The organism is Mycobacterium sp. NPDC004974 (assembly GCF_053600815.1).
Genome location: NZ_JBSGAQ010000007.1, coordinates 163,690 through 274,828, shown reverse-complemented (window position 1 = coordinate 274,828; position 111,139 = coordinate 163,690). Strand labels below are relative to the sequence as shown.

112 protein-coding genes, 1 tRNA gene and 1 pseudogene (2 of these 114 running past the window's edge) are annotated in these 111,139 nt (G+C 66.0%); 59 read left to right on the top strand and 55 right to left on the bottom strand.

Annotation, left to right across the window (positions count from 1 at the left end):
* Together ACWEFV_RS18560 and ACWEFV_RS18555 are read left to right on the top strand one after the other, a co-directional pair.
* Nucleotides 1-1,237 carry the 3' portion of a hydantoinase/oxoprolinase family protein gene (locus ACWEFV_RS18560; RefSeq protein ID WP_090426366.1) on the top strand. 827 nt of this gene lie to the left of the window's left edge, so only the last 1,237 of its 2,064 coding nucleotides appear in the window; its start codon lies beyond the left edge, outside the window; its stop codon occupies nucleotides 1,235-1,237.
* The gene (locus tag ACWEFV_RS18555; protein WP_450071208.1) at nucleotides 1,234-3,204 is read left to right on the top strand and encodes a hydantoinase B/oxoprolinase family protein; all 1,971 of its coding nucleotides are present in this window, start codon (nucleotides 1,234-1,236) and stop codon (nucleotides 3,202-3,204) included. The genes ACWEFV_RS18560 and ACWEFV_RS18555 overlap by 4 nt, the downstream gene beginning before the upstream one ends.
* Before the next feature lie 73 nt (nucleotides 3,205-3,277).
* Here the strand turns inward: ACWEFV_RS18555 and ACWEFV_RS18550 are convergent, their stop codons facing one another.
* The 5 genes from ACWEFV_RS18550 to ACWEFV_RS18530 are packed head-to-tail and all read right to left on the bottom strand — an operon-like array spanning nucleotide 3,278 to nucleotide 7,826.
* The gene (locus tag ACWEFV_RS18550; protein WP_450071207.1) at nucleotides 3,278-3,697 is read right to left on the bottom strand and encodes a nuclear transport factor 2 family protein; all 420 of its coding nucleotides are present in this window, start codon (nucleotides 3,695-3,697) and stop codon (nucleotides 3,278-3,280) included.
* A gap of 1 nt (nucleotide 3,698) precedes the next feature.
* Nucleotides 3,699-4,577, bottom strand: coding sequence for a TIGR03619 family F420-dependent LLM class oxidoreductase (locus tag ACWEFV_RS18545; RefSeq protein WP_450071206.1), 879 nt, complete (start codon nucleotides 4,575-4,577; stop codon nucleotides 3,699-3,701).
* Nucleotides 4,578-4,582: 5 nt separating this feature from the next.
* Entirely contained in the window at nucleotides 4,583-5,767 is a 1,185-nt protein-coding gene (locus tag ACWEFV_RS18540) for a thiolase domain-containing protein (RefSeq protein WP_450071205.1), read from the bottom strand.
* Nucleotides 5,767-6,828 (bottom strand): thiolase domain-containing protein, encoded by a 1,062-nt coding sequence (locus ACWEFV_RS18535; protein ID WP_135458631.1) that lies wholly within the window; start codon nucleotides 6,826-6,828, stop codon nucleotides 5,767-5,769. The genes ACWEFV_RS18540 and ACWEFV_RS18535 overlap by 1 nt, the downstream gene beginning before the upstream one ends.
* 8 nt (nucleotides 6,829-6,836) lie before the next feature.
* Nucleotides 6,837-7,826: a Zn-ribbon domain-containing OB-fold protein gene (locus ACWEFV_RS18530; protein ID WP_135458629.1), complete on the bottom strand. Its 990-nt coding sequence runs from the start codon at nucleotides 7,824-7,826 to the stop codon at nucleotides 6,837-6,839.
* A gap of 58 nt (nucleotides 7,827-7,884) precedes the next feature.
* Between ACWEFV_RS18530 and ACWEFV_RS18525 the strand changes: the two genes are divergently transcribed.
* Nucleotides 7,885-8,922: an LLM class F420-dependent oxidoreductase gene (locus tag ACWEFV_RS18525; RefSeq protein WP_450071204.1), complete on the top strand. Its 1,038-nt coding sequence runs from the start codon at nucleotides 7,885-7,887 to the stop codon at nucleotides 8,920-8,922.
* 22 nt (nucleotides 8,923-8,944) lie between these two features.
* Here ACWEFV_RS18525 and ACWEFV_RS18520 read toward each other — a convergent pair whose 3' ends face one another.
* Complete coding sequence (locus tag ACWEFV_RS18520) at nucleotides 8,945-9,775, bottom strand: class I SAM-dependent methyltransferase (protein ID WP_450071241.1); 831 nt, start codon at nucleotides 9,773-9,775, stop codon at nucleotides 8,945-8,947.
* A 280-nt stretch (nucleotides 9,776-10,055) separates the two neighbouring features.
* On the opposite strand from ACWEFV_RS18520, the gene ACWEFV_RS18515 reads away from it, so the two are divergent.
* From ACWEFV_RS18515 to ACWEFV_RS18500, 4 genes are all read left to right on the top strand, one after another.
* Nucleotides 10,056-10,763: an acetoacetate decarboxylase family protein gene (locus ACWEFV_RS18515; protein ID WP_450071240.1), complete on the top strand. Its 708-nt coding sequence runs from the start codon at nucleotides 10,056-10,058 to the stop codon at nucleotides 10,761-10,763.
* Nucleotides 10,760-11,965 carry a cytochrome P450 gene (locus ACWEFV_RS18510; RefSeq protein WP_450071203.1) on the top strand — a complete coding sequence of 402 codons (1,206 nt, stop codon included), beginning with the start codon at nucleotides 10,760-10,762 and terminating at the stop codon, nucleotides 11,963-11,965. The genes ACWEFV_RS18515 and ACWEFV_RS18510 overlap by 4 nt, the downstream gene beginning before the upstream one ends.
* A 103-nt stretch (nucleotides 11,966-12,068) precedes the next feature.
* Nucleotides 12,069-12,908 (top strand): hypothetical protein, encoded by an 840-nt coding sequence (locus tag ACWEFV_RS18505; RefSeq protein WP_450071202.1) that lies wholly within the window; start codon nucleotides 12,069-12,071, stop codon nucleotides 12,906-12,908.
* A 214-nt stretch (nucleotides 12,909-13,122) separates the two neighbouring features.
* Nucleotides 13,123-13,434: a hypothetical protein gene (locus ACWEFV_RS18500; protein WP_450071201.1), complete on the top strand. Its 312-nt coding sequence runs from the start codon at nucleotides 13,123-13,125 to the stop codon at nucleotides 13,432-13,434.
* A 79-nt stretch (nucleotides 13,435-13,513) separates the two neighbouring features.
* Here ACWEFV_RS18500 and ACWEFV_RS18495 read toward each other — a convergent pair whose 3' ends face one another.
* The gene (locus tag ACWEFV_RS18495; protein ID WP_135452291.1) at nucleotides 13,514-14,314 is read right to left on the bottom strand and encodes a crotonase/enoyl-CoA hydratase family protein; all 801 of its coding nucleotides are present in this window, start codon (nucleotides 14,312-14,314) and stop codon (nucleotides 13,514-13,516) included.
* Between the two features lie 33 nt (nucleotides 14,315-14,347).
* Between ACWEFV_RS18495 and ACWEFV_RS18490 the strand changes: the two genes are divergently transcribed.
* The 3 genes from ACWEFV_RS18490 (at nucleotide 14,348) to ACWEFV_RS18480 (ending at nucleotide 18,098) form a co-directional block, all read left to right on the top strand.
* Nucleotides 14,348-16,033 (top strand): acyl-CoA synthetase, encoded by a 1,686-nt coding sequence (locus ACWEFV_RS18490; RefSeq protein ID WP_210115463.1) that lies wholly within the window; start codon nucleotides 14,348-14,350, stop codon nucleotides 16,031-16,033.
* The gene (locus ACWEFV_RS18485) at nucleotides 16,033-17,154 is read left to right on the top strand and encodes an NAD(P)H-dependent flavin oxidoreductase (protein ID WP_135452295.1); all 1,122 of its coding nucleotides are present in this window, start codon (nucleotides 16,033-16,035) and stop codon (nucleotides 17,152-17,154) included. The genes ACWEFV_RS18490 and ACWEFV_RS18485 overlap by 1 nt, the downstream gene beginning before the upstream one ends.
* Nucleotides 17,155-17,261: 107 nt before the next feature.
* Nucleotides 17,262-18,098 carry a class I SAM-dependent methyltransferase gene (locus tag ACWEFV_RS18480; RefSeq protein ID WP_450071200.1) on the top strand — a complete coding sequence of 279 codons (837 nt, stop codon included), beginning with the start codon at nucleotides 17,262-17,264 and terminating at the stop codon, nucleotides 18,096-18,098.
* A 54-nt stretch (nucleotides 18,099-18,152) separates the two neighbouring features.
* Here the strand turns inward: ACWEFV_RS18480 and phaZ are convergent, their stop codons facing one another.
* Genes phaZ through ACWEFV_RS18465 form a run of 3 tightly spaced genes read right to left on the bottom strand, consistent with a single transcriptional unit; the run spans nucleotide 18,153 to nucleotide 22,169 of the window.
* Nucleotides 18,153-18,959: a poly(3-hydroxyalkanoate) depolymerase gene (phaZ, locus tag ACWEFV_RS18475; RefSeq protein ID WP_450071199.1), complete on the bottom strand. Its 807-nt coding sequence runs from the start codon at nucleotides 18,957-18,959 to the stop codon at nucleotides 18,153-18,155.
* A gap of 1 nt (nucleotide 18,960) precedes the next feature.
* Nucleotides 18,961-20,649 carry a PHA/PHB synthase family protein gene (locus ACWEFV_RS18470; RefSeq protein ID WP_450071198.1) on the bottom strand — a complete coding sequence of 563 codons (1,689 nt, stop codon included), beginning with the start codon at nucleotides 20,647-20,649 and terminating at the stop codon, nucleotides 18,961-18,963.
* A gap of 2 nt (nucleotides 20,650-20,651) precedes the next feature.
* A complete protein-coding gene (locus tag ACWEFV_RS18465; RefSeq protein WP_450071197.1) occupies nucleotides 20,652-22,169 on the bottom strand; it encodes a long-chain-fatty-acid--CoA ligase in 1,518 nt (505 codons plus the stop codon).
* Between the two features lie 144 nt (nucleotides 22,170-22,313).
* Between ACWEFV_RS18465 and ACWEFV_RS18460 the strand changes: the two genes are divergently transcribed.
* Nucleotides 22,314-23,501, top strand: coding sequence for a PucR family transcriptional regulator (locus ACWEFV_RS18460; protein WP_450071196.1), 1,188 nt, complete (start codon nucleotides 22,314-22,316; stop codon nucleotides 23,499-23,501).
* Nucleotide 23,502: 1 nt separating this feature from the next.
* Here the strand turns inward: ACWEFV_RS18460 and ACWEFV_RS18455 are convergent, their stop codons facing one another.
* Both ACWEFV_RS18455 and ACWEFV_RS18450 read right to left on the bottom strand, forming a co-directional pair.
* Nucleotides 23,503-24,564 (bottom strand): agmatine deiminase family protein, encoded by a 1,062-nt coding sequence (locus tag ACWEFV_RS18455; protein WP_450071239.1) that lies wholly within the window; start codon nucleotides 24,562-24,564, stop codon nucleotides 23,503-23,505.
* Nucleotides 24,565-24,624: 60 nt separating this feature from the next.
* On the bottom strand, nucleotides 24,625-26,178 hold the full coding sequence (locus ACWEFV_RS18450) for a succinic semialdehyde dehydrogenase (protein ID WP_450071195.1): 1,554 nt from the start codon (nucleotides 26,176-26,178) through the stop codon (nucleotides 24,625-24,627).
* Nucleotides 26,179-26,305: 127 nt separating this feature from the next.
* Here ACWEFV_RS18450 and ACWEFV_RS18445 point away from each other — a divergent pair, with 127 nt between their 5' ends.
* Nucleotides 26,306-26,701 (top strand): VOC family protein, encoded by a 396-nt coding sequence (locus tag ACWEFV_RS18445; RefSeq protein WP_135452309.1) that lies wholly within the window; start codon nucleotides 26,306-26,308, stop codon nucleotides 26,699-26,701.
* Here ACWEFV_RS18445 and ACWEFV_RS18440 read toward each other — a convergent pair.
* A complete protein-coding gene (locus ACWEFV_RS18440; RefSeq protein ID WP_450071194.1) occupies nucleotides 26,638-27,363 on the bottom strand; it encodes a DUF6597 domain-containing transcriptional factor in 726 nt (241 codons plus the stop codon). The two genes, ACWEFV_RS18445 and ACWEFV_RS18440, sit on opposite strands and share 64 nt — an antisense overlap.
* A gap of 42 nt (nucleotides 27,364-27,405) precedes the next feature.
* On the opposite strand from ACWEFV_RS18440, the gene ACWEFV_RS18435 reads away from it, so the two are divergent.
* The gene (locus tag ACWEFV_RS18435; RefSeq protein WP_450071193.1) at nucleotides 27,406-27,960 is read left to right on the top strand and encodes a helix-turn-helix domain-containing protein; all 555 of its coding nucleotides are present in this window, start codon (nucleotides 27,406-27,408) and stop codon (nucleotides 27,958-27,960) included.
* On the opposite strand, the gene ACWEFV_RS18430 is transcribed toward ACWEFV_RS18435, so the two are convergent.
* The gene (locus tag ACWEFV_RS18430; RefSeq protein WP_450071192.1) at nucleotides 27,946-28,920 is read right to left on the bottom strand and encodes an NAD-dependent epimerase/dehydratase family protein; all 975 of its coding nucleotides are present in this window, start codon (nucleotides 28,918-28,920) and stop codon (nucleotides 27,946-27,948) included. The two genes, ACWEFV_RS18435 and ACWEFV_RS18430, sit on opposite strands and share 15 nt — an antisense overlap.
* 37 nt (nucleotides 28,921-28,957) lie before the next feature.
* Here ACWEFV_RS18430 and ACWEFV_RS18425 point away from each other — a divergent pair, with 37 nt between their 5' ends.
* Nucleotides 28,958-30,121, top strand: a complete 1,164-nt coding sequence (locus tag ACWEFV_RS18425) for an NADH:flavin oxidoreductase (RefSeq protein ID WP_450071238.1) — start codon at nucleotides 28,958-28,960, stop codon at nucleotides 30,119-30,121.
* Here ACWEFV_RS18425 and fadD17 read toward each other — a convergent pair.
* The 3 genes from fadD17 to ACWEFV_RS18410 are packed head-to-tail and all read right to left on the bottom strand — an operon-like array spanning nucleotide 30,118 to nucleotide 33,921.
* Nucleotides 30,118-31,629 (bottom strand): long-chain-fatty-acid--CoA ligase FadD17, encoded by a 1,512-nt coding sequence (gene fadD17, locus ACWEFV_RS18420; RefSeq protein WP_450071191.1) that lies wholly within the window; start codon nucleotides 31,627-31,629, stop codon nucleotides 30,118-30,120. The genes ACWEFV_RS18425 and fadD17 overlap by 4 nt on opposite strands.
* A 2-nt stretch (nucleotides 31,630-31,631) precedes the next feature.
* Nucleotides 31,632-32,729, bottom strand: coding sequence for an acyl-CoA dehydrogenase family protein (locus ACWEFV_RS18415; protein WP_135452320.1), 1,098 nt, complete (start codon nucleotides 32,727-32,729; stop codon nucleotides 31,632-31,634).
* Nucleotides 32,730-32,742: 13 nt separating this feature from the next.
* Nucleotides 32,743-33,921: an acyl-CoA dehydrogenase family protein gene (locus ACWEFV_RS18410; protein ID WP_135452322.1), complete on the bottom strand. Its 1,179-nt coding sequence runs from the start codon at nucleotides 33,919-33,921 to the stop codon at nucleotides 32,743-32,745.
* Nucleotides 33,922-34,086: 165 nt separating this feature from the next.
* Between ACWEFV_RS18410 and ACWEFV_RS18405 the strand changes: the two genes are divergently transcribed.
* The 14 genes and pseudogenes from ACWEFV_RS18405 to ACWEFV_RS18340 form a co-directional block, all read left to right on the top strand.
* Nucleotides 34,087-34,278, top strand: coding sequence for a ferredoxin (locus tag ACWEFV_RS18405; protein ID WP_036391771.1), 192 nt, complete (start codon nucleotides 34,087-34,089; stop codon nucleotides 34,276-34,278).
* Between the two features lie 12 nt (nucleotides 34,279-34,290).
* Complete coding sequence (locus ACWEFV_RS18400; protein WP_135452324.1) at nucleotides 34,291-35,208, top strand: 3-oxoacyl-ACP reductase; 918 nt, start codon at nucleotides 34,291-34,293, stop codon at nucleotides 35,206-35,208.
* 272 nt (nucleotides 35,209-35,480) lie between these two features.
* Nucleotides 35,481-36,245 (top strand): MlaE family ABC transporter permease, encoded by a 765-nt coding sequence (locus ACWEFV_RS18395; protein WP_135452326.1) that lies wholly within the window; start codon nucleotides 35,481-35,483, stop codon nucleotides 36,243-36,245.
* A complete protein-coding gene (locus tag ACWEFV_RS18390) occupies nucleotides 36,242-37,084 on the top strand; it encodes an ABC transporter permease (RefSeq protein WP_135452328.1) in 843 nt (280 codons plus the stop codon). Before ACWEFV_RS18395 ends, ACWEFV_RS18390 begins: the two co-directional genes overlap by 4 nt.
* Nucleotides 37,085-37,099: 15 nt before the next feature.
* Nucleotides 37,100-38,305 (top strand): MCE family protein, encoded by a 1,206-nt coding sequence (locus ACWEFV_RS18385; protein ID WP_135452330.1) that lies wholly within the window; start codon nucleotides 37,100-37,102, stop codon nucleotides 38,303-38,305.
* Nucleotides 38,305-39,354 carry an MCE family protein gene (locus tag ACWEFV_RS18380; RefSeq protein ID WP_450071190.1) on the top strand — a complete coding sequence of 350 codons (1,050 nt, stop codon included), beginning with the start codon at nucleotides 38,305-38,307 and terminating at the stop codon, nucleotides 39,352-39,354. The genes ACWEFV_RS18385 and ACWEFV_RS18380 overlap by 1 nt, the downstream gene beginning before the upstream one ends.
* Complete coding sequence (locus ACWEFV_RS18375) at nucleotides 39,347-40,405, top strand: MCE family protein (RefSeq protein WP_135452335.1); 1,059 nt, start codon at nucleotides 39,347-39,349, stop codon at nucleotides 40,403-40,405. Before ACWEFV_RS18380 ends, ACWEFV_RS18375 begins: the two co-directional genes overlap by 8 nt.
* Nucleotides 40,402-41,787 (top strand): MCE family protein, encoded by a 1,386-nt coding sequence (locus ACWEFV_RS18370; protein WP_450071189.1) that lies wholly within the window; start codon nucleotides 40,402-40,404, stop codon nucleotides 41,785-41,787. The genes ACWEFV_RS18375 and ACWEFV_RS18370 overlap by 4 nt, the downstream gene beginning before the upstream one ends.
* Nucleotides 41,784-42,980: an MCE family protein gene (locus tag ACWEFV_RS18365; RefSeq protein WP_135452341.1), complete on the top strand. Its 1,197-nt coding sequence runs from the start codon at nucleotides 41,784-41,786 to the stop codon at nucleotides 42,978-42,980. The genes ACWEFV_RS18370 and ACWEFV_RS18365 overlap by 4 nt, the downstream gene beginning before the upstream one ends.
* A complete protein-coding gene (locus ACWEFV_RS18360; RefSeq protein WP_450071188.1) occupies nucleotides 42,980-44,680 on the top strand; it encodes an MCE family protein in 1,701 nt (566 codons plus the stop codon). The genes ACWEFV_RS18365 and ACWEFV_RS18360 overlap by 1 nt, the downstream gene beginning before the upstream one ends.
* Nucleotides 44,680-45,378: a mammalian cell entry protein gene (locus tag ACWEFV_RS18355; RefSeq protein ID WP_450071187.1), complete on the top strand. Its 699-nt coding sequence runs from the start codon at nucleotides 44,680-44,682 to the stop codon at nucleotides 45,376-45,378. The genes ACWEFV_RS18360 and ACWEFV_RS18355 overlap by 1 nt, the downstream gene beginning before the upstream one ends.
* Nucleotides 45,378-45,863, top strand: a complete 486-nt coding sequence (locus tag ACWEFV_RS18350; RefSeq protein ID WP_135452347.1) for a mammalian cell entry protein — start codon at nucleotides 45,378-45,380, stop codon at nucleotides 45,861-45,863. The genes ACWEFV_RS18355 and ACWEFV_RS18350 overlap by 1 nt, the downstream gene beginning before the upstream one ends.
* 498 nt (nucleotides 45,864-46,361) lie before the next feature.
* Nucleotides 46,362-47,750, top strand: coding sequence for a cytochrome P450 (locus ACWEFV_RS18345; RefSeq protein ID WP_450071186.1), 1,389 nt, complete (start codon nucleotides 46,362-46,364; stop codon nucleotides 47,748-47,750).
* 20 nt (nucleotides 47,751-47,770) lie between these two features.
* Nucleotides 47,771-49,876, top strand: a pseudogene (locus ACWEFV_RS18340) (aminotransferase class III-fold pyridoxal phosphate-dependent enzyme); the annotation flags it as partial.
* Here ACWEFV_RS18340 and ACWEFV_RS18335 read toward each other — a convergent pair.
* Nucleotides 49,814-51,235, bottom strand: a complete 1,422-nt coding sequence (locus tag ACWEFV_RS18335) for a wax ester/triacylglycerol synthase family O-acyltransferase (RefSeq protein WP_450071185.1) — start codon at nucleotides 51,233-51,235, stop codon at nucleotides 49,814-49,816. The pseudogene ACWEFV_RS18340 and the gene ACWEFV_RS18335 sit on opposite strands and share 63 nt — an antisense overlap.
* A 234-nt stretch (nucleotides 51,236-51,469) precedes the next feature.
* Here ACWEFV_RS18335 and ACWEFV_RS18330 point away from each other — a divergent pair, with 234 nt between their 5' ends.
* Complete coding sequence (locus tag ACWEFV_RS18330; protein ID WP_450071184.1) at nucleotides 51,470-51,940, top strand: nitroreductase family deazaflavin-dependent oxidoreductase; 471 nt, start codon at nucleotides 51,470-51,472, stop codon at nucleotides 51,938-51,940.
* On the opposite strand, the gene ACWEFV_RS18325 is transcribed toward ACWEFV_RS18330, so the two are convergent.
* The 6 genes from ACWEFV_RS18325 to ACWEFV_RS18300 all read right to left on the bottom strand — a co-directional run bounded on the left by ACWEFV_RS18325 (nucleotide 51,937) and on the right by ACWEFV_RS18300 (nucleotide 56,361).
* A complete protein-coding gene (locus ACWEFV_RS18325; protein WP_450071183.1) occupies nucleotides 51,937-53,256 on the bottom strand; it encodes a cytochrome P450 in 1,320 nt (439 codons plus the stop codon). The two genes, ACWEFV_RS18330 and ACWEFV_RS18325, sit on opposite strands and share 4 nt — an antisense overlap.
* Before the next feature lie 155 nt (nucleotides 53,257-53,411).
* Nucleotides 53,412-54,887 (bottom strand): alpha,alpha-trehalose-phosphate synthase (UDP-forming), encoded by a 1,476-nt coding sequence (locus tag ACWEFV_RS18320; protein WP_450071182.1) that lies wholly within the window; start codon nucleotides 54,885-54,887, stop codon nucleotides 53,412-53,414.
* Complete coding sequence (locus ACWEFV_RS18315; RefSeq protein ID WP_090426445.1) at nucleotides 54,888-55,052, bottom strand: hypothetical protein; 165 nt, start codon at nucleotides 55,050-55,052, stop codon at nucleotides 54,888-54,890.
* A gap of 45 nt (nucleotides 55,053-55,097) precedes the next feature.
* Nucleotides 55,098-55,487 carry an intersectin-EH binding protein Ibp1 gene (locus ACWEFV_RS18310; RefSeq protein WP_450071181.1) on the bottom strand — a complete coding sequence of 130 codons (390 nt, stop codon included), beginning with the start codon at nucleotides 55,485-55,487 and terminating at the stop codon, nucleotides 55,098-55,100.
* 95 nt (nucleotides 55,488-55,582) lie between these two features.
* Nucleotides 55,583-55,921, bottom strand: coding sequence for a hypothetical protein (locus ACWEFV_RS18305; RefSeq protein WP_450071180.1), 339 nt, complete (start codon nucleotides 55,919-55,921; stop codon nucleotides 55,583-55,585).
* 56 nt (nucleotides 55,922-55,977) lie between these two features.
* On the bottom strand, nucleotides 55,978-56,361 hold the full coding sequence (locus ACWEFV_RS18300; protein WP_135452357.1) for an intersectin-EH binding protein Ibp1: 384 nt from the start codon (nucleotides 56,359-56,361) through the stop codon (nucleotides 55,978-55,980).
* A gap of 256 nt (nucleotides 56,362-56,617) precedes the next feature.
* Here ACWEFV_RS18300 and ACWEFV_RS18295 point away from each other — a divergent pair, with 256 nt between their 5' ends.
* Entirely contained in the window at nucleotides 56,618-57,526 is a 909-nt protein-coding gene (locus ACWEFV_RS18295; protein WP_135452359.1) for an enoyl-CoA hydratase, read from the top strand.
* Between the two features lie 2 nt (nucleotides 57,527-57,528).
* Nucleotides 57,529-58,362 carry an SDR family oxidoreductase gene (locus tag ACWEFV_RS18290; protein ID WP_135452362.1) on the top strand — a complete coding sequence of 278 codons (834 nt, stop codon included), beginning with the start codon at nucleotides 57,529-57,531 and terminating at the stop codon, nucleotides 58,360-58,362.
* Nucleotides 58,363-58,427: 65 nt separating this feature from the next.
* Here ACWEFV_RS18290 and ACWEFV_RS18285 read toward each other — a convergent pair whose 3' ends face one another.
* Together ACWEFV_RS18285 and ACWEFV_RS18280 are read right to left on the bottom strand one after the other, a co-directional pair.
* Nucleotides 58,428-59,315, bottom strand: coding sequence for an NAD(P)-dependent oxidoreductase (locus ACWEFV_RS18285; RefSeq protein ID WP_450071179.1), 888 nt, complete (start codon nucleotides 59,313-59,315; stop codon nucleotides 58,428-58,430).
* A gap of 64 nt (nucleotides 59,316-59,379) precedes the next feature.
* Entirely contained in the window at nucleotides 59,380-59,859 is a 480-nt protein-coding gene (locus ACWEFV_RS18280; RefSeq protein ID WP_450071178.1) for a MarR family winged helix-turn-helix transcriptional regulator, read from the bottom strand.
* Nucleotides 59,860-60,064: 205 nt separating this feature from the next.
* Here ACWEFV_RS18280 and ACWEFV_RS18275 point away from each other — a divergent pair, with 205 nt between their 5' ends.
* The 3 genes from ACWEFV_RS18275 to ACWEFV_RS18265 are packed head-to-tail and all read left to right on the top strand — an operon-like array spanning nucleotide 60,065 to nucleotide 63,856.
* Nucleotides 60,065-60,547, top strand: a complete 483-nt coding sequence (locus tag ACWEFV_RS18275; protein ID WP_450071177.1) for an MmpS family transport accessory protein — start codon at nucleotides 60,065-60,067, stop codon at nucleotides 60,545-60,547.
* Nucleotides 60,526-63,396 carry an MMPL/RND family transporter gene (locus ACWEFV_RS18270; protein ID WP_450071237.1) on the top strand — a complete coding sequence of 957 codons (2,871 nt, stop codon included), beginning with the start codon at nucleotides 60,526-60,528 and terminating at the stop codon, nucleotides 63,394-63,396. The genes ACWEFV_RS18275 and ACWEFV_RS18270 overlap by 22 nt, the downstream gene beginning before the upstream one ends.
* Before the next feature lies 1 nt (nucleotide 63,397).
* On the top strand, nucleotides 63,398-63,856 hold the full coding sequence (locus ACWEFV_RS18265; RefSeq protein ID WP_450071176.1) for a hypothetical protein: 459 nt from the start codon (nucleotides 63,398-63,400) through the stop codon (nucleotides 63,854-63,856).
* Here ACWEFV_RS18265 and ACWEFV_RS18260 read toward each other — a convergent pair.
* The 4 genes from ACWEFV_RS18260 to ACWEFV_RS18245 are packed head-to-tail and all read right to left on the bottom strand — an operon-like array spanning nucleotide 63,842 to nucleotide 68,298.
* Entirely contained in the window at nucleotides 63,842-64,348 is a 507-nt protein-coding gene (locus ACWEFV_RS18260) for a (2Fe-2S)-binding protein (protein ID WP_450071175.1), read from the bottom strand. The two genes, ACWEFV_RS18265 and ACWEFV_RS18260, sit on opposite strands and share 15 nt — an antisense overlap.
* Nucleotides 64,341-65,225: an FAD binding domain-containing protein gene (locus tag ACWEFV_RS18255; protein WP_450071174.1), complete on the bottom strand. Its 885-nt coding sequence runs from the start codon at nucleotides 65,223-65,225 to the stop codon at nucleotides 64,341-64,343. Before ACWEFV_RS18255 ends, ACWEFV_RS18260 begins: the two co-directional genes overlap by 8 nt.
* Nucleotides 65,222-65,926: an SRPBCC family protein gene (locus ACWEFV_RS18250; RefSeq protein WP_450071173.1), complete on the bottom strand. Its 705-nt coding sequence runs from the start codon at nucleotides 65,924-65,926 to the stop codon at nucleotides 65,222-65,224. Before ACWEFV_RS18250 ends, ACWEFV_RS18255 begins: the two co-directional genes overlap by 4 nt.
* 2 nt (nucleotides 65,927-65,928) lie before the next feature.
* Nucleotides 65,929-68,298, bottom strand: a complete 2,370-nt coding sequence (locus tag ACWEFV_RS18245) for a xanthine dehydrogenase family protein molybdopterin-binding subunit (RefSeq protein WP_450071172.1) — start codon at nucleotides 68,296-68,298, stop codon at nucleotides 65,929-65,931.
* A 101-nt stretch (nucleotides 68,299-68,399) separates the two neighbouring features.
* Here ACWEFV_RS18245 and ACWEFV_RS18240 point away from each other — a divergent pair, with 101 nt between their 5' ends.
* The 3 genes from ACWEFV_RS18240 (at nucleotide 68,400) to ACWEFV_RS18230 (ending at nucleotide 71,079) form a co-directional block, all read left to right on the top strand.
* Entirely contained in the window at nucleotides 68,400-69,053 is a 654-nt protein-coding gene (locus tag ACWEFV_RS18240; RefSeq protein WP_450071171.1) for a M15 family metallopeptidase, read from the top strand.
* A gap of 99 nt (nucleotides 69,054-69,152) precedes the next feature.
* On the top strand, nucleotides 69,153-69,854 hold the full coding sequence (locus tag ACWEFV_RS18235; protein WP_450071170.1) for a cutinase family protein: 702 nt from the start codon (nucleotides 69,153-69,155) through the stop codon (nucleotides 69,852-69,854).
* A 145-nt stretch (nucleotides 69,855-69,999) separates the two neighbouring features.
* Entirely contained in the window at nucleotides 70,000-71,079 is a 1,080-nt protein-coding gene (locus ACWEFV_RS18230) for a 1,4-beta-xylanase (RefSeq protein ID WP_450071236.1), read from the top strand.
* Between the two features lie 7 nt (nucleotides 71,080-71,086).
* Here the strand turns inward: ACWEFV_RS18230 and ACWEFV_RS18225 are convergent, their stop codons facing one another.
* Nucleotides 71,087-71,890, bottom strand: coding sequence for an enoyl-CoA hydratase/isomerase family protein (locus ACWEFV_RS18225; protein WP_450071169.1), 804 nt, complete (start codon nucleotides 71,888-71,890; stop codon nucleotides 71,087-71,089).
* Nucleotides 71,891-72,030: 140 nt separating this feature from the next.
* Here ACWEFV_RS18225 and ACWEFV_RS18220 point away from each other — a divergent pair, with 140 nt between their 5' ends.
* The gene (locus ACWEFV_RS18220; protein ID WP_450071168.1) at nucleotides 72,031-72,399 is read left to right on the top strand and encodes a DoxX family protein; all 369 of its coding nucleotides are present in this window, start codon (nucleotides 72,031-72,033) and stop codon (nucleotides 72,397-72,399) included.
* Here the strand turns inward: ACWEFV_RS18220 and ACWEFV_RS18215 are convergent.
* The 3 genes from ACWEFV_RS18215 to ACWEFV_RS18205 form a co-directional block, all read right to left on the bottom strand.
* Nucleotides 72,396-72,791, bottom strand: coding sequence for an HNH endonuclease (locus tag ACWEFV_RS18215; RefSeq protein ID WP_450071167.1), 396 nt, complete (start codon nucleotides 72,789-72,791; stop codon nucleotides 72,396-72,398). The genes ACWEFV_RS18220 and ACWEFV_RS18215 overlap by 4 nt on opposite strands.
* A gap of 46 nt (nucleotides 72,792-72,837) precedes the next feature.
* Nucleotides 72,838-72,912 (bottom strand) — tRNA-Thr (locus ACWEFV_RS18210).
* Between the two features lie 27 nt (nucleotides 72,913-72,939).
* Nucleotides 72,940-73,755 carry a hypothetical protein gene (locus tag ACWEFV_RS18205; RefSeq protein ID WP_450071166.1) on the bottom strand — a complete coding sequence of 272 codons (816 nt, stop codon included), beginning with the start codon at nucleotides 73,753-73,755 and terminating at the stop codon, nucleotides 72,940-72,942.
* Nucleotides 73,756-73,851: 96 nt separating this feature from the next.
* Between ACWEFV_RS18205 and ACWEFV_RS18200 the strand changes: the two genes are divergently transcribed.
* Entirely contained in the window at nucleotides 73,852-74,571 is a 720-nt protein-coding gene (locus ACWEFV_RS18200; protein ID WP_135452394.1) for a response regulator transcription factor, read from the top strand.
* 29 nt (nucleotides 74,572-74,600) lie between these two features.
* Nucleotides 74,601-76,034 (top strand): sensor histidine kinase, encoded by a 1,434-nt coding sequence (locus ACWEFV_RS18195; RefSeq protein ID WP_450071165.1) that lies wholly within the window; start codon nucleotides 74,601-74,603, stop codon nucleotides 76,032-76,034.
* Here ACWEFV_RS18195 and ACWEFV_RS18190 read toward each other — a convergent pair.
* Entirely contained in the window at nucleotides 75,994-76,410 is a 417-nt protein-coding gene (locus ACWEFV_RS18190) for an HIT family protein (protein WP_450071164.1), read from the bottom strand. The two genes, ACWEFV_RS18195 and ACWEFV_RS18190, sit on opposite strands and share 41 nt — an antisense overlap.
* A 154-nt stretch (nucleotides 76,411-76,564) precedes the next feature.
* On the opposite strand from ACWEFV_RS18190, the gene ACWEFV_RS18185 reads away from it, so the two are divergent.
* Nucleotides 76,565-77,533 carry an acyl-ACP desaturase gene (locus ACWEFV_RS18185; protein ID WP_135452401.1) on the top strand — a complete coding sequence of 323 codons (969 nt, stop codon included), beginning with the start codon at nucleotides 76,565-76,567 and terminating at the stop codon, nucleotides 77,531-77,533.
* 7 nt (nucleotides 77,534-77,540) lie between these two features.
* Here ACWEFV_RS18185 and ACWEFV_RS18180 read toward each other — a convergent pair whose 3' ends face one another.
* From ACWEFV_RS18180 to ACWEFV_RS18140, 9 genes are all read right to left on the bottom strand, one after another.
* Complete coding sequence (locus ACWEFV_RS18180; protein WP_450071235.1) at nucleotides 77,541-78,368, bottom strand: SDR family NAD(P)-dependent oxidoreductase; 828 nt, start codon at nucleotides 78,366-78,368, stop codon at nucleotides 77,541-77,543.
* A gap of 29 nt (nucleotides 78,369-78,397) precedes the next feature.
* Nucleotides 78,398-78,823 (bottom strand): nuclear transport factor 2 family protein, encoded by a 426-nt coding sequence (locus tag ACWEFV_RS18175; RefSeq protein WP_450071163.1) that lies wholly within the window; start codon nucleotides 78,821-78,823, stop codon nucleotides 78,398-78,400.
* Nucleotides 78,824-78,897: 74 nt separating this feature from the next.
* Nucleotides 78,898-80,031 carry an NDMA-dependent alcohol dehydrogenase gene (locus tag ACWEFV_RS18170; protein WP_135459823.1) on the bottom strand — a complete coding sequence of 378 codons (1,134 nt, stop codon included), beginning with the start codon at nucleotides 80,029-80,031 and terminating at the stop codon, nucleotides 78,898-78,900.
* Between the two features lie 93 nt (nucleotides 80,032-80,124).
* Nucleotides 80,125-80,664 carry a nuclear transport factor 2 family protein gene (locus ACWEFV_RS18165; RefSeq protein ID WP_450071162.1) on the bottom strand — a complete coding sequence of 180 codons (540 nt, stop codon included), beginning with the start codon at nucleotides 80,662-80,664 and terminating at the stop codon, nucleotides 80,125-80,127.
* Nucleotides 80,665-80,666: 2 nt separating this feature from the next.
* Entirely contained in the window at nucleotides 80,667-80,873 is a 207-nt protein-coding gene (locus tag ACWEFV_RS18160) for a ferredoxin (protein WP_135452408.1), read from the bottom strand.
* 10 nt (nucleotides 80,874-80,883) lie between these two features.
* Nucleotides 80,884-82,242: a cytochrome P450 gene (locus ACWEFV_RS18155; RefSeq protein ID WP_450071161.1), complete on the bottom strand. Its 1,359-nt coding sequence runs from the start codon at nucleotides 82,240-82,242 to the stop codon at nucleotides 80,884-80,886.
* An 8-nt stretch (nucleotides 82,243-82,250) separates the two neighbouring features.
* The gene (locus ACWEFV_RS18150; protein WP_450071160.1) at nucleotides 82,251-83,060 is read right to left on the bottom strand and encodes an SDR family oxidoreductase; all 810 of its coding nucleotides are present in this window, start codon (nucleotides 83,058-83,060) and stop codon (nucleotides 82,251-82,253) included.
* Between the two features lie 26 nt (nucleotides 83,061-83,086).
* Nucleotides 83,087-84,289 (bottom strand): cytochrome P450, encoded by a 1,203-nt coding sequence (locus ACWEFV_RS18145; RefSeq protein ID WP_450071159.1) that lies wholly within the window; start codon nucleotides 84,287-84,289, stop codon nucleotides 83,087-83,089.
* Nucleotides 84,286-84,897, bottom strand: a complete 612-nt coding sequence (locus tag ACWEFV_RS18140) for a TetR family transcriptional regulator (RefSeq protein WP_135452418.1) — start codon at nucleotides 84,895-84,897, stop codon at nucleotides 84,286-84,288. The genes ACWEFV_RS18145 and ACWEFV_RS18140 overlap by 4 nt, the downstream gene beginning before the upstream one ends.
* A 188-nt stretch (nucleotides 84,898-85,085) precedes the next feature.
* On the opposite strand from ACWEFV_RS18140, the gene ACWEFV_RS18135 reads away from it, so the two are divergent.
* From ACWEFV_RS18135 to ACWEFV_RS18115, 5 genes are all read left to right on the top strand, one after another.
* A complete protein-coding gene (locus tag ACWEFV_RS18135) occupies nucleotides 85,086-86,555 on the top strand; it encodes an aldehyde dehydrogenase (protein WP_450071158.1) in 1,470 nt (489 codons plus the stop codon).
* A gap of 78 nt (nucleotides 86,556-86,633) precedes the next feature.
* Nucleotides 86,634-87,386, top strand: coding sequence for an SDR family oxidoreductase (locus ACWEFV_RS18130; protein ID WP_135452422.1), 753 nt, complete (start codon nucleotides 86,634-86,636; stop codon nucleotides 87,384-87,386).
* The gene (locus tag ACWEFV_RS18125) at nucleotides 87,383-88,231 is read left to right on the top strand and encodes an NAD(P)-dependent oxidoreductase (protein WP_450071157.1); all 849 of its coding nucleotides are present in this window, start codon (nucleotides 87,383-87,385) and stop codon (nucleotides 88,229-88,231) included. The genes ACWEFV_RS18130 and ACWEFV_RS18125 overlap by 4 nt, the downstream gene beginning before the upstream one ends.
* 11 nt (nucleotides 88,232-88,242) lie before the next feature.
* Nucleotides 88,243-88,686 carry a carboxymuconolactone decarboxylase family protein gene (locus tag ACWEFV_RS18120; protein ID WP_039325318.1) on the top strand — a complete coding sequence of 148 codons (444 nt, stop codon included), beginning with the start codon at nucleotides 88,243-88,245 and terminating at the stop codon, nucleotides 88,684-88,686.
* Nucleotides 88,676-89,902, top strand: coding sequence for a hypothetical protein (locus tag ACWEFV_RS18115; protein ID WP_450071156.1), 1,227 nt, complete (start codon nucleotides 88,676-88,678; stop codon nucleotides 89,900-89,902). The genes ACWEFV_RS18120 and ACWEFV_RS18115 overlap by 11 nt, the downstream gene beginning before the upstream one ends.
* 4 nt (nucleotides 89,903-89,906) lie before the next feature.
* On the opposite strand, the gene ACWEFV_RS18110 is transcribed toward ACWEFV_RS18115, so the two are convergent.
* From ACWEFV_RS18110 to ACWEFV_RS18095, 4 genes are read right to left on the bottom strand one after another with little or no spacing between them, the layout of a single operon-like run.
* Nucleotides 89,907-90,398 carry a hypothetical protein gene (locus ACWEFV_RS18110; protein ID WP_450071155.1) on the bottom strand — a complete coding sequence of 164 codons (492 nt, stop codon included), beginning with the start codon at nucleotides 90,396-90,398 and terminating at the stop codon, nucleotides 89,907-89,909.
* A gap of 9 nt (nucleotides 90,399-90,407) precedes the next feature.
* Nucleotides 90,408-90,866, bottom strand: coding sequence for a hypothetical protein (locus ACWEFV_RS18105; protein ID WP_450071154.1), 459 nt, complete (start codon nucleotides 90,864-90,866; stop codon nucleotides 90,408-90,410).
* A gap of 14 nt (nucleotides 90,867-90,880) precedes the next feature.
* Nucleotides 90,881-91,501, bottom strand: coding sequence for a sensor domain-containing protein (locus tag ACWEFV_RS18100; RefSeq protein ID WP_450071153.1), 621 nt, complete (start codon nucleotides 91,499-91,501; stop codon nucleotides 90,881-90,883).
* On the bottom strand, nucleotides 91,498-91,812 hold the full coding sequence (locus tag ACWEFV_RS18095; protein WP_450071152.1) for an EspA/EspE family type VII secretion system effector: 315 nt from the start codon (nucleotides 91,810-91,812) through the stop codon (nucleotides 91,498-91,500). The genes ACWEFV_RS18100 and ACWEFV_RS18095 overlap by 4 nt, the downstream gene beginning before the upstream one ends.
* A 119-nt stretch (nucleotides 91,813-91,931) precedes the next feature.
* Here ACWEFV_RS18095 and ACWEFV_RS18090 point away from each other — a divergent pair, with 119 nt between their 5' ends.
* A complete protein-coding gene (locus tag ACWEFV_RS18090; protein WP_450071151.1) occupies nucleotides 91,932-92,639 on the top strand; it encodes a M15 family metallopeptidase in 708 nt (235 codons plus the stop codon).
* Between the two features lie 14 nt (nucleotides 92,640-92,653).
* Here ACWEFV_RS18090 and ACWEFV_RS18085 read toward each other — a convergent pair whose 3' ends face one another.
* Nucleotides 92,654-93,283, bottom strand: a complete 630-nt coding sequence (locus ACWEFV_RS18085) for a TetR/AcrR family transcriptional regulator (RefSeq protein WP_450071150.1) — start codon at nucleotides 93,281-93,283, stop codon at nucleotides 92,654-92,656.
* A gap of 49 nt (nucleotides 93,284-93,332) precedes the next feature.
* Nucleotides 93,333-94,568 (bottom strand): cytochrome P450, encoded by a 1,236-nt coding sequence (locus ACWEFV_RS18080; RefSeq protein WP_450071234.1) that lies wholly within the window; start codon nucleotides 94,566-94,568, stop codon nucleotides 93,333-93,335.
* A 109-nt stretch (nucleotides 94,569-94,677) separates the two neighbouring features.
* Between ACWEFV_RS18080 and purD the strand changes: the two genes are divergently transcribed.
* Complete coding sequence (purD, locus tag ACWEFV_RS18075) at nucleotides 94,678-95,946, top strand: phosphoribosylamine--glycine ligase (protein WP_450071149.1); 1,269 nt, start codon at nucleotides 94,678-94,680, stop codon at nucleotides 95,944-95,946.
* Here purD and ACWEFV_RS18070 read toward each other — a convergent pair.
* Nucleotides 95,943-96,776, bottom strand: a complete 834-nt coding sequence (locus ACWEFV_RS18070) for an alpha/beta hydrolase (RefSeq protein WP_450071233.1) — start codon at nucleotides 96,774-96,776, stop codon at nucleotides 95,943-95,945. The genes purD and ACWEFV_RS18070 overlap by 4 nt on opposite strands.
* Nucleotides 96,777-96,901: 125 nt before the next feature.
* Here ACWEFV_RS18070 and ACWEFV_RS18065 point away from each other — a divergent pair, with 125 nt between their 5' ends.
* Both ACWEFV_RS18065 and ACWEFV_RS18060 read left to right on the top strand, forming a co-directional pair.
* A complete protein-coding gene (locus ACWEFV_RS18065; RefSeq protein ID WP_450071148.1) occupies nucleotides 96,902-97,540 on the top strand; it encodes a TetR/AcrR family transcriptional regulator in 639 nt (212 codons plus the stop codon).
* 10 nt (nucleotides 97,541-97,550) lie between these two features.
* Complete coding sequence (locus ACWEFV_RS18060) at nucleotides 97,551-98,990, top strand: APC family permease (RefSeq protein WP_450071147.1); 1,440 nt, start codon at nucleotides 97,551-97,553, stop codon at nucleotides 98,988-98,990.
* Here the strand turns inward: ACWEFV_RS18060 and relZ are convergent.
* On the bottom strand, nucleotides 98,987-100,711 hold the full coding sequence (gene relZ / locus ACWEFV_RS18055) for a bifunctional ribonuclease/(p)ppGpp synthase (protein ID WP_450071146.1): 1,725 nt from the start codon (nucleotides 100,709-100,711) through the stop codon (nucleotides 98,987-98,989). The two genes, ACWEFV_RS18060 and relZ, sit on opposite strands and share 4 nt — an antisense overlap.
* 50 nt (nucleotides 100,712-100,761) lie before the next feature.
* On the opposite strand from relZ, the gene purB reads away from it, so the two are divergent.
* From purB to ACWEFV_RS18040, 3 genes are read left to right on the top strand one after another with little or no spacing between them, the layout of a single operon-like run.
* Entirely contained in the window at nucleotides 100,762-102,180 is a 1,419-nt protein-coding gene (gene purB, locus ACWEFV_RS18050) for an adenylosuccinate lyase (protein ID WP_135452449.1), read from the top strand.
* Nucleotides 102,177-103,388, top strand: a complete 1,212-nt coding sequence (locus tag ACWEFV_RS18045; protein ID WP_210115467.1) for a cytochrome P450 — start codon at nucleotides 102,177-102,179, stop codon at nucleotides 103,386-103,388. The genes purB and ACWEFV_RS18045 overlap by 4 nt, the downstream gene beginning before the upstream one ends.
* A 32-nt stretch (nucleotides 103,389-103,420) precedes the next feature.
* A complete protein-coding gene (locus ACWEFV_RS18040) occupies nucleotides 103,421-104,020 on the top strand; it encodes a DUF1707 SHOCT-like domain-containing protein (protein WP_135452453.1) in 600 nt (199 codons plus the stop codon).
* Here ACWEFV_RS18040 and ACWEFV_RS18035 read toward each other — a convergent pair.
* On the bottom strand, nucleotides 103,965-104,864 hold the full coding sequence (locus tag ACWEFV_RS18035; protein ID WP_450071145.1) for a DUF559 domain-containing protein: 900 nt from the start codon (nucleotides 104,862-104,864) through the stop codon (nucleotides 103,965-103,967). The genes ACWEFV_RS18040 and ACWEFV_RS18035 overlap by 56 nt on opposite strands.
* A 103-nt stretch (nucleotides 104,865-104,967) precedes the next feature.
* Nucleotides 104,968-105,591, bottom strand: coding sequence for a hypothetical protein (locus ACWEFV_RS18030; protein ID WP_450071144.1), 624 nt, complete (start codon nucleotides 105,589-105,591; stop codon nucleotides 104,968-104,970).
* A 30-nt stretch (nucleotides 105,592-105,621) separates the two neighbouring features.
* On the opposite strand from ACWEFV_RS18030, the gene ACWEFV_RS18025 reads away from it, so the two are divergent.
* The gene (locus ACWEFV_RS18025; RefSeq protein WP_450071143.1) at nucleotides 105,622-106,509 is read left to right on the top strand and encodes a phosphoribosylaminoimidazolesuccinocarboxamide synthase; all 888 of its coding nucleotides are present in this window, start codon (nucleotides 105,622-105,624) and stop codon (nucleotides 106,507-106,509) included.
* A complete protein-coding gene (locus tag ACWEFV_RS18020) occupies nucleotides 106,506-108,653 on the top strand; it encodes a S9 family peptidase (protein WP_450071142.1) in 2,148 nt (715 codons plus the stop codon). The genes ACWEFV_RS18025 and ACWEFV_RS18020 overlap by 4 nt, the downstream gene beginning before the upstream one ends.
* On the opposite strand, the gene ACWEFV_RS18015 is transcribed toward ACWEFV_RS18020, so the two are convergent.
* The gene (locus tag ACWEFV_RS18015) at nucleotides 108,582-109,028 is read right to left on the bottom strand and encodes a DoxX family protein (protein ID WP_450071141.1); all 447 of its coding nucleotides are present in this window, start codon (nucleotides 109,026-109,028) and stop codon (nucleotides 108,582-108,584) included. The two genes, ACWEFV_RS18020 and ACWEFV_RS18015, sit on opposite strands and share 72 nt — an antisense overlap.
* An 84-nt stretch (nucleotides 109,029-109,112) precedes the next feature.
* Here ACWEFV_RS18015 and ACWEFV_RS18010 point away from each other — a divergent pair, with 84 nt between their 5' ends.
* The 4 genes from ACWEFV_RS18010 to ACWEFV_RS17995 form a co-directional block, all read left to right on the top strand.
* The gene (locus tag ACWEFV_RS18010; RefSeq protein WP_450071140.1) at nucleotides 109,113-109,667 is read left to right on the top strand and encodes a TetR/AcrR family transcriptional regulator; all 555 of its coding nucleotides are present in this window, start codon (nucleotides 109,113-109,115) and stop codon (nucleotides 109,665-109,667) included.
* A gap of 10 nt (nucleotides 109,668-109,677) precedes the next feature.
* Entirely contained in the window at nucleotides 109,678-110,166 is a 489-nt protein-coding gene (locus ACWEFV_RS18005; protein ID WP_135452467.1) for a glutathione peroxidase, read from the top strand.
* 80 nt (nucleotides 110,167-110,246) lie between these two features.
* A complete protein-coding gene (locus ACWEFV_RS18000; RefSeq protein WP_450071139.1) occupies nucleotides 110,247-110,951 on the top strand; it encodes a DUF2334 domain-containing protein in 705 nt (234 codons plus the stop codon).
* Between the two features lie 21 nt (nucleotides 110,952-110,972).
* Nucleotides 110,973-111,139 carry the 5' end (the start) of an FAD-binding dehydrogenase gene (locus tag ACWEFV_RS17995; RefSeq protein WP_450071138.1) on the top strand. It continues 1,477 nt past the right edge of the window, so 167 of the gene's 1,644 nt are visible here — the first part of the coding sequence; the start codon lies at nucleotides 110,973-110,975; its stop codon lies off the right edge, out of view.

The window sequence follows — 111,139 nt, the reverse complement described above, 5'->3', positions numbered from 1 at the left end:
CATTGCTTCCCGCTGCGGATACCCGAATGCGATCGGCCTCGACATGGGCGGGACCAGTACGGATATCTCTCTGGTCTACGACGGTGAGATTCGCACCACCAAACGGTGGCAAGTCGAGTACGGCTTCCCAATCTGCTTCCCCAGCATCGAGGTACTCACCATCGGCGCCGGCGGCGGCTCACTCGCTTGGATCGACGAGGCCGGCTCCCTGCGTAATGGACCCCAATCCGCAGGCGCGGCACCGGGTCCGGCCTGCTACCAACGTGGAGGTACCGAACCGACCAACACCGACGCCAACCTGGTACTCGGCCGGCTGGGCGAATCGCTGATCGGCGGCGAACTGACGCTCGACGCGGCCGCGGCGCGTGAAGCCGTGCGTACCGGCATCTCCGAGCGCCTCGACCTCGATGTTGACACCGCCGCATCGAACGTCATCCAGGTCGCCAATGCCAACATGGCCGACGCTGTGCGACTGTTGTCCATCCGACGCGGATACGACCCCCGAGACTTCGTCCTAGTAGTTTGTGGCGGGGCCGGCGCACTCCACGGTGCCGCCCTGGCCAAAGAGCTGTCGATCCCCACGGTCGTGGTGCCGGCTCATCCTGGAATCACCTCGGCGCAAGGGTGTTTGCTCGTCGACATTCGGCACGACTTGTCGGCGATGTTCCAGCGCATCGCCTCCGACGTCGACCCAGCAGAGCTCGAGTCCGAATTCGCGCAGCTCGAGAAGGAGGGCCTCGCCCGGCTCCGGAACGAGGGCGTCGATGAGGATCGCATGCGTATCGACCGCTCGATCAGCATGCGCTACGCGGGACAATGGCGGTCGCTGAGCGTCACCGCCGACAACCGGGACGGGTTCCTGAACCGTGCGGTCGAACTCTTCCACGAAGAACACGAACGCGACTACTCGTTCCGCCGCGATGACGTCGACGTCGAGATCTACCAAATCGGTGTTCGCGCCATCGGCGAGACCCCGAAACCGCGGTTCCCCCAGCAGAATGCGTCGGACTCACCCGCACCGTCGCCACTCACAATTCGTCAGGTCTACTTCGACGAGGTAGGTGGGCGCGTGCCGACGCCGGTCTTCGACCGCGACGAACTCATCGCAGGAAACTCGGTCGACGGGCCTGCCATCATCGACCAGCTCGACTCGACCACCGTCATACCCCCGTCGACCACCGCCGTCGTCGACGAGTGGGGCAACATTCGAATCCACATCCACCAGGAGCAGCAGTGAACGCCGCAAGCACCACCCGCCGACGCCTCGATCCGGTTACGTTCGAGGTCCTCAAGAACGCATTCGTGACGTCCGTCGACCTGATGAGTGAGCAGATCTTGCGCACCTGCTACTCGTTCGTCATCTACAGCCGGGACTTCTCCTCTGCCCTGTGCGACGCACAGGGCAATACCGTCATGCAGGGCAGCCAAGACATCGCAGTGCACGTGGGAACGCTGCACTTCCAATGCAAAGCCGTGCTCGAGGAGTTCGGCGACGACATCAACCACGGTGACGTGTTCTGCGTCAACGACCCTTACCGCGGTGGCACCCACCTCAATGACGTCAGCTTCATCCGGCCGATCTTCGCCGACGCCCAGCTGATCGGGTTCGCCCAGAACAAGGGACACTGGGCCGATATCGGCGGCAGTGTCCCCGGATCTTTCGACGTCACCGCCACCGAGCATTTCGCCGAGGGGCTGCGGATCACGCCCGTCCGCATCTGGCACGAAGGCCGCTTTCTCGCAGATGTCGCCAAACTACTGGTGGCCAACACCCGGGCGCCAGAGATCAGCTTGGGCGACCTGCACGCTCAGGCCGAGGCGACCGGCGTCTGCGAACGCGAGATTCAACGACTGGTTGCCAAGTACGGCTGCGGCACCGTCGTCGAAGCCATGGCCGAGGTACAGGACTATGTGGAGCGCATCATCCGCCAGCGCGTCGCAGAACTGCCCGACGGCGAGTGGGTGACCGAGGACTACCTCGACTCGGATCCTTCGAAACCGGAAGGGATGGTGCCGATCCGAGTGAAAATGACCATCGAGGGCGATCAGCTCAGTTACGACCTGTCGGGCAGCGCCCCCGCTGTGGCGAGCTTCCTCAACTGTGGGTATGGCACGGCCTTCTCGGGAATCGTCGCTGGCACAAAGACCTTCTTTCCCGATGTTCCGCTGAACTCCGGCCTCTACGCCGCCATCAATACCGACATCGGGCCCGAAGGCACCGTGGTCAACGCGGGCTGGCCGATTGCGGTGACCGGATTCTGTTCTGGCCCATATGAAAAGATCATGAACGCCATCTTCGAACTATGGTCAGCGATCATGCCCGAGCGGGCCATTGCATGCTCATTCAACCTTGAGTATCTTCTCGTCGGTGGCCGCGACGCTCGAGGTGACGAACGTCCGTTCTTCATGTGGTACGACTGGATGGCCGGCGGGTGGGGAGGACGCAGCACCAAGGACGGTTCCACCGCGACGGCGCCGGTTTTCGGTGTCGGACTGGCTGTCCAGCCTTGCGAGGGTCAAGAACGCCTGACTCCGGTGCTGACGACCAAGCACGCGATCATTCCCGACTCCGGCGGGCCAGGCTTGTATCGCGGAGGCTGCGGCGTGACCAAAGGTGGCATCCTGACCGACTGCGAGAACACCGTGATGTCCTACTGCTGCGACCGATCCCGGTCGGTTACCTGGGGCATCAACGGCGGGCTCCCCTCGATTCCTCATGGTGTCTGGCTCAACCGTGGAACGGCCGAAGAGGCCTTTCTGGGATCAGTGTTCTCCAGTGTGGCGGTACAGGCCGGCGATACCTTCGAGCGACCATCGGCAGGCGGCGGCGGTCTCGGAGATCCTCTCGACCGCGCTCCCGAGGCCGTCCTGGAGGATGTGATCGACGGCTATGTGACCATAGCCGGCGGCGCACGCGACTACGGTGTGGTCATCACGCCGATCGACCCCGAGATCGACGAGTACGAGATCGACCGCACCGCAACCGATGCGCTGCGCGCCGAAATCCGGGCAGCTCGCCAGCAGTGGCTCAACGTCGACCCCGCGGAGGTCGCTGCCCGATTCCGTGACGGTGAGCTCGATACCTTCGACCTGTTGCGCCGCTACGGCGTCGTGGTCGACTGGGGCACCGGTGAACTGCTCCCGAACACCACCAAGCAATTCCGAGACCTGCTGCAGGTGCGCGCGGCCCCACACTGGGGATGACAACGCGTCCGGTTGGACCGGGTACGGCACTATCGCCGTGCCCGGAGCCCTGGCGTCATTGGCTCACCGACCGCTAGCTGTCGATCTTCTCGGCGCTCGCACGATCGACTTCCCAATAGGCCCGCAACGCCACCAACTGTCCCGCGTCATTCGCCCGGTAGGTGAAGACACCCGGAGTGGTGATGCGGTGCCCGCCCATCGTGGTGACGATGCTGCCGACGTTGGCTTCCTCGCTGCCGCACTGGAACGTGTCGAGGAAGTTGAACTCGAGGTTGTCGGTCGGGGCGATGGCCTTGTCCCAGAACGCCGCGATGGCTTCCTTGCCCTGGTGGCCCAAGCCCGCGGGGTCGAAGAACGACGGCCCGATGGGGTCCTGCACGATCGCGTCGTCGGCGAAGTTGTCCAGCCATGCTTGCTTGTCCCGGGCGGCAACCGCATCCCGGGATCGCTTGCCTGCCAGGTGAGCTGGGTGCTGAGTATCGGTGACGGTCATGTCAGTCCTGCCAGCCGGAGTGGATGTAGGTGTCGGCGAACCGCTTGAGCGAGTCCTGCTTGCGCTCCAGCGGAGCGTCGAAGCCCAGACCTTCGAGCATCCACGGGATGACGATGTTGTCGGTGATACCGGCCTCGGCCAGCGCGCGGTGCCCGTCGAGATCGAACTTGTCGATGCACACAGACTGGAACTCGAACGGCTCATCGGCCCGGCCGTATTCAGCCCGCAACTTGTTGATCGCCGTCACGGTCTCGGCCAGCTGTGCGCACGTCATCATCGCGCTGGTCCAGCCGTCACCCACGCGGGCGGCACGCTTGAGTGCCACCGGCGTGTGCCCGCCGACGTAGAACGGCACCGGCTCCGACGGCGCCGGGCTCATCTGCAGACGCTCGAAATCGTAGAACTCGCCGTGGAACTCGACCATGCCGCCGCCGAGCACGAGCTTGAGCACCTCGATCATCTCGTCGACGCGCGCCCCACGCTTGGCGAACGGAACTCCGCACCATTCGAATTCCTCTGGTGCCCAGCCGATCCCGACGCCGAAGCCGAACCGGTTGTTGGTCAGGTTGGCCACCGAGCCGACCTGGCGGGCCAGCAGCAGCGGATTTCGCGACCCGAGCTTCATCACGTTGGTGTAGAACCGCAGCGTCGAGGTCGCCGCACCCATCGAGGCCGCCGCGATCAGCGGATCAACCCACGGGGTCTCGGCGTTCCACATCCGCGACCCGTCCGGGGTGTACGGATAGTCCGCGGCCTGCTTCTCCATGTAGAAAAGCGAGTCGGGCAGGGCGATCGAATCGAACCCGACTTCCTCTGCGGTGCGGGCCAATCCGGTCAGATGCTCCAGCGGGCCCATGGCCACGCTGAGGGTGTACTTCATGCGCGTCATGATGCGGGCTCGCCCGGTTTGTCAGAGCCCACAACCCACATGGAGTAGTACTGCGCGCCACCGCCGTAGGCGTGCCCGAGCGCCTTGCGGGCACCCTGGACCTGATGGTCGCCGGCCTTGCCCATCACCTGGATCGCCGATTCGGCGAACCGGATCATGCCGGACGCACCGATCGGGTTCGAGCTCAGCACACCACCGGAGGCGTTGAAGGGAATCTTCCCGCCGATGGCCGTCTCGCCGGCCTCCGTCAGCTTCCAGCCCTCGCCCTCAGCGGCAAAACCGAGGTTCTCCAACCACATCGGCTCGAACCAGGAGAACGGCACGTACACCTCGGCCACATCGATCTCGTCGATCGGGCTGGTGATGCCGGCATCGCGCCACAGTGCCGCCGCGGCGTCGCGACCGGCCTGCGGGTTGACCTGGTCACGGCCGGAGTAGGCCAGCGGCTCGGTCCGCAGCGCCGTCGCGTGGATCCAGGCGACCGGGTGACCTTCGGCAATCCGCGCGTCGGCGGCGGCCTCGTCACCGATCACCATGGCCGCGGCACCATCTGACGACGGACAGGTCTCGTCGAAACGGATCGGGTCCCACAGCATCTGCGAGGCCATCACCTTCTCCAGCGTGATGTCGGGCTGGTGCAGGTGAGCCAACGGGTTCTTGGCACCGTTGAGCCGGTCCTTGACAGCCACCATCGCGCCGATGTGGTTCGGGGCACCGGAGCGCCGGATGTAGGCCCGCACGTGCGGAGCGAAGTAACCGCCGGCACCCGCGCCGACCGGCTTGGTGAAGGGCACCGGAATGCTCAACGCCCACATGGCATTAGACTCGGACTGCTTTTCCCACGACATGGTCAGGACACGGCGGTACTTGCCGGATTTGACCAGGCTGGACGCGACGATCGCGGTCGATCCGCCCACCGAACCCGCGGTGTGCACGCGGATCAGCGGCTTGTTGGTGGCGCCGGTGGCGTCGACCATGAACAACTCGGGCATCATCACGCCCTCGAAGAAGTCCGGTGCCTTGCCGACCACCACTGCGTCGATATCGGCCATCGTCGAGCCGGAATCGGCGAGTGCCTTGTCGATGGCCTCGCGCACCAGCCCGTTCATCGATACGTCGTGACGCTTGGCGACGTACTTGGTCTGCCCGGTGCCCAGGACCGCGGCGAGATTCTTAGCCATTATTTGCCCTCCAGGACCGCGACCAGATTCTGTTGCAGCGCAGCGCCACTGGTGGCGTGCGCGAGCACGCGCCCGGCCGAGCCGGAGAAGATGTGCTGCGCGGCGAAACCGATGCGCTCCAGGCCGGCCGAGAACATCGGGTTGGCGGCCAACGCGCCGCCCGACGGGTTGATCTTCGTGTTCTCGCCCAGCCCGATCGCCTCGGTGAGGATCAGCTGCTGGTGAGTGAACGGGGCGTAGATCTCGGCAACCTCGATCGAGCTCACGTCACCGCCGGTGGCGGCCTGTGCCGAGGCGGCGGTCGAGGTCGAGACGGTCAGATCGCGCGCACCCAGCACCGGGGTCTCGATGCGGTGCTCGAATCCGGTGATCCAGGCCGGGTTTTCGCGCAGTTCGCGAGCCCGGTCGCCGGCCGCCAAGACGATGGCCGAGGCACCGTCGGTGATGGGGGCGATGTCGTGGCGGCGTAGCGGGTCGGCGAAGAACGGGCGGTCCAGCAGCTCGGCAACAGAGGCAGCGGATTCCACCGAGTCGACGCGGTCGGCCGCGGCGAACGAATCCAACGCCACCTGGGCCATCTGCTCGGCAGTCCACTTACCGGCATCGAGGCCGAACCGGGCCTGAAGTCCGGCCAGCGACACCGCATCCGGCCACAGCGGCGCGACGGTGTAGGGGTCGGTCTGCAGGGCCAGCACCCGGCGCAGAACACCCGCCGAGGACTTGCCGAAGCCGTAGACCAGTGCGGTATCCACCTCGCCGGTCAAGATCTTGATGTAGGCCTCGTACAGCGCCCAGGCTGCGTCCATCTCGACGTGTGACTCGTTGATCGGCGGCACAGCGCCGATCGAGTCGATCGCCGAGATGAACGAGAAGGCGCGGCCGGCAAGGTAATCGGACGATCCCGAGCACCAGAAGCCGATATCGGTCTGTTGCAGGCCGAGCTCTTCATAGAGGCTTGCGAAACATGGCATCAGCATCTCGACGCCGTTGGTGGTGCCATCTGTGCGGCGCACATGCGGGGCATGCGCGAAACCGACGACGGCTACGTCACGAAAAGTCATGTGATCCCTTACAGGTGGTGCTTGTAGCTGTCGTAGTCGGCGTCGGGTTCACCCGTCGGCCGGAAGTGCGAGATGTTGTCGATGCCGAGGCCCCATTCCTCCTGGGGCTTCCATACCGCCTCGACCCGCATGCCCATCCGCACCTCGGACGCATCGATGTCGGTCACCAGATGCAGGAACGGGATGTCGGCACCGTCGAGCAGCACGTAGGCCGCGACGTACGGCGGCTTGATCCGCTGGCCGGCGAACGGGATGTTGATGATCGCGAACGTGGTGATGGTGCCCCGGTCGGGCAGCTCAACGAACTCGGTGAGTTCCTGGCCGGTGGCCGGATCGGCTTCCTTGGGCGGGAAGTACACCTTGCCCTCTGCGCCGGTGCGCGCGCCGAGCAGCTTGCCGTCGCGCAGACCCCGCAGGTAGGTGCTCTCGGGCCGCGAGGCCGTGTGCTGGATCTCGATGGACGAGGGCGCCACCAGCATGGTCACCGGGTCACGGTCATCGCTCACCGGCGGAACATCCTCGGGGGTCTCACCCGGGACGAAGTACGCGATGTCGGTGATCGCGCCCACCGGCTCGTCGACCCAGTGCACGTGCACCCGGGCACCGCTGCTGAGCTCGCCTTCCTTGACGTCCACGGCGTGCAGCAGCGGGGTGTCGGCACCGTCGAGCTTGATCAGCGCCCAGGCGAACGGCCGGTCCAGCGGCTGACCTTCAAGCGGTTCGGGCTGCCAGGTCCAGGACACCACTGTCCCGACGCTGGATACCGGAACCACCTCGGTCAGAGCCTCGTAGGTGACCGGGTCATACTCAGCGGGTGGCACGTGCACCCGTCCGTCGGACCCGCGCACGCCGACGATCCGGCGCTCGCGCAGGGCAGTAAAGAACTGACTGAGCAGTGAACCTACTGAACGGGTGTAGTCAAACGACAGTTTCAGTGGCGCGGAAAGTGGCGGCTCACGGTGATCTGTCGAGGCCGGGCGGCTTTGGCTGGCTGTCACACATCGAGTAGAACAGGTTCTAACAATCGTGGCAAGGACACGTGGGAAGGCGATCTAAATGAAGCTCGGTCTGCAACTCGGATACTGGGGCGCACAGCCGCCGACCAACCACGCCGAACTCGTCGCTGCCGCCGAGGCGGAGGGCTTCGACACCGTCTTCACCGCGGAGGCCTGGGGCTCGGACGCCTACACCCCGCTGGCCTGGTGGGGGCGGGAAACCACCCGCATGCGGCTGGGCACCTCGGTCATCCAGCTGTCCGCGCGTACCCCGACGGCGTGCGCGATGGCCGCGCTGACGCTGGATCACCTCTCCGGTGGCCGCCACATCCTGGGGCTCGGCGTGTCCGGGCCGCAGGTGGTCGAGGGCTGGTACGGCGCGAAGTTCCCGAAGCCGCTGGCCCGCACCCGCGAGTACATCGACATCCTGCGTCAGGTCTGGGCGCGTGAGGCCCCGGTCCACAGCGACGGTCCGCACTACCCGCTGCCGGTGACCGGCGAGGGCACAACCGGCCTGGGCAAGAACCTCAAGCCGATCACCCATCCGCTGCGCGCCGACATCCCGGTGATGCTCGGTGCCGAGGGGCCCAAGAACGTCGCGCTGGCCGCCGAGATCGCCGACGGCTGGCTGCCGATCTTCTACTCGCCGCGCATCGCCGGCATGTACAACGAATGGCTGGACGAGGGCTTCGCCCGCCCCGGCGCGCGGCGTACCCGAGAGACCTTCGAGATCTGTGCCACTGCGCAGGTCGTGGTCACCGACGATCGGCCCGCGATCATGGAGCTGATGAAGCCGCACCTGGCGCTGTACATGGGCGGAATGGGGGCCGAGGGCACCAACTTCCACGCCGACGTGTATCGCCGGATGGGGTATGCGGAGGTGGTCGACGACGTCACCAAACTGTTCCGCAGCGACCGCAAAGACGAAGCGGCCAAGATCATTCCCGACGAACTGGTTGATGATTCGGCGATCGTCGGCAACCTCGACTACGTCAAGGAACAGATCAAGGCCTGGGAGGCCTCGGGCGTGACCATGATGGTCGTCGGGGCCACCTCCGTCGAACAGATCAAGGATCTCGCGGCCATGGCTCAGGGCTGAGCCGGCACTGCTGTCAGCCTGTCTAGCCGAAATCCAGCAGGGTCGTCACCGGCAGGGCCGAATTCAGCAACGAAACCCGCTGCGCCGTCCGCAGCAGCCCGTTGAGGATGCGGCCCCGGCCCTCCGGCGTCGGCAGGTTGTGCACTGCCCGGACGCCTGGCACGGAGTTGACGAGATCGGCCGCCCGCGACGGAGACATGCTGAAGGGCATCGGCGGCATCCGGTAGCCCTTTGAGGTCCGCACGCCCTTGCGCGCCCAGGCGGCGAGCCAGGCCGGTGGCAGGTCGAACAGCATCTGCCCGCCCGCGAAACGTTGTGCGCACGCCCGAATCAGCCCCATGGCTTCTTCGGGCTGCAGGTACATCAGCAGCCCCTCTGCCGTGACGAACACGCCGTCGGCCGGGTTCACCTCGTCCATCCAGCTGAAGTCCAGCGCCGAGCGGGCGCACACGGTGATCCGGTCCGAAGCCGGCAGCAGCTTGCGGCGGACCTCGATCATCGGTGGCAGGTCGACTGTCAACCAGCGGAAGTCGTGGCCGACGCCGGCGGCATCAAGCCGATGGAAGCTGGTCTGCAAACCCTCTGCGAGTGCCACCACCGTGGCTTTCGGATGGTCGCGAAGGTAGGCGATCGTGGACGTGTCGAAGCGCAGTGCGCGCAGCGCCACATCCTGGCGCCGGCTCGACCCGAACTTGGCGAAATCGAAATCGATCGAGTCGAGCAGCTGCACCGCCATGGGATCGTCGATGATGCCGTCGGGTCGGCGTGCCTCCTGCGCTCGCATCTGCAGCGTCAGCAGCGCCGTCTCCGACACGCCAGACAGGTCGACCGTGGTCCGCGGGGCCGATGACAGATTCTCGATCACCGGCCCGAATCTACCTCACCCGGATCGGCGCGACGCCTTCTCCGACGTGCGGAATCTCCTGGCGCCGAACTGTTCCCGCCGAATCGGTCGATGATTCGGCGATCGTCGGTAACCTCACTACGTCAAGGAGCAGATCAAGGATCCACTGCGCTGACTCAGGCCCGCTGTAGACACTTCTTGAAATCTGTCTACTGCAGGGGTTAGATTCAATGATGTGAGTGACACCACTCCTGCCTCGCAGCACAATGTGCTCGGCACCGTGTTGACGATGCCGGTGCAGATCCGTGCCGCCGAACAGCACATGGCGGTGTTCTCCGTGGACGCCGACGCCGCGCAGCGAATGATCGATTACAGCGGACTGCGCGTGTACCGGCACCGGCCGCACCGCACGATCGTCGTGTTGATGCTGATGCACTACATCGATAGTGATCTGGGTGAGTATCTGGAGTACGGCACCAACGTCATGGTGAACCGGCCGGGATCGGCGGAGTCGGGCCTGAGTGGCCTGGGCTCGGCGGGTGCCTTCATTCATCACCTTCCCGTCGACGGTGAGTTCACGCTGCAGGCGGGACGGCAGATTTGGGGATACCCGAAAGTCTTGGCGGACTTCACCGTCCGCGGTGCGGACAATGGGGCCGGGGTTCGTGAGGGCAATCCGTTCGGCTTCGAGGTGAGTATCGACGGCCGGCTGGCCGTGGGCATGGAATTCAAACCCGGGCTTCCGGTTCCATCGCGGTTCACCGCCAAACCCCGGGTGCAATCCACCTTTTCCTACCTCGACGGCGTGCTGCGTGAAACCGAGGGCCAGATGGGCCTTTCCGGGGCGCGATACCGCCCGGGCGGGGTCCGGATCCGGCTGGGTGACCACCCGTACGCCAAAGAACTCGCGGCCCTGGGCCTGCCCAAACGGGCGTTGTTGTCCAGCTCGGTCCGCAATGTACAGATGACGTTCGCTGACTCCAAGGAGATTTCGTGACCCAGGTACTGCTCAAGCCCGATGTCGACCTGACCAACGGCAACTTCTATGCCGACGGTGGCGCCCGGGAGGCCTACCGATGGATGCGGGCCAACGAGCCGGTGTTCCGCGACCGCAACGGACTGGCCGCGGCCACGACCTATGCGGCCGTGCTCGATGCGGAGCGCAACCCCGAGCTGTTCTCCAACGCCGGTGGGATCCGCCCCGATCAGCCCGGCATGCCGTACATGATCGACATGGACGATCCGGCACATGTGTTGCGCCGCAAGCTGGTCAACTCCGGCTTCACACGCAAGCGGGTGATGGACAAGGTGCCGTCGATCGTGAACCTGTGCGACACCCTGATCGATGCGGTCTGTGAACGCGGGGAATGTGATTTCGTCCGCGATATCGCCGCACCGCTGCCGATGGCGGTGATCGGCGACATGCTCGGCGTGCTGCCCACCGAGCGCGAGATGCTGCTGAAGTGGTCGGATGACCTGGTCTGCGGGCTGAGTTCGCATCTCGACGAGACCGCCATCGGAATGTTGATGGAGACGTTCGCCGCCTACACCGCGTTCACCATGGAGGTGATCGCCAAGCGGCGCGCCGAGCCGACCGATGACCTGTTCTCGATCCTGGTGAATGCCGAGGTCGAGGGGCAGCGGATGAGCGATGACGAGATCGTCATGGAGACGCTGCTGATCCTGATCGGCGGTGACGAGACCACACGGCACACGCTGTCGGGCGGGACCGAGCAACTGCTGCGTAATCGCGATCAGTGGGAACGTCTGGTGGCCGACCAGTCGCTGCTGCCCGGCGCCATCGAGGAGACGCTGCGCTGGACCTCGCCGGTGAAGAACATGTGCCGCACGCTGACCGCGGACACGGTGTTCCACGGGACCGAGCTCAAGGCAGGCGAGAAGATCATGCTGATGTTCGAGTCGGCGAACTTCGACGAAGCTGTTTTCGAGAACCCTGACGAGTTCCGGATCGACCGGAACCCCAACAGCCACTTGGCTTTCGGTTTCGGAACGCACTTCTGCCTCGGTAACCAGCTGGCTCGGTTGGAGCTGCGGCTGATGCTCGAGCGGCTGCTCACCCGGCTGCCCGACCTGCGGTTGGCCAACGGCGACGCGATTCCGCTGCGTCCGGCCAACTTCGTCAGCGGGCCCGAGGCCATGCCCGTCGTCTTCACTCCGACGGCACCGGTGGGCGCCTAGCTTCTGCCGCCGCCGAGTGTGGATCTGTTGCGAGTTCTCGGCCGAAATCTCGCAACAGATCCACGCTCGCGGGCTTGTCGGTGGCTGGCGGCACACTCCGCCCATGGGGGAGCCATTCATCGGTAGTAAAGCTGTTGCGGCCGGCCGGTTGACGCCCTATCGGCTGCGCAGTCGCTACTTCGCGGTCTTCCCCGGAGTTCATGTATCCCGCGGAACCGAGTTGACCGCAAAGGCCAGGGCTCAGGCGGCATGGCTGTGGTCGGGAGGCCGTGGCATCGTCGCGGGGCGGTCGGCTTCGGCCCTGCACGGCGCCAAGTGGCTGGATGCTCGTCGGCCGGCCGAGTTGATCTACGGCAATCGCTATTCTCCCAGGGGAATTCGCGTATGGAGCGATACCTTCGGCGACGACGAGATCGAATTGATCAACGGCATGCGGGTGACCACACCTGCCCGCACCGCACTGGACCTGGCCTGCAGATACCCCATCGACGAGGCGGTGGCGCTGATCGACGCCCTGGCCAACGCCACGGGATTGACGACGGCCGACGTGGAACCGCTCGTCGACAGGTACTGCGGACGCCGTGGAATCAAGAACGCGCGTCGGGCGCTCGACCTTGTGGATCCGGGCGCCGAATCCCCTCGAGAATCCTGGTTGCGCCTACTGGTCGTCCGCGCCGGATTTCCGCGGCCGCGGACGCAGATCCCGGTTTGCGACGAATTCGGGGTATTGGTAGGCGTTTTCGACATGGGCTGGGAGGACGTCAAAGTGGCCGCCGACTACGAGGGCGATCAGCATCGCACCGACCCTCGCCGGTTCAATCGCGACATCCGCAAGGCGGAAGCGGTCACCCGTCTGGGGTGGACCGATATCCGGGTGACCAAGATCGACGGGGACGCCGACATCATCAAGCGGATTGCGGCCGCCGGCGTGCCGCGAGTGTGAACTGGTTGCGAGGTTTCGGCCGGGACCTCGCAGTGGTTCCACACTCGGCTCAGCTGACTGTGTATCCCTATGTCCTAGTTAAGTGTTCGCTGTGCAAGGTCGTTCACAGGTTTCGTATAGCCCATCTAATTAGATAGTCTCGCAATATCGGGGGATGTGACGAGACGATTGAAGGGTGCACGTGATGGCACGACATTCAACTGGGCGAACTCTGATGAGTGGAGTGGTGCTGGGTGGGGCGCTGCTGGCCGGAGCGATCGGAATCGCCGGCCAGGCCGGTGCGGCACCGGTCGGGGCGCCGACGAGCCTGCAAGCCGGGGGGCCGGCCCCGCTGTCTTCGATGCCCGCTCCGCCGTTGCGGCCGTGGGGTCCGCCTCCTCCGCCGCCACCGCCGTTCTGGGGTCCGCCCCCTCCGCCCCCGCCACCCTTCTGGGGGCCACCACCCCCACCTCCGCCGTTCTGGGGTCCGCCGCCCCCGCCGCCGGGGCGTTGGGGTCCGCCGCCGCCTCCCGGGCATTGGCGTTAGCGCGCTGAGAGCCCGAAAAGAACTGAGGCCCTGCTCGAAACATCGAGCAGGGCCTCAGTTTTGCCTTCGGGGGCGACGACTACTTCATCTGGAACACCGGCGCGCGCTTCTCCTTGAAGGCCAGCGGGCCCTCCTTGGCGTCGGCGGACAGGAACACCGGGATGCCGTTGGCGGTGTCGGGCTTGAATGCGTCGTTCTCGTGCATGCCCTCGGTCTCGCGGATGGTCTTGAGGATGGCCTGCACTGCTAGCGGGCCGTTGTTGTTGATCACCTCGGCGATCTCCAGAGCCTTCTCCAGCGCGGTGCCGTCCGGGACGACGTGACCGATCAGGCCGTACTCGAGCGCCTGGGCGGCGGTGATGTGCCGTCCGGTCAGCAGCATGTCGCACGCGATGGTGTAGGGAATCTGGCGCACGAGGCGCACGGCCGAACCGCCCATCGGGTACAGGCTCCACTTGGCCTCGGAAATGCCGAACTTGGCACTCTCGCCGGCGACGCGGATGTCGGTGCCCTGCAGGATCTCGGTGCCACCGGCGATGGCGGGGCCTTCGACCGCGGCGATCAGCGGCTTGGTGAGCCGGCGGCCCTTGAGTAGGCCGTCGATACGTGACGGGTCGTAGCTGCCGTCCTTGAAGGAATCGCCCGGCGGCTTCTTGGTCGCGCCCTTGAGATCCATGCCGGCGCAGAAGTACCCGCCGGCGCCGGTGAGGATGCAGGTGCGGATCTCCGGATCGTTGTCGACGCGGTCCCAGGCCTCGACCATGATCGAGAGCATCTCGGTGGAAAGCGCGTTGCGCGCCTCGGGCCGGTTCAGCGTCAGGATCAGGGTGTGTCCGCGCTGCTCAATGAGGGCGTCGGGCCCCTTTTCGGTATCGCTCACGGGTGTCAGCCTCTCTGCATTTTCGACCCAGACTTGTATCGAAATGTAACACGTTCTAGTTTAGGTTCTGTGGCTCTGAATATTGCCGATCTTGCCGAGCACGCCATCGACGCTGTGCCTGACCGTGTCGCGCTGATTTGTGGCGACGAACAGCTGACTTATGCGCAGTTGGAGGAGAAGGCCAACCGCCTGGCCCATTACCTGATCTCCCAGGGCGTCAAGAAGGACGACAAGGTCGGCCTGTACTGCCGCAACCGCATCGAGATCGTGATCGGGATGCTGGGCATCGTGAAGGCCGGCGCGATCCTGGTCAACGTCAACTTCCGCTACGTCGAGGGCGAGCTGAAGTACCTGTTCGAGAACTCGGACATGGTCGCGTTGATCCATGAGCGCCAGTACTCCGACCGCGTCGCGAACGTGCTGCCCGAGTTGCCGTTGCTGAAGACGATCCTCGTTGTCGACGATGGGTCCGACAACGACTTCCAGCGCTACGGTGGCGTCGAGTTCTACTCGGCGATCGCCGACAGCTCGCCCGAGCGTGACTTCGGCCCGCGCAGCGCCGACGACATCTACCTGCTCTACACCGGCGGCACCACCGGTTTCCCCAAGGGCGTCATGTGGCGTCACGAGGACATCTACCGGGTTCTGTTCGGCGGCACCGACTTCGCCACCGGCGAGCCCATCGCCGACGAATACGACCTGTCCAAGCAGGCCGTCGCCAACCCGCCGATGATCCGGCTCCCCATCCCGCCGATGATCCACGGCGCGACCCAGTCGGCCACCTGGATGGCTTTGTTCACCGGCCACACCGTGGTGCTGATGCCGGAGTTCGACGCCGACGCCGCGTGGCGGATGATCCACGAGCACAAGATCAACCTGCTGTTCTTCACCGGTGACGCGATGGCCCGGCCGCTGCTCGATGCGTTGTTGGCCCACCAAGATGCGGGGAACGAGTACGACCTGTCGAGCCTGTTCCTGCTCGCCAGCACCGCGGCCCTGTTCTCGACGAGCCTCAAGGAGAAGTTCCTCGAGCTGCTGCCCAACCGGATCATCACCGATTCGATCGGCTCCTCGGAGACCGGTTTCGGCGGTACCAGCATCGTGGCCAAGGGACAGTCGCACACCGGCGGCCCGCGCGTCACCATCGACAAGACCACCAAGGTGCTCGACGAAGACGGCAACGAGGTCGTCCCGGGCTCGGGCGTGCGCGGCATCATCGCCAAGTGCGGCCACATTCCGGTCGGCTACTTCAAGGACGAGAAGAAGACGGCCGAGACGTTCCGGACCTACAACGGTGTCCGGTATGCAATCCCCGGCGACTACGCCGAGGTCGAGGCCGACGGCAGCGTGACCATGCTGGGCCGCGGCTCGGTGTCGATCAACAGCGGTGGCGAGAAGATCTACCCCGAAGAGGTCGAGGCCGCGCTCAAGGGCCACCCGGATGTGTTCGACGCGCTCGTGGTGGGCGTGCCCGACGAGCGCTTCGGTCAGCACGTCGCCGCTGTCGTGCAGCCGCGCGACGGGGCTCGCCCGACCCTGGCCGATCTCGACGCGTTCGTGCGCAGCGAGATCGCGGGATACAAGGTGCCGCGCAGCCTGTGGCTGGTCGACGAGGTCAAGCGCTCACCCGCGGGCAAGCCCGATTACCGGTGGGCCAAGGACACCACCGAGGAGCGGGCCGCTGACGAGGTGCACGCAAACCACGTGGGAGCGAAGTGATGAAGACTGATCTGTGCGAACGGTTCGGGATCGAATACCCGATCTTCGCGTTCACGCCGTCGGAGAAGGTCGCCGCCGCGGTCAGCCGCGCCGGCGGCCTGGGTGTACTGGGCTGTGTGCGGTTCAACGATCCCGACGAGCTGGAAAACGTGCTGTCCTGGATGGACGCCAACACCGACGGTAAGCCGTACGGCGTCGACATCGTGATGCCCAACAAGGTCCCCACCGAGGGCAGCGCCGTCGACATCGACAAGCTCATCCCGCAGGCTCACCGCGACTTCGTCGCGAAAACCCTTGCCGATCTTGGTGTTCCGCCGCTCCCCGCGGAGGGTGAGCACAACACCGGTGTGCTGGGCTGGCTGCACTCAGTGGCGCGAACCCATGTCGAGGTGGCGTTGCGCCATCCGATCAAGCTGATCGCCAACGCGCTGGGCTCGCCGCCCAATGACGTCATCGAGCAGGCGCATGCGGCAGGCGTTCCGGTGGCCGCGCTGGCCGGCAGCGCGAAGCACGCGCTCAGCCACGTCGCCAACGGGGTCGACATCGTGATCGCCCAGGGGCAGGAGGCCGGCGGGCACACCGGTGAGATCGGCTCGGTGGTGTTGTGGCCGGAGATCGTCGACGCCGTCGACGGCAAGGCCGCGGTGCTTGCCGCCGGCGGGATCGGCAGCGGCCGGCAGGTGGCCGCGGCCCTGGCGCTCGGTACTCAGGGTGTGTGGATGGGTTCGGCATTCCTCACCGCGGCCGAGTACGACCTGGGCGTGCGTCGCGAGTCGGGTGCCTCGGTGATCCAGGAGGCATTGCTGAACGCCACCTCCGCCGACACCGTGCGCCGAAAGATCTACTCCGGCAAGCCCGCCCGGATCCTGAAGAGCCGCTGGACCGACGCCTGGGACGCACCGGACGCGCCTGAAGCGCTGCCGATGCCGTTGCAGAACATTCTGGTAGGCGAGGCGCATCAGCGGATGAGCCTGTCCGATGACCCGACCGCGGTCGCGATGCCGGTCGGCCAGATCGTGGGCCGGATGAACGAGATCCGCCCGGCTGCCGACATCATCGGCGAGCTGGTGAGCGGTTTCGAGGCGGCGACCAAGCGCCTGGACGGCATCGCCGGAAGCTGAGTCTGCGCGTAGCGCGCCGAGCCTGCGGTCAGATCGCGATTTCTCACGATTCACGATCTGACCGCAGGCTCGATGTGTATCTGGTGTCCGCCGGTAGGGTCGAGGCGGTGAATGATCAGGACGCGCTTGCCGCGAACCGTGCCAACTGGGACGACCGGGCCGATGTCCACGCCCGGTCCCAGATGTACGACGTGGCAGGGTTTCTGGCCGACCCCACCGATATCTCGCGGGTCGTGCTCAACGACCTCGAGGTGCTCGCGCCACACCTGCCGGACACCGGCGTGAAGGGTCGGTCCCTGCTGCACCTGCAGTGTCACATCGGCACCGACACCGTGTCGTGGGCGCGGCTGGGAGCCCGCGATGTCCATGGAGTGGATCTGTCGCCGAACTCGTTGCGGCATGCGGCCAGAATCGCCGAGGCTGACGGCCGCGAGATCACCTGGGTCGAGGGTGATGCGCGGTTCGCGTCGGCGTTGATCCAGCGACGTTTCGAGACCGTGGTGACCAGTGCCGGGACCATCGTGTGGCTGCCCGAACTCGCCAACTGGGCCCGGTCGATCCACGATCTGCTCCAGCCGGGTGGAGTGTTCCTGATCCGCGACGACCATCCGATCCTCGGTGCGATGGACTTCGAACCGTGGGATATCACCGACGACTACCTCAGCGGCGGCGGAGTCCGAACGTACGACGACCCAGGGACATACACCGAAGACTCGGCCGGTCAGGTTGCCCATGTGCGCAACCATGAATGGCGCCACGACCTGTCCGAAGTCGTCACGTCCCTGCTGCAGGCCGGGCTCGTCATCGAGGCATTGGCCGAACTGCCGTACATGGACTGGCCGGCGTTTCCGGCTCTCGTGCCCTGCGCACACGGCTGGGCCCTGCCGCCGGGGGTGCCACGGATCCCGCTGAACTTCGCGGTCGTCGCACGGCGTCCCCGGTAGCCGCTGCCGCCCGGCCCGTGGGTTACACCGTGGTGCCGGCCATTTTGTGGGGTCTCAGGCTCTCTCACCGGGCTCGGCCAAGAAGGTGTCGATCACCGGGGCGAGTTCGGCCGCGTTGGTGACCAGGTCGATGTGTCCGCCCGAGTGCAGGTGCAGCCGGGAGTGGCCCAGCAGGCGGTTCAGGATGTGGGCGTTGACCACCGGGATGATCGGGTCATCGGTGCCGGCCATCACGAGGGCGGGCTGGCGGATCGCCGGGAGTGCGAACAAGCTGGTCCACACCGATCCGGCGAGCAACTGATGCAGGTAGCCCACCCTGGAGCCGGCATGTAGCTGGCTGCCGAAGATCTTGGCGACATCTTGGCCGTGCTCGCGCACGGTGCCGCCGTACAGGTCGCCCGCGATCGAGGCGATGTAGTCGGGATCGGTGAACCGCTTGGGCGTCAGCATCTTTGCCAGTACCCGTGGGTGCGCCGGCACCATGATCACCCCGGTTCCGGTGGAGACCAGGAGGAGCCTGCGGCACCGGCGCGGATTCTGGAAGGCGAACTGTTGGGCCAGGGCCCCGCCCCACGACAGGCCCAGGACATCGACCACGCTGTAGCCCAGCTTTGTCAGCACCCGGCCCAGAACCCAGGCCAGATAAGGGAACCCGTACGGCAGCACCGAAGTCGGGGACCCGCCCGTGCCGGGCACATCGAACCGGATCACGGTGCTGTCCGGGTTGAGGTGGGTGACAAGCGGTTCCAGGACATCGAGGCTGGCGCCGATGCCGTTACACACCACCAGTGGCACCCCGGTACCTCGCCGGACGTCCACGCGGATGCGTTGTCCGCCGGCGGCCACGTATGTCTCTGCCATGTCAGCTCTCGTGGACGTAGGTGCCAGGGGCGGGGCACAGCGGCGGGAAGCCCGGCCCACCGAGGGCCTGTGGTGCATCGACCTGTCCTCCGCTGCGCTCGGCCAGCCAGGCCGAATAGTGCGGCCACCACGAGTCTTTGTGCGGATCGTTGTCGGCAGCCCAGTCATTGGCCTCGGTCTCGTCGACCGGTCCGGCGCGGAACGTCGCCTTCGGATTGCCCGGCGGGTTGACGAGGGCCGCGATGTGTCCGCTGGTGGACAGCACGTACGTGTTGTCCTTGCTGCCGAGCAACTGGGCACTGCGGTAGGTGGCCTGCCACGGGCAGATGTGGTCGGCGAGGCCGCCGATCACGTAGGCGTCGTTGGTGATCTTGCCGAGGTCGATCTTGCTGCCGAGCATGGTGACCGATCCCGGCTTCGTCAGCGAATTGTGCACGCCCATCAACACCATGTCCCGGTGCAGTGCGGCGGTCATCCGGGTGGTGTCGGCGTTCCAGAACAACACGTCGAATGCGGCAGGGGTGCGGCCCTGGACGTAGTTGTTCACCCAGTACCGCCACACCAGGTCGGTGGGGCGCAGCCACGCGAACATCTCGGCCATCGCGCGGCCGTCGAGGTAGCCCTGCCGCTCCGATGCGCGGATGGCGGCGTGGGCGGCGCGCTCGCTCATGGCAGCTGACGCGAAGCCGGCCTGATCCTGGTCGAGCACGGTCACGCCCAACGTCAGCCCGGCGATCTTGTCGCCCTCGCCGATCTCGTTCAGGTGCGCGGCCACCATCGAAGCGAGGATTCCGCCCGAACAGGTCGCGAAGAGGTGGGCGCTGTCGGTATCGGCAATCGTGCGAACCGCGTCCAGTGCCTCGATGATGGCGGAACCGTAGGCATCGAATCCCCAATCCTTGTGCCGGGCAGAGGGGTTGCGCCACGAGATGGTGAAGACTTGATGGCCTTGCTCGACGAAGTACTCGATCATGCTGCGGCCGGGAGCGATGTCCATGATGTAGTACTTGTTGATCACCGGCGGCACCATCAGCAGCGGGACCTTGTGCACGGTCGGGGTCTGCGGCGTGTAGTGGATCAGTTCGAACATCCGGGTCTTGAGCACCACGGCGCCGCTGGTGACCGCGACCGTCTCGCCGACCGCGAACGCGTCCGGGTCGACCATCGCGGGAACTCGCGGTTTGGCGGACATGTCGCGGGCAAACGCCTTGAGGCCACGGACCGCGGACAGACCGCCGGTGTCGACCAGGGCCTTCCAGCCCAGCGGGCTCATCACCGGGTTGTTGCTCGGGGAGATCCCCTCGACCAGGTTGTCCAGCACGAAACGCATCTTGTCGCGGTCACGCCAATCCAGATCGGCTGCCTCGAAAAGCTTTTCGGCGGTCTCGGCGGCCGCCAGGTAGGACTGCATGGTGCGCTGCATCAGTGGATTGCCCTGCCAGGCCGGATCGCTGAACCGCTTGTCGGCGCGGGCCGGGGCGCGGTCGGAGTTGCCCGCGGCGATCGAGGCCAGTTCCCGGGCCAGCAGGCCGACGTGACCGACCACCGTGCGTGGCTTACCGGCCAGGCTGCGGCCCATCCGAGCCCACGATGCGTTCGGCATCATCCGGCCGGCGAAGCTGCGGGTCGAGTTGATCAGCAGCAGGTCCAGAGGTGCTGCCAGTTCGTCGAATCGGGTGTTCTCGGGCATGTCTATCGTGTGCTTTCTTCGGGAGTGGCGGGGACTGTGATGTCGCGGCGCTGGATCTTTCCGGTGGGCCCCTTGGGAAGGGCATCGACGATCCAGACGCGGCGGGGGTACTTGTAGGCGGCGACCTGTCGCTTGACGAAGTCGCGCAGTTCCTCTGGTTCGGCCTCGGCACCGGTCTTGAGGGCGACGGCCGCACCGACTTCCTCGCCGAGGGTGTCGTGCGGGATGCCGATGACGGCGGCCTCGGCGACCGCCGGGTGTTCGTAGAGAACCTCTTCGATCTCGCGCGGATAGATGTTCAGCCCGCCGCGGATGATCAACTGCTTCTTACGATCGACGATGTAGAACAGGCCGTCGGAATCGGTCTTGCCGATGTCGCCGGTGGAGAACCAACCGTCGGCCGAGATCGCCTGGGCGGTCGCCTCGGGCAGGTTCCAGTAGCCCTTCATGACGTTGTGGCCGCGGACCTGGACTTCGCCGGCCTCACCCGCAGGAAGCTCGCGCCCGTCGTCGTCGACGACGCGCATCTCGACACCCTCGATCGGGGTACCGATCGAACCCGCCTTGCGGACCCTGTCGGGATGGTTGAAGCACGCGACCGGAGAGGTCTCGGACAGTCCGTAGCCCTCCAGAACCTGGCAGCCGAACCGCTTCTCGAAATCGGCCAGCACCTGCACCGGTAGTGCGGCGCCGCCGGAAGCGCAGACCCGTAGGGTCGCGGTGGCCGACTCGGGGTACTCCGGTGCCACCGCGAGTAGCGCCGAGTACATCGTCGGCACACCTTCGAAGACGGTGACGCCGAAGCGCTCGATCATCTGAATCACAGCGTCCGGGTCGAACCGCGGGATCAGGGCCAGAGTCGCGCCGGCCAGGACCGCGCACTGCAGACCGCACGTCAGGCCGAACACATGGAACAGCGGCAGGGCGCCCATGATGACGTCGTCTTGGCCGATCTGGACCAGCGTGCGCATCGTGACTTCGGCATTGCGCTGCAGCCCGCCGTGGGTCAGTTCGGCGCCCTTGGGCTTTCCGGTGGTGCCCGAAGTGTGGAGGACGACCGCGGTGTCGTCGTCCTCGCGGGAAACCGGGACGGCCTGCTCGGGCAGGCCCTCGATCAGTTCGGCCAGCGAAGCGTCGTCGACCAGCCAGACGGTGGCCGCTGCCGCGACGGCACCCGTGGTCGCCTCCCCGGCGAAGGCCGGTGTCGCGAACAAGGCCTTGGCGCCGGTGTTGGACAGGTAGAACTCGATCTCGCGGGCTTTGAGCAGTGGGTTCATCGGCACTGCGACGGCGCCGCGGCTCATGATGCCGTAGAAGATCACCGCGAATGCCGGGCTGTTCGGCAGCATGATGCCGACCCGGTCGCCAGGTTCGATGCCGGCCCGGTCGAGGAAGGTGGCCACCCGGGCAGCGGCACTGGCGAACTGGGCATAGCTCACGGTGGTCTCCCCGCACCGCAGTGCGGGGTGTTGTGGCACCCGCTGCGCGGCGGCCACGAGATTCAGGCTGAGGTTGGACAAGGCTGGCTCCGTTGATCTGGCGGTTTTCCGATAGATCAAGCGTGGAGCCGGCGAGGTGTGAACTCCATGGGGCCGGCCACAACGTTGAGGTCGTTGTGGTGTGAGCGCCCACATCACCGGGCCCGGCGGACTTATCGTGGCGTTATGGCTGTTGTGCCGCTCGATCCGCACATCGCGCTGCTCGTCAAGACCATGGTCGCGCGTGCCGACGATCTGGCCGACGCGATGGGCGAGGCAATCCGTGAAGCAGTCAGCTTCTACGCCACGAACGCCGGGATAGTGACGTCCGACGAGCTGCACCGCAGTTGCCTGTTGCAGATGTCCTACATGTTGGAAGCGCTCACAGGTGACGGTGATGCCGACGTATCCGCCGCCGAGGACGTAGGCGTGCAGCGCGCCGTCGCCGGCGTGCCGCTCGTCGCGGTGATGTCGGCCTACCGGGTGGGCTTCCGTTTCATCTGGGAGACGTCACTGGCCGAGGCGAAGAAGCTCGGCATACCCGCGGAGTCCATCTTGGCCGCCGCATCCCAGATCCTCATCGCGCAGGAGACCTTCACCCAGGCGATGACCGGGGCCTACCGACAGGAGCTCGCCCAGCAGGTGCTCGGCAAGGAAGAGGAGCGCTCGGCGTTGGTCGAGGCGATCCTCATGGGCCGGATCACCGACACCCAGAATCTGTGGGATGCCGCCGACATCCTGCGCCTTCCTACGGCCGGGCCGTATGTCGTTGTGGCGGCGCAGGTTCCGAGTATCGGCCGGACCGGATTGCCCGAGATCGAGAATCGCCTGGACGCCCGCGACATCAAATCGGCCTGGAGGCTGTTGCCGGATCTGCAGGTGGGCATCGTTCATCTGCGCAGGCCGTCGGCACACGAGGACCTGCTGGAGGTGCTGCGGGGGCTGGCGTCGGCACGGGTCGGCGTGAGCCCGTCGTTCCGCGACCTGTCCGAGACGGGGGAGGCGTTGCGGTTCGCCCGACTGGCGATCGCAGGCAAGGTTTCCGACGACGGCCTGGTCCGGGTTTTCGACGATTCGCCGCTGGCCGTGGCGGCGGTCGCCGCCCCTGACGTCATGCAGCGGATCAGCCGCGACATGCTCGGCGCGCTCGACGGCCTGCCCCCTGAAGAACGGGCCACGCTGACCGAGACGTTCGAGGCATGGCTGGACGCCGGCGGCTCCACGAACGAGACCGCAGCCAGGCTCTTCGTCCACCCCAACACCGCGCGGCACCGCTTGCACCGCATCGAGGAACACACCGGCAAGTCCCTGAACCGGCCGCGGGACATCGCCGAACTGTGCCTGGCGTTCGAGGTGTACCGCCGGTTGCCCTGACCTAGTCGGCAGGCTCCTGTTGCGTGGTGCAGTGGATGCCGCCGCCGCCGGCCGCGATGCCGTCGATGTTGATCTGCACGACACGGCGGTCGGGGAAGAGCTGCTCCAATTTCTGCCTGGCCGCGGTGTCGGCTTCCGGATCGCCGAATTCAGGGGCGATCACACCGCCGTTGCAGACGTAGAAGTTGATGTAGCCGGCCGCGAAGTCGTCGGATTCGAACTCCGGCCGGACCGTATCGGGGCCATCGATGACCACGACGTCGAGTGGCCGGCCTTTCGCGTCGGTCGCTTGCCTGAGGATGTCGAGATGGCGTGCGGTCACGTCGTGGTCCCAGGATGCCGGGTCCGGATCGAATCCGGCAACGACCACCCCGGGCCGGGCGAAGCGCGCATAGAAGTCGGTGTGGCCGTCGGTGATGTCCTTGCCCGCGATGCCGGGCAGCCAGATGATCTTGTCGAGCCCGAGCAGCGGCCGTAGCTCGTCCTCGACATCGGCTTTCGACCATCGTGGGTTCCGGTTCGCATTGAGCACGCAACTCTCCGTGATCAGTGCGGTGCCGTCGCCGTCCACCTCGATGCCACCGCCCTCGAGGACGAGGTCGGTGGGTAGCGCCTCGACACCGGCCCGGGCCGCCACGAAGTCGGCAACATCGGCGTCGTGATCGAAGTCCTGCTTCTCGCCCCAGCCGTTGAAGTTGAAGTTGACGCCGGCCTTTGTCCCGTTGCCCTTCACGAACACCGGTCCGGTATCCCGCATCCACAGATCGTCGAGCGGTGCCTCCACCAATTCCACAGTGGGCCCGACAATCTCGCGTGCCAGATCGCGGTCCTCGGCGCGGACCAGCATGGTGACCGGCTCGAACTGTGCGATCGTCCGGGCGATCGTCCCCAGGTTGCGGCGTACCTCGGGCAGCAGCGGGGCACCCCAGATCGCCTCGCTCGCGCCGAAAGCCATCCAGGTCCGTTTGTGCGGGTCGCCCTCGTCGGGCATCCGCCAGGTGCGTTGATCCCCGCCGGCGGGGTCACTCTCCTGGCGGGCGGGTTCGGTGCACCCCGCCGCCAGGGCCGCACCGATCACGGCCGCGCCGGACCGGAAGAACTGTCGCCTGAGCACCGGCGTCGTCTAGCGACCGGGCAGCTTCTGCAGCGCCCGGATCATCGGGGTGAGCGCCTTCTGCCACACCGTCTGCGAGATCCCCAGCGGCGGATCGAGGTTCATCACCCGCGCGGTGGAGACGGTCTGGGATTCCGTGTACTTGAGGATCCCGTCGGCGCCGTGGCGGCGTCCGACACCGGAGGCCTTCATACCGCCCATCGGGGCCGCGGTGCTGCCGAACGCCAGGGCGTAGCCCTCGTCGACATTGACCGTGCCGGAATTGATCCGGGCAGCGATCGCCTCACCCTCGGACTTCGATCCGGCCCACACACTGGCGTTGAGGCCGTACTCGGTGTCGTTGGCCTTCTCGACGGCCTCGGCAACGGAGTCGACCGGGTAGATCGACACCAGCGGGCCGAAGGTCTCGTTGCGCGCGCATTCCATCTCGTCGGTGACAGCGGTCAGCACGGTCGGCTCGAAGAACAGCGGGCCGATGTCGGGACGCGCATTGCCGCCGGCAACCACCGTGGCGCCCTTGGCCTTCGCATCATCGACATGACCGGACACCGTCTTGATCTGATCTTCGGAGATCAGGCTGCCCATGTCGGCGGTGAAGTCGTAGGCCGCCGACAGGTTCATGTTGCGGACCTGCTCGGCGAACTTGGCGGTGAACTCGTCGGCGACGTCTTTCTCGACGTAGATCCGTTCGATCGAGATGCACAGCTGACCGGCATTCGAGAAGCAGGCGCGGGTGGCGGCCTTGGCGGCCACCTTGAGGTTGGCGCCCTTGGTGACGATCATCGGGTTCTTGCCGCCGAGTTCGGCGGAGAACCCGATCAACCGGCGGCCGCACTGCTCGGCGAGTGCCCGCCCGGTGGCCGTCGAACCGGTGAACATCATGTAGTCGCAGTTCTCGACGATCGCGGTACCGACCACCGAGCCCGGCCCGGGCACGACCGCGAACAGGTCGCGCGGCAGCCCGGCCTGATACAGCAGTTCGGCGTTGGCCAGCGTGCAGTACGGGGTCTGGCTGTCCGGCTTGACCACCACCGCATTCCCGGCGAGCAGGGCCGGGATCGAGTCCGAGATCGACAGGGTCATCGGGTAATTCCAGGGCGAGATCACGCCGATGACGCCCTTGGGGTGGTGGTTGACCACGGTCTTGACGAATCCCGGCAGTAGACCCTGCACCCGCTTCGTGGACAGCAGCCGGGACGCCTCGCGGGCGTAGTAGCCCGCGTTCAAGATCATGTCGACGATCTCTTCCTGCGCGGCTGAGCGGGCCTTGCCGGTTTCCGCCTGGGCCACATCCATCAGGAAGTCGCGATTCTCGGCCAGCAGTGCGCCGAAGCGCTTGATGATGGCCGCGCGCTCCTTGACCGGGCGCTGCGCCCACTGTGCCTGCGCGGCGCGGGCTTTGGCGAAGGCCGCAGTCACGTCCTCGGCGGTGCCGACCGGGATGGTGGTCAGCTCCTTGCCGGTGAACACCTCATCGATCGGCTTGGACTGCCGGGCTTCGACGTCGTCGATGGCGACGAGCGCGCGCAGGCGGGCGAACTCGGCGGCGGACGGAGCGGGCATCGGGGACTCCCTACTGGCAAGTAACTAACAGTCAGGCCCAACCTACTCGGTACCGGCGGTCCGACAAAGGCACAGCTTGTCCGATCTGTTCACGACTCACGGTGGTCCTGCGTTCTAACCTGCGGGTATGTCGTTGAACCTGAACTCGGTCGTCATCGAGATCGTCACCGGAGACCTGCCCCGATCCCTGGACTTCTACCGGCTCCTCGGACTGGCGGTTCCCCAGCCGGACGGGCCGCACGTCGAGGTGGCGTTGCCCGGCGGAAGCCGGCTCGCGTTCGACACCGAGGAGGTGATCGCCGGAATGCATCCCGGCTGGACACCTCCGACCGGGGCCGGACGGGTTGCGTTGGCCTTCGGGCTCGACGCTCCCGCCGACGTCGACGAGCTCTACGAGCGGCTCACCGGTGCCGGGTACCCGGGAACGCTCAAACCGTTCGACGCGCCCTGGGGGCAGCGCTATGCCACCGTCGAAGATCCCGACGGGACCTCGGTGGACCTGTTCGCGGCGTTGGGAAGCTGACGGAGCTGGGCTAATCCGACCCCGGCCAGGGCGCGGACCTCGCGGTGCAGGTGTGGCTGGTCGGCATACCCGGCCTGTGCCGCGACCGTGCCGGCGCTCAGACCGGTGCCGATCAGCCTGACCGCGCGACGGAACCGGAGAATGCGGCGCAGCGTCGCCGGCCCGTAGCCGTAGACGGCCGCGCACTGCCGCTGCACCGTCCGGTTCGACCAGCCGACGTGGCGTGCTGCCGCGGTGACCGATTCGCCGGCCGCCAGCCGGCGCGTGATGTCGTGAAGCGCCGGCAGCGGCCACGGCGCGGTCTCGCCTCGGGGCGGTTGGGATGCCAGCGTTTCGGCAATCTCTTCGAGTGTGCCGCCCTGGTCGATGCTGTGCAGTTCCCGCAGGTCGACCCGGGTGTCGCACAGTTCGGACGCCGGGACGCCGAGCAGGCGAGGCAGGGCCCCCGGCCGAAACCGCAACCCCTGCAATGGATTTCTGCCGCCCGCGGCGATGAACGCCGTGGTGTCGGGGCCGGCGACGACGATCGTGTCGTCCATCTGGATCAGGTCCATGCACCCGTCGGGCAGAATCCGGCCGGGTTCGGCCGGCCCGGTACGGACCCACCGGCGCTCCACGAGTTCGCGCAGGCGCGGCGGCGGATCCTGTTCGCGGTAGCCCACGCCCCCGACGCTACCCGCGCGACCATGCGGTTGAATCGGGGAATGGCCGGGCGACCACGCGACACGTCGATCGACGAGCGGGTGCTTGCGGCCACGCGTGAGCTGCTGGTCGAGGTGGGCTGGGACGACTTGAGCGTTCGGTTGGTCGCGGCGCGCTGCGGGGTGGGCAGGTCCAGCCTGAACCGGCGGTGGGCGTCGAAAGCCGAATTGGTGCTGCACGCGATACTCGGCGAATCACCCGATATGTCACCGTTTTCCGGTACCGATTTGGCCGGCTGGATCGACTGGGTGGTGCGCGGCAGTCATCAGCTGTTCGTCCGTCCCGATGTCAGTGCGGCGGTGCCCGGGTTGCTGCTGGCGCTGCGGGAGAACGCCGCGCTGCGCAAGGCGCTGTGGGACGGGTTCAGTGGGCCGGCTATCGAGATGTTCGCTGACAGGGGATACGGATCGGAGTCCGAAGCCAGGGCTGCGCTGTCGATGGCGGCCGGGGCGGCGCTGTTCACCACCACGGTGGCGACCGACGACGATTCGCCCGAACTCCAGCAGCAGCTGGTGCGGTTGCTCAGCCGGGCCCTGGGTGTCTCACCGGCCGAATGAGGCCAAGATGGCTTCCTGCGGCGAACGCCACGCCTCGATACCCAGATCGGCGAGTGTGCTCCTGTCGTCGGTGGGGGTGGCTGCGGTCAGCAGCAGCGCCGCTTCGTGGCTGATCCCGTCACCGAGCGGCAGCACCCCGCCGAGCAGATCCGAGCACCAGCCGATGCCGCGGAAAACGCTCCCCGGCAGCGGGATTCGTCGGATCTTGCGCCCGGCGCCTCGTTCAAGCACATCGATCATCTCGTTGAACGACACCATCACGCCGCCGCACACATAACGCTTGGGTCCGCGTCCCGGCATCATCAGCCGCTCGTGCACCAGCGCGACATCACGCACGCCGATCATCTGCATGCCGCCGGTCATCCGGGGCGCCAGACCGGCTTTGACGATCGGCGCCCACCCCCGCTCGGTGACCCCGGCGGCGGTGAAGTAGGCCGGGCCCACCACGCTCGACGGGTAGGTGACCACGACCGGGGCCCCGGCATCTTGCAGTCGTCGGGCCACCCGATCGGCATAGGCCTTGGTCTGGGCGTAGGGGCTGCGGCCCGGCGCCGGCGGGGTGTCGGCGGAGATCACCCCGTTCGGCGGTGGGAACAGTGAGCTGTAGCTGCTGACCGAGACGATGGGATCGAGCCCGGCCTCGACGGCGCGGTTCAGCACGGCCTCGGTGGCGTGCGCGTTGATCTCCCACATCAGGCGTTCGCGACGCCGGTCGGTGCCGACGATGCCCGCGGCGTGGATCAGGGCGTCGCAGCCCGACAGCAGCCGCCCGACCGTATCGCTGTCTCGGATGTCGCCCTCGAGCACAGCCATCTCACCGAGTGCGGCGAGGTGGCCGATGACTTCGTCGCCTCCGCAACCGGGTGCGACGAGCAGGCGGATCCGGTGGCCCGCCTCCAGCAGGCCTCGAACGGTGTAGGCCCCGAGATAGCCGGTGCCCCCGGTTACTGCGATATGCATGATCCGTCTCCCGCGTGGCTGGTATATTTCGATGCCAATGGTATCGAAACCGTTCACACCGATGCGGCTGGGGCCGTTGACCCTCAAGAACAGGTTTATCAAGGCCGCGACGTTCGAGGGCGTCATGCCCCGCGGCCAGGTAACCGATGACCTGATCGACTTCCACACCGAGGTGGCCCGCGGCGGCGCGGCGATGACCACCGTCGCCTACTGCGCGATCTCGCCCGGCGGCCGGGTGCATCGCGACACCGTCGTCCTCAACGTCGAGACGGTGCCCGCGCTGCGGCGGCTCACCGAAGCGGTGCACCGGGAGAAGGCACTGGTCTGTGCCCAGATCGGACACGCAGGTCTGGTCGCCAATACGCTGTCCAACCGCGCGCGCTCGCTCGCACCGAGTACCCGGGTCAGTGCGCCGGCAATGGGGCTGGTGAAGGCGGCCACACCGGAACAGCTCGACACCGTGGTCGACCAGTTCGGCGTGGCCGCCCGCAACGCTGTCGAGGCGGGGTTCGACGCTGTCGAGATCCACATGGGCCACGGCTACCTGCTGAGTTCGTTCTTCAGCCCCAACCTCAACAAACGCCGCGACGAGTACGGCGGCAGCACCGCCGGACGCGCAGAACTGGCCCGCCGCGTCGCCGAGCGGGTCCGCGCCGAGGTCGGCGAGTCCATCGCGGTAACCGCGAAATTCAACATGGACGACGGTGTGCGCCGCGGCTTCTGGCTCACCGGCAGCCTGCCCACTGCGAAGCTGTTGCAGGCCGACGGGCATCTGGACGCCCTGCAACTGACCGGTGGCAGCTCCCTGCAGAACCCGATGTACTACTTCCGCGGCGATGTACCGCTCGACGAGTTCATCGCCTCCCAGCCCACAGTGGTGGGGTTGGGCCTGCGGGTGCTCGGACCGCGGCTGTTCAAGACCTATCCCTTCGAAGAGGCGTTCTTCCTGCCGCTGGCTCGCCAGTTCCGTGAGGCGCTGACCATGCCGCTCATCCTGTTGGGCGGCATCAATGAGCTGGCCACTGTGCAGACGGCACTCGACGAGAGCTTCGAGTTCGTCGCGATGGCCCGGGCGCTGCTGCGAGATCCCGCTCTGGTCAACCGGTTTCAAGACGGCACGGCGGCCGCCGGGCTGTGTGTGCACTGCATGAAATGCATGCCGACGGTGTACAGCGGCACCCGCTGCGTGGTGCGTGGTTAGCGGGAGATGGGCCAGACCGGGTCGGCGCACTCGGTGCCCTCGGCGGTCAACTGCCGCTTGATCACCTTGAACGTCTCGGTACGTGGCAACGCGGGGCCGATCCGGACATACGACGGCCACTGCTTGGGTCCCAGATCGGATTGCTCGGCCAGGAATGCCCGGAACTTGCCTGCGTTGAACACCGCATCCCCGGCCAGCACCAGCGCGGCCATCACCTGATCGCCCACATCGGGGTCAGGAATCGGATACACCGCCACCTCGGCGACATCGGGGTGGCGCAACAGGATCCGTTCGATCGGCGCGGTTCCCAAGTTCTCGCCGTCGACCCGCATCCAGTCGCCGAGGCGCCCGGCGAAGTGCGCGTAGCCGTTCTCGTCGACGTAGGCCAGGTCTCCGGTGTGGTAGACGCCGCCGGTCATCCGGTCCGCCTCGGCGTCGGGATCGTTGTAGTAGCCGCGGAACCAGCCCGCGCCGGTCGGGTTCACCAACTCGCCGACCACCCCGGGCGGGCACGGCTCGCCGGTGTCCACATCGACGATCGCCACCTGGTCGGTGAGCGGGCCGAGGGCGCCTTCGGGGGTGTCGGGGGTGCGGGCGATCGCGACACCGCCCTCGCTGGAACCGAATCCGTCGACCACGGTCACCCCGAACCGCTCGGCGAACCGGCCGATATCCCGCTGCGCGCCCTCGTTGCCGTAGAGGATTCGTAGCGGATTGTCGGCATCGTCGGGGGCCGGTTCGGTGGCCAGGATGTAGGACAGCGGCTTGCCGACGTAGTTGGCGTAGGTGGCGCCGTAGCGCCGGATGTCGGGCATGAAACCGGATGCGGAGAACTTGCGCCGCAACGCGATCGACGCGCCGGCCGCGGCGGCGACGGCCCAGCCGGCCATGATCGCGTTGGAGTGGAACAGTGGCATCGACAGGTACACGGTGTCGGCCGGACCCAATCCGAATCGGTCGGCCAGCATCCAGCCGGGAAACGCCACCTTGTCGTGGGTGACCCGAACGGCCTTGGGGTCGCCGCTGGTTCCCGAGGTGAAGATGAGCATGAACAGGTCGTCGGCCGACAACTCGGCGAACGTCACCGGGGTGTCCCGATACGACGCGAGTTCGGCTGCCCAGTCGGCGGATTCGACATCGATGAAATCCACCCCGGGCGGGACCGCGTCGGGATTGTCGGTCAGCACCAGCTGACAATCGGCCTTGGCGATGTCGCGGGCGAGTGCCTCACCGCGGCGGGTCTGGTTGAGCCCGACGGGTACCAGCCCGTTCAGGCCCGCGGCCACCAGCAGGCTGGAGAAGAACGTGGTGTTGCCGAGTAGCGCCCCGACGTGCGGGGGTTTGGTGGGGTCCAACCGTGCCCGCAGCGCCGCGGCCAGTTGTGCACCGGCAGCGATGTGGTCGGCCCAGCTGACGAACGAATCCTCTTGGTAAAGGCCACGATCGGTGACCTCGGCCAGCGGGACCAGCAGCTCGGTGACGGTCGGCCTGGCGGTTGGACCCCCCATCCCTAGACCGGGGTGTCCGCGAGTTCGCGGCCGATGCGCAGCAACTGCCCGGTCGCCCCACCGAGACCGAACTCGGTCTGCTTGGCGGTCAGGAAGTACCGATGGATCGGGTGATCCATGTCGATACCGACCCCGCCGTGCACGTGCACCGTGGTGTGTGCGACGCGATGCCCGGCCTCGGCGGCCCAGAACGCCGCACTGGCGACATCGATGTCGGCGGGCAGATCCTCCGACAGTCGCCAGGCAGCCTGGGTCAGCGTCAGGCGCAGGCCCTGGATGTCGATGTAGCCGTCGGCCAGCCGCGACGAGACCGCCTGGAAGCTGCCGATCGGCCGGTCGAACTGCTCGCGCTCGCGGGCGTATTCGGATGTCAGCTCCAGTGCCCGCTCCAGCACGCCGAGCTGGAAGGCGCTGCGGCCCAACGCCGCATGCGTGGTCAGCCACTGAGCAACATCGGCGCCGCCGACGACGCGGGCGGCGTCCACCGTGGTGCCCTGCAGCTCCAGATGAGCGACGCTGCCCTTGCCGGTGGTGCTCAGCACGCTGACCGTCACGCCCGGATCATCGCCGGAAACCAGGAAAACGCTGACCCCGGAATCGGTTTCGGCCGGCACCAGGAACGCGTCCGCGATCGGTCCGTAGCTCACCTGGGTGCGGGTGCCGGTGAGCCGGTAGCCCGAACCGTCGGCCTGAGCCTGAACCGGTCCCTGGCCCATCTCGCCGTCCAGGGCCACCGCCAGGATCTTGTCGCCCGCCACGGCCGGTGCCGCCCACCCGGTACGCAGATCCTCGGACCCGAACGCGGCCAGCGCGCCGGCGCCGAGCACCACCGAATCCAGGTACGGCACGGCGGCCAACTGGCGGCCCAGCGCGGTCAGCACGGCGGCCTGCTCGAGCACGCCGAATCCACCGCCGCCCACCGACTCCGGCGCCGCGGCCGACAGCACGTCGGCTTCGGCCAGCTTGGCCCACAGATCCGCGTCGAAACGCTGCTCCAGCGCGTCGAGCTCACGCTGGCGTTCGGGGGTGCACACCGACTCGGTGATGGTGCGCACCAGGCCACCCAGATCGGCGGCCGCTTCGGTCGTCTTGAAATCCATTGGTGTGCCGTCCTTACCGGTTCACTCGGGGCAGGCCGAGCGCGACCATGCCGATGATGTCACGCTGAATCTCGTTGGTGCCGCCGCCGAAGGTCAGGATCAGCGCCGAGCGGTGGAACCGCTCGACGCGGCCGCGCAGCAGCGCGCCCTTGCTGTCCGGGCGCAGCGTGGCCGATGTGCCCAGCACCTCCATCAGCAGGCGGTAGGCCTCGGTGGCCAGCTCGGTGCCGTACACCTTGGCCGCCGACGCATCCGCCGGGGACGGGGCCTCGGTAGCCGAAGACAGTTTCCAGTTGATCAGCTTGAGCACCTCGGCCTTGGCGTGCACCCGGGCCAGATTGAGCTGAACCCACTCGGAGTCGATCAGCCGCTTGCCGTGCACGTCCTTGGTGTTCTGCGCCCACTCCCGGACCCCGTCCAGCGCAACATAGATCGGCTGCGACGACACCAGCGCGACGCGCTCGTGGTTGAGCTGGTTGGTCACCAGCTTCCAGCCGGCGTTCTCCTCGCCGACCAGACTGGTCACCGGGACGCGCACGTCCTGGTAGTAGGTGGCGCTGGTGTCCACACCGGACATGGTGTGCACCGGTGTCCAGGAGAAACCTTCGGCCGTGGTCGGCACGATCAGCATCGAGATGCCGCGGTGCTTCTTGGCCTCGGGATTGGTGCGCACCGCCAGCCATACGTAATCCGCGTAGGCGATCAGGCTGGTCCACATCTTCTGGCCGTTGATGACGTAGTCGTCACCGTCGCGCACCGCGGTGGTGCGCAGCGCCGCCAGGTCGGTGCCTGCGCCGGGCTCGGAGTAGCCGATGGCGAAGTGCAGCTCGCCGGAGGCGATCTTGGGCAGGAAGAACTTCTTCTGTTCCTCGCTGCCGAACGCCATGATGGTCGGCGCCACGCTGTTGAGGGTCAGGAACGGCACCGGTACGCCCGCGATGGCGGCCTCGTCGGCGAAGATCAGCGACTCCATCGGGGAGCGACCCTGACCGCCGTACTCCTTCGGCCAGTTCAGCGTCAGCCAGCCGTCCTGCGCCAGTTGGGAGACGGTCTCGCGGTAGACGTTGCCGCGTCCCATCTCGCCCTCGGACGAGCTGAGTGCCTCTACCCGCTCGGGCGTCATCAACTTGGAGAAGTATGCGCGCAATTCGCGGCGCAGCTCCTCCTGCTCGGGGGTGTAACCGATCCGCATTCCGCTGCATCCTTACTGCTTGAGAGACCTGAGTTCTTACCTCGTTGTAACACGTTCTAGTCTTAGGATCCAGGCCGGTGCCTGACGGGTATCAGTCAGGTGTGGTCGTATTCTGTGGCTGCACGCACGCAGCCCCGTGCGCGCGCACGTCGTGAGGAGGTCGCCATGCGAGTAGAAGTTGACCGTGATCGCTGCGAAGGCAATGCGGTCTGCGTGGGTATTGCCCCTGATTTGTTCGATCTTGACGACGACGACTATGCCGTGGTCAAGTCCGATCCGGTGCCTGCCGACCAGGAGGATCTGGCCGAGCAGTCCATCGCCGAATGCCCCCGTGCAGCCCTGATCCGAAAAGACTAGAGGTATTCATAAATGACCGACGACGCTCAGATCGATCTGTCCGGAAAAGTTGCCGTGGTCACCGGCGCGGCTGCGGGCTTGGGCCGTGCCGAAGCCATCGGCCTGGCGAAGGCCGGGGCGACCGTGGTGGTCAACGACATGGCCGGTGCGCTGGATGCCTCTGACGTCCTCGACGAGATCGCGGCCGCCGGCTCCAAGGGTGTCGCGGTGGCGGGGGACATCAGCCAGCGCTCGACCGCCGACGAGCTGGTCGCGACCGCCGACGGTCTGGGTGGCCTGAGCATCGTCGTCAACAACGCGGGCATCACCCGTGACCGGATCCTGTTCAACATGAGCGACGAGGAGTGGGACGCGGTCATTGCCGTGCACCTGCGCGGCCACTTCCTGCTGACCCGCAATGCCGCGGTCTACTGGCGCAACAAGGCCAAGGCGGGGGATGGCACCGTCTACGGCCGGATCATCAACACCTCGTCGGAGGCCGGACTCTCGGGTCCGGTCGGCCAGCCCAACTACGGTGCCGCCAAGGCGGGCATCACCGCGCTGACGGTGTCGGCGGCCCGGGCCCTGGAGCGCTTCGGCGTACGGGCCAACGCGATCGCGCCGCGGGCCCGCACGGCCATGACCGCCGGCGTCTTCGGCGACGCGCCCGAGGCGGCCGACGGCCAGGTCGACCCCCTGTCGACCGACCACGTCGTCACACTGGTCCGATTCCTGGCCTCGCCTGCGTCCGAAGCCGTCAACGCTCAGCTGTTCATCGTCTATGGTCCAACTGTCACGTTGGTCGCGCCGCCCACAGCGGAGAAGCACTTCACTGCGGACTCCGATGCCTGGAACCCGGCAGACCTCAGCGGGACACTGCACGATTACTTTGCTGATCGTGACCTGGGACGTGGATTCTCGGCCACCGAACTGATGGCCTCACGAGACTGACGGTCTCGTTGAGGGTGGTTTAACGCAACTGGAACAAGTTCTAGTTGCTAGTACATCTAACGTGTCCTGAGCTGGGAAAACCGCTGTTGAAGCTAATAATTTGAATTCTTTGACAGTGCGAACATGTTCTAGTTAATATGATCCGGCTCACTAAGAGCGCAATAAGACCAAGGGGTGGGAGGGCAGCCACGACATGTGGCCGTCAATTTTTCGCTAACGCGAGTTTCCGCAAAATTTTCCCCCATCCGAGTACCCCGAGAACGGAGCCCAGGTTGATCGAACAGCTTGCGGTTCCGGCCCGGGCCGTGGGCGGCTTCGTCGAGATGTCCTTGGACACCTTCGCCAAGATGTTCCGTCGACCGTTCCAGTTCAGGGAGTTCCTGGATCAGACCTGGATGATCGCCCGGGTCTCGCTCGTGCCGACCCTGCTGGTCGCCATCCCGTTCACGGTCCTGGTCGCGTTTACGCTCAACATCCTCCTTCGCGAGATCGGTGCTGCCGACCTGTCCGGCGCGGGCACCGCCTTCGGCACCATCACCCAGCTCGGCCCGGTGGTGACCGTGCTGGTGGTGGCCGGTGCAGGCGCCACGGCGATCTGCGCCGACCTGGGCGCCCGGACCATCCGCGAAGAGATCGACGCCATGCGGGTGCTTGGCATCGATCCGATCCAACGACTCGTCGTCCCCCGCGTGCTGGCGTCGATGTTCGTCGCGCTGTTGCTCAACGGCCTGGTCTGTGCGATCGGCATCGCCGGCGGCTACGCCTTCTCGGTATTTCTCCAGGGGGTGAACCCCGGCGCGTTCATCAACGGCCTGACCGTGCTGACCGGGCTCGGCGAGCTCGTGTTGGCCGAAATCAAGGCACTGCTGTTCGGCGTGGTGGCCGGCCTGGTCGGCTGCTACCGCGGGTTGACCGTCAAAGGAGGCCCGAAGGGTGTCGGTAACGCAGTGAACGAAACGGTGGTCTACGCATTCATCTGCCTGTTCGTGATCAACGTGATCATGACGGCTATCGGGGTCCGGGTGCTTGTGCGATGAGCTATGACGCCACCCTCCGCTTCAGGCGGCTGTTCCGCAGTGTGCCCAAGACCGTCGACAACATCGGCGAGCAGGCACTGTTCTACGGCGAGACCATGCGGTACCTGCCCAACGCGGTCAACCGCTACCGCAAGGAGACCATCCGGCTGGTAGCCGAGATGACCATGGGCGCAGGCGCCCTGGTCATGATCGGCGGAACCGTCGGTGTTGCGGCGTTCCTCACCCTGGCCTCCGGCGGCGTGATCGCGGTGCAGGGTTACTCGTCGCTCGGCAACATCGGCATCGAGGCCCTGACCGGCTTCCTGTCGGCGTTCCTCAACGTGCGCATCGTGGCACCGGTGATCGCCGGTATCGCCCTGGCCGCCACGATCGGCGCGGGCGCCACCGCTCAGCTCGGCGCGATGCGGGTGGCCGAGGAGATCGACGCCGTCGAAGCGATGGCGGTCCATGCGGTGTCCTATCTGGTCTCGACCCGACTGCTGGCCGGCCTGATCGCGATCGTGCCGCTGTACTCGCTGTCAGTGCTGGCCGCGTTCTTCGCCGCGCGGTTCACCACGGTGTTCATCAACGGTCAGTCGGCGGGTCTGTACGACCACTACTTCAATACGTTCCTGATACCCAGCGACCTGCTCTGGTCGTTCCTGCAGGCGATCGTGATGGCGATCGCGGTGATGCTCGTGCATACCTATTACGGCTACAACGCATCCGGCGGTCCGGTTGGTGTGGGCATTGCGGTCGGTCAGGCCGTGCGCACCTCACTGATCGTCGTCGTCACCATCACGCTCTTCATCTCCCTGGCCGTATACGGCGCGTCCGGCAACTTCAACCTTTCCGGGTAGGTGGCAGGAATTCCTATGGCAGACGCACCTTCCAAGCACCGTCGTCATGTCAGAATCGCCGCTGCGATCCTGGCTGCGATCGTGGCCGCCGCAGTGGTCTTCACCTACCTGTCCTACACGGCGGCCTTCACGCCGACCGACACCGTCAGCCTGACCGCGCCGCGGGCCGGCCTGGTGATGGAGCGCGACGCCAAGGTGAAATACCGCGGCATCCAGATCGGCAAGGTCACCGACATCGCCTACGCCGGTAATGAGGCGAAGCTGACGCTGTCCATCAAGCGCGGCGAGATGCGCTACATCCCGTCCAACGCCACCGTGCGGATCGCGGGCAACACGATCTTCGGTGCGAAGTCGGTGGAGTTCCAGCCGCCTGCGCAGCCTCAGCCGACCTCGCTGCGCCCGGGTAGCACGGTGGCTGCCAAGGACGTGCAGCTCGAGGTGAACACGCTCTTCCAGACGCTGTCGGATGTGCTCAACAAGATCGACCCGGTCAGCCTGAACGCCACCCTCACCGCACTCGGCGAGGGCTTGCGCGGCCATGGTGACGATGCGGGCGCGGCCTTGTCAGGCTTGAATTCTTACCTGCAGCAACTGAACCCGAAGTTGCCGACGCTGCAGGAGGACTTTGCCAAGGCCGCGGTGGTGGCCAACATCTACGGCGACGCCGGACCGGACCTGGCCCGGATCGTCGACAACGTGCCGGCGCTGAACAAGACGATCGTCGACGAGAAGACCAATCTCAACGCCACGCTGCTGGCGGCCACCGGGCTGGCCAACAATGGCACCGCCACCCTGGAACCGGCGGCTGACGACTACATCGCGGCGATCCAGCGGTTGCGGGCACCGCTTAAGGTCCTCGGCGACTACTCCCCGGAGTTGGGTTGCCTCCTGAAAGGCATGGCAATCAGCGTTGATCGGTTCGCCCCGATCATCGGCGGTATCCGCCCAGGACTGTTCGTCAACTCCAACTTCCTGCCGGGGTCCCCGGGCTACACCTATCCCGAGAGCCTGCCAATGGTGAATGCCTCCGGCGGACCGAACTGCCGCGGCCTTCCCGACGTGCCCACCAAGCAGTACGGCGGTACCTGGTATCACAGCCCGTTCGTGGTCACCGACAACGCGTACGTTCCGTACCAGCCGAACACCGAGGTGCAGTTCGACGCACCCGCGACGCTGCAGTTCTTGTTCAACGGCGCGTTCGCAGAAAGGGACCGATTCTGATGGCGTCCGGCGCGGGTACTGATCGGACCATGCTCAAGGTCGGCATCTTCACGGTTGCGATGCTGCTGGTGGCGGCCATGCTGGTGGTGGTCTTTGGCGAGTTCCGCTTCGCCGCGGCCCACGGTTACCACGCCACGTTCAGCGAGGCGTCGCGGCTGAAGGCCGGGCAGGACGTCCGCATCGCCGGGGTTCCGGTGGGCAAGGTCAACGCGGTGAAGCTCAACTCCGACAACACCGTTGATGTCAGCTTCGACGTCAACAAGCGGTATCAGCTCTACACCTCGAGCCAGGCCAAGGTGCGCTACCTGAATCTCGTCGGCGATCGTTTCCTGGAGATCACCTCGGGCCCAGGGGAACTGCGCAAGCTGGCGCCCGGCGGGACAATCCCGGCCCAGAACACCCAGCCGGCCCTGGACCTCGATGCGCTGTTGGGCGGATTGCGGCCGGTGCTCAAAGGACTGGACGGCGCGAAGGTCAACGAGATCTCCAATGCGGTGATCGAGATGCTGCAGGGCCAGGGCGGCGCGTTGGCGAACATGCTGACCAGCACCGGCGCTTTCACCCAGAACCTGGCCGCCCGCGATCAGCTCATCGGCGACGTGATCACGAACCTCAACACCGTGCTGAGCACGGTGGACGAGAAGGGCTCTCAGTTCGACACCAGCGTCGACGAGCTGCAGAAGCTGATCACCGGTCTGGCCGAGGGGCGCGATCCGATCGCCGGTGCGATCGCTCCGCTGGCCTCGGCCGAGAACGACCTGACCGACATGCTGGAGAAGTCCCGCCGTCCGCTGCAGGGGGTCATCGAGAATGTCCGCCCGCTTGCGCAGCGCCTGGACGAGCGGAAGGGCGATGTCAACAAGGTCATCGAGCCGCTGGCCGAGAACTACCTGCGGCTCAACGCACTCGGAGCCTACGGCTCGTTCTTCAACATCTTCTACTGCTCGGTTCGGTTGAAGGTCAATGGACCGGCAGGCAGCGACATCCTGATTCCGTTCGGCGGCCCGCCGGACCCGTCCAAGGGGAGGTGTGCGCCGACGAATGAGTAGTTCGCGTGAGTCGAATCCCGTGCGCACCGGGATTCTCGGCATCTTCGTGGTGGCGTGTCTGGTCCTGGTGTCGTTCGGCTATACCGGCCTGCCGTTCTTCCCGCAGGGCAAGCAGTTCGAGGCTTATTTCAGCGATGCCGGCGGGATCTCGCCGGGCAACGACGTCAACATCTCGGGCATCACGGTCGGCAAGGTCACCGGGATCGCCCTGGCCGGCGACGCGGCCAAAGTCAAGTTCACCGTGGACCGCAACATCAAGGTCGGCGACCAATCGCTGGTGGCGATCAAGACCGATACGGTGCTCGGCCAGAAGTCGCTTTCGGTAACTCCGAAGGGCGTCGGTACGTCGACGGTTATCCCATTGGGACGCACCACGACTCCGTACACGCTGAACACTGCGCTGCAGGATCTCGGGCAGAACGTCAGCGAGTTGGACAAGCCGAAGTTCGAGCAGGCGCTGCAGACGTTGACCGACACGTTGCGTGACGCCACCCCGCAGTTGCGCGGTGCACTGGACGGCGTCACGAACCTGTCCCGCACCATCAACAAGCGGGACGAGGCCCTCGAGGGGTTGTTGACCCACGCCAAGCGGGTGTCGGATCTCCTGGCCAAGCGAGCCGGGCAGGTGAACCAGCTGCTGACCGACGGCAATCAGCTGTTCGCCGCGCTTGATGAACGCCGACAGGCGCTGAGCAATCTGATCGCCGGTATCGACGATGTGTCGCGTCAGCTTTCGGGATTCGTCGCCGACAACCGCAAGGAGTTCAAGCCTGCGCTGGAGAAGCTCAATCTGGTGATGGACAACCTGCTGGAGCGGCGCGAGCACATCGGCGAGGCGCTCAAGCGCTTGCCGGGGTATGCCACCGCGCTGGGCGAGGTCGTCGGCTCCGGTCCGGGCTTCCAGATCAACCTGTACGGCCTGCCGCCGGCCGGGATGGCCGAGGTGCTGCTGGACACCTACTTCCAGCCGGGCAAACTGCCCGACAGCCTGTCCGATATGTTGCGCGGCTACATTTCCGAGCGGACGATCGTTAGGCCGAAATCGCCATGACCCAACAGAATTCGGTATCCGGTCGCAACCGGTGGTTGCGCATTGCGCTGACCGCAGTGCTGCTGGCGGTCCTCGCCGTCGGCGTGTACCAGGTGTGGCCGTCACGCACCGGCCCCAAGCTCACCGCGTACTTCACCAACGCTGTCGGGTTGTACCCCGGCGACGAGGTGCGGATCGTCGGCGTGCCGGTGGGCACGATCGACTCCATCGAACCGCGGCCTTCGGATGTCAAGATCGAGATGACCCTGGACCGCGGCGTCAAGGTGCCTGCCGATGCCAAGGCGCTGATCCTGTCGCCGAACCTGGTGTCGGCCAGGTTCATTCAGCTGACTCCCGCCTACACGGAGGGCGACGTGATCGCCGACGGCGCGTCGATCGGACTCGATCGCACCGCCGTGCCCGTCGAATGGGACGAGGTCAAGGAGCAACTCACCCAGCTCAGTTCGCAACTCGGACCGCAGGCCAACTCGGTGCAGGGCCCGATCGCGGCGTTCGTCGACCAGGCCGCGACGACGTTCGACGGCAACGGCGACTCGTTCCGCAATGCGCTGCGTGAGTTGTCCCAAACCGCTGGGCGGCTGGGAGATTCGCGTACCGATCTGTTCGGCACGGTGAAGAACCTGCAGATCCTCGTCGACGCGCTGTCCAACAGCAACGAACAGATCGTGCAGTTCACCAATCACGTGGCGTCGGTGTCGCAGGTGCTGGCGGACAGTGCCAGTGGTCTCGACGAGACCCTGGGCACGCTGAATCAGGCCCTCGGTGACGTCCGCGGTTTCCTGAACGAGAACAACGATGCGCTGATCGCCCAGGTGGGCAAGCTGGCCGACTTCACCCAGATTCTCACCGACCACAGTGACGACATCGAACAGATCCTGCACGTCACGCCCAACGGCCTGGCGAACTTCTACAACATCTACAACCCGGCGCAGGGCACCGTTGGTGGGCTCCTGACCCTGCCGAACTTCGCCAACCCCGTGCAGTTCCTGTGCGGCGGCAACTTCGACACCGGCACCACCCCGGACAACTACAAACGCGCCGAGATCTGCCGGCAGCGGATGGGTCCGGTGCTGCGCCGCATCACGATGAACTATCCGCCGGTGTTGTTCCATCCGATCAACAGCATCACTGCCTACAAGGGGCAGATCCAATATGACACCCCCGAAACTGAAGCAAAGTCGGAGACGCCGGTGCCTTACCTGCAGTGGCAGAACGCTCCTGGCGTCACCCCGCCGCAGATCCCGCCGGACGCGACGCTGAGCTCGTTGATCCTGCCACCGGATGCACCGGCGCCCGCAGCCGGAACTGGGGTAGGACCCGCACCTGGACCCGCGCCGGCGCCTGCCGCGTCTGCACCCGCTGAGGCTGGTGCCGGCGGATGACGAAGGGTAAAGCATTGAGGGGCAAGGCATCACGGATCGGTGGCCGCACGCTGGCGATCGGCAGCGGCGCGGTGCTGCTGGCCGGCTGCCAGTTCGGCGGACTCAACTCGCTGAACATGCCGGGTACCGCCGGGCACGGGCCCGGTTCCTACACCATCACCGTGCAGTTGCCCGATGTGGCGACCCTGCCGCAGAACTCGCCGGTGATGGTCGACGACGTCACCGTCGGCAGCGTGTCGGGTGTGGATGCGATCCAGCGCTCGGACGGCACCTTCTATGCGGCGGTGCAACTGTCGCTGGATGGTGACGTGAAGCTCCCGGCGAATGCCGTTGCGCGCGTTGCCCAGACATCGCTGCTCGGCTCCCAGCACATCGAGTTGGCCGAACCTGTCGATCGACCGGCCGAGGGGCGCCTGGTTCAGGGTTCCAACATCTCGCTGTCCCAGAGCGATCGTTATCCGACCACCGAGGAAGTGCTCTCATCGCTGGGCATGGTGGTCAACAAGGGCAATCTCGGTGCGCTGCAGGACATCACCGATGAGGCCTACGCGGCGGTCGCCGGGCGGGCCGGCACCTTCGCCGATCTGATCCCGCGGCTGGCCGAGTTGACTTCCTCGTTGGATCGGCAGACCAACGACATTATTGCCGCGGCCGACGGGTTGAACCGGTTTGCTTCGATCCTGGCCCGGAGCCAGGACAGCCTGGGCCGCACGCTCGACACGCTGCCCGGCGCGCTCAAGGTGCTCAATGACAACCGGTCCAACATCGTCGAAGCCTTCACCGCGCTGCGCGGCTTCGCCCAGGTCGGCTCGCGGATTCTGTCGCAGACCAAGGACGATTTTGCGGCCGATATGAAGGATCTCTATCCGGTGATCAAGGCGCTCAACGACAACGCTGACGACTTGATCAAGAACCTGGAGTTCATTCCGACGTTCCCGTTCCACTACAAGTATCTGCGCCAGGCGGTGCGAGGCGACTACTTGAACGTGTACGTCACCTTTGACCTGACCCTGCGCCGGTTCGGTGAGTCGATCTTCACCACCGGGGGCTTCGACCCGAACATGAAGCACCTCAGTGAGGTGATCAATCCGCCGGACTTCCTGACCGGGGCGATGGCCAACCTGTCCGGCCAGGCCGCCGATCCGTTCAAGATCCCGGCCGGAACTGCCACCCAGCACGAGGAGAAGCCGTAATGATCGACCGGCTCACCCGTATGCAGCTGATGATCTTCGGGGTCGTCACCGTCCTGACCGTCGGTGCGATTTCGCTGTTCTATCTGCACCTGCCCGCTGCGGTGGGAATCGGCACCTATCACGTCAACGCCAACTTCCTGGCCGGTGGCGGGATCTACCAGAACGCCAATGTCACCTACCGCGGTGTCACGGTGGGACGGGTGGATTCGGTGGGCCTGGCAACCGATGGCGTGGTCGCCAGGATGCAGCTGAACAGCAACACGGCGATCCCGGACAATGTGACCGCGACAGTGAAGAGTGTCTCGGCCGTCGGTGAGCAGTACATCGATCTGATCCCGCCGGAGTCACCGTCGACCAACAAGCTGCGCAATGGCGCCACCATCGAACAGCAGAACACCCGGGTCGGCCAGGACATCGCCGGGTTGCTGCACGAAGCCGACACCCTGGTCAGCAGCATCGGCAACAGCCGTTTGCAGGATCTGCTGCGTGAGACATTCAAGGCGTTCAACGGGTCGGGGCCGGAGCTGGCTCGGCTGATCGAATCGTCACGGCTGCTGATCGACGAGGCCAACGCCAACTACGGTCAGACCACTCAGCTGATCGACCAGGCCGGGCCGTTCCTGGAAGCGCAGATACGCAGCGGCGACAACATCCGGTCGTTGGCCGACGGGTTGGCCCGTTTCACCGGCGAGGTCAACAAGGCCGATCCGCAGCTGCGCACCACCCTCAAGACTGTTCCGGGCGCCACCGAGGCTGCCAATACCGCGTTCACTGGTATCCGGCCGACGTTCCCGGTGCTGGCGGCCAACCTGGCCAACGTCGGCCGGATCGGCGTGATCTACAGCAAGTCGATCGAGCAGGCGCTGGTGGTCTTCCCGGCGCTGATCGCTGCGCTGCAGACCGTGGCCGGCGGGGCACCTGCCGACGAGGGCGCCAAGCTGGACTTCAAGATCGACCTGCAGGACCCGCCGCCGTGCTCGACAGGCTTCATCCCGGCGACCTCGATCCGGTCACCGGCCGACGAGACGCTGCGCGAGCTTCCGCCCGATCTGTACTGCAAGACCGCGCAGAATGATCCGGCAGTGGTTCGCGGTGCGCGTAACTACCCGTGCATGGAGTTCCCAGGAAAGCGGGCACCCACCATCCAGCTGTGCCGCGATCCCAAGGGCTATGTGCCACTGGGCAGTAACCCCTGGCGCGGTCCGCCGGTGCCCTACGGGACACCGATCGAGGACGGGCGCAACATCCTGCCGCCCAACAAGTTCCCGAACATCCCGCCGCAGGTCGATCCGGACCCGGGCCCGCCGGCGGTGCAGTTGCCGCCCGGGGTTCAACCAGGGCCGGGCCCGGCGCCGCACGCGCCGTTCCCGCTACCGGTGCCGCCCAACAAGCCGGGAACACCGCCGCCGCCGTGGCCGTACTTCGCGCCGCCGGACCAGATCGTGCCGCCGTACGGCCGGACGCCTCCGGGAGCACCCGAAGCCGCACCGGCGCCGGAAGCGCCGGCACCGGCTCCTGAAGCGCCCTTGCCGGCCGAGGCACCACCTCTGGCCAGCGCTCCCGGGATCGGCACCTACGATCAGCACAGTGGGGTCTTCGCAGACGCCGAAGGAGGCACCGGTGTGTACGCAGCCGGCGCCGACAAGTTGGCACCCGCGGAGACCTGGGTAGACCTGATGCTGGATCCAAGGCAGGCTTGATGACGGAAGAAACGGCCTCGAACCAGAGGCCGGTGCGTAGGCGCGCGTCCAGGGCGGCCGGCCCGACCGGGGCCGCAACCGCCGTAGAGGTGACGACACCCACCGTGGTGGTCGATTCATTGACCAGCACGGCGACCAGGGCGCCGCAACTGACGCCACTCAAGGCGCCGCCCCGGCGACGTGCCCACGGCAGCCTGGTGGCGTTGGTGGCGGTCCTGGTCCTCGCGGTGTCCACCGCGGCGCTGGGAGTGCTGGCCTACGTCATGCGCGATCAGCAGCATGCGGTGGATGCCGTGCAGGCCCGCGACGAGAACTTCGTCGCCGCCGGTAAGCAGACCGTGATCAACATGTTCAGCTACACCCAGGACACGATCGACGAGAGCGTCAACCGCTTCATCGACGGCACCAGCGGCCCACTGCGCGACATGATGAGCCAGGGGAGCAACGCCGACAACCTCAAGGCGCTGTTCCGTGATACCAATGCGAGCTCGGAGGCGGTGATCAACGCCGCGGCGCTGGAGAAGGTCGACGAGATCGCCGGGAACGCCTCGGTGCTGGTGGCGGTGCGCGTCACGGTCACCGACGTGGACGGCGTCAATTCTCCGACCCGGCCGTACCGCCTGCGGGTGATCGTTCACGAGGACGACAACGGGCACATGACCGGATATGACCTCAAGTACCCCGACGGTGGAAACTGATGCGCTCGAAGCTCTTTGGCCTGCTGATCGGCCTTCTGACGGTGGCGTTCGTCGCGCTGGGAGCAGTCGGCGGATCGCTGTACTGGAACCGCGTGACGCAACGCGGCCAGGAGGCCACCCGGGCCGAGTTGCCCGCCGTGGCGGCCGATCAGATCCCGAAGGTGTTCGGCTACGACTATCAGACCGTCGAGCGCAGCTTGATGGAAACCTATCCGCTGCTCGCCCCGGACTTCCGGCAACAGTTCGAACAGGACGCGACCGCCAAGGTCATCCCTGAGGCACGCAAGCGTCAGCTCGTCGTCCAGATCAGCGTCGTCGGCATCGGCGTCATGACCGCAGAACGCGAGTCGGGATCGGTGCTGGTGTACATGAACCGCACGGTGACAGATCAGTCTCGCCAGCCGTTGTACGACGGCAGCCGGTTGAAGGTCGACTACCGCAAGATCGGCGGGGACTGGCTGATCAACGCGATCAACCCGATCTAGACATTGGACGGTAACTGGACACGTCGGGGCGCTCACCCGCTCGACGTGCAACTCGCGCTGCACTGAATCGGCGCAGGCGGCATCGCCGCCACGGGGAGTTTGGTCCCCGCCTTCACTCCCGATGTGACCGGACGTCGTCCGGTACAAGTTTCCGGGGATTCTTCTGATGTACGCGCCGTCGCTGGGCTTGTTCGGCTTTCTCCTGCGTTTGGTTCACGCCATGCGTCCGCTGTGGGTACGTGTCCGTACCGGATGGTATATATTGGCGGTTGTCGTAATTATCGAGCCGGTAACCGCAGGTTGATCGCCGAAGTGCCGGGTACTGATTCGCGGAGTCGCGGCTGGCCCAGCGCGACGTACCGGCGTGCCGCGTTGCGGAAAGGTGCGCCTCCGGACGGGCCGGGACCGGTCACCGATGTACGGCACGGCGCCTCGATGTGAATGCAAATTCTGTCAACTATTGGGCCCGGGTAATGCCGTTCTGTGCAAGGAAGGCTTATGGAGAAATCGCACGCCACACCGACGGTCAAGGGCCTACCCGTGCTGGGGAACACCGTGCCGATGTACTACCAGCTACCCCAGTTCCTGACCCGCTGTTATAGCGAATACGGCCCGGTGTTCCGGGTTCGGGCACTCAACAACCGGTACGTGGTGCTCGCCGGACCGGATGCGGCGGTGTTCGTCGGATCGGCCGAGGGCCGGGAGTGTCTGGAGTCCAAACCGTCCTGGTCGAGGATGATCGCCGAATACGGCGCCGACAAGTCGGTGGTGAGCGACGACGGCGATCTGCACACCTGGTTTCGCGACCTCATGCGGCACGGCTATTCGCGGCATGCGCTGGACGGTCGCTATGACCGGTTGATCGAGATCATCGACGACTGGCTGGCCGACGGCTGGCAGCCCGGCAGCGTCGTGCCCGCGGTGAAGTCCATGCAGCGGATCGTGATTCGGCAGATCAGCATCGCGGTCGCGGACCGGGTGTTCTTCGACGACGTGGACCAGTTGCGCACGTTGGTGCATTGGTCGACCAATGTGTGTCTGCTCGGGCGGTGGCCGACCTTCATGCTCAAGCTTCCGCGATACCGCTCGGCGAAGGCGCGGATGCACGCCATCGCCCAGGAACTGCTCACGGTGTTCCGGGCCCGTTCCGACGATGGCCAGATCGATGACTTCGGCCGTCGACTGCTCGATGACCTGGTCGAGGCCAACCGAACCCATCCGGAAAAGATGACCGATTACGAGCTGCCGCTGAACCTTTTCGTTCCGTTCATGGCCGGGTTGGACACCGCATCGAACACCATCTCGACGATCCTGTATCTCCTCACGCAGCGGCCGGACCTCTACGAGACGGTGACGGCGGAGGCGGACCGGCTTTTCGCACTCCCCGAACTCAACGAGGAAGCGCTGTTCGAGGCCACGCCGGTACTCAATGCGGTGCTCAAGGAGACCATGCGGTTGTACCCGTCGGTCCCCGTCCTGATGCGCCATGCCCGAACAGATTTCGTCTACAAGGGTCATCCGATCCGGGCGGGCGAGCGCGTCATGATCGCCACCAGCGTGCCGCACTTCATGCCGTCGTTCTTTCCCGACCCTCACCTCTTCGATCCGGGCCGCTATCTGGATGGCCGCAAGGAACACCTGCAGCCCGGCGCGTACTCGCCCTTCGGCCGTGGGCATCACCTGTGCATGGGGAAGCGGATCGCCGAGGTGATCATCCCGCTGACGGTCGCCCGGATCGTCCATCAGCGGCGGTTCACCGTGTCCGACGACAACTTCTCGCTCACCGACAACTTCGCGTACGGCGTGGACCTGGCGTTGAACCTCAACCTGGGGGTCGACGGGGTGCGCTGCGCCCACCTGGTGAGTTCCGGGCAACCCAACCAATGACAACCGAGGAGTCTCCAGTAGTGGACTACCAGCGCTATACGCCGGCCCGCGAATCCACGATCGCCACGATCCGCGATCTGAACCGGCGCAAGCGGCCCAATATCCTGTTCGCGGGGTTGGCTATCACGATCGAGTGCGCGCAGGTCGGCTATCTGCTGGACGCACTGCACGGGCCGCAGGCTGACCGCGTCACGTACTTCGGGAACTCGCTGGAGGAGGCGGTGTCCGGGGCGATCCGCTTGGTGCGCCAGACCAGCAAGGTCGACGACTTCCGCTCGGCGGACAGCTGGATCCTGGTGGTGGACAACGACGGACGCCTGAGCCACTACTTCGACCCGCTCGCCGAGGGCGGGGAACGCGCGCTGGCGCGGCACCTGAGCTTTGTGCCCACCACCGCCGACGCACTGGCCGCCCTGGACGATCGTCCGTGGTCTGCGGTGCTGGTCCTCGCCGACGGTGGCGAGAACCTCGACGAACTGCTGGCGGCCGCTGCGGACCGCCGAATCATGCGGATCGTCTGCGACACTCGCCCGTTGCCGGCCGCGGGGGAGTGGCGGCCAGGTCGCGCCGACGCCGACGTGTACGTCTACGGCGAGAACATGACCGACCACCAGGTGCCGTTCGGCTGCTACGTCATGACGCCCGACGCTTATCGAGTCTGGAACAACCCCGTCGACGCCATGGCGCAGACCTCTACCTTCGCCGCCAGCGCCACCGCGCTGACACTGGTGGTGAACACGTTGCGCGACAAGGGATACGTAACCGCCGATCAGGAGCGGATACTCGCCAAGATCGAGACTGACCGCAAGACCCGCAACGAATACTTCCGGCGCTACGTGAATCCGAGCGCAGCCGACATGATGGAGGCGTTCGGACTCGACTTCGATTTCGACCGCGCGGATGGCATGCAGATCAGCCTGCGGGACGGTCGGTCACTGCTGGACTGCGCCTGCGGCACCGGCGCGAACCTGCGCGGGCACAATCTGCCCGATCTGGACGAGGCGCTCGCTGCCCACGACCCGGATATCGACTATGTCGGTCAGCTCGCCGGGTTCCTCTGTGATCGAAGCGGATTCGACGACGTATTCCCCGCGGTGAGCGGCGCCACGAGTGTCGAGAACGCCCTCGTGCTGGCGCGCCTTGCCCGGCCCGACCGGCCCAGAATCGTGACCTTCTCGGGCAACTTCTCGGGTAAGACCATTGCGACGTTGAACGTCAGCCGATACGGACCACAACGCTCGGCCAGCCTCCCGGGGGCCTTCGAGCCCTACTACTCCGACGTGGTGTTCGTCGATCCGTTCTCGCCCAACGCCGCCCGCGATTTGCGCAGCGCGCTCGATGATCCGCAGGTCGGCTTGTTCTGGGGTGAACTGATTCAGGGCACCACCTGCGAGATCATCCCGCCGGAATTGCTGCGCCTCGTTGCGGAGGCCAAGGCCACGAGGGGCTTCATCGTCGGAGTCGACGAGGTGCTCACCGGTGTGTGGCGAAGCGCCGACACCTTCCTGTACCACCAAGGTGTGCTCGGCGACGTCGTTGACATCGTGACGCTGGCGAAGCCGCTGTCGGACATGATCATTCCCGTGGCGGCCACGCTCGCCCGGGCCGGCGTGGTCACCGATGCCGAGGCGACGGACATGGCATCGGTGCAGCGGCTGCGCGGCCGCTACCACAACAATCTGGGCGCGCACATCGCTGTGAATGCCCTGCGGGCGGTCGATAATCCGGCATCGCATGAGCAGCGGCGAACGGAACGAGAGACCCTGCTGCGCGGCCTGCAGGCGCTGACTGCCGAGTCGCCGCTGATCCGGTCGGTCGAGGGGACCGGCGCGCACGTGCGGATCGACATCGACCGGCGGTACTTCCCGTTCCGCGAGAACACGGTGTTGTCCGAGATGATCGATCAGTCGATCGAGGACCTCATACTCCGACGCTGTGGCGTGATCCTCGGCCGCGGGCGATTCTTCCCGCCGATCTTCCCGCCGGCCGGTGCAATGGCGGAGGTGGTGGACCGCCTGCAACGCGGATTCGGCGGGTTCACGGTTACTGCCGTCTACGCCAACCTAGTTCGCAACATAGCTGCCTTCGCGTCCTTCGGTGTCCGCCGCCAGGTTGGCGCGCTCGTCGAGCGCGTGGCGCAGCTCGGCAAAGGCCGCGAGGTACCCGTCAGCGATGCCGTCGAGGTCCGGAACGATCTCCGGGCACGCGATCAGGCCGATGTTTAGCTGATCTTCGATGCTGGCGACACCGACGAAGATGGCACCGCCGTCGAACAGGGAGCCGAATGGGAAGAAGTCGATCACCCGCGCACCAGCGAAGTACAAATCACGGTGTCGGCCACCCATGTTGGACACCACGATGTTCTGCATCACGGCGTGACGATCGGCCAGGCGGAGCCGGGAGTACCACCGCAGAAAGGTGCCCCAGTACCGGCCGGCCAACTCGAACCAATCGTGGAACAGGCTGGGGCCCAGGGCTGCTGCGTGCCCCTTGGCCGCGTTGGTGCTCGCCGCGATCGCCAGCGCGCGATCGACCGGGTCGGTCATCCCGGTCTCCAGGCTGGTCAGTAGTCCGGTGGTCTGGTTGCGTCCGTGCTGACCGGGCATGTCGTGCACGGAGACGGGGACGAAGGCCTGAAGTGGCGTGTCGGGCAATTCATTTCGGCTCAGTAGGTAGTTACGCAAGGCGGCGGAGGTGAGCGCCAGGATGACGTCGTTGAGGGTGACGCCGAGTTCGCGCTTGACCTGCTTCATCTCGGCCATCGGGAAGGTGGCCCAGGCGACATTACGGTTCTCGGTCAGGGTGGTGTTGAACGAGGTTCGCGGCGCCGAAAGGGATTTGGGGACGCCTTCGGGCAATTGCGGCGTCTTCTTCATCGCCGCGTCCGTGAGCGATTTGCCAAGGAGCCGTGCAAGTTTCACGGGCTTGGCGGCGAACTCCTTGAGGCCGGACCGGGCGATCGCGGCCGGCTGCGCGGGCCCGGCGTTGCGGACTATCGAGTATTCGGTCGCTTCATTGCCGCACAGCTGTCCGAGCTGCGAATTGCCGCTCACACCATCGAGACTCGCGTTGTGGCGCTTGAGGATAACTGCGACGTTGCCGTCGGCCAGCCCGTCGATGATCGTCATCTCCCACAGCGGCAGCGCAGGGTCCAACGGCTTTCCGCAGATCTCACCGATGACCTCTGCCAGCTGTTCTCTGGACCCGGGGGCCGGCAGGCTCCGGTGGTGCACGTGGCGGTCGAGGTCGAATGATTCATCGGCCGCCCAGACCGGATGGCCGAGGTTATACCATGGGTCATAAGCCTTTTCGGCATAGATCGGGATGCCGGCCATCCGCTCGGCCAGCCAATTCCGGATGGTGTCGAAGCTGTAGCCGCCGGGCATGGGCGAAGGATCGAGGACGATGAGGCCAACGCTTTGGTGGTAATGCGTGGGTGTTTCGAGGTAGAGGAAGCTCGCATCATGACCGGTCAGACGTTCCATAGGTTGGACCCTACCTGGGGGGTGGGCGTCGATGGAACACCAACGTACCAACCTGGCCGAAAATGAGTCAGGTAAGTGTTGAGCCGCGGCCGCGGAGGGCGCTGTCGAGCACGACTTTGACGGGTTTGGTTGGGGGATAACATTTATGGCCCCGACCAGGTTTGATAACGAAAGAGGAGGACGCACATTTCACTTCACGACGAATGGACGGAAGCCGTTGGTGCCCGCGCGGGCGTGATCGGCATCGTGCGCGACCGCGTCCGGGCAATGGGCCACAGCGAGCGTGCCTGGCCGGTTCGCCGGATGACGGTCGCGTCCGATCGGTTGCTCTACCGACTCACCGGTGGCCGTTGGACCACCACGTCGGTATCGCGCATACCGTCGCTCACCCTGCTCGTCACGCGGAGCAATGGAGACCGGGCCGTGGTGCCTCTGCAGTACGTCTCGATCGACGGCGGTATCTACGTGATCGGCACGAACTGGGGTCAGCCGAAGCACCCGCTGTGGACCGGTTGGTTGCTACGCAACAGCGATTGCGCAATCAATGTCAGCGGCCGCGAGCGCGGCTGCACCGCAGTGCATGTCGAGGACGCCGAGCGTGACGAAATCTGGCAGCGCGTCTTGCATATCTCGCCCTACTACGGGCAATGTCAGGATCGCGCGCAACGTGAACTGAGGATCTTTCGCCTCGACCCCCGGGACTAGCGGCGGGTGCCGACGACCTCGACGGAGAACCTCTGCGAGGGAGTGGTCGACGCCAACCGCTTCTTGAGCTGGTAGCCCGGCGTCAGCCGCAGGTCCAGGCGATACAGCAGGCGGGCCAACGAGATCTGCATGAGGGCTTCGGCCAGTCCCTTCCCGATGCACATGTGGGGCCCGCGCCCGAACGGTGAATACGCGCCGGCGACACGATGTTCGGCGTTGCGGCCGTGGTACCGGTCCACGTTGAACGTGGTCGGATCGGTGAAGCAGTCGTCGAGGAAATGAGGCACCGAGGTCGCGACGAAAACCTTGTCGCCCTTGCGGATTCGGTGGCCGTTGAACTCGAAGTCCTTGGCCGCCACCCGCACCATCGTCGCGGCGACCGGATGCAGCCGCATCGCCTCCATGATCGCGCCGTTCAGGGTGGGTGTGGTGGCGAACAGTCGCTCATGGGTGATCTCACCGGAGAACAGTTCGTCGACCTCGGAGTGGATGCGCGCCAGGACATCTGGATGTTTGAGAATGAGGTACAACGCGTACGTCGCGGTGGCGGACGTCGTCTCAACACCGGCGAAGTACGGCAGCACCGCGTTGAAGACCATGTTGTTCCGCTTGACCGGATCGGGATTGTCGGCGTGCGACGACACGATATCTTCGATGAGGGTCGATTTGGCGCCGCAGCCCTGGAGTCCGGTCGAATTGCGGGTGTGGTCGATCGCGTGTTTGGCGATCTCGACCACCCGGTTACGCGCCGTCAGGAAGTTGCGCCGGCGCAACAGTGTCTTCGGGATCTGTTGCACCGGGGCGATTTTGAGTACCTGGCTGGCGACGAACCCGACGTCGGCCACGTACGCGTCGTTGGGTTGCACCCCCGCCGCGAACACCCCCACCTGCGAGATCGACAGGGCCTGCATCGAGGGTAGGACCCGCACGCGTGACCCTGGTGCCCAGTCCTTGGCGATCGCCTTGTCCACCAGATCCACCGCTTCGGGATAACGGCCCATGATCGCGTCGCGCGAGTAGCCACGCTGGAGCATCCCGCGCAGTTCCTTGTGCTCTTTGCCGTCCACGGTGACCAGCGATTGGCTTGCGTCGAACTGCTCTTCGACGAAACGCCACGAATCACCGACGCTGAGGCACTCCCGGCCCTCGCGACTGCTCATGAACGCCGATGCTTCGACGCCGGCCAGCACCGTGTAGGTCTGATACAGCGTGTTCAGCTGCGACACCGGGCCGTGCTGCTTGTACTTGTCGACCAGGTAATGCGTCGGGTCGAACATCATGCCCAGCGTGTCGCCGATCCGTGGTATCACAGTCATTTTGCGCGCCAGACGGATTCGCTTCGGGGTCACGTAGGATGCCACGCCGACAGCCTACCCAGGGATTCGGAGGCTCGAATACACGAATCCCTCACGCGGACAAGAAAAGCGGTGCCGTGGCGGCGCAATGCCTCACTGCCGCCGTCAGTGTCGCGTTACGAGTTGTTCGTGAGGGTGTGTTCGGCCGTCTTAGCCGTGGCCAACGCGTCGAGGAAGGCGCGTGCCCACCGGTCGACGTCGTGGGCCAGCACCTGCCGGCGCAGCGCGCGCATCCGGCGCTTGCCCTCCTCGGGGCTCTGTTCCAGCGCCGCCTCGATCGCATCCTTGACACCCTCGAGATGGTGCGGATTGGTCAGGTAGGCCTGGCGCAGCTCGGCCGCCGCACCGGTGAACTCGGAGAGCACCAGTGCACCCCCGAGGTCGCTGCGGCACGCCACGTACTCCTTGGCCACCAGGTTCATTCCGTCCCGCAGCGGGGTGACCAGCATGACGTCTGCGGCGACGAAGAACGCGATGAGCTCGTCGCGGGGCACCGGCCGATGTATGTAGTGCACCACGGGGTGCCCGACCTCGCCGTACTCGCCGTTGATGTGCCCGACCTGACGCTCGATGTCCTCGCGCATCACCTTGTAGCTCTCGACGCGTTCTCGGCTGGGGGTGGCCAACTGAACCAGGACGGTGTCGTCGCGTTTCACCCGCTGCTCTTCGAGCAGTTCGGAGAACGCGCGCAGCCGCACGTCGATGCCCTTGGTGTAGTCGAGCCGGTCGACGCCGAGCAGGATCTTGCGCGGGTCGCCGAGCTCGGAGCGGATCTGCCGGGCGCGTTGCCGGATCGACCGGTTGCGGGCCTTGGCGTCCAGATCGGCCGAGTCGATCGAGATGGGGAAGGCCCCGACCGTGATGGTGCGGAAGCCGTAGGAGACCTCACCGAAGCGTGAACGCACGCCGATCGAGGCGCGTGAGGTGTTGGCCCCGACGAGGCGCCGGGCCAGGACGAGGAAGTTCTGTGCACCTCCGGCCAGGTGGAATCCGACCAGATCGGCGCCGAGCAGGCCTTCGACGATCTCCGTGCGCCACGGCATCTGCATGAACAGTTCGACCGGCGGGAACGGGATGTGCAGGAAGAAGCCGATGGTGACGTCGGGACGCAGCATGCGCAGCATCTTGGGGACGAGCTGCAGCTGATAGTCCTGGATCCAGACCGTGGCGCCGGGTGCGGCGGCCCGGGCCGTGGCTTCGGCGAAACGCCGGTTCACGTCGACGTAGCTGTCCCACCACTTGCGGTGGTACACGGGTTTGACGATCAGATCGTGGTACAGCGGCCACAGGGTGGCGTTCGAGAATCCCTCGTAGTAGTCCGCGACGTCCTGCGCGGACAGTTCCACGGGGTAGAGCTGCACGCCCTCTTCAACGAAGGGTTCTTCGCCGCTGTCGGGGATGCCGGCCCAGCCGATCCACGCGCCACGCCGTTTACGCAGCAGCGGTTCCAGTGCGGTCACCAGTCCGCCGGGGCTGCGCTTCCATGTCGTGCTGCCATCCGGCAACCGCTCCATGTCGATGGGCAGCCGATTGGCCACCACGACAAAGTCGGAGTTACCGGAGGCGGCCTTTGGGCCGCCCTCCGGACTCACTTACGCCTCGGTTTTCGAGGGCCCAATGCCGAGCATGGACAGGAACATCCGGCACTCGTCGGCGTCGGTCGCATAGGTCGCCACGACGCGGCGGGCCTGGCTGGCGGTGCTGTCGGCGAGTGGCTCGACGTCGTCGATCTCGGCGGTATCAGTTTTCGCAGGCATGACACAACTGTAGGCGACCGGGAGATCCCCGGTCGCCTCACGCTGTCAGCCGATGGAGCCGTGCACGGTCGGGCTGCTGTCGACGGTGGACTCCGGGACCGGCTGCGGGCCCTCGGACTGCGCTTCCTCGGCCAGGCCGATGCACTCGCCGGAGTTGGCGCCGGTGCAGGGGATGGAGCCGCCGCCGCCGGGCAGGTTCACCGAGGGCAGATCGGGGTTGGCCGCGTTGCTGCTGAACGAGCCGGGGGAGTTCGGCACGGTGTGCGGGACACAGTTGCCGGTGTAGAGGTCCTCCTCCTCGCCCGTCGGGCAGGCCACCGCCGGGCCGGTCGACATGGGTACGGCGAAGGCTGCGATCGCCGGGGCGGTGGCTGCGGCGACCGCAAATCCGCCGGCAAAGATCAGTCGTCGCATCGAGATCGGGAAGGTCGCCATCGTCATTCTTTCTCTAGGTATTCGATTGTTCGTTCGGTGGGATTGTATGGAGGCTGTGAGAGATCTGCATCAGATCTACCAGTTGGCTGGGAGTTCTACGGGCTGGCGCTGATGGTCGACCGGGGAATTGCCCGCGGCCCCTCGGCCTCGTCCTCCTCGGCCAGGCCGATGCACTCACCGGCATTTCCTCCGGTGCAGGGGATGGCTCCGCCTCCGCCGGGGAGGTCCACCGCCGGCAAATCCGGATTGCCGGGGATCGCGCTGAACGGCGACGGTGAATTCGGCACCAGAAAAGGGGTGCACGTGGTCGTGTAGACGTCCTCTTCCTCACCGGACGTGCACGTCGCATGTGCGATCGGCGCGCCCAGCCACAGGGACAGTGCGTAACCGGCGCCGGCGGCAGTCAGCACGACGGGCGCGACAAGAGATTTCACCTCAGCAGTCTAGGACTACTGAGGGTTTACTGTGGGATCTCTGCAGTACGGCTGGGTCAGCCGATGGAGCCGTGCACGGTCGGGCTGCTGCCCACCGTCGACTGCGGAACAGGTTCAGGCCCCTCGGCCTGCTGCTCTTCGGCCAGGCCGATGCATTGGCCGGAGTTGGCGCCGGTGCAGGGGATGGAGCCGCCACCATCGGGCACGTTCACCGACGGCAGGTTCGGGTTGCCTGCGGTCGGGCTGAAGGCGTTCGGAGAGTTCGGCACGATGTCGGGGACGCACATGTTGGTGAAGGTGTCCTCGGTTTCCCCGTTGGGGCACGAGGCCAGTGACTGAGAGGGTGTCGACAGCACCGTCAGGGTGGGGGCCGCGGCCATGGCTGCTGCGATGCCTGCCGCGACGGCGAAGCGACGGATGCTGGATGGGGAGATAGCCATTGTCATGCTTTCTCTTGAGGGCCTTGGAAGATTTGCTGATGACCCGGCCGAAGTGGTCTGGCGACGGTTGTAGATGATGTCGTTGCCTATCGGCATCCTACTCTTTACAAGGGAAAATAGCTGCGTAATTAGCCCGGGTTCGACGGTGCCGGACGTCCCGCTGTGAAGTAGCTGTGATCCCGGTGTGAGCCCGGTTGCGCGATACACGTAGTGTGCAGTCCGTAACGTACTTACTCTGCCTAAGAGGTGGTCCGAAATGGTCAGTGCCGACGACACAGCCCGCCAGGTCGAGTACGAGACACTCGATGACGGACGCATCGCCCGGATCTGGCTGAACCGTCCGGACGCGCAGAACGCCCAGTCCCGGACACTGCTGGTGCAACTCGACGAGGCGTTCGGCCGGGCCGAGGCCGATGACGCGGTCCGCGTGGTGATCCTGGGTGCGCGTGGCAAGAACTTCTCGGCGGGCCATGACCTCGGTTCCGAAGAAGCGTTGGCCGAGCGTCAGCCGGGACCGACCCAACACCCGACGTTCCGCTCCCACGGTGCCACCGCGGCCGGCGTCACCGAGCGAACCTATCTGCAGGAGTGGCACTTCTACTTCGAGAACACCCGGCGGTGGCGTGATCTGCGCAAGATCACCATCGCCCAGGTGCAGGGCAACGCGATCTCGGCGGCCCTGATGCTGATCTGGGCCTGCGACCTGATCGTGGCCGCCGATGACGCCAAGTTCAGCGACGTCGTCGGGGTGCGGATGGGGATGCCGGGCGTCGAGTACTACGCCCACCCGTGGGAGTTCGGGGCCCGCAAGGCCAAAGAGCTACTGCTGACCGGTGATTCGATCGATGCCGATGAGGCCTACCGGTTGGGCATGGTGTCCAAGGTTTTCGCGCGCGACGAACTCGAAGACAAGACACTGGAATTCGCGCGGCGCATCGCCGAACGGCCGACGATGGCAGCCTTGCTGATCAAGGATTCTGTCAACGCGGCCAGCGACGCGATGGGCTTCACCGAAGCGCTGCGCCATGCCTTCCACATTCACGAACTCGGGCACGCGCACTGGGCGTCGGCCAACGAGAACCGCTGGCCGGTGGGCATGCCGCCCGATGTTCCCGACTGGCGGACGTTGGGGGCTCCCAAGCCCGCTCGGCGTGATACACCATGACCATGCACATTTCGTTAGAGGATCGAACTTATCTTGTCACCGGTGGTGGTAGCGGCATCGGCAAGGGCGCCGCGGCTGCCATCGTCGCCGCCGGCGGTAATGCCCTGCTGATCGGGCGCAATGCCGACAAGCTGAGCGCGGCCGCTGAGGAGCTCGGTGCCCAGGGACCCGGATCGGTGCGCTACGAACCTGCCGACGTCACCGACGAGGACGAGGTCCGCCGCGCGGTCGACGCGGCCACCGCCTGGAACGGCCAGCTGCACGGTGTGGTGCACAGTGCCGGTGGGTCGCTGACCATCGGTCCGATCACCCAGATCGACTCCGAACTGTGGCGCCAGACGGTCGATTTGAATGTCAACGGAACGATGTACCTGATCAAGCACGCCGGCCGGGAGATGGTCCGCGCCGGCGGCGGTTCGTTCGTCGGCATCTCGTCGATCGCCTCGACCAACACCCACCGGTGGTTCGGTGCGTACGGCGTGAGCAAGGCGGCGTTCGATCATCTGCTCAAGCTGGCCGCCGACGAGCTCGGGCCGTCCTCGGTGCGGTTCAACAGCATCCGGCCCGGCTTGACCCGCACCGAGATGGTCGGCCCGGTCTTCGAGCTCCCGGAAGCTCGCGACGACTACAAGGCCTGCACGCCGATGCCGCGGTTCGGTGAGGTCGAGGACATCGCCAACCTGGCGGTGTTCCTGCTCAGTGACGCCGCGGGCTGGATCACCGGTCAGTCCATCGGCGTCGACGGTGGGCACAGCCTGCGCCGTGGTCCCGACATCTCGGGAATGCTGGAGCCGCTGTACGGCGTCGACGGCCTGCGTGGCGTCGTCGCCGAGTAACTCAGGACGGACATTGTGCCGGGGATTGCGGTCGGTACTGGCCGCAATCCCCGGCATTGTCATATCTAGGCCGGGTGCGCTGAGCCGGCCTCCCACGCGCTGAGTGCGCCAACCGCGGACCAGTCGAGATCTCCGCCGCCGGTCGCCAGCAGGGTCAGGAACCGGTCCCGCAGTAGGCTGGCGACGGGAAGCGGTACCTGTAGGTCCTCACCCGCACTCAGTGCCAGCTTCACGTCCTTGAGGCCGAGCGTGGCGGCGAATCCGGCCGGGGTGAATTCCTCACGGGCCAGCAAACCCCCGTAGGTGCGGTACACCGGAGCGTCGAACAGCGTCGAGGTCAGCAGCTCCACGTACTGCTGTCGGTCCACTCCGGCCTTGCCCACGAGTGCCATTGCCTCACCGAGGGATTCGATCACCGAGGCGATCAGGAAATTGCCGCTGATCTTGACGAGGTTCGCGGCTTGAGGGTCCTCGCCGAGGACGAATGTGCGCTGCCCGATGGCATCGAAAATCGGCGACACCTTCTCGACTGTGGCCGGGGCGCCTGCCGCAACGACGAACAACTTGGCCGCCGCGGCGGCCTCGGGCCTGCCGAACACCGGGGCGGCGACGAAACCCTGGCCCGCCGCGGCATGGGCTTCGGTGAGGCGCTCGGCCAGGGCGGTGCTGACAGTCGACGACGAGACATGGACGGCGCCTTCGGACAGCGAGGCGAGGATGCCGTCGTCGCCGAATGTCACCGCCTGCACCGCGTCGTCGTTGGCCAACATGGTGACGACGACGTCGCCCTGACAGGCGTCGGCCACCGAGGCGGCCGGTTGTGCCCCCTGGGCGGCCAGTGCGGTCACCTTGTCGGGGGAGCGGTTGTACGCGGTGACCTCGTGACCGGCTTTGAGCAGGTTGGCGGCCATGGCCGCACCCATGTTGCCCAGGCCGATGAATCCGATCTTCATGACTCCACTCTTACCGGGTTGGTTCGAACTATGGCGGAAGTCGAAGTTCTCGGCGGCCGTCCGATCAGGCAACGCCCTCGGATTCGGCATCTGCCGGAGTATCGGCGATCTCGCGCATCTGGTCGACCAGTCGCGCCGCGACCTGTGCGGCGAGCCACAGGGTCACCTGGTCGTCATCCGACAGTCCGGCGAGGAGCGTGGCGATGCGCTGCTTGCGGATGTCGGCGCGCTCTTCCCACAACTGCCGGCCGCCTTCTCCGACCTTGACCAGGCATGCCCGTCCGTCGTCGGGATCGTCGCACCGCTCCACCAGCCCCTGCTGTTCCAGTCGCTGAACAAGCTGCGTCATGCCCGATTGGCTCGCACCTTCCGCCTCGGCCAGTGCGGTGACCCTCATGGGCCCCTCGCGGTTGAGGCGCACCAGAACGAGTGTTGCGCTCGCACTCAGGCCTTTGCGGTCAGCGAGATGTCGCCACATCAGATCAGCGCTCGAGACGAGCATGGCCGAGATCGCTTCCACTCTGCTGCTCGGCGTATCGCTCACGAGGTATTTATATCACTTGCAGGAAGTAATGCGCCGGAAACTGAGGGGCGTGGGCTTGGGCTGATGTGGCGTGGGTTCACGCGCTAACGGTTGACCATTATTGCTAATTCGCGGCGCACAGCGAAGTCGCAGACTCGCCGTACGCTGCGGATTGGTGGTCATAGGGGTTGATAGATAGTTCCTATATGCGATATATCTAGCCGTCATGATCGTTGACCAGCCGGCGAATGAGCGTGGCGACCGAGCGACCCGACGGCCACTCGACGGAACCTTCCTGCAGAAGGGCTGGCTCCCCTTGGTCACCGTCATCGCGGTCGGTATCGGATCGGTCGCCGTGTGGAAGGTGCATCAGATGTCGGAGCCGGGGCCCGTCCCGTCGGTCCTGACCGCTCAGGCACCCGAGCAGTTCACCCCGAAGCGGCTCACCTATGAGTTGTTCGGGACCGTCGGCAACGGTGGGATGTTGAGCTACATCGACATCAACGGCCACCCGCACAAGGTCGACATCACCGAGCTGCCGTGGACGCACACGGAGACGACGACACTCACCGTCGTGTCGGGCAGCATCTCGGCGCAGGTCGACGGCGGCAACGTGGGCTGCCGGATGCTCGTGAACGACGTTGTGCGCGATGAACAATCGTCGACCCATGCGGATGCGGACGTCACCTGCCGGGTGAAGTCCGCATGAGCGCACACCGGGCGAAGGGGCAGGCCGTCGCCCGTGCCGTACGCGTGTTGGCGGTGCCGATCATCGTCTTCTGGGCCCTCCTCGCCGTCAGCACCAACACGTTCATCCCGCAGGTGGAACGCGTTGCCGAACAACTCGCAGGCTCGATGATCCCGAGTTACGCACCGTCACAGGTCGCGATGCTGCGCATCGGCGAGAAGTTTCAGGAGTCCACCTCCACCAGCCTGACGATGCTGGTGCTGGAAGCCGACCGGCCGCTCGACGACGGCGATCACCGGTACTACGACGACCTGATGAGCCGGCTCAAGCAGGATCCGGAGCACGTGCAGTACGTCATGGACCTGTGGGGCAAGCCGATCACCGCGGCCGGCGCCCAAAGCGTCGACGGTAAGGCGACATTCGTCCTGCTGCGACTCGCCGGCAACATCGGCCAGCTCCAGGCGAACGAGTCGGTGAACGCCGTCCGCGACCTCATCGCCAACGACACTCCGCCACCCGGGCTGAAGGTCTACGTCAGCGGGGCCGCACCACTGGCCGCCGACACACTGACGATCGCCAACTCCAGCCTCAACGACATCACCATCCTGACGATCATCCTGATCGTGATCATGCTCCTGGTGGTCTACCGCTCGGTCTCCACCCTGCTGGTACCGCTCGTCAGCGTCCTGATCGAGATGCTCGTCGCCAAGGGCGTCATCGCCACCCTCGGGCACTTCGGCCTCATCCCGTTGTCGTCGTTCGCGGTGAACATCGTCGTGGCGCTGACCCTGGGCGCCGGAACCGATTACGGCATCTTTCTGCTGGGCCGCTATCAGGAGGCCAGGCAGGCCGGCGAAAGCCGGGAAGGCGCGTTCTACACCGCCTATCGCAGCGTCGCCCCGATCATCATCGGCTCCGGGCTGACCATCGCCGGCGCCTGCTACTGCCTGAGCCTGGCGCGTCTCGACTACTTCCACACCATGGGCCCGGCCGTCGCCATCAGCATGCTGTTCACCATCGCCGCCGCCCTGACGCTCGCACCGGCGATACTCACCCTCGGCAGCATGTTCGGCCTGTTCGATCCGAAACGGGCGGCCAAGGGACACCTGTACCGACGGATCGCGACGAGTGTGGTGCGGTGGCCCAAACCCGTCTTCGTCGCCAGTTGCGCGGTCGTGATGATCGGGGCGGTGTTCGTTCCCACCTACCGGGTCAGCTACGACGACCGCTCGTACCAACCTGCCGATGGCTCAGCCAATCTCGGTTTCGAGGCGTCGGACCGGCACTTCTCGCAGAGCAAGCTGTTCAGCGAGATGCTGATGATCGAGAGCGATCACGACATGCGTAACTCGGCGGACTTCATCTCGCTGGACCGGGTCGCGAAGAGCCTCATCCGCCTGCCCGGTGTGGCCATGGTGCAGAGCATCACCCGTCCCTTGGGCCGGCCGTTGGAGCACGCGACGATCCCGTACCTGTTCACCACGCAGGGCAGCGGAAGCGGTCAGCAACTGCCGTTCAACGAGCAACAGAACGAGAACACCGACAAGCAGGCCGAGATCCAGGCGCGTTCGGTCGAGGTGCTGCAGCAGGTGATCGGGCTGACCCAGAAGATGTCCGACGAACTCCACTCGACGGTGCTCACGTTGGAGAACCTCAAACAGGTCACCGATGACATGAACGCCGGCATCTCCAACCTCGACGACTTCCTGAGGCCGCTGAAGAGCTACTTCTACTGGGAGCCGCATTGTTTCGACATCCCGGTGTGCTGGGCAATGCGATCGCTGTTCGACTCGCTGGACGGCATCGACAGCCTCGATGCGCAGATCACCAACGCCGTCACGTCGTTCGAGGCCATCGACCAGCTGCTGCCGCAGATGATCTCGCAGTTGGAACGCATGCTGGGCGACACCCGGTCCCTGCTCGGCGTGATCACCAACAACTACGGACCTGCGCACCTGCAGTCCACGCAGACCGATCAGACGTTCTCCGATCTGATCAACGTGGGCAACGACTTCGACCAATCCCGAAGTGACGACTTCTTCTACATCCCCAGAGAGGCGTTCGACAACGAGGACGTCAAGACGGGTATGCAGCTGATGATGTCGCCGGACGGCAAGGCCGCCAGGTTCATCGTCACCCATGAGGGCAACGCCATGGGCCCGGAGGGAATCGACCACGTCGAACAGTTCCCGGACGCGATCAAGGCGGCACTCAAGGAAACCTCACTGGCCGGCGCCAAGATCTACATCGGCGGCGCGGGGTCGAACAACAAGGACATCAAGGCCTACGCCGCGTCCGATCTGCTCATCGTGGCGATCGCCGCGATCGTGCTGATCTTCTTGATCATGCTCTATCTGACCCGAAGTCTGGTGGCGGCCTTCGTCATTCCCGGCACGGTGGCGTTCTCGTATGCCGGAGCGTTCGGGCTGTCAATCCTGGTGTGGCAGCACCTGATCGGCCTGCACCTGCACTGGCTGGTGCTGCCGCTGACCTTCATCATCCTGGTCGCGGTCGGCTCGGACTACAACCTGCTGTTGATCTCCCGGGTCAAGGAGGAGACCGGCGCCGGATTGAACACCGGGCTGATCCGGGCGCTCGGCAGCACGGGTGGAGTGGTGACCTCCGCGGGTCTGGTGTTCGCGTTCACGATGCTGGCGATGCTGATCAGTGATCTGCGCACCATCGGTCAGGTGGGATCGACGGTCTGCATCGGCCTGCTGCTCGACACCCTGATCGTCCGGTCGTTCATCGTGCCGTGCCTGCTACGAATGCTCGGACCGTGGTTCTGGTGGCCGACCTTCATCCGACAGCGACCACTACGGCAGCGCTCGCCACAGCCGGGTCCGCTGCGGCAGGAAGCAGAGGTGTGACATGACGACCTCCACTCTCTTCGGCCTGTTGTCGATCGTCTTCTTCTCATTGATCTGGGTGTTCGCGATCATCGCGTTCGTGTTCACGAGGCGGTCGATGAGCAAGCCTCACGTCACGTCGAAGCTCGACATCGGCGTCCTGCAGGCGACTTTGCGCAAGGTGCGTAAACGGGAGGCGCTCTCGGACGACGAGCTGACCTTGGCGCGTGAGGTGCTCTCCGTCCGTGGCAGCGTCCTGGCGTTCGCCGTTCCGGCCACCCTGTTCTGTATCGGATGCTTCTACGTCTTCGGCAGCCTCGAGCAACTCCACGGGCATACCCCGTCGGAACGCACGTTCCTCGGCGTCTTTCCGATGCTGACCTCCACCAACATGGCCGTCCAGATACTCAGGAGCGTGCGACTGAAACGGCGGCTGCCGAGACCCGGGCCCGGCGCATCGCGAAAGTCATTGCTGAGCTAGAGGCTTGAGCTCGGCGTCGTTGTCGGCGTGTTCGCAGACCCGGTGCACCGCGTTGACGATGCCCTGGTAGCCAGTGCAGCGGCAGAAGTTGCCCGAAAGCCCCGCGCGGATCTCCTCGTCGCTGGGATTCGGGTTGTCGCGCAGCATCGCGGTGATCGACGTGACGAATCCCGGTGTGCAGAAGCCACATTGCAGGCCATGGCACTCCTTGAGCGCGGCCTGTACCGGGGACAGCTGCCCGTCCGGGCCGGCGATGCCCTCGACCGTGGTCACTTCCTGGCCGTCCACCTGAACCGCGAACACCAGACATGACCGGACCGCCTGCCCGTCCAGCAGGACCGTGCAGGCGCCGCAGGCGCCGTGCTCGCAGCCGAGGTGGGTACCGGTGAGACCGCAGTTGTCCCGGAGGAAATCGGCCAGCGTGACGCGCGGCTCGACCACACCCTGGTAGTCGCGCCCGTTGACCGAAACCGCAACCGGCAGTTCATGCATTGAGGGCCTCCTCGGCGTGCGTGGTTGCCTGGGTCCAGGCTCTGGAAACCATGGCGGCCCCGACCCGGGCCCGGTACGACGCCGTGCCCTGCAGATCGGAAGGAATGTCGGTGAGCTCGGACATCGCGAGCCGGCCGATCTCGTCGGCGGTGAGGCCGCCGATCGGGGTCCCGATGACCGCCGACTCGGCCGGGGTGGCTCGCAGCGGGGTAGAGCCGAGTCCGAGCAGGCCGATACCGCAGCGCGTGATCCGGTCGTCCTCATCGAGCTCGAATCCGACCACAGCGCCGGCGATCGCGAAATCGCCGTGGCGTCGGGCGAATTCGGCGATCCCGAAGCCACTGCGGCCCGATGCGACCGGGAAGCGTACTGCGGTCAGGATCTCGTCGGAGTCCAGCGCGGTCTCCCACAGGCCGGTGAAGAACTCAGCGGCCGGGATCTGACGGGTGCCACGCGCCGAGGTGGCCTCGATCGTCGCATCGAGCGCCAGGGCGACGGCCGCATACTCGGCCGCCGGATCGGCGTGCGCGATCGCGCCGCCGAGCGTGCCACGGCTCCGGATCTGGAAATGACCGATGTGCGGCGTGGCCAGGGTCAGCAGCGGTACCGAATCGGCGATCTCGTCGTCCAGCCCCACCATGGCGTGCGGTGTTGCCGCACCGATCCGAACCTCGTTGCCCTGCAGGGTGATGTCGTTCAGCTCGGGCAGCCGCGAGATGTCGATCAGGTTGTCGAAGTGCGTCAGGCGCATCGCCAGCATCGGCACCAGGCTCTGGCCGCCGGCCAGGACCTTGGCGTCTTCGCCGTACTCGCCGAGCATGGCCACCGCCTCGGTGACCGTGGTGGGCCGGTGGTATGCGAAAGGGGCGGGCTTCATGACACCAACCGCAGCAGCGCGGCGTGCAGATCCTCGGTGGTCAGCCCGCTGCTCTTACGCTTGTTGCGACCCGCTCGGCCGAACAGGAAGCCGAGCACACCTGCGGCCGCGACCGCGCCGATGGCCGGCGCGAACCGCTTGGCCATCGGCACCGCCATCACCTTGGCCAAGGCGAGTGCGTTGATCGGCGCAGCTTCATGTGGTGCCTGCTCGGGTGACCCTGCGGTGGAACCGGTTTCGGCCGCCGAGGCCGTCCCGCCGAGGAGTTCGGCCTCCAGGCTGCGGGCGAACTGGTCGATCAGGCTGCCCGCCACGTCCGCCAGCACGCCGCGGCCGAACTGGGCGGCCTTGCCCGAGATGGCCAGATCGGTGGTGACGACCACGAGCGTGGAATCGGCGCCCTCGTCTTTGAGTTGGGCGGTCACGACGGCCGACGCGGTGCCGTTGCCGCGGGTCTCCTTGCCGTTGGCCTTGAGGACCACCCGCTGCGCGGCCACGTCCTTTTCCTGGAACGTCGCATCGCCCTTGTAGGACACCGTGATCGGGCCGACCTTCACCTTGACCGCGCCGGTGAAATCGTCGCCGTCGACGCTCAGTAGGGTGGCGCCGGGCAGGCAGGGCGCCACGCGCTCGACGTCGGTGAGCACCTCCCAGGTTTTCGCCGCAGGTACCGCGACCCGGAATTCGTTGTTGAGCTCCACGATCAGTGATCCCTTCCTTGGTTCTCCTGCGAGCGGGGTTCCTGCGCCTGCTCGATGGCTTCGACGATGGCCGACGGGGTGGCGGGCAGGGTGGTCAGGGTGACGCCGAGCGGGGCCAACGCGTCGTTCACCGCGTTGATCACCGCGGGCGTCGAGCCGATGGCACCGCCCTCGCCCGCACCTTTGTAGCCGCCGACGCCGGGGCCGGGGATCTCGACGTGGCCGTACTCGATCGTCGGGACCTCGGTGGCGGTGGGTAGCAGATAGTCCACGAATGTTGAGGACAGCGGGTTTCCGGCGTCGTCGTAGGAGAGCTTCTCCAGCAGCGCGCCGCCGATGCCCTGGGCGGTGCCGCCGGCGATCTGGCCTTCGACCACGTTGGGGTTGATCATCGGGCCGACATCCTCGCTGACGATGTAGCGCGTGAGGGTGACGTGCCCGGTGACCACGTCGACCTCACACGTACAGGCGTGGGTGGCATTGGCCCAGTGGATCGGGGCGGTCGGCGGTGCGGTGTAGCGGGCGGTGGCCTCCAATGACGCTGACATGCCCGGCGGCAGCATCTGCGGCTCGTAGTGGGCGCGGAAGGCCAGATCGGCGAAGCTGACACTCTTTTCGGGATTGTTGCGCGCAATCGCCTTCGACCCGCCGAGTTCGATCTCGGATTCCTCGACGCCCAGGCGTGCGGCGGCCATCGCGACCAGTTGGTTGCGCAGGATGGTGCCGGCCTCGTTGACCGCGCCCGCGGTCATCGGGGCGCTGCGGCTGCCCTGGGTGCCTGCACCGTAGGGGGTCACCGCGGTATCGCCCTGGATGGTGGCGACGTCGTCGATGTCGGCGCCCAGAGCGTCGGCGGTGAGCTGGATGACGGTGGTTTCCAAGCTGTTTCCGGTGGATCCGCCGTTGACGTACACGTTGATCTTGCCGGTCGGCTCCATCCGGATCGTGCATCCCTCGCTGGCCAGGTGCCCCGTGGCCGCACCAGTCGGCTCGATGTAGGCCGAGAAGCCCAGCCCGAGGTAGCGGCCCTGGGCCAGCGCCTCGGCCTGCTCCTTTCGGAAGCCCTCGTGGTCGAGGATCTTGACGGCCTGCTCGAAGGTCTCGATCGGGGCGACGTGGTCATAGGGCATGCCGTTGGGGTTGAAGTACGGCATCTCGTCGCGGCGCAGGAGATTCTTGCGCCGCAGGTCGACGGGATCCATGCCCATCTTGCGGGCGGCGATGTCGAGAAGTATTTCGCGGGTGAGGGTTTCGTACTGCCACGGCCCGCGGTAGGCGTGCAGGCCCGCGGTGTTGGAGAACACCGTCTTGTAGCTGAAGCTGGCCTTGGGCACCCGGTACGGGCCGGGGAAGAACATGCCGATGGCCGCGGTGGTCAGCACGGGGTACGGGGTCGGGTACGAGCCGACGTCCTGAATGAAGTCGATGTCGGCCGCCAGGATGGTGCCGTCGTCATCGAAAGCCATGCGCACGTCGCCGTCGACGTGGCGGGACTGACCGGCCGACATCAGGTTCTCGCGGCGGTCCTCGATCCACTTGAGCGCCGTGGGAACTTTGCGGGCGGCCAGCATGATGCACATGTCCTCGCGCATCGGGACGACCTTCTGGCCGAATCCGCCGCCGGTGTCGCGCATGATGACTCGCACATGTTGGGCCGGGATGCCGAGCAGCCGGGCCGCGAAGGCTCGCAGTTCGTGCGGGGTCTGAGTGGAGGCCCAGATGGTCAGCTCGCCGGAGGTCGCCGACCATTCGGTGACCATGCCGCGCGTCTCGATCGGCACCGGCACGTGCATCTGCTGGTAGACGTGCTCTTTCACCACATGCGCGGCGGAGCCGAAGACCTCTTCGTCGGGCGGCATGCCGGCCAAGCCGCCGGCGTTGTTGTCGGGGAAAGCCTCGTGAACGGACACCTCGGAGGTGAGGGCCTGCCGGAAGTCGGCGATCGCGGGCAGTGGCTCGTAGTCGACGTCGACCAGATCGACCGCGTCCTCGGCGATGTAGCGGTTCTCGGCGATGACGAGCGCCACCGGATCCCCGACGAACTTGACCTCGCCCTCGGCCAGGGGTGGCCGTGGGGTGTCGGCGACATCCTTGCCCGCGACGGCATGCCAGGCCTCTTTGACCTCAGGGTTCAGGTCGGCGGCGGTGAGCACCGCATGTACGCCGGGCAGCGCCAGGGCTGCGGCGGCATCGATGACGGTGAACTTCGCATGCGCGTAGGGGCTGCGGACGAAGCAGGCGTGCAACATGCCGGGCCGTGTGATGTCGTCGACGTACGTACCGCGTCCGGTGAGCAGGCGGGTGTCTTCGACCCGCTCGACCCGTCTGCCGGCATAGCGGGTTGCGACGGTCTCCGGTACGGCTGACGCCATAGGATCGCTCCAATCCGTCGGTTACTTCTGCGCGTAAGTAAATGGCCGCCGGAGGCTCCGACGCTGAATAAGAGTGTGGTTATCGTACATCGGAAAGCAACATGCCTGAAGAAGAGAGTGTCATTTCCGCACGGACCCGGCCGCTGGCGGCGGCGGTGCTGACGACCGCCGCCATCGCCGTCTCGGTCGCCTCGGCGCCGGCGTCGTTCGCCAGGCCGGCGGCCGAGGCGGGCCTGGTCGACGTGCGCTCAATCGTCCCCGACGCGGTGATCGACCTGCGGTACGCGACCAGCGACAACTTCGTCGGCCAGAGGCTCTATCCGCCCGGGGCGCCGTGTCTGGTGCACGAGTCGATGGCCTCCGGGCTGGCGGCCGCTGCGGCCGCGCTGCGACCGCAGACCCTGGTGTTCTGGGACTGCTATCGGCCACACGAGGTGCAGGTCAAGATGTTCGAGGTGGTGTCCAACCCGAACTGGGTGGCCCGGCCGTCAGCGTATGCACGCAGCCACGAGGCAGGCCGCTCTGTGGACGTGACGATCGCCGGGGCTGACATGGGCACCGGGTTCGACGACTTCACTCCGCGCAGCCTGGCCTACGCCACCGACGGGGTGAGCCCCTCTGCGCAGGCCAACCGGGCCCGGTTGCGTGAGGCAATGGGTGCCGGCGGGCTGACGGTGTACTCGGGGGAGTGGTGGCATTTCGACGGCCCGGGCGCGGCCGATCCTCGGCCCTATCTGGACGTACCGCTGGGATAGGTCCCCGTCAATATTTGCGGACCCTGTCATCCAGGTTTCGGATGTGCCAGCATGGGGAACTGAAAACGTTCGAACGATCCGGTTCGCGTGGAGTCGCAAATGAACGTCTTGAAACTGGTCCAGGGTGCGGCGCTGATCGCCGCCTGCGCCGTCCCGATCGCACCACTGCCCGCTGCATCCGCGCAGCCGTGCCCCGACGTCGAGGTGGTGTTCGCCCGCGGCACCTACGAGCCGCCGGGCGTCGGCGGACCGGGACAGACCTTCGTCGACGCGCTGCGTGCGCGTGCCGGGCAACGCTCGGTCGAGGTGTATCCCGTCAACTATCAGGCCAGCGGGAATTTCGGTGACCGCATCGAGTTCGCCAGGACGGTTGTCGATGGCATCCGGGACGCGTCCGGCCACATCGAGGCCACGGCCAGGGACTGTCCCAACACCAAGGTGGTTCTGGGCGGATACTCCCAGGGCGCGGTGGTAGCGGGCTACACCACCGCGGCCGCCATTCCTGACGGCATCCCGCCCGAGTACAAGCAGTTCATCCCCCAACCCATGGCTCCCGCCGTGTCCGACCATGTGGCCTCGGTGGTGCTGCTCGGCACGCCGTCCGACGAGTTCATGCGCGATATCGGTGCGCCGGCGATGGTGATCGGCCCGCGGTACAAGGGCAAGACCATCGAGTTGTGCGAGCCCGGCGACACCATCTGCGACGGAACACCGGCGGGGGTCCCCAACTTTGCGCACAGTGCCTACCTGCTCAACGGCATGCCGGGCCAGGCCGCTGACTTCACCGTGAGCCGGCTCTGAGGGTGCCGAGTTGATAACGATCTGAAACCTCAATGGTTGCAATGTCATCCGTGAGTGAAGGTTCTTTGCTGAGCCCCACTATGTTCACTAAGTGCACCGTCGAACGGCCCTGAAGATCCCGCTGGCACTGGCCGCATCCGCGGCTTTGAGCACACTTCCCGTGATCCCTCGCGCGACCGCAGCAGCGGGCCAATGGCCGGTTGAGCGCGCCAACGCGTGGTATCAGGCGCAGGGCTGGCTCGTCGGCACCAACTTCATCACGTCGAACGCGATCAACCAGATCGAGATGTTCTCGCCGGGCACCTACGATGCGCGGCGCATCGACAGTGAGCTGGGCGCGTGCCGGCTCCTCGGGTTCAACACCGTACGGGTCTTCCTGCACGACCTGCTGTGGGCGCAGGACCGAGCCGGATTCCAAAGCCGGCTCGCCCAATTCGTCGGGATCGCGGCGCGTCAAGGAATCAAGCCACTGTTCGTCTTCTTCGATTCGTGCTGGGATCCGCACCCCCAGCTCGGGGCACAGCGGGCGCCGACGCCCGGCGTGCACAACTCTGGCTGGGTGCAGAGCCCGGGCGCACAACGTATCGACGACCCTCGCTACCGCCCCGCTCTGCGCGATTACGTGGTCGGGGTGATGAGCCAGTTCCGCAACGACAACCGGGTCCTGGGCTGGGACCTCTGGAACGAGCCGGACAATCCTGCGAAGCAATACCGCAAGGTCGAGCGCAAGGACAAGATCGACGCCGTCGGAGGTCTGCTGCCCCAGGTGTTCGGTTGGGCGCGTTCGGTCAATGCCGTGCAGCCGTTGACCAGTGGTGTGTGGCAGGGCAGCTGGGATCGCGGAAGCCGCAGCGAGATGGACAACTTCCAACTCGACAACTCCGACGTCATCTCCTTCCACTCCTACGCGGGCCCCGACGAATTCGAGGCCCGCATCGCCGAACTCGCCCCGCTGGGGCGGCCGATCCTGTGCACCGAGTACCTGGCCCGGGATCAGGGCAGCACCGTCGAAGGCGTGCTGCCGGTTGCCAAGCGGCACAACGTCGGTGCCTACAGCTGGGGTCTGGTGGCCGGAAAGACCCAGACCTATTTCCCGTGGGATTCGTGGGACAAGCCCTACACCAAGGTTCCGAACGTGTGGTTCAGCGATCTGCTGCAACCCGATGGGCGGCCCTACAAGGAAAGCGAATACCAGACACTTCGGAAGCTGACCACCCGGGTTTGACCGCCCGTCAGCGCGATGCCGATCCGCTCGGTCGAAGGACACCCTTGAACTCGTCCGAGGCGAGGCATCGAGCCTGTGCGGCGACGGCCATTCGCAGACTGGTCGCAGAATCCAGGCGCCAACCGGCATCGATGGCTGCCCGCGCGCCGTGCACCGCCTTCGGCGGTTGGGCGGCCAGTCGCTCGGCGAATTCGTCCACCGCAGAACCGAGTTGGCCATCGGGGACAATGCGATTGGCCAACCCGATCCGGAATGCCTCGGCAGCGTCGATGATCTCGCCGAGCAGGATCAATTCCCGCGCTCGACCCTCACCGATGATGCGCGGCAGCCGGAAGGTGGCACCCATGTCGGGCAGCAGGCCGTAGCGACCCTCGATGAGGCCGACGCGTGCGCCTTCGGCAAAAATCCGGAAGTCACAGGCCAGGGCCAGTTGCAGGCCCGCGCCATAGGCGTGGCCGTGGACCGCGGCGACGCTGGGGCACCGCAGTTCTGGGATGAACTCGAAGACGCCTGCCACCTCGAGGCCCAGTTCGATGGTTTCTTCGTCGTCGGGGTCCCGGTCGGCGAACCGGGCCAGCGTGCCCGTCATCGCCTCCGCCAGATCGAGCCCCGCCGAGAACGACCTGCCCGCGCCCGCCACCACCAGGCAGTGCAACCCATCGTCCTCGGCCAGCCGTGCACCGAGATGACCGAGTTCCGTTCGCATTTGCGGATTCAGCGCGTTGAGCTTGGCGGGCCGATTCAGCGTCAGGGTGCCGACGTGCGCCCGGCGGGTGTAGCGGATCGTCTCGTAACCGGCGTCGTCTGCCATGGCATCTCCCCGAAGGTGGTTTGTCCCTCACTCCTTCAGACGATGCGCAGCAGTCATGTGTGACACCGGCCATGTGGTGTCACATCCGGGCACCGTCCTTCGTCAACGGTCTAGATACCCAAAACAGAAGGGACACCACCATGAACATCGCGCTATGGGCCGCCCAACTGGTATTGGCCGCGGTATTCGCCGTATCCGGTACCGCCAAACTCACGATGACCCGCGAGAGGCTGTTGGACACCGGCCAAACCGGGGTGGCCATGTTTCCCATGCCCGTCGTCCGCTTCACCGCCTCGATGGAACTTCTCGCGGTGATCGGGTTGATCGCGCCTGGGCTCACCGGAATCGGTGCGGTACTGACGCCGCTGGCCGCCGCCGGGTTGTGTGTGGTGATGGTCGGCGCGGCGTGGGCGCACAGCCGACTACACGAACCCCGCAGCGTGCTGGCCAACACCGTGCTCTTCGCGCTGGCGGCCTTCGTGATGATCGGCCGGGGCCTGGTCTCCTAGAACGACTGGCCGTTGGCGTAGCGCTCGCGGCGGTAGTGGCGCCCCCTGCCACGGTTGCGAGCCTTGTACGTCGGCAGCTGGGAGTCACAGTTCGGGCAGACCAGGCGCAGATTCTCCCGCCGATTGTTCGTCGAGTCCCCATCAACCACCAATGTCAGCAACAGACCTTGCCAGGTGCTGGTTCCGCCACAGATTGCGCAGCAGCCTGACTGAGCGTCGGCCAGATACAGCCGAACGTAGTGCCCCGGGTGGCCGTCGATCCACGCTTCCCCGGAATCGAGCCAGCGCTTTGTCATGGCTTCTCGTCGAGCAACAGCCTGACACGCATTACCGCAATAGGTTCTTTGGCTGCGCTTCGAAAGCGGTGCACCGCAAGCGCGACACAGTCTCATGGATTGAAGCTACGAGCAGGCACCGACAAACGGCCGATGCCAAAGCTGGAGCCCCCTATCGGGATTGAACCGATGACCTACATATTACAAGTATGTTGCTCTACCACTGAGCTAAGGAGGCGGGTGGAACGCGCCCTAGCTTAACGGGTCAGTCGTCGGCGTCGATAATTCGCTGTGAGGCGACGGGCCGCGGGGAGGTCCGCCGCGACGAACGGCGAGGCAGCGGAATGCGGTCGGCGATGTTGCTCAGTGGATTGACCACCTGGCTCAGCGTGATGACCGCGTCGTGCAGCGCGTCGATCGTGGGGGCCAGGGCCTCGAGCCCGGGCGCCAGTCGATTCAGGGTGTCGGCGACGTCGGCGAGTTTGAGCAGCGGGCCGTCGGGATCGGTCAGGGTGTCGAGCAGGCCGCCCTCGGCGAGCAGGCGGTCGGCCACCCCGTCCTCACGAAGTACCCGCTCGAACAGTCCGTCGTTGGCCAGCAGTTGATCGGCCAGGCCGCCCGGCGCGATCACCCTGGACACCGCGCCGTCCTCGGTGGTCAGTCGGTCCAGCAGGCCGCCTTCCAGGGTGACCTGATCCACCAGGCCTCCGGGGGCCACCGCCCGGGCCACCGCGCCGTTGTCTGCGGTCAACCGGTCCAGCAGGCCGCCCTCGGCCGTCAACTGGTCGACCAGCCCGCCCGGGCGCAGCAAACGGTTGATCGGGCCGTCGGGCGCCAGTGCCCGACCCAGCGGCGCGTCGTCGTCCAGCAGCCGCGCCAACCGGTTCGCGCGCTCCACCGCATCGTCGATACCGAACAGTGAGGCCATCGATGACCTGCCGTTGAGTGGGTTCGCATCGGTGAAGCTGCGCTGCACCGCATTGAGGGTCTCGTTGGCGATGCCGAGTCCGGCGTCGGCCACGGCCAGCCCGATTCGCACGGGCGCGGTAGCAACCTGGACCAGCGTCTTGCCGAGGTTCATGGGCGTCAGTGTAGTTACCCGCGTCACAGCTAAACTCACAGGAAGTGCACAGCGTGCATGCAGGTTGAGTTCAAGAGGCACCATCAACATCAGGGAATGGCCATGCCTGCAGTTCCTGAGAGCGTCCCCGAAGCCCGGATCCTCGTCGTCGACGACGAGGCCAACATTGTGGAGCTGCTGTCCGTCAGCCTGAAGTTCCAGGGTTTCGAGGTCCACACCGCATCCAATGGCGCCGCTGCCCTCGACAAAGCGAGGGAAGTCCGCCCCGACGCGGTGATCCTGGACGTGATGATGCCCGGCATGGACGGCTTCGGGCTGCTGCGCCGGCTGCGCGCCGACGGCATCGACGCGCCCGCGCTGTTCCTCACCGCCCGCGACAGCCTGCAGGACAAGATCGCCGGGCTGACCCTCGGCGGCGACGACTACGTGACCAAGCCGTTCAGCCTCGAAGAGGTCGTCGCTCGGCTGCGGGTGATCCTGCGCCGGTCCGGCCGGGGCGTCGAGGAACCCCGCAACGCCAAGCTGTCGTTCGCCGACATCGAGCTCGACGAGGACACGCACGAGGTGTGGAAGGCGGGCGAGCCGGTCTCGCTGTCGCCGACCGAGTTCACCCTGCTGCGCTACTTCATCATCAACGCGGGCACGGTGCTGTCGAAGCCCAAGATTCTCGACCACGTGTGGCGCTACGACTTCGGTGGCGACGTCAATGTCGTCGAGTCCTACGTGTCCTACCTGCGCCGCAAGATCGACACCGGCGACAAGCGCCTGCTGCACACGCTGCGCGGGGTCGGTTACGTTTTGCGTGAGCCGCGCTGAGGTCCGTTCATCGGCGGCATACTTTTGGAGTGTTTGACCGGGTAGAGCGGCACGGTGTGCCGTTGCGGGTCGGACTGGTGGCCGTCGCACTGGTTCTGGTGGCGTGCGGACTGCTGGCCTCCGGCGTCGCGGTGACCTCGATCATGCGGCACACCGAGGTGAGCCGCATCGATCAGACGCTTCTCGACGCCGCGGGAAGCTGGGCCCAGGAGCCGCGCCAACTGCCCATGACCCCCCTGGAGGGGCCGAACCCGGCACGCCCGCCGTCGAACTTCTACGTCCGCGGCGTCGATCAGGACGGCCGGACCTGGATCGCGATCAACGACCGCGAGGCCGAACCCGCACTGCCCGACGACAACAACGTCGGTCCGGCGCCGGTGACCGTCAAATCCGTCGGCGATTCCGACGTGCAGTGGCGGGCCATGACCGTGGAGGGCCCCAACGGTGAACTCACCACGGTCGCGATCGACCTGTCCGACGTGCAGTCGTCGGTACGCGCGTTGATCTGGTCGCAGGTCGGCATCGGCACGGTGGTGCTGGTGGTCCTCGGCATCGTCGGCTACGCCGTCGTGCACCGCAGCCTGCGCCCACTGGTCGAGGTGGAACGCACCGCCGCGGCCATCGCGGCCGGCCAGTTGGATCGTCGTGTCCCCGAACGGGATCCGCGTACCGAGGTGGGGCGGCTGTCTTCGGCACTCAACGGCATGCTCGCGCAGATCCAACGGGCGATGGCGTCGTCGGAAGACTCCGCCGAGCAGGCGCGCACCTCCGAGGAACGGATGCGCCGCTTCATCACCGACGCGAGCCACGAGCTGCGCACCCCGCTCACCACGATCCGCGGATTCGCCGAGCTGTACCGCCAGGGGGCCGCCCGCGACGTCGAGATGCTGATGGGCCGGATCGAAAGCGAGTCCCGGCGGATGGGCCTGCTGGTCGAGGACCTTCTGCTGCTGGCCCGCCTGGACGCGCAGCGGCCGCTGGATCAGCATCGGGTCGACCTGTTGACCCTGGCCACCGATGCCGTGCACGACACGCAGTCGATCGCCCCGAGCCGTCGGGTGCGCATGGAGGTGTTCGACGGCCCCGGGACCCCCGAGGTGCTCGGCGACGAGGCCCGGTTGCGCCAGGTGCTGAGCAATCTGGTCGCCAACGCGGTGCAGCACACCCCGGAAACTGCCGGGATCACGGTGCGGGTGGGCACCGACGACAACCACGCCATCATCGAGGTGTGCGACGAAGGGCCCGGCATGAGCCAGGACGACGCGCGCCGGGTATTCGAACGGTTCTACCGCGCGGATACCTCACGCACCCGCGCGAGCGGCGGCACCGGGCTTGGCCTGTCGATCGTGCATTCCCTGGTGCTGGCCCACGGCGGCACGGTCAAGGTCACCACGGCGCCCGGTCAGGGCTGCCGGTTCACCGTCAGCTTGCCGAGGATTGCAGAGCTGCCAGCGCGGCTTTGATCTTCGCCTGCGCCGCGTCGAGGGATTCGGCCGACGGGTTGTGATCGACGTGAGCGAAACCGAAGTCGGCGAGGTTGTAGGCCGGGAACACGTGCACATGCAGGTGCGGCACCTCGAGGCCGGCGATGATCACGCCGGCACGTTGGGCACCGAACGCCTGGCACACGGCCTTGCCGATCAGCTGTGACACCTCCATCACCCGGCCGAACACCGCGGGTTCGACGTCCTGCCAGTTGTCGATCTCGGCCCGGGGAACCACCAGCGTGTGGCCCTGCGTCATCGGTGCGATGGTCAGGAACGCGACGATCTCATCGTCTTCGTAGACGAATCGCCCGGGCAGTTCTCCGTTGATGATCTTCGTGAAGACGGACGCCATGGTCGCAAGCATAGTGAGCGCCCGATCTGGGCCCGCTGAGAGTTTGGCGCTGCCCGTGGAGTCGTCGTTGAGGCCGATCGTGCTCTATCTTTGCTGAATGGGCGGGGGATTTTAGCTAGTCCGATGTGGTCACATATCGGCTTTAAGGGGATTCATGCAGCAGGAGCTGACCGATGCGGTTTTGCAGGCTGAGCTGGAGCAGATAGCCGAGGTAAACCTCAACCGCCACCTGGCCACCACCAAGGACTGGTATCCGCACGATTACATCCCGTGGGAGTCGGGCAGCAGCTTCGCCGCCGCCGGTGGCAAGGACTGGGATCTAGAGCAATCGCAGCTGAGCGACGTGGCCCGGGCGGCGATGATCACCAACCTGCTCACCGAGGACAACCTGCCGTCGTATCACCGTGAAGCCGCCGGAAGTTTCTCCCAGGACGGACCCTGGGGAGCCTGGGTGAATCGCTGGACCGCCGAGGAGAATCGGCACGGCATCGCGATTCGGGACTATCTGGTGGTCACCCGCGGCGTCGATCTCGTCGCGCTGGAGCAGGCCCGCATGGAGCACGTGACCAACGGCTTCACGTCCACGGACGAAGAGCGGGCGATGCACAACTCCGAATTCCTGATGTCGGTCGCGTACGTGACCTTCCAGGAGCTGGCCACCCGGGTCAGCCACCGCAACACCGGCAAGGTCTGTGACGATCCGATCGCCGACCGGCTCCTGCAGCGCATCGCAGCGGACGAGAACCTGCACATGATCTTCTACCGGAACATGTGCGAGGCCGCCCTCGACCTTTCGCCCGACCAAGCCCTTGACGCGGTCGGCGCTGTCGTCGAGAACTTCCGGATGCCGGGACAGGGGATGCCGGACTTCCGCCGCAACGGTGTGTTGATGGCCAAGCACGGGATCTACGACCTGCGCCAGCACCTCGAAGAAGTGGTCATGCCGAACCTGCGCAAGTGGCGGATCTTCGAGCGCGATGACTTCAGTGCCGCCGGTGAGGCCCGTCGCGATCAGCTGGCGGCGTTCCTGGAAGACCTGCAGACAAAGGTGGTCAAGTTCGAGGAGCAGCGTGATCGGCTGCTCGCGCGCGAGGCCGCCAAGCGCGAGCGCGAAGCTTCCTGAACTCCGGTCACGTCCCGGAGATGGTCTCGTGCAGTTCCTCGACCGTCCACGGCGGCGTGCTGTTGTGGTCCCGGAACCCGATGAAACCGGTTGAGGGCCGGGCGAATTCGCCGATGAACCCGCCCGCCGCGATGAAGATGCGGCCGGTCACATCCTTGGCTTCGTCGCTGACCAGGTAGGCGTAGGTCGGGGCCACGTACTCCGGCGGTGCCGCGTCCAGCGCGCCCTGCATGCTGACGTCGTCGAGCAGCCCGCGCCGGTTGAGTTCGGTGATGTGCTGCTCGTAATCCGATCCGGTGGACAGCCGGGTGCGGGCACCCGGGCACACCACGTTGGCCCGGACCCCGTGCTCCTTGAGCTCCGCGGCGATGGCCAGCGTCAGTCCGTTGACCGCACCCTTGCCCGCCGGATAGCCGCTGCCGCCGTAATCGCCGAGGAAGGCGAAGGAACTGGTGTTGACGATGGTGCCGCCCCCTTGGGCCACCATCTTCGGTGCGACCGCACGGCAGGTCTCGAACACCGTGCCCAGGTGCGCGTCGAGCAGCTCGCGAAATTCGGTGCTGGTGACATTCAGAATGGAAGACCCGGCCGGTTCTGCGGTACCTGCACAGTTGACCAGGATGTCGACGCGGCCGAACTCGGTCACACAGGTGTCGACGAGCGCGTCGGCCACCTGCGGGTCGGCGGGTGAACCGGCGTGGGGGACACCGGAAATCCGCTGTGCGGCAGCGTGTGCTGCGTCGGCGTCGCGTCCGTTGACCACCACACCCGCACCCTGGGAGGAAAGCAGTTCGGCAACGGCCAGGCCGATGCCGCGGGTGCCGCCGACCACGATCGCGCCGCGGCCGGCGAGCGCGTCGCTGGTCAGTTGTCTTCCTGCGCGAAGACCATGGCTTCCAGGTTCCAGTAGCCGCGCAGGTTGGTGATCAGGCCTTCGTCGTTCACCTTGTAGGTGAAGACGCCACGCACGGTGGCGGTGAACCCGTTGGGAAACTTGGTGCGCAGCACCAGGATGTAGGCGATCTCGTTCGGCGAGCTGGACGGGAACGTCTCCTCGCACGTGACGGTCAGCTCGTTGGGCCCGATGTTGGCGTCGTAGAAAGCGCCGAGGGCTTCCTTGCCGCGCACGCCGGTGCCGTCGGGGTTGGTGACGGCCTCGCCGATCGGGTCCTCGACCAGGATGTCATCGGCCATGAGGGCCAGCCAGCCCTCGCGGTCACCGGATTGCACGCATTTCCACGACGACCGCGATGCGACGACGACAGGTGTCTCAGTGGATGTCTCGGTCATGTGTTCCTTTCACACCGAGTTGTGGAGCCGCAGCCGTTCTCGCTACGGCTGCGGCTCCACAAAACGCAGAGTGGTTACCGATCGGCGTCCGTGTAGCGGATGACGCCGCGGATGTTGCGACCCTCGAGCATGTCGGCGTAGCCGTCGTTGATCTGCTCGAGCTTGTACTGCCGGGTGACCATGTCGTCGAGGTTCAACCGACCCGCCTTGTACATGCTCAGCAGCTGCGGGATGTCGTGGTGCGGGTTGCCGCCGCCGAAGATGGTGCCCTGCAGGCGCTTCTGCAGCAGCGTCAGCATCGACAGGTTGAGCTTCACGTCGTTGCTGGCCATGTTGGCGACCGCGGTGGCGACCACGGTGCCGCCCTTGGCGGTGATGTTCATGTAGTGGTCGATGTCCTCGCCCTTGAGCTCACCGACGGTGACGATCGTCTTGTGCGCCATCCGGCCGTGGGTGACCTCGGCGACGCCTGCCATCGCCGAGAAGATGTCGGGGTAGGCGTGGGTGGCACCGAACTTCAGCGCATTGTCACGCTTGAACTCGACCGGGTCGACGGCGAAGACGTTGCGTGCACCGGCGGCCAGCGCACCCTGCAGGGCGCCGGTGCCGACACCGCCGACACCGACGATCACGACGTCGTCGCCGGGTCGGACGTCACCGCTGCGCACGGCCGAGCCGTAGCCGGTGGTGACACCACAACCCACGAGGCAGGCCACCTCGAACGGGATGGACGGATCGATCTTCACGACCGAGCTCTTGTGCACCACCATGTACGGGCTGAACGTGCCCAGCAGAGTCATCGGGATGACGGGCTGGCCGGTCTTGACGGAGTGGATGCGATGGGTGCCGTCGGAGACGGCGGTGCCGGCCAGCAGACCTGCGCCCAGATCGCACAGGTTACGCAGGCCCTCCTGACACGCCGGACATTCACCGCAGGACGGGATGAACGACAGCACGACGTGGTCGCCGGGCTGGATGTGGTCGACGCCCGGGCCGACCTCGGTCACGATGCCGGCACCTTCGTGGCCGCCGAGCACCGGGAACCCTGCCATCGGGATGTCGCCGGTCACCAGGTGGTGGTCGGAATGGCACATGCCCGAGGCTTCCATCTGAATCTTGACCTCGTCCTTGACGGGGTCACCGATCTCGATCTCCTCGATCGTCCACGGTTGGTTGAACTCCCAGATGAGAGCGCCTTTTGTCTTCATCGACATGTGCCTTCCACTAGAGCCGGTGATCACAGACTAGAGCCATTAGTTGCATGCGTCACACCCACCCCCAAGCAACCGCTTGGCAAGGGACTACCAGATCTTCACCGGGGCTTCGCCGAGCGGGTAGTAACCGGGCAGTTTCTCGCCGGCCACCGAACGCTCGATGCGCTTCTGCATGGTGGGAGTGAGGTCGCCGGAGGTGATCAGATCCATGAACGCCTTCTGAACGTGGCCGAAATCGAAGAAGTCCCGCTGCCACTCGATCAGCAGCTGATCGTTGAGCCGGAACCAGCTGCCTCCGATGCCGTAGATCTCGCTCGTGGTGCCGTCGCTCTTGTTGGCGATCTGTTTCCAGAATCCGACGATCTCGTTCTGCTTCTCGTCGATCAGCACCCGCTGGTACTCGTAGACCCAGTTCTCCAGGCCCTCCATCTCCAGCCCCAGCGCCACGTCGCGGATCTCGTCGCGCCCGACGCACATCACGTCTTCCTTGGGGCCGATGTTCCAGCCGTAGGTGGCATCTTCGGTGTAGAAGTCGGCCAGCGGCTTCCAGTCACCGGCCTTCTCGGCCTCCTGGTTGGCCTTGAGCCAGCGATCCGACCAGGCTTCCAATTCTTCGCGTGACGCCATTGTCATTCCTTCTCTTTGATGAATAGTGCTTGGGTGGGACACATCTCGACGGCCATCTCGACGGCTCCACGGAGCTCGTCGGGTGGCTCATGATCGAGGATCTCGACGGTGCCGCGTTTGGGAACCCGGAACACGTCCGGGGCTTCGAGCTCACACATGGCGTGGCCCTGGCACAGATCCTCATCGACCTCAACGCGGTAGCAACCCATGGGTGCGCTCCTAAACCCGCTTCCGGTAGCGAACCTTGGCCGGCCGGGCCAGCTGCACCACCATCTTCGAATGGTCGTTCTGGTAGGTCTCGGGCGGCTGTGCCATCTCGAACTCGTACTCGCGCAACAGGACCGAGAAGATCGCCTTGATCTGCATCTGGGCGAACGCCGCCCCGACGCAGCGGTGCTTGCCTGCCCCGAACGGGATCCAGGTCCACCGGTTGATGAGGTCTTCCTGGCGCGGCTTCTCGTACCGGTCGGGGTCGAAGGCATCCGGGTCGGGGAAGTCCTCCGGGATTCGGTTGGAGATCGCCGGTGAGGCCGCCACCATCTGGCCCTTGTGGATCGGGTGGCCGGCCACCTCGAACTCGTCCTGGGCCACCCGCATCAGGATGATCAGCGGGGGATGCAGCCGCAGGGTCTCCTTGAGCGCATTGTCCAGGTTCGGAATCTGGCGCAGCGCATGGAAACTCACCTCTTGGCCGTCGGCGTAGAGGTCGTCGAGCTCCTGTTGGACCTTGGCGTAGAAGTCCGGATGGCGCAGCAGTTCGATCAGCGTCCAAGACGAGGTCCCAGAGCTGGTGTGGTGGCCGGCGAACATCAGTGAGATGAACATGCCGGTGACTTCATTGGCTGAAAAGCGCGGATTGCCCTCCTCGTCCTTGATGGACACCAGCACGTCGAGCAGGTCCCGATCGCTCTTGTCGGTGGGCGGATTGGCGATCCGGCCGTTCATCACCTCCTGCACCAGCTCCACCAGGTTGGCCCGGGCCTCGTCGCGGATGCGGAAGCTCTCGATCGGCAGGTAGGGGTCGACGTAGCACAGCGGATCGGTGCCGCGCTCGAGCAAGTGGTAGTAGTTGGCGAACCGCGAATCGAGCTGGTTGCGGAACTTCTCGCCGATCAGGCAGGCCGTCGAGGTGTAGATGGTCAGCTCGGCGAAGAAGTCGAGCAGGTCGATTTCGCCGCTGTCGCCCCAGTTCTCGATCATCCCGCGGACCTGCCGCTCGATCGTCGCGGCGTGGCCCTTCATCTGCTCACCGCGCAGCGCGGTGTTGTGCAGCATCTCGGCCCGGCGCTCCGGATCGGCGTCGAACACCACGCCCTCACCGAAGATCGGGGTCATGAACGGGTAGGCCTCGGCCTGGTTGAGGTCCGAATCGCTGGAGCGGAAGAAGAACTCGTTGGCCTCCGCGCCGCTCAGCAGCAGCACCTGCTTGTCGGCGAGCTGGAACCAGCCGACGTCACCGCATTCCTCGCGGATGCGCTTCATCAGGCCGATCGGGTCGGTGCGGAACTCTTCGAGGTGGCCGTGTTCCTCGGCGCCTCCGGAGACGCGCTGTACTTCCTTGAGTTCTGAGCTCGTCATTATCGTTCTCAGCCTTCCACTCTCAGCTTCTGGCGATCCTCGACGTCGGACAGCGGCGCCTCGGGCTGAATTTCCAGTTCGGCGATGAAGCCGCCGCGGGGGGTTTCCGCGACGAAGGTGATGGCCCGCGCGAGATCGGCTGCGCGCAAAAAGTAGTCGTGGCGGGCCTGCCCCCACTTGGCCCAGTCCTCCAGCATCTCGCCGACCTTGTCCATCGGCGCGCTCCAGCCCATGGCGGTCTTGGTGGGCCCGGGATGGACGACCGAGGCGCGCACACCGGTGCCCTCCAGTTCCATCTGCAGGGTCTTGGCCATGCCCAGCAGGCCGGCTTTGGCGGCGCCGTAGCCGCCCATGTACGGCCGCGGCCGCAGGGACACATCGGAGCCGACGAAGATGATGTCACCGCGGCGGCGCTCGACCATGCCCGGCAGCACCGCGGTGGCAAGGCGGTTGGCGCCGATGAGGTGAATCTGGATTTGATTCTCGAACTCGTCGGTGCTGATCTCGTGGAGTTGGCCGAAGAAGGTGTCACCGGCACCGGCCACCAGCAGCTCGATGTCGCCGAGCGCCTCGGTGGCGCCGTGCACGAATGACTTGACCGACTGGGCGTCGGTGACGTCGAGTGGGAGCGCAATCGCCTCGCCACCGTCGGCTTTGATCTTCTCGACCAACTCCTGGCATTTCTCGACGCGGCGTGCACCGAGGGCGACCGGGAAACCGTGTGCGGCCAGTTCGGTCGCCGTGGCGGCGCCGATGCCGGACGACGCGCCGGCCACGATGGCCGGTCGGCGGTCGGGATGGGGTTCGAAACGGGCCATTTAACGTGCCTTTACTGTGATGGGCTTCAGCGGTGGGACACCGCAATGGGCAGGTGCGCGAATCCTCGTACGGAACTGGAATGCACCCGCACGGCCGCGGATTCATCCACTTCGTATCCGCGGATTCGCTTGAACAACTCGGTCAGCGCCACCCGTGCCTCCATGCGGGCCAGGTGCGCGCCCAGGCAGAAGTGGGCGCCACTGCCGAAACTCACCAGCTTCGAGCCGATGTCACGGCCGATCTGGTACTGGTCTGGGTTTTCGAAGACCCGCTCGTCGCGGTTGGCCGAGCCGGCCAACAGCACCAGCACATCTCCGGCCGGGACCGTGGTGTCGTAGAACGTCATGTCCTCGACGACCGCCCGGGCCAGGATCTGACTGGACGTGTCGTACCGCAGCGTCTCCTCGATCCACGGCTGGATCAGGTCGTGGTCGTCGAACACCGGGGCCAGCTGATCGGGGTTCTTGAAACCCCAATATGCGGCATTGGCAAGCAGTTTCGTGGTGGTCTCGTTGCCGGCGACCACCATCAGGAACAGGAACGCCATGATCTCGTCGTCGGTGAGCTTGTCGCCGTCGATCTCGGCCTCCACCAGCGCCGAGGTCAGATCGTCGGTGAGCCGCTTGCGCCGTTGTTTGACCATGTCGGCGTAGTAGACCAGCAGCTCGCCCGAGGCCGCGATGGCCGATTCGGGCACGTCGGCGATACCGTCCTCGCGGTGCATGACACCGTCGGCCAGCGCGCGGATGCGCACCCGGTCCTCCGCGGGCACGCCCATCAGCTCGGAGATGACGTCCATCGGCAGCTTGCCCGCGAAATCGTCGACGTAATCGAAGCTGGTGCTCTGCAGCGCCTCATCCAGATGCTGCACGGCGATCTCGGTGACCCGGCCCTCCAGCTCGCGGATGCGCCGCGGGGTGAAGCCCTTGGACACCAGGGTGCGAAGCCTCAGGTGGGCCGGATCGTCCAGCGCCAGGAACGACATGACCCGGTGGGCCTCATCGTTGCGTGAGATCGGGTCCAGGGCGACACCGTGCTTGTTGGAGAGCGCGACGCTGTTACGGAATCCGGCGACCACGTCCTTGTGCCGGGACAGGGCCCAGAACTTCAGCTCGTCGTTGCGGTAAAGCGGGGCCTCGTCGCGCAGGCGGCGGTAGTACGGGTACGGATCTTCGTGGAAGTCGTAGTCGTACGGGTCGAGGATCAGCTCGACTTCTCTCAAGGTCATTTGTCTTCTCCCAAGACGAGTCCGACCACGTAGGTCAATCGGTCGGCGATCTGGTGGTAGGTGAAGGCGCCGCTACCTGCATTGACCAGCGCGCCGAAGAACGTCATCTCCAGGGCGGAGACGATCCGGGAATCGGCATCGGGCCCGACGGCCGAACGGATGCGTTTGTGGATCTCGGCGCCGATGCGGTCCCGCACCTTGCGTACCGCCGGGTCGGTGCCGCCGCCCAGCAGGGCTGTGGTGCAGGCGGCCGCGACCTCGGGTTCGTCGGCGACGACGAGGGTCAGTGCACGCAACGCCTTGTCGACGCGGGTGGTCATGGAGTCGTTCACGTCGGTGAAGTACGGGCACTGGCGGACCAGGTCCAGGTACATCTCGGCGATCAGGTGGTTCTTCGACGAGAAGTACGTGTAGGCCGTGGCAGGTGCGACCCCGGCGCGTGCGGCGACCGCACGCACCGTCAGATCGGCGTAGGACGATTCGCGCAGCATCTCGGTTCCGGCGGTCAGGACCTTGCGGAAGGTCTCCTCCTGCCGGCGGTTGCGCGGGGCCTCCTTGCCTGGCTCCGGAGCTGGTTCTGTGACTGCGGACACCGTATCGCTGGACACATGTCCAAGTTATCGGACGATGCCGCGGTTGGGCAAGTGTGGACCGTGGAAGGCCATAATGAACTGCGCGTTCTGGTGTCGTCTGCGGTCCGATGGGGTACGCCCTTGCGGCTCGACATTGTCTGCGGCTATCGTTCGAGACGAGACAGCCGGACAGTTGTCCAGAATTCGTGAAGTGGAGTTCACCGATGCCGGTACTGGCCGATCGCCAGAGTCAACTGCTGATCGACGGCAAGCTCGTCGCCGGCGGTGGCGGAGCATTCGAGACCGTCAACCCCGCCACCGAGGAGGTGCTCGGCGTTGCCGCCGACGCCAACACCGAGGACATGGGCAATGCCATCGAGGCGGCGCGCCGTGCGTTCGACGACACCGACTGGTCGACGAACACCGCGCTGCGGGTGCGCTGCCTGCGGCAGTTGCGTGATGCGTTGCGCGAAAATGTCGAGGAATTACGGGAATTGACCATCGCCGAGGTGGGTGCCCCGCGCATGCTCACGGCCGGCGCGCAGCTGGAAGGTCCGATCGACGATCTGGCCTTCTCGGCCGACACTGCCGAGAGCTACGAGTGGACAACCGATCTCGGCTACGCCACCCCGCAGGGCATCCCGACCAACCGCAAGATCGCCCGTGAGGCCGTCGGTGTCGTCGGCGCGATCACCCCGTGGAACTTCCCGCACCAGATCAACCTGGCCAAGGTCGGCCCGGCGCTGGCCGCAGGCAACACCCTGATCCTCAAGCCCGCCCCGGACACGCCATGGGCGGCCGCGGCCATCGGTCAGATCATCGCCGAGCAGACCGACTTCCCGGCCGGGGTGATCAACGTCGTCACCTCCAGCGATCACTCGGTGGGCGCGTTGCTGTCCAAAGACCCGCGGGTGGACATGGTTTCGTTCACCGGGTCGACCGCGACCGGACGTGCGGTGATGACCGACGCGGCACTGACGCTCAAGAAGGTGTTCCTGGAGCTGGGCGGCAAGTCGGCATTCCTGGTGCTCGACGACGCCGACCTGGCCGGAGCCTGCTCGATGGCGGCCTTCACGGTGGCCATGCACGCCGGGCAGGGCTGCGCGATCACCACGCGCCTGGTGGTGCCGCGGGCCCGCTACGACGAGGCTGTCGAGGCCGCGGCAGCAACATTGAGCGGGATCAAGCCCGGTGACCCGAACAGCAAGCGCACGGTGTGCGGCCCGCTGATCTCTGCCCGCCAGCGCGACCGGGTGCAGTCCTATCTGGATCTCGCTCTGCAGGAGGGCGGCCGGTTCGCGTGCGGCGGTGGGCGTCCCGCGGACCTGGACACCGGGTTCTTCATCGAGCCGACCGTCATCGCCGGGCTGGACAACGACGCCCGGGTGTCCCGCGAAGAGATCTTCGGGCCGGTGCTGACCGTCATCGCGCATGACGGTGACGACGACGCCGTGCGGATCGCCAACGATTCGCCGTACGGCCTGTCGGGCACCGTGTTCTCCGGCGACGACGCCCGCGCCCAGGCGGTGGCCTCGCGGATGCGCGTTGGCACCGTCAACGTCAACGGAGGCATCTGGTACTCGGCCGATGCACCGTTCGGCGGCTACAAGCAGTCCGGAGTCGGCCGCGAGATGGGCCTGGCCGGCTTCGAGGAATACACCGAAATCAAATGCGTCGCGACTTTGGCCAACTAGATGCCGAGCGGCCAGTTATGACACGCAATCTCGCGAAGACCGTGCAATAACTGGCCAGTCGGCCGGAAAGGAACAGACATGGGACAGTTCGACAACAAGGTAGCCATCGTCACCGGGGCCGGTGGCGGTATCGGCCAGGCCTACGCCGAAGCGCTGGCGCGCGAGGGCGCGGCGGTCGTGGTGGCCGACATCAACACCGAAGGTGCCCAGAAGGTCGCCGACGGCATCAAGGGTGAGGGCGGCAACGCGCTCGCGGTGCGGGTCGACGTCTCCGACATCGACTCGGCCAAGGACATGGCGGCGCAGACGCTTTCGGAGTTCGGCGGCATCGACTACCTGGTCAACAACGCCGCGATCTTCGGCGGCATGAAGCTCGACTTCCTGCTCACCGTCGACTGGGACTACTACAAGAAGTTCATGAGCGTGAACCTCGACGGCGCGCTGGTGTGCACCCGCGCGGTGTACCGCAAGATGGCCAAGCGGGGCGGCGGCGCGATCGTCAACCAGTCCTCGACCGCGGCCTGGCTGTACGCCAACTACTACGGCCTGGCCAAGGTCGGCATCAACGGCCTCACCCAGCAGCTGTCGCGTGAGCTCGGCGGGCAGAACATCCGCATCAATGCGATCGCCCCCGGCCCGATCGACACCGAGGCCAACCGGACCACCACCCCGCAGGAGATGGTCGCCGACATCGTCAAGGGAATCCCGTTGTCCCGCATGGGCCAGCCGGAGGATCTGGTCGGGATGTGCCTGTTCCTATTGAGTGATCAGGCCAAGTGGATCACCGGCCAGATCTTCAACGTCGACGGCGGACAGATCATCCGGTCATGACTCAGCAGCGATACGGCTACATCGGCCTGGGCAACATGGGTGCCCCCATGGCCAAGCGCCTGGCCGAATGGCCCGGCGGGTTCACGGTATTCGATGTGCGCGCCGAATCCATGGAGCCATTCGCGGAGCTCGGCGCGACGCTGGCGGACGACGTCACGGGTGTTGCCGATGCGGACATCATCAGCATCACGGTGCTCAACGACGAGCAGGTGCGTTCGGTGATCGCGGACCTGGCGCCAAAGGTCAAGCCGGACACCGTGATCGTGATCCACTCGACGATCAGCGACACCACCGCGGCCGAGCTGGCCGAGCAGTACCGGTCGCAGGGCATTCACATCGTCGATGCCCCGGTCAGCGGTGGCGGCGCGGCCGCCGAGAAGGGTGAGCTGGCCATCATGGTGGGCGCCGAGCGGCCCGTCTACGAGCGGATCAAGCCGGCGCTCAAGCAGTTCGGCTCGATGGTGATCCACGCCGGTGAGCCCGGCGCAGGCACCCGGATGAAACTGGCCCGCAACATGCTGACCTTCACCTCGTACGCCGCGGCATGCGAGGCGATGAAGCTGGCCGAGGCGGCCGGGCTCGACCTGGGTGCGCTAGGTCGGGTGGTGCGTCATACCGATGCGCTGACCAGCGGGCCGGGCGCCATCATCGTGCGCGACAACATGGCCGAGCTGACCCCGGACCACTGGCTCTACGATGCGTTCACCCACACCCGCGGACTGGGGGAGAAGGATCTGAGCCTGGCCCTCGGCCTGGGTGACGTTGTGGGAGTGGACCTTCCGTTGGCCCAGGTGGCCTTGCAGCGGCTCGCAGAGGGCCTCGGCGTACCGCACAAGAACGACTAGGAGAACTTGCGATGGACGAGTTGCGCGCCAAGGGCCTGGCCAAGATGAACGAGGTCTACGGCTGGGAGATGCCGAACATCGAAGGGGATCCGTACTTCGATCTGACCGTCGACCACTTGTTCGGCACCATCTGGACCAAGCCCGGACTGTCGATGCGTGAGAAGCGGCTGATGACGTTGTCCGCGGTGACCGCCGTCGGCTCGCAGGATCTCGCCGAGATCCAGGTGAACGCCGCGCTGCTCAACGGTGAGTTTACCGAGGAGGAGCTCAAGGACATCGCCATTTTCCTCACCCAGTACCTCGGCTTCCCGCTCGGGTCCGGGCTCAACGGAACCGTGTCCAAGGTTGTGGCCAAGCGTCGCAAGGCCGCCGAGAAGGGGCTTGACGAGGACCGGCGCGCCAATGTGAACGCCGCGGTCAAGATGAACACCGGGAGCGAGCTCGATGACAAGTAGGTATGCCTCGCTGACCCGGGACGAGTTGGTCAAGCTGGTACCCGAGTTGCTGCTCATGGGCCAGATGATCGACCGGTCCGGGATGGCCTGGTGCATCAGCAATTTCGGCCGACCGGAAATGCTCCAGATCGCGATCGAAGAGTGGGCGGCGTCCAGCCCGATCTATACCCGGCGGATGCAGAAGGCGCTGCGGTACGAGGGCGTCGACGTCATCACCATTTTCAAAGGACTGCAGCTCGACATCGGCGCCCCGCCGCAGTTCATGGATTTCCGCTACACGATTCATGACCGCTGGCACGGCGAGTTCCACCTCGATCACTGCGGTGCGCTGCTCGACGTCGAGCCGATGGGCGAGGACTACGTGCGTGGCATGTGCCACGACATCGAGGACCCGACCTTCGATGCCACCGCGCTGGCCACCAACCGTAAGTGCCAGGTCCGTCCGATTCACCGGCCGCCCCGGACCCCGGCAGACCGTCAGCCGCACTGCGCGTGGACGGTGATCATCGACGAGTCGTACCCGGAGGTCGATGACATCCCGGCGCTCGACGTGATCGGCCGGACCCAGGCTGCGCGAACGGTTCTGGACCCGATCGATCCCTCCGGCGAGGGGGCGTCCGACTACTCGGGGCCGCTGGTGTCGGACCTCGACTTCGCGGCGTTCTCGCACTCGGCGCTGGTCCGCATCGCCGACGAGGTGTGCCTGCAGATGCACCTACTGAACCTGTCATTCATTCTCGCGGTGGGTACCCGGGCTGGGGCGAACACCGCACTGGCCACCGAGATCTGCACCAAGCAGCTGATCGGCGTGGCCGGACTGGGCGCCGAGCGTATTCACCGTGCGCTCGATCTGCCCGGTGGCATCGAGGGGGCTATGCGGGTCCTCGAGCTGCATCCGTTGTTCAATCCCTCGGCGTACATCGATGCCGAGTTCGGTCCGGACACGGTGTCGGTGCGGCGCTCGCCGGCGCACGAGGACGGGTCCTGGGTGGCGCTGACCGGGCCGGCCGAGACCCGGCCGCTGCAGGCTGTCGTCGCCGCCGTCAACCCGCATCTGTCCGTCGAGGTTATCGGCTCGGATGCGGAATGGACCGCCCGGGTGATCGAAACCGAGACCGCGGCAAAGGAATTCGATGAGGTTGCGGTGACGAAGTTCAGCGGCGGTGCGTCATTCGTGTTCGAGCCGCGGAAGTCGTTGCCGTTGACCGTCGTGTAAGTGACTATGTGGTGTACACGCTCAGGTGGACAAAGCGGGTAGTGGGTTCGCGCTCGTCAACGATGACGTTGCGATATACCGATTTCCCTTCAGCGTTGCGATAGCGATCCTGAGCACCGACCACCGACGGAGAACTCGCGAGGGGCGGACCGGCGATGATCGGGTCAAAGGGGGGATGGACCCGGGTGAGTGGCTTGTCGAAATGCGATTCAGCGAGGAGGTCCTGCAGGTCGGCGGACGGCATTTTCAGCGCCAGTTGATATCTGGTGTCGATCGCGCCGTCTACGCTGGCTTGCAGCACCTCTGCTCCCGCCGGTATCACGACCCCACCGAAATCGCTTGCCTTTTTGATCAACTCGGGATTGTTCGAGGTCTCGGCACGGGAGCCGAGCGTGCGGCCGACCGCGTCGTCAGGTGAGGTGCAGGCAACAGCCATGAACAGCGCCACCGCGGCAAGTCCGAACATGGACCGACGCTTCGTCTGCATGAGGTTCATCAAGGTCTCCTAGCTCGCGGGCACAGTCAGCATGAGATATCCCCCGCCTTGCGGTCGCAGCATCACGTCGGTCGGCCAGGTCACCCGGAAATTCTCACCGCGTAGGTAGTCGCCGCTGATTCCGGCGGCCTTGACGGGTTTCCCGTTGAGCTCGAAGATCAGCAGGCTGGCCTTGGAATCGTAGAAATCATTCTTGATCACCGGCGCGCCGACGGTGTCCTCGATGAATTCCCGTTCAGAGTATTCGTGGAACAGATGCACCTCGTCCCAGTCCCAGCTGGTGAAGTCGCTGAGATTTCCTGACTTCTGTTGATGCAGAAGCCTTTCCAGGCCATCGTTGAGCTTCTGGTCGTTGTAGTCGACATCCATCGACGGCCTCATCGCCTGCCTGACCAGATCGCAGCCGCCCAGGGAGAGGCAGAGAAACACAACGATCAGTGCGGTTCGCGTGGTCCTGACGATGTTCATTCGCTGTGCGCCCACTAGTGTTCCGCTTGTTCGAGACCATCGAGTACCTCAAGAGCGACCCGCTCGCTGTCTGGGAGGCCGAGCGCGTTTGAGTTGATCAGCGCAGTACCGGTGAGCCGATACGCGCTGTGGGCCCCGTCGGCGTGTTCACTGTTGAGTAGCAGGGTGTTTGGGTCGGGGCTCTCCGCTGTGCGGCGGTAGTATCCGGTGCCCGTCCTGATGCAGCCGGGTACCGCCGCAGCGAGCCGGTCAAATGTTGCCTGTGCGGTCGCCACGTCCGGGTAGACAGCAATCGCCTGGCGGACATCCGCCATGATGGGGAGCGCCGGCGCGTCAATCAGCGTGGCATAGCCGACGGTGCGGAACTGCCTCCAGTCAGTGCCGAAGACTGCGGGCGGGTCGAACACCGGACGACACGCTTCTGGGGTGTTCGGGGTCGGAGAAGGGGCGGAAGCGGCCAGTTCCGGTACTTCATGAAATCCGGCGATCCCGGAGATACTTTGTACCTCTTCGACGGAAAGTACAGCTGGTCCAGCATCACTCCGTGCCGGCGACGGTGATGTCGACGAGTCCGTAGCGCAGGCTGTGGTCAGCAACGTGAGGCCGCAGAAGACAGCTGCAAAAGTGCGATTCACCGAGGTCGCCGTCCCTGATCTGGTATGCCATGAGACAGGCAGTGCCCAGCAGTTCGATCCCGGGTCTGTTCGAGATTCTGCCGACCGGCGCTGACCACCCCGGCTGCCCGGGTGACCTCTGCGGCCATGCGCTGATCGAGATCAGCGAGCTTGCCGTAGACGGCGGCATGTTCGGCGTTCTTGGCGGCGTAGGCCTGCGCGACCGTGCCCTGCCATCGGTCGTCAAACCCATCGCCCGTCGTCGGAGCACCCTCACCGAACGTGGTGCGTGCCTGCGACCACGTCGTGTAGAACGCGTCGAGTGCCCCCACGGCTCACCCCCCGGCTGGATCGAGGTCTCAAGTCTAGATCTCGGCAAACCCCACCTGGGGCGCTAATTTCGCCCCCGGGCTGACTGTCTGCCTCCAGTTTCGCGATCTACAGTCGCGGGGTGGGCATCTCAACCGTCCGCGTATGTGCCCTGGTGGTAGGCCTGTTCACCGGGTGCACGGCGGCGTGCGCCGGTGGTGCGCCGGAATCGGTGCAGGCTCCGGAAACCATTTCCGCCTCACCGCAGAATCCGCAGCCCGATGCGAAGCCGGAGCAACCCGCGCGGGTTGCTCCGGTGGACGCTGCCGCGCTGGGTGCCACCTGGCGGCCGGGATGCCCGGTGCCGCCCACCGATCTTCGCCGGATCACCCTGTCGTACATCGGCTTTGATGGTCGTTCGCATCGCGGTGAGCTGGTGGTTCACCGCGATGCGGTGAGCGACGTGATCGGGATCTTCGGGGACCTGTACTCGGCGCGATTCCCGATCGAGAAAATGCGCACGGTGGACAACTATCCGGGTGCTGCCGACGAGCTGTCGATGGAGGGCAACAACACCTCGGCGTTCAATTGCCGGCCGTTGCCGAGTGGATCGTGGTCACTGCACGCCTACGGTCGTGCCGTCGACATCAACCCGCTGATCAACCCGTACATCTCGGCTTCCGGTGACTTGCAGCCCATCACTGCGCGGGCGTACCTGGATCGCACCCGTACGGACCAGGGGATGATTCGCGACGGTGACGTAGTGGTGCGGACCTTCGCGCAGCGTGGCTGGCGATGGGGCGGGGATTGGCGTGACCCGATCGACTACCAGCATTTCGAGCGGCGCTGACGCCCAAAAAGCCTCTACACCCCGGCCGGCGGCCTCTCGGACGCCACATGTCCGCCCGCCACCGCCGAACCGACCCACCGCGTCAGGTAGCTGCGCAGCGCCTCTCCCGTACGTGGTGGACGGCCAGGATCGATGACGAAGGACTGGATGATCCGCAGCACGTGCTCGGCGAGCTCGTCCAGTTCGGTGTCGGTGTATCCGACCTCGGTCCAGTCGACATCCATCTTGTGCAACATGGCCCGGGCAAAGTCGACCGCGACATCCGAGGTCACCGACTCCGTGTGCGCGTTCGCGCGTCCGGGAGCCACGAGCAAACCGATGTGTTTGTCCTCGGGTAACCACTCCAGGGAGGTGGCGATGGACTCGGTGACCGCCTCCACCGGATCGGTCATGCCTTTGATGTGGGCGGCCAATCGGTCCAGGAAATCGCCGGCCGCATGGACCGCGGCCGCCACCAGCAGAGCGTCGGTGCTCGGGAAATAGCGGTACACGGTCTGGCGGGTGACGCCGAGGGTGCGGGCCACATCGGCGATCGAGAAGTCCGCTCCCCGCTCATCGATCGCCTTCCCGGCCGCGGCCAGGATGCGGGCAATCGCCTCGTCATCGGTGGCCGGCGCCGAGCCGGACCACCCGTGCGTTCGCATGGGCGAATCCTAGAACAACCAACGGAACACGCTGCTGGTCAACCAGCGGTCAACGGTGGTAGGAGACCGGCAGGTCCTTGACGCCGTTGATCCATCCGGACCGCAGGCGTTGCGGCTCAGCGAGTTTGGCGATGTCGGGGATCTGATCGGCGATCTCGTTGAACATCAGCTTGATCTCCATCCGTGCCAGATTGGCGCCGATGCAGTAGTGCGCGCCGTTGCCGCCGAAAGCCAGGTGAGGGTTGGGATTGCGCAGGATGTCGAAGGTGAAGGGCGATTCGAAGACTTCTTCGTCGTAGTTGGCCGAGCTGTAGAACAGGCCGACGCGCTGCCCGGCTTTCACCGTCACATCGCCGATCTGGGTGTCGACCAGGGCGGTGCGCTGGAAGCAGTGCACCGGGGTGGCCCAGCGGATGATCTCGTCGACCGCGGTCTCCGGGCGTTCGCGCTTGAAAAGCTCCCACTGGTCCGGGTTTTCGAGGAATGCGTTCATGCCGTGCGTCATGGCATTGCGGGTGGTCTCGTTGCCGGCCACGGCCAGCAGGATCACGAAGAACGCGAATTCCACATCCTGGAGGCCGTCTCCGCCTTCTCCGTCCATGTCGGCCTGCACGAGTCGGGTCACGATGTCGTCGGCCGGGCACTGCCGGCGCTGCTCGGCCATGGTGTAGGCGTAGCCCATCAGTTCGGCGTTGGCCATCGTCGGATCGGCGTCGAAATCGGGATCGTCGGTGTTCATGATGGCGTTCGTCCAGTGGAAGAGCTTCTCGCGGTCTTCCTCGGGCACGCCGATCAGGTCCGCGATGGCCAGCAGCGGCAGGCTCATCGCGATGTCATCGACGAAATTGCCGCTGTCCTTCTTGGCCGCCGCCGCCACGATGTCGCGGGCCGCCACCGCCAGCTTCTCCTCCAGGGCTGCCACCGAACGCGGCGTGAACAGACGCGACACCAGCTTGCGCAGTCGGGTGTGCTCGGGCGCGTCGTGGTTGATCAGCAGCGCCTTGGTGAGGTCCAGTTGTTCGGAGGTCACACCTTCGGGCAGGCGCATGACGGCGCCCTTGGCGTTGGTCGACCACACCGCACCGCCGTCGCGGGAGATGGTCTTGATGTCCTCGTGGCGGGTGATCACCCAGTAGCCGCCGTCATTGAAGATCGATTCATCCTGCTCGTTCCACCACACCGGCGCGGTCTTGCGCAGTTCGGCGAACTCGCGCACCGGGATTCCGCGGAGCAGGACATCGGGATCGGTGAAGTCGTAGCCGGCGCCGAACGGGCAAGCACTCATGGTGGTCAAGCCGGATCATCTCCTCGTGTGACGGCGAGCACATTTCTGCTGTCGACCATACACTGTGGCGTCAAGTGTATGCCCACAGGTTTCCCGCTACGCTACGACCGTGCGCGTCCTCGTTATCGGATCCGGTGCCCGTGAACACGCCCTGCTGCTGGCCCTGCGCCGCGACCCGCAGGTCGACGAGTTGGCGGTGGCGCCCGGCAACGCCGGTACCCAGTCCATCGCCGATCAGTACGACGTCGACATCACCTCCGGCGAGGCCGTGGTGAAACTTGCCGAGCGCCTGGAAAGCGACCTCGTGGTGATCGGCCCGGAAGTCCCGCTGGTGCTCGGCGTGGCCGACGCCGTGCGGGCCGCCGGCATAGCCTGCTTCGGCGCCAGCAAGGACGCTGCCCGCATCGAGGGCTCGAAGGCATTCGCCAAGGACGTCATGGCCGCAGCCGGGGTGCGTACCGCGAGCAGTGAGATCGTCGACAACCCGGCCCACCTCGACGCCGCGCTGGACCGGTTCGGCCCGCCTGCCGGTCAGGCCGCCTGGGTGGTCAAGGACGACGGTCTGGCCGCCGGTAAGGGCGTGGTGGTCAGCGCCGATCGCGACGCCGCCCGGGCGCATGCCGCCAGCCTGCTCGACTCGGGGCACCCGGTGCTGCTGGAGTCGTTCCTCGACGGTCCCGAGGTGTCACTGTTCTGCGTGGTCGACGGCGCCACCGTCGTGCCGTTGCTGCCGGCGCAAGACTTCAAGCGGGTCGGCGACGGAGACACCGGGCCGAACACCGGTGGCATGGGTGCCTACGCCCCGTTGCCCTGGTTGCCGGATTCGGTGAAGAACCAGATCGTCGACGGGGTCGTCAAACCCGTTGCCGCAGAACTGGTTGCGCGGGGCAGCTCGTTCTCGGGTCTGCTCTACGCCGGTTTGGCGATCACTTCGAACGGCCCGGCTGTGGTCGAGTTCAACTGCCGCTTCGGTGACCCGGAAACGCAATCTGTTCTGGCCCTGCTTGATTCGCCACTTGGTCAGCTGCTGAACGCCGCGGCCACCGGCGAACTCGCCGCATTCGGTGACCTGCAGTGGCAAGATGGCTACGCCGTGACGGTCGTGGTGGCCGCGGAGAATTACCCGGGCCGGCCGCGCGTCGGCGACGTCATTCATGGATCGGAAGCCGACGGGGTGCTGCACGCCGGCACCGCGCGCCGCGAGGACGGCGAGGTGGTGTCCTCGGGCGGCCGGGTGCTCTCGGTGGTCGGCACCGGAGCGGACCTGCCCGCCGCGCGCGATGCGGCATACGCGCTCGCCAAGTCGATCCGGTTGCCGGGCAGCCACTTCCGCACCGATATCGGTCTGGGCGCCGCCGAAGGGCGGATCACGCTCTAGGCGACGAGTAGCGGTGCCATCCAAGCGATCTCGGCGGGCAGCTGCGAACTCCAGAAGCTGCCGTCATGCCCGCCGGGGGAGAAGCCGCCGGCCGGGGGATTGGGCAGCTCGGCAATGAACTGCTTGGTGGCCGAATAGAACGGATCACTGTTGCCGCAATCGATCCGGATCGGGATCGATCCCAGCGCGGGCTGAGCCCAGACGCTGTTGGCGGCGTAATCGGCTGCGCTGTCGAAGGCGCCGGGTGCAGCGGCTCCCGATGACGTCCAGAGCGCCGGGCTGACCGCGCAGATCGCCGCGGTGCGCGCCGGCCCGAGCCGGGCACCCAGCAGCAGCGCTCCGTAGCCGCCCATGGACCAGCCCAGGAATCCCACCCGCGAGGTGTCCAGGCCCTGATCGGCCAGCATCGGGATCAGCTCGTCGAGGACCATCGCACCCGAGTCCTCACCGGATGCTCGTTTGTGCCAATAGCTTCCGCCGCCGTCGACCGCGACCACGGCGAACGGCGGCAGCCCGGCCGCCACCGCCTCGGCCAAGCCCTGTTCGACTCCGCCGGCCATCACGCCGGCGGCATCCTGCCCTTTGCCGTGCAGGGCGATCACCGGCCGGAGTTTGCCGGTCTGTCCTGGCGGCCGCGCGATGGCCCAGTTGGTGCTCGTCCCGCCACGCGCCGACGATGCGAACGAGCCGCTGGTGAACGTCGGGGCGGGCGCGGGGCCGGCCGATGAGACAGGGGCAGAGGCGAGGGCTACAGCACCGGCGGCGCCGGCAGCCGCACCGACGCCGAGGCGCAGGACTGCGCGACGGGTCAAGTTGGGCATGCGGGCCATCTTGCCATCGCCCGACAATGGCATCGGCCAGTGGCATTGTTGCGGTGGTAATTACGGCCGGGAAAACCTGAGTAGAGCCTGATGATTGGCCGAAAGCCCGATGTGGAGGGTGCCCGGCTGGCACGATGCTAAAGGTGACGGCAGCGGTCACTCCTAAAGGGGAGCGTCGGCGGTACGCCCTCGTCAGGGCGGCCGCTGAGTTGCTCTGTGAGGGCGGTTTCGACGCCGTCCGGCACCGGGCCGTGGCTCGTCGTGCCGGCCTCCCGCTGGCCTCCACGACGTACTACTTCTCCTCACTCGACGACCTCATCGCGAAGGCTGTCGAGTACATCGGAACCCAGGAAGCCGAACATCTCAGCGCCGGTGTGGCCGCGCTCTCACGGCGGCGTCGCGGTGCCGAATCGACCGCCGACGTCCTTGTCGATCTGTTGCTCGGGGAATCCACGGAGCGTCGCGGAATCGAGGAACTGATCTCGCGCTACGAGCGCTACATCGCATGTGCCCGGCAGCCCGGGCTGCGCGACATTCAACGCCGCATCTTGCAGCAGCGCACCGACGCCGTGGTCGAGGTGGTGGAACGCTCAGGCCGCTCGGTGCGCGCCGAACTGGTCACCGCGCTGGTGTGCGCCGTCGACGGGGCCGTTGTGGCATCGTTGGTCGACGAAGGGGAGGGGCCCAGGGCCAGCGCCCGCGCCACACTGATCGACGTCATCGACGTGCTGGCGCCCGTCGACGAACGGGCGGGTACGCGTCTGACCGGCTGAAGGAGGGGGAATGTCGCAACCCGTAACCTCGAAGGAGCCACAGCTCAAGCGGGTGATGGGGCCCGGACTGTTATTACTGTTCGTAGTCGGCGACATCCTCGGCACGGGCGTCTATGCGCTGACCGGGCAGGTCGCCAAGGAGGTCGGCGGCGCCGCGTGGCTTCCGTTCCTTGCGGCGTTCCTGATCGCCACCATCACCGCGTTCAGCTACCTCGAACTGGTCACCAAGTACCCGCAGGCAGCCGGTGCTGCTCTTTACGCGCACAAGGCTTTTGGCGTCCAGTTCGTCACCTTCCTGGTGGCGTTCATCGTGATGTGTTCCGGAATCACCTCGGCCTCAACGGCTTCCCGCTTCTTCGCGGCGAGCTTCTTCAAAGGCCTTGAGGTCAACTTCGACTACACCCCCGGTTGGGAGAAGCTCGGCATCATCGCGTTCGCATTGTTCTTCATGGCCATGATCGCCGTGGTGAATCTGCGTGGGGTCAGCGAAAGCGTCAAGCTCAACGTGTTTCTCACCTTCGTCGAGATCACCGGCCTGCTTCTGGTGATCCTGGTCGGGCTGTGGGCCTTCACCGGTGGCAGCGCCGAAGTCGACTTCGGCCGGGTCGTCGCATTCGAGACTCCCGATGGCAAGAACGCGTTTCTCGCAGTCACCGCCGCCACGTCCCTGGCGTTCTTCGCGATGGTGGGCTTCGAAGACTCGGTCAACATGGCCGAGGAGACAAAGGATCCGGTACGGATCTTCCCCAAGGTGCTGCTGTCAGGTCTGGGTATCGCGGGACTGGTCTACGTACTCGTCTCGGTCATCGCGGTCGCGCTGGTGCCGGTGGGGACACTGGCCGCCAGCAAGTCCCCGTTGGTCGAGGTGGTTCACGCCGGTGCGCCCGGCCTGCCGATCGACAACATCCTGCCGTTCATCTCGATGTTCGCGGTGTCCAACACCGCGCTGATCAACATGCTGATGGCCAGCCGCCTCATCTACGGGATGTCGCGCCAGCACGTGCTTCCTCCGGTGCTGGGTGTCGTGCATCCGCGGCGCCATACCCCTTGGGTGGCAATCACGTTCACGACATTGCTGGCGTTCTGCCTGATCTTCTACGTGTCGACCTTCGCCAGCGAGGACGCCATCGCGGTGCTGGGCGGTACCACGTCGCTGCTGTTGCTCGCGGTGTTCGCCATGGTCAACGTGGCGGTCCTGGTGCTGCGTCGCGATGTGCGAAAAGAGGGCGGGCACTTCAAGACTCCGACTGCGCTACCCGTCATCGGATTCGTGGCCTCGCTCTATCTGGTGCTGCCCACCTCCGGACGACCGTCCGAGCAGTACATCCTGGCACTGGCACTAGTCGTCACCGGCATCGTCCTGTTCGGCATCACCATGCTGATCAACCGGCAACTCGGCATTCGTGGGGCAGGCATCACCGACCCGACCCACCTCGGCGACGCGCCCTAGGAATCTTTACGCAGCTTTTCAATCCGGTTCTGCAGCAGAGCGATCCGGTGCGCGTTCCCATCCAGCTCGATGTAGCGGTCGTCGAAGACGGCCAACAACGCGTCGTCCAGGCGGCGGACCGCGCCCGGCGGGTAGCGGTAGTCCATCAGCCGGTTGATCTCGTCGGTGTCCACCGAATCCAGCACGCCCGTCAGCGCATCCAGTGAGGTGATGCCGAGCTCGAGCAACAACCCCGAGATCCAGCTGTAGTGGTCCGTGCGCGACCAGCCGGCATCGGGGAAGCGGTTGCCCAGGTAGGTGGCCAGCACCGGGGTGGCGATGCGCGCGTCCCTGGAGAATCCCGCGGACTCGACCTCCTCCTCTTCGGTCATGGTCAGCCGCAGCCGTTCCCGGATCTCGGTGAACTCGCGGTCGGCCAACTCCAGAAGCCCGGCCGCCAACGTGAACCGGCGGTCCAGTTCGCTGACGTGTTCGGCAGGGATCGAACCCTTGTACCGCACGTCATGCTCGAACTCGGCCCACGCGTGCTGCAGCACGGTACGTACCTGGATGGACGCCGGATACTGCTCGCCCTCGACCCCGAACAGCAGGTGCCGGCTCGCATACCCCCACCGGCCCTGACGGGCGGTCTGCAGACCCATGTCCTGGTCGTCGAGCAGCCGCATCTCCTCGGCCAGCAGGTTGGCCACCGCGTCGACATCCTCACGCAGATAGGTGATGACGCGCAGGCCCACCTGATCGGTGATCTCCACCAGCGGATCGGTGTACATCCGCGTGCCGTCGACCGCGCGCCGGTTGGCTTTCTCGGCGAACGAGTCGACGCTCTTGGTGCGGGCCGTGATGCTCAGGTAGTTGATGCCCGCCTCGTCGAGCAGCCCGGTGACCCGCTTGAGGTACTGGTCGGTGGCGGCCACCAGGTCCGGGCGCCGGGCAGCGTATTCGGCCACAGCCGTCGAGGGTGCCTCCTCGCGGGCAGGTGCCGGGCGCGGTCGGGACAGTCGATCAGCGGGCAGGGACGGCGTGACGATGTACCCCGACGCGAAGTCGCCGTAGATCGTCACGTCCTCGGGCCGGTGGTACCAGTACAGCGCGATGTAGGCGCAGAGCATGGCGTCGACGGGGTCCTCGTCACGGTCGAGCTGGCCCGGCCGGGTGGCCGCTTCGATCCGCTTGCGCAGTTCGACCCAGCTGACATTGCGGTTCGCCCGCAGCCTCGGCGTTGCCGTGTCGAGCTCCTCGATGAACGTCATCAACTTCAGCAGCTCGCGCTGACGGTCGCCGAACGCGCCGCGCTTGTACTTCAGCGTCTTGTCGAGCCCGAACAGCACGACGCTCGCCGGGTGCGGATAGACCTCGATCGCGCGACGGTTCGACAGCGACGACGGATCCATGTCCAGACCCAGCAACGACGCGATACGCGCCCCACGCGGATGCTTGAACTCGGGTCGCTCGGTGAACGCTGGGCGTGCCCCGGCGTCGAACCGCTGGAAGTCCCGGTTGAGATCCCGCTCGCACGGCCGGTGGCCCGTCGGGTTCTTCACGATGAGCGGCGCATCGATGGCGACCAGGCAGTCGCCGCTGACATAGGGCTCTATGGCCGCCGCGATGTCGTCGTCGTCCTGCGCGACGCCGACGTGTAGGACCCGCCCACCGGAGTCGATGGCAGCCACACCCGTCTGGTTCTTCTCGCCCCACGCGAGGTCGAGTCCGACGAAGTACATCCGTCCACTGTCTCATTCGTCGTCCCGCCCGGGCCGTAAGCTGTGTGTTCGTGACGATCCCGAATGTTCTGGCCAACCGCTACGCCAGCGACGAAATGGTCGCGATCTGGTCGCCGGAGGCCAAGATCGTCGCCGAACGCCGACTCTGGCTCGCCGTGCTGCGTGCACAGGCCGAGCTGGGTGTCCCGGTGCCCGACGGCGTGATCGACGACTACGAGCGTGTCCTGGAGAACGTCGACCTCGCGTCCATCGCGGCGCGCGAGCGCGTCACCCGCCACGACGTCAAGGCACGCATCGAAGAGTTCAACGCCCTGGCCGGCCACGAGCACGTCCACAAGGGCATGACCAGCCGCGACCTCACCGAGAACGTCGAGCAGCTGCAGATCCGCAGCTCCCTTGAGCTGGTGTTCGCCCACGGCGTCGCGGTGGTGGCCCGGCTGGCCGAACGCTCCGTCGTCTACCGCGACGTGGTGATGGCCGGCCGGTCGCACAATGTGGCGGCCCAGGCCACCACGCTCGGCAAGCGGTTCGCCTCGGCTGCCGAGGAGACCCTGCTGGCGCTGACCCGGCTGCGTGAGCTGATCGACCGCTACCCGCTACGCGGCATCAAGGGCCCGATGGGCACCGCCCAGGACATGCTCGACCTGTTCGACGGGGATACCTCCAAGCTCGCCGAGCTGGAGCGGCGGGTCGCCCAATTCCTGGGATTCACAGAGGTTTTCACCAGCGTCGGGCAGGTGTACCCGCGCTCGCTGGACCACGACGTGCTCTCGGCGCTGGTGCAGGTGGGTGCCGGGCCGTCCTCGCTGGCCCACACCATCCGGCTGATGGCCGGCCACGAGCTGGTGACCGAGGGCTTCGCGCCCGGTCAGGTCGGCTCGTCGGCGATGCCGCACAAGATGAACACCCGGTCGTGTGAGCGGGTCAACGGCCTGCAGGTGGTGCTGCGCGGCTACGCCTCGATGGCCGCCGAGTTGGCCGGTGCGCAGTGGAACGAGGGCGACGTGTTCTGCTCGGTGGTGCGTCGCGTCGCGCTGCCCGACGGGTTCTTCGCCGTCGACGGGCAGACCGAGACCTTCCTGACCGTGCTCGACGAGTTCGGCGCCTACCCCGCAGTGATCCAGCGTGAGCTGGACCGGTACCTGCCGTTCCTGGCCACCACGCGCATCCTGATCGCCGCGGTGCGCGCCGGCGTGGGCCGCGAAACCGCGCACGAGGTGATCAAGGAACACGCCGTTGCCGTCGCACTGGACATGCGTGAGCGCGGTCTGGAGCCCGACCTGCTGGACCGGCTGGCCGCCGACCCGCGGCTGCCGCTGGACCGGGCGGCCCTCGAAGCCGCGCTGGCCGACAAGCAGGCCTTCACCGGGGCCGCCGGAGCCCAGGTCGACGGGGTCGTCGCCGCCGTCGACGAGTTGGTCAGCCGCTACCCCGAAGCCGCCAAGTACACCTCGGGCGCCATCTTGTGAGCTTGGCGGCCGATCTCACCGACCTGGACAACTTCGCTGCCGGCTTCCCTCACGAGTTGTTCGCCGCACATCGCCGCGAAGCCCCGGTGTACTGGCACGAGCCCACCGAACACACGCCGGACGGCGAAGGCTTCTGGTCGGTGGCCACCCACGCCGAAACCCTTGCGGTGCTGCGCGATGCGGAGACCTACTCCTCGGTGACCGGCGGCGCCCGGCCGTACGGCGGCACGCTGCTGCAGGACCTGGCCATCTCCGGGCAGGTGCTCAACATGATGGACGACCCGCGGCATTCCGAGATCCGCCGGCTGGTCAGCTCCGGGCTCACCCCGCGGATGATCCGGCGGGTCGAAGACGATCTGCGGGCCCGCACGCGCCGGTTGCTCGACGACGTGGTGCCGGGCGAACCGCTGGACTTCCTGGTCGACGTGGCCGCCGAACTGCCGATGCAGATGATCTGCATACTGCTGGGAGTGCCTGAATCCGAACGGCATTGGCTGTTCCATGCGATCGAGCCGCAGTTCGACTTCGGCGGCTCGCGCACCGCGGCCATGGCGCAGATGTCGGCCGAGGAGGCCGGCTCACGGATGTACACCTATGGGCAGGAACTCATCGCCGCCAAGCGTGCCGATCCCACCGACGACATGCTGTCGGTGGTGGCCAACGCAACGGACGCCGCGTTGAGCGACCTGGAGTTGTACCTGTTCTTCAGCCTCCTGTTCAGCGCCGGCGCTGAGACCACCCGTAACTCCGTGGCGGGCGGGCTGCTGGCCCTGATCGAAAACCCTTCGCAGATGGCGTTGTTGCGTGAGGATCTCGCGGAACTGCCCACCGCGATCGAGGAGATGGTGCGTTGGACCTCGCCGTCGCCGTCCAAACGCCGTACCGCGACCCGAGCCGTGTCGCTGGGCGGCTGCGACATCGAAGCCGGGCAGAAGGTGCAGGTCTGGGAAGGGTCGGCGAACCGGGATTCACTGGTGTTCTCCGCTCCTGACACCTTCGACATCACACGTAAGCCCAACCCGCACTTGGGCTTCGGCTACGGTATCCACTACTGCCTCGGCGCCAACCTGGCCCGGCTGGAGCTTCGCGTCCTGTTCGAAGAGCTGCTTGGGCGGTTCTCATCGGCTCGTCTGGTCAAGCCCGTCGAATGGACCCGCAGCAACCGACACACCGGCATCCGACATCTGGTGGTGGAGCTCGGGGTGTGAAACCCGGGGCGTCGTTCGCCTAACCTCGGGGCATGGACTCAGGCCCGAATGACCATCTCCGAGTCTCAGACGCCGAGCGCACGACAGTGGGACAACTGCTCGAACGCGCGGTAGCCGAGGGCATGATCACACTCGACGAGTTCGGCGAGCGCTACGACGCCGCGCTGGCGGCACGCACTCGAGGCGAGTTGGGCGCGGTGGTGGCTGACCTTCCGATCGCGTCGCCCCCGGCGGTCCCGGCGTCGCACCTGCCCGCGGCGGCGCCAGAGGAACTGCGCGGCTGGATGTCCTCGATCGTGCGGCGCGGGCAGTGGACGGTGCCGCGCGTCCTGCATGTGAAAAGCCGGCTGTGCAGTACCACTCTCGACTTCACCTCGGCGGTGCTGCCCGGACCCGTGGTGGAGATCGTCGTCGACGATTACTGCAGCACGACGGAGCTCATCGTGCCCGCCTCGGCCACCGCCGACGTCAACGGCGTCAACGCCATCGCCGGCAGCGCCACGGTCAGAGTGCGCACCAGCCCGCCGTCGGATCAGCTGCACCTCGTCGTGCGCGGTCGCGTCCGGATGGGTTCGGTCACCGTGCGGCACTCGTTCGGAAGCTGGCTGCGGCGCCTGAGCGGCACTCCATAGCGAAACGAATTTCGGCGATCACGCGCTGCGGATACTCGGTCAAATCCAGCCAGGTGAATCGCAGCACCTGCCAGCCCATCAGCGCGATCTCGTTCTGCTTGACGCGGTCTTTCTGGAAATCCTCCTGATCGCTGTGGAACGCCCAACCATCGGTTTCGATCGCGACCTTGTGGGCGGGAAAGGCCACGTCGATCACGTATCGGCTCAGGCGGTAGTTGGCCTTCCACCCGGTGATACGGGCTTCTCTGAGCAGCTTGATCAGCAGCCGTTCGGCTTCCGAGCGGGCGCCGTCGGACGCGGCGATCAGCAACCTGCGGGCAGCGGGCGAGCCGTGTCGGCCCTTGTTGCGCAGATGCGCTCTCCAGAGGTCGCGCAGTTCGGTGTGGCGCTGCAGCGCGCTGTCCATGAGTTTGGCGCCGCCACCTCGCCGGGCAGCGGCCTCCACGACCGTCAGCGGCAGCGCGGTGACCCGCAGCCCGCGGCGTTCCACGATGTCGGCGGGATCGAGATCGCGCCGGCGCAGACGGACGCCGTGTCGCTGCGGATGATGCCCCGTCCTCGGGATGGTGACCTCAACCGTGTCTGGCGGGTACTTCGTCACCTCATGCCACCACGCGGCGGCCAGTCCGCTTGCGGCCGCATTCGGCCCCGCCGACCACACAGCAGCCCTGACCCGGGCTGATTCTGTGAATGGCCGATCGTCGGCGAAGTACACCCCTGGTGAGCAGCGCAGCCATTTCCCGGAACGGACTCTCCGGTTGACCGCGTCCTGGCTCAGTCCCGCCAGCTTGGCCTGCGCGAGGGTAATCACTCCGTCGTGGCTACGCAGATAGTCGTCGATCACGCAGTTTCGACGGTATGCCCCGTCAAACGGTTCCCGCTCGTGCGATTTGGGTGCGTTTGGCGGCGGTGGGCGCCGCTAATTGCACCGAAATCGCTCGGGAAAATCACTCGATGCGGCGCAGGCGCATGCCGGCGGAACGCAGTTCCAGGGCGGCCAGGCCGCGAATCGCGCGCTGATCTTGACTGCGCCAGGCGCCGACGGGGTCGTCGGACACCGCCGTCAGCTTGGCCAGCGGCCGGTTGGCCAGCGCCCGCAGCGCCAGCAGCTGTTCTCCGGCGGCGGTCGAGGCCAGGGTGATCGCGGTCCACTTGCGCCGGAAGAACCGCACCCGCAGGTACAGCCAGGGCATCGCCACGAACAGGATCGGCGCGGCGGCCACCGCCAGGGCCAGCACCCAGGCCAGCCAGCTCGCCGTGCTGTCCAGGTTGGCGCCCGCACCGGCGATGTCGAGGGCCGCCTCACTGGCGGCGCGCAGCGGCTTGCTCAGCGTGTCACCGATCAGGGGAACGCTGTCGGTGCTGTCACCGGCGGAGCCCAGGTTGTCAGCAACACCGTTGGCGCCGCTCTGGACCTGCCTGCCGACCTCGGCGATGGTCGACACCGCCGAATGCACGGCCAACCCGACCAATATCCACGCCGCGGTCCAAGTGATCACGGCCACGTCGCTGAACAACTGTGCCAACAAGCGGCCGGGTCTGCTGGCATAGGGCAGGTACCGCGATCTCATGAGACCGATCCCAACACATAGGCTGGCCCAATGCGTCCTGCTCTGTCCGACTACCAGCACCTGGCCAGCGGCAAAGTCCGCGAGTTGTACCGCATCGACGACGAGCACCTGCTGTTCGTGGCGACCGACCGCATCTCGGCCTACGACTACGTCCTGGACTCACAGATCCCAGACAAGGGCCGGATCCTGACGGCGATGAGCGTGTTCTTCTTCGACCTGATCAGCGCGCCCAACCACCTGGCCGGACCTCCCGACGACGAGCGCATTCCCGCCGAGGTGCTGGGCCGCGCGCTGGTGGTGAAGCAACTGAAGATGCTGCCGGTGGAGTGCGTGGCCCGCGGCTACCTGACTGGTTCCGGACTGCTCGACTACCAGGCGTCGGGTTCGGTATGCGGCATCCCGCTGCCGCCGGGTCTCGGCGAGGCGAGCAAGTTCGACGAACCGCTGTTCACCCCCGCCACCAAGGCCGACATCGGCGAGCACGACGAGAACATCTCGTACAACACGGTGATCGACCTGGTCGGGCCGGTGCTGGCCAGCCAGTTGAAGGAACGCACGCTGCAGACCTACATACAAGGCGCGGACCACGCGTTGACCAAGGGCATCATCATCGCCGACACCAAGTTCGAGTTCGGTGTCGACGGGCACGGCAACGTGGTGCTGGCCGATGAGGTGTTCACCCCGGATTCGTCCCGGTACTGGCGCGCCGAGACGTATCAGCAGGGAGTGGTGCAAGACAGCTTCGACAAGCAGTTCGTCCGCAATTGGCTGACCGGGCCGGACTCGGGCTGGGACCGGCACAGCGACACCCCACCGCCGCCCTTGCCTGAGGAGATTGTGGCGGCCACCCGGGACCGGTACATCGAGGCGTACGAACGGATCTCGGGTCTGCGGTTCGACGATTGGATCGGCGCATGAGCGAGTCCGTGCAACCCCCGGTCGCCAAGCGCGGCAATCACCGTCGCGAGCATCACGGTGACGTGTTCATCGACCCCTACGAATGGCTGCGCGACAAGGACGATCCCGAGGTGATCGCGCACCTGGAGGCCGAGAACGCCTACACCGATATCGCCACCGCCCATCTGGAGCCGTTGCGGCAGAAGATCTTCGACGAGATCAAGGCCCGCACCAAGGAAACCGACCTGTCGGTACCGATGCGCCGCAATGGCTGGTGGTACTACGCGCGCAGCTTCGAGGGCAAGCAGTACGCGGTGCACTGCCGGTGCCCGATCGGCGATCCTGACGATTGGACGCCGCCCGAGCTCGACGAGGGTGCCGACATCCCCGGTGAGCAGGTTCTCCTGGACGAGAACGTCGAGGCCGACGGCCACGAGTACTTCTCGCTCGGCGCGGCCACGGTGAGCCTGGACGGCAATATCCTGGCCTACTCCGTCGACGTCCTCGGCGACGAGCGATACACCTTGAAGTTCAAGGATTTACGTACCGGCGAGCACTACGACGACACGATCACCGGGATCGGCGCCGGCGGCACCTGGGCGGCCGACAGCCGCACGCTGTACTACACCACGGTCGACGACGCCTGGCGGCCCGATACCGTGTGGCGGCACCGGCTGGCTTCCGGTCTGGCCGCCGAGAAGGTGTATCACGAACCCGACGAACGGTTCTGGGTCGCGATCGGCCGCAGCCGCAGCGACAAATACCTGTTCGTCGCATCGGGCAGTGCCGTCACCACCGAGGTCGCCTATGTCGATGCGAATGACCCGACCGCCGAGCTCACCACGGTGTGGGAGCGTCGCGACCTGGTGGAGTACTCCGTAGAGCACGCCGTCGTCGGCGGCGAGGACCGGTTCCTGATCCTGCACAACGACGGTGCCGAGAACTTCATGCTGGTGGACGCTCCGGTCGGCGACCCGAGCGATTTCCGCACCCTGATCGAGCACCGGGATGATGTGCGGCTGGACGGTGTCGACGCGTTCGACGGGTTCCTGGTGATCAGTTACCGCAGTGAGGCATTGCCGAAGATGGCACTGTGGCCGCTCACCGCGGACGGTTACGGTACGCGCGAAGAGCTGACGTTCGATTCCGAGCTGACCGCCGCGGGGATGGGCGGGAACCCGAACTGGTCCACGCCGAAGCTGCGGATCGGCGCGACCTCGTTCATCACACCGGCGCGGATCTACGACCTGGACCTCGCCACGGGCGAGCGTACGTTGCTGCGCGAGCAGCCGGTGCTGGGCGGCTACCGGCCGGAAGACTATGTGGAGCGCCGGGATTGGGCGACGGCACCCGATGGGGCGCGGATCCCGGTCTCGATCATTCACCGGGCCGGGTTGCAGTTCCCGGCGCCGGCGTTGCTCTACGGCTACGGTGCCTACGAGTCGTGTGAGGATCCGCGATTCTCTATCGCCCGGTTGTCATTGCTGGACCGCGGCATGGTGTTCGTGATCGCGCATGTGCGCGGCGGCGGCGAGCTGGGCCGGCCGTGGTACGAGCACGGCAAGTTGCTTGAGAAGACGAACACGTTCACCGATTTCATCGCCGCGGCACGCCATCTCATCGACGGCGGCGTGACCCGTCCGCAGAATCTGGTGGCTCTCGGCGGTAGTGCCGGCGGATTGTTGATGGGCGCGGTGGCCAACATGGCACCGGAGTTGTTCGCCGGGATTCTGGCTCAGGTGCCGTTCGTGGATGCGCTGACGACCATCCTGGATCCGTCGTTGCCGTTGACCGTGACCGAGTGGGACGAGTGGGGAAATCCGTTGGAGGACCCCGAGGTCTACCGCTACATGAAGTCCTACACGCCCTACGAGAACGTGGCGGCACAGGACTATCCAGCGATTCTGGCGATGACCTCGCTCAACGACACCCGGGTGTACTACGTCGAACCGGCCAAATGGGTTGCCGCACTGCGTCATACCAAGACGGACGGTCATCCCGTGCTGCTCAAGACCGAGATGGTGGCCGGCCATGGCGGGCTGTCCGGACGCTACGAGCGGTGGAAGGAAGCCGCGTTCCAGTACGCCTGGCTGCTAGCTGCCGCCGACGGCGACAACTACGGCAGCGGCCAGGTAGACAGCCTCTTCGGCGGTCCGAACGCTTAACCGCGAAGTCATCGACTTCGGCGGGTTGGGCATCCTGGCCGCGTAGACATTGGCCGGGAACATCGCCAGCATGAGCAGGAACAGGCAGACTGCCGCCGCCACGCGGGTAGGCGGGTAGAGCAGGCCTGCGGCGCCGGCCAGCTCGAGCACGCCGGTGACCGTCACCAGCGCGGCCGGCGCGGGGAGCGCCGGCGGCACGATGGCGATCATGTCGCGCCGCAACGGATTGACGAAGTGCGCGACGCCGGTCATGACGAACATCGCGGCCAGTCCGACCGCGATCGCCTCGGGCCAGCTGTCGAGATAGTCCACGCCCAGCAGGCCGATCAGGCGGGCGGCCACGCTACCCAGAATCAGGGTCAAGAAGACGGCCATCGAAGCTCCGATCTTGTCGGTGTCTAGATCGCCACGCTACGCCTAATCTAGGCGCTGTCAAGATATGGGTTTAGGATGGCTCGCATGGGCTATCACCACGGTGACCTCAGGGCCGTGATCCTCGCTCAGGCCGCCGATCTGGTGGCCGAGCGCGGCGCGGACGGCATCTCGCTGCGCGAACTCGCGCGCGCGGCAGGCGTCTCACACGCGGCGCCCGCGCACCACTTCACCGATCGGCGAGGGCTGTTCACCGCACTGGCCACCGAAGGGTTTCAGCTCCTGGCTGCAGCGCTGACCGAGGCCAGGCCACAGTTCATCGACGCCGCCAAGGCCTATGTGTGCTTCGCCCTCGACCACCCCGGCCACTACGAGGTGATGTTCGACAAATCGCTCTACGACGACACCGACGCTGAACTGGTTGCCGCAGCGTCGGCCGCAGGAGCGGAGCTGAACCGCGGCGTCGGCACCCTGGCCGACCCCAAGGCGGCCGCTGACCCGGACGGCGCCGCGCTGGCCGCCTGGTCTCTGGTGCATGGTTTCTCGATGTTGTGGCTCAACGAAGCGATAGACACCGCAGGCGATCCGATCGCCCAGGTGGAGGGTCTGGCCGCGATCTTGTTCGATGATCAGGTCCGGTAGCGTCCCAGTGATGAGCCTCAACAACATCCCGCTGACCACCCTCGATGGCAAGCCGACGACGTTGGCCGAGTTGGCAAGCGGCGCAGTCCTGGTGGTCAACGTGGCCTCCAAATGCGGTCTGACGCCGCAGTACACCGCGCTGGAGAAGCTCGCCAAGGATTACGCCGAGCGTGGGCTGACCGTCGTCGGCGTGCCGTGCAACCAGTTCATGGGCCAGGAGCCGGGCAGCGCCGAGGAGATCCACGCGTTTTGCACGAACACCTACGGCGTGACGTTCCCGTTGCTGGCCAAGACCGACGTCAACGGGGCCGAGCGCCACCCGCTCTACGCCGAGCTGACCCAGGCCGCCGATGAGGCAGGAGAGGCCGGGGACATCCAGTGGAACTTCGAGAAGTTTCTGCTGGCCCCGGGCGGCGCGGTGGCCGGCCGGTTCCGGCCCCGCACCGAGCCGGATGCGCCCGAGGTGATCGCGGCCATCGAGGCCATCCTGCCGGCCTGACCGAAGGGTCTCGCCGAATGGACATTCGGCGTCAGAGTGTTCGACACCATCCCGACATGTGACGTTGCCACACTGGCGGCGTGACCGGACAACTCATCGTCTCGATATCGCAGATCAGCGATCGAACGCTGGCCGATGTCGCATCGTTCTGTGCCGAGCTCGACACCCGTGGCGTTCCCGCCTCGTTGATGGTGGCGCCGCGGCTCAAGGGCGGTTATCGGTTGGACCGCGATGCCGACACCGTGGAATGGGTGGCGCAACGGCGCAGCGGCGGCGACGCCGTTGTCCTGCACGGGTACGACGAGGCGGCGACCAAGAAGCGCCGCGGTGAGTTCGCCTCGCTGCCCGCCCATGAGGCCAACCTGAGGTTGATGGGCGCCGACCGGGTGCTCGAACACCTGGGACTGCGCACCAGGTTGTTCGCCGCGCCCGGCTGGACCGTCTCGCAGGGCACGGTGACCGTCTTGCCGCGCAATGGCTTTCGTTTGCTCGCTGATCTGAACGGCATCACCGACCTCGTCCGCCAGACCACGACGCGGGCCCGGGTGGTGGGCATCGGAGAAGGATTTCTGTCCGAGCCGTGGTGGTGCCGCACCGTGGTGCTCACAGCTGAACGCACCGCGCGCCGCGAAGGTACGGTGCGCGTCGCGGTTGCCGCGCGGCACCTGCGCAGGCCCGGACCCCGGCAGGCCATGCTCGACGCGATCGACCTGGCTTTGCTGCACCGGTGCGTGCCCACCGTCTACCAGTGGCGAGGATTCTCGGTCCTGACCGAGGCCGCCTGACTAGGGCTAGTCTTGCGTCTCATGGCAGACGCCGATGTCATTGTCGTGGGGGCGGGTCTCGCCGGGTTGGTCGCCGCATGTGAACTGGCCGAGGGCGGGCACCGCGTGCTCATCCTGGATCAGGAGAACGCCGCCAACCTGGGTGGGCAGGCATTCTGGTCGTTCGGCGGATTGTTCTTCGTCGACAG

Bases quoted from the DNA above. Each gene is read 5' to 3' on its own strand.
- ACWEFV_RS18300 (WP_135452357.1), bottom strand. From the start codon at position 56,361: ATGGCTATCTCCCCATCCAGCATCCGTCGCTTCGCCGTCGCGGCAGGC.
- ACWEFV_RS18375 (WP_135452335.1), top strand. From the start codon at position 39,347: ATGAGTAGTTCGCGTGAGTCGAATCCCGTGCGCACCGGGATTCTCGGC.
- ACWEFV_RS18040 (WP_135452453.1), top strand. From the start codon at position 103,421: ATGGACTCAGGCCCGAATGACCATCTCCGAGTCTCAGACGCCGAGCGC.
- ACWEFV_RS18070 (WP_450071233.1), bottom strand. From the start codon at position 96,776: ATGGCCCGCATGCCCAACTTGACCCGTCGCGCAGTCCTGCGCCTCGGC.
- ACWEFV_RS18500 (WP_450071201.1), top strand. From the start codon at position 13,123: ATGAGTGGAGTGGTGCTGGGTGGGGCGCTGCTGGCCGGAGCGATCGGA.
- ACWEFV_RS18285 (WP_450071179.1), bottom strand. From the start codon at position 59,315: ATGAAGATCGGATTCATCGGCCTGGGCAACATGGGTGCGGCCATGGCC.
- ACWEFV_RS18460 (WP_450071196.1), top strand. From the start codon at position 22,314: ATGGCTGTTGTGCCGCTCGATCCGCACATCGCGCTGCTCGTCAAGACC.
- ACWEFV_RS18400 (WP_135452324.1), top strand. From the start codon at position 34,291: ATGACCGACGACGCTCAGATCGATCTGTCCGGAAAAGTTGCCGTGGTC.
- ACWEFV_RS18240 (WP_450071171.1), top strand. From the start codon at position 68,400: ATGCCTGAAGAAGAGAGTGTCATTTCCGCACGGACCCGGCCGCTGGCG.
- ACWEFV_RS18165 (WP_450071162.1), bottom strand. From the start codon at position 80,664: ATGGCGTCACGCGAAGAATTGGAAGCCTGGTCGGATCGCTGGCTCAAG.
- ACWEFV_RS18505 (WP_450071202.1), top strand. From the start codon at position 12,069: ATGGGGGAGCCATTCATCGGTAGTAAAGCTGTTGCGGCCGGCCGGTTG.
- ACWEFV_RS18260 (WP_450071175.1), bottom strand. From the start codon at position 64,348: ATGCATGAACTGCCGGTTGCGGTTTCGGTCAACGGGCGCGACTACCAG.
- ACWEFV_RS18135 (WP_450071158.1), top strand. From the start codon at position 85,086: ATGCCGGTACTGGCCGATCGCCAGAGTCAACTGCTGATCGACGGCAAG.
- ACWEFV_RS18370 (WP_450071189.1), top strand. From the start codon at position 40,402: ATGACCCAACAGAATTCGGTATCCGGTCGCAACCGGTGGTTGCGCATT.
- ACWEFV_RS18325 (WP_450071183.1), bottom strand. From the start codon at position 53,256: ATGACTGTGATACCACGGATCGGCGACACGCTGGGCATGATGTTCGAC.
- ACWEFV_RS18255 (WP_450071174.1), bottom strand. From the start codon at position 65,225: ATGAAGCCCGCCCCTTTCGCATACCACCGGCCCACCACGGTCACCGAG.
- ACWEFV_RS18390 (WP_135452328.1), top strand. From the start codon at position 36,242: ATGAGCTATGACGCCACCCTCCGCTTCAGGCGGCTGTTCCGCAGTGTG.
- ACWEFV_RS18540 (WP_450071205.1), bottom strand. From the start codon at position 5,767: ATGGCTAAGAATCTCGCCGCGGTCCTGGGCACCGGGCAGACCAAGTAC.
- ACWEFV_RS18115 (WP_450071156.1), top strand. From the start codon at position 88,676: ATGACAAGTAGGTATGCCTCGCTGACCCGGGACGAGTTGGTCAAGCTG.
- ACWEFV_RS18410 (WP_135452322.1), bottom strand. From the start codon at position 33,921: ATGCGGATCGGTTACACCCCCGAGCAGGAGGAGCTGCGCCGCGAATTG.
- ACWEFV_RS18125 (WP_450071157.1), top strand. From the start codon at position 87,383: ATGACTCAGCAGCGATACGGCTACATCGGCCTGGGCAACATGGGTGCC.
- ACWEFV_RS18315 (WP_090426445.1), bottom strand. From the start codon at position 55,052: ATGCCTGCGAAAACTGATACCGCCGAGATCGACGACGTCGAGCCACTC.
- ACWEFV_RS18205 (WP_450071166.1), bottom strand. From the start codon at position 73,755: ATGAACCTCGGCAAGACGCTGGTCCAGGTTGCTACCGCGCCCGTGCGA.
- ACWEFV_RS18110 (WP_450071155.1), bottom strand. From the start codon at position 90,398: ATGAACCTCATGCAGACGAAGCGTCGGTCCATGTTCGGACTTGCCGCG.
- ACWEFV_RS18015 (WP_450071141.1), bottom strand. From the start codon at position 109,028: ATGGCCGTCTTCTTGACCCTGATTCTGGGTAGCGTGGCCGCCCGCCTG.
- ACWEFV_RS18160 (WP_135452408.1), bottom strand. From the start codon at position 80,873: ATGGGTTGCTACCGCGTTGAGGTCGATGAGGATCTGTGCCAGGGCCAC.
- ACWEFV_RS18385 (WP_135452330.1), top strand. From the start codon at position 37,100: ATGGCAGACGCACCTTCCAAGCACCGTCGTCATGTCAGAATCGCCGCT.
- ACWEFV_RS18365 (WP_135452341.1), top strand. From the start codon at position 41,784: ATGACGAAGGGTAAAGCATTGAGGGGCAAGGCATCACGGATCGGTGGC.
- ACWEFV_RS18155 (WP_450071161.1), bottom strand. From the start codon at position 82,242: ATGACGAGCTCAGAACTCAAGGAAGTACAGCGCGTCTCCGGAGGCGCC.
- ACWEFV_RS18335 (WP_450071185.1), bottom strand. From the start codon at position 51,235: ATGGAACGTCTGACCGGTCATGATGCGAGCTTCCTCTACCTCGAAACA.
- ACWEFV_RS18425 (WP_450071238.1), top strand. From the start codon at position 28,958: ATGGTATCGAAACCGTTCACACCGATGCGGCTGGGGCCGTTGACCCTC.
- ACWEFV_RS18060 (WP_450071147.1), top strand. From the start codon at position 97,551: ATGTCGCAACCCGTAACCTCGAAGGAGCCACAGCTCAAGCGGGTGATG.
- phaZ (WP_450071199.1), bottom strand. From the start codon at position 18,959: ATGGCAGAGACATACGTGGCCGCCGGCGGACAACGCATCCGCGTGGAC.
- ACWEFV_RS18005 (WP_135452467.1), top strand. From the start codon at position 109,678: ATGAGCCTCAACAACATCCCGCTGACCACCCTCGATGGCAAGCCGACG.
- ACWEFV_RS18360 (WP_450071188.1), top strand. From the start codon at position 42,980: ATGATCGACCGGCTCACCCGTATGCAGCTGATGATCTTCGGGGTCGTC.
- ACWEFV_RS18025 (WP_450071143.1), top strand. From the start codon at position 105,622: ATGCGTCCTGCTCTGTCCGACTACCAGCACCTGGCCAGCGGCAAAGTC.
- ACWEFV_RS18310 (WP_450071181.1), bottom strand. From the start codon at position 55,487: ATGGCGACCTTCCCGATCTCGATGCGACGACTGATCTTTGCCGGCGGA.
- ACWEFV_RS18515 (WP_450071240.1), top strand. From the start codon at position 10,056: ATGCCGGTGCAGATCCGTGCCGCCGAACAGCACATGGCGGTGTTCTCC.
- ACWEFV_RS18235 (WP_450071170.1), top strand. From the start codon at position 69,153: ATGAACGTCTTGAAACTGGTCCAGGGTGCGGCGCTGATCGCCGCCTGC.
- ACWEFV_RS18265 (WP_450071176.1), top strand. From the start codon at position 63,398: ATGACGACCTCCACTCTCTTCGGCCTGTTGTCGATCGTCTTCTTCTCA.
- ACWEFV_RS18450 (WP_450071195.1), bottom strand. From the start codon at position 26,178: ATGCCCGCTCCGTCCGCCGCCGAGTTCGCCCGCCTGCGCGCGCTCGTC.
- ACWEFV_RS18065 (WP_450071148.1), top strand. From the start codon at position 96,902: ATGCTAAAGGTGACGGCAGCGGTCACTCCTAAAGGGGAGCGTCGGCGG.
- ACWEFV_RS18380 (WP_450071190.1), top strand. From the start codon at position 38,305: ATGGCGTCCGGCGCGGGTACTGATCGGACCATGCTCAAGGTCGGCATC.
- ACWEFV_RS18485 (WP_135452295.1), top strand. From the start codon at position 16,033: ATGAAGACTGATCTGTGCGAACGGTTCGGGATCGAATACCCGATCTTC.
- ACWEFV_RS18435 (WP_450071193.1), top strand. From the start codon at position 27,406: ATGGCCGGGCGACCACGCGACACGTCGATCGACGAGCGGGTGCTTGCG.
- ACWEFV_RS18415 (WP_135452320.1), bottom strand. From the start codon at position 32,729: ATGGATTTCAAGACGACCGAAGCGGCCGCCGATCTGGGTGGCCTGGTG.
- ACWEFV_RS18275 (WP_450071177.1), top strand. From the start codon at position 60,065: ATGATCGTTGACCAGCCGGCGAATGAGCGTGGCGACCGAGCGACCCGA.
- ACWEFV_RS18010 (WP_450071140.1), top strand. From the start codon at position 109,113: ATGGGCTATCACCACGGTGACCTCAGGGCCGTGATCCTCGCTCAGGCC.
- ACWEFV_RS18170 (WP_135459823.1), bottom strand. From the start codon at position 80,031: ATGAAGACAAAAGGCGCTCTCATCTGGGAGTTCAACCAACCGTGGACG.
- ACWEFV_RS18145 (WP_450071159.1), bottom strand. From the start codon at position 84,289: ATGACCTTGAGAGAAGTCGAGCTGATCCTCGACCCGTACGACTACGAC.
- ACWEFV_RS18445 (WP_135452309.1), top strand. From the start codon at position 26,306: ATGTCGTTGAACCTGAACTCGGTCGTCATCGAGATCGTCACCGGAGAC.
- ACWEFV_RS18215 (WP_450071167.1), bottom strand. From the start codon at position 72,791: ATGAGACTGTGTCGCGCTTGCGGTGCACCGCTTTCGAAGCGCAGCCAA.
- ACWEFV_RS18350 (WP_135452347.1), top strand. From the start codon at position 45,378: ATGCGCTCGAAGCTCTTTGGCCTGCTGATCGGCCTTCTGACGGTGGCG.
- ACWEFV_RS18535 (WP_135458631.1), bottom strand. From the start codon at position 6,828: ATGACTTTTCGTGACGTAGCCGTCGTCGGTTTCGCGCATGCCCCGCAT.
- ACWEFV_RS18185 (WP_135452401.1), top strand. From the start codon at position 76,565: ATGCAGCAGGAGCTGACCGATGCGGTTTTGCAGGCTGAGCTGGAGCAG.
- ACWEFV_RS18470 (WP_450071198.1), bottom strand. From the start codon at position 20,649: ATGCCCGAGAACACCCGATTCGACGAACTGGCAGCACCTCTGGACCTG.
- ACWEFV_RS18130 (WP_135452422.1), top strand. From the start codon at position 86,634: ATGGGACAGTTCGACAACAAGGTAGCCATCGTCACCGGGGCCGGTGGC.
- ACWEFV_RS18175 (WP_450071163.1), bottom strand. From the start codon at position 78,823: ATGACCGAGACATCCACTGAGACACCTGTCGTCGTCGCATCGCGGTCG.
- ACWEFV_RS18085 (WP_450071150.1), bottom strand. From the start codon at position 93,283: ATGCGAACGCACGGGTGGTCCGGCTCGGCGCCGGCCACCGATGACGAG.
- ACWEFV_RS18405 (WP_036391771.1), top strand. From the start codon at position 34,087: ATGCGAGTAGAAGTTGACCGTGATCGCTGCGAAGGCAATGCGGTCTGC.
- ACWEFV_RS18105 (WP_450071154.1), bottom strand. From the start codon at position 90,866: ATGAACATCGTCAGGACCACGCGAACCGCACTGATCGTTGTGTTTCTC.
- ACWEFV_RS18200 (WP_135452394.1), top strand. From the start codon at position 73,852: ATGGCCATGCCTGCAGTTCCTGAGAGCGTCCCCGAAGCCCGGATCCTC.
- ACWEFV_RS18525 (WP_450071204.1), top strand. From the start codon at position 7,885: ATGAAGCTCGGTCTGCAACTCGGATACTGGGGCGCACAGCCGCCGACC.
- ACWEFV_RS18290 (WP_135452362.1), top strand. From the start codon at position 57,529: ATGCACATTTCGTTAGAGGATCGAACTTATCTTGTCACCGGTGGTGGT.
- ACWEFV_RS18020 (WP_450071142.1), top strand. From the start codon at position 106,506: ATGAGCGAGTCCGTGCAACCCCCGGTCGCCAAGCGCGGCAATCACCGT.
- ACWEFV_RS18220 (WP_450071168.1), top strand. From the start codon at position 72,031: ATGAACATCGCGCTATGGGCCGCCCAACTGGTATTGGCCGCGGTATTC.
- ACWEFV_RS18190 (WP_450071164.1), bottom strand. From the start codon at position 76,410: ATGGCGTCCGTCTTCACGAAGATCATCAACGGAGAACTGCCCGGGCGA.
- ACWEFV_RS18225 (WP_450071169.1), bottom strand. From the start codon at position 71,890: ATGGCAGACGACGCCGGTTACGAGACGATCCGCTACACCCGCCGGGCG.
- ACWEFV_RS18150 (WP_450071160.1), bottom strand. From the start codon at position 83,060: ATGGCCCGTTTCGAACCCCATCCCGACCGCCGACCGGCCATCGTGGCC.
- ACWEFV_RS18080 (WP_450071234.1), bottom strand. From the start codon at position 94,568: ATGAGTGCTTGCCCGTTCGGCGCCGGCTACGACTTCACCGATCCCGAT.
- ACWEFV_RS18120 (WP_039325318.1), top strand. From the start codon at position 88,243: ATGGACGAGTTGCGCGCCAAGGGCCTGGCCAAGATGAACGAGGTCTAC.
- ACWEFV_RS18550 (WP_450071207.1), bottom strand. From the start codon at position 3,697: ATGACCGTCACCGATACTCAGCACCCAGCTCACCTGGCAGGCAAGCGA.
- ACWEFV_RS18345 (WP_450071186.1), top strand. From the start codon at position 46,362: ATGGAGAAATCGCACGCCACACCGACGGTCAAGGGCCTACCCGTGCTG.
- ACWEFV_RS18545 (WP_450071206.1), bottom strand. From the start codon at position 4,577: ATGAAGTACACCCTCAGCGTGGCCATGGGCCCGCTGGAGCATCTGACC.
- ACWEFV_RS18295 (WP_135452359.1), top strand. From the start codon at position 56,618: ATGGTCAGTGCCGACGACACAGCCCGCCAGGTCGAGTACGAGACACTC.
- relZ (WP_450071146.1), bottom strand. From the start codon at position 100,711: ATGTACTTCGTCGGACTCGACCTCGCGTGGGGCGAGAAGAACCAGACG.
- ACWEFV_RS18430 (WP_450071192.1), bottom strand. From the start codon at position 28,920: ATGCATATCGCAGTAACCGGGGGCACCGGCTATCTCGGGGCCTACACC.
- fadD17 (WP_450071191.1), bottom strand. From the start codon at position 31,629: ATGGGGGGTCCAACCGCCAGGCCGACCGTCACCGAGCTGCTGGTCCCG.
- ACWEFV_RS18030 (WP_450071144.1), bottom strand. From the start codon at position 105,591: ATGAGATCGCGGTACCTGCCCTATGCCAGCAGACCCGGCCGCTTGTTG.
- ACWEFV_RS18245 (WP_450071172.1), bottom strand. From the start codon at position 68,298: ATGGCGTCAGCCGTACCGGAGACCGTCGCAACCCGCTATGCCGGCAGA.
- ACWEFV_RS18355 (WP_450071187.1), top strand. From the start codon at position 44,680: ATGACGGAAGAAACGGCCTCGAACCAGAGGCCGGTGCGTAGGCGCGCG.